General features: G+C 40.5%; 124 protein-coding genes and 4 riboswitches (2 of these 128 only partly in view). Of the genes, 92 read left to right on the top strand and 32 right to left on the bottom strand.

Annotated elements, in window-relative coordinates:
- Together mgtE and MHH40_RS04085 are read left to right on the top strand one after the other, a co-directional pair.
- On the top strand, positions 1–982 hold the 3' portion of the coding sequence (gene mgtE, locus MHH40_RS04090; RefSeq protein WP_003212108.1) for a magnesium transporter. 377 nt of this gene lie to the left of the window's left edge; the window shows 982 of its 1,359 coding nt (coding positions 378–1,359); the start codon falls outside the window, past its left edge; its stop codon occupies positions 980–982.
- Between the two features lie 101 nt (positions 983–1,083).
- Positions 1,084–1,482: a hypothetical protein gene (locus tag MHH40_RS04085; RefSeq protein WP_003211828.1), complete on the top strand. Its 399-nt coding sequence runs from the start codon at positions 1,084–1,086 to the stop codon at positions 1,480–1,482.
- Between the two features lie 86 nt (positions 1,483–1,568).
- On the opposite strand, the gene MHH40_RS04080 is transcribed toward MHH40_RS04085, so the two are convergent.
- The gene (locus MHH40_RS04080) at positions 1,569–2,432 is read right to left on the bottom strand and encodes a LysR family transcriptional regulator (RefSeq protein ID WP_050945183.1); all 864 of its coding nucleotides are present in this window, start codon (positions 2,430–2,432) and stop codon (positions 1,569–1,571) included.
- Positions 2,433–2,646: 214 nt separating this feature from the next.
- On the opposite strand from MHH40_RS04080, the gene MHH40_RS04075 reads away from it, so the two are divergent.
- Positions 2,647–3,018 (top strand): cupin domain-containing protein, encoded by a 372-nt coding sequence (locus MHH40_RS04075; RefSeq protein ID WP_003211130.1) that lies wholly within the window; start codon positions 2,647–2,649, stop codon positions 3,016–3,018.
- Positions 3,019–3,283: 265 nt separating this feature from the next.
- Here the strand turns inward: MHH40_RS04075 and MHH40_RS04070 are convergent, their stop codons facing one another.
- Positions 3,284–3,613 carry a MerR family transcriptional regulator gene (locus tag MHH40_RS04070; RefSeq protein WP_012009715.1) on the bottom strand — a complete coding sequence of 110 codons (330 nt, stop codon included), beginning with the start codon at positions 3,611–3,613 and terminating at the stop codon, positions 3,284–3,286.
- A gap of 188 nt (positions 3,614–3,801) precedes the next feature.
- On the opposite strand from MHH40_RS04070, the gene MHH40_RS04065 reads away from it, so the two are divergent.
- The 3 genes from MHH40_RS04065 to MHH40_RS04055 all read left to right on the top strand — a co-directional run bounded on the left by MHH40_RS04065 (position 3,802) and on the right by MHH40_RS04055 (position 4,983).
- On the top strand, positions 3,802–3,960 hold the full coding sequence (locus MHH40_RS04065; protein WP_003212375.1) for a hypothetical protein: 159 nt from the start codon (positions 3,802–3,804) through the stop codon (positions 3,958–3,960).
- A gap of 38 nt (positions 3,961–3,998) precedes the next feature.
- The gene (locus tag MHH40_RS04060; RefSeq protein ID WP_050945182.1) at positions 3,999–4,163 is read left to right on the top strand and encodes a hypothetical protein; all 165 of its coding nucleotides are present in this window, start codon (positions 3,999–4,001) and stop codon (positions 4,161–4,163) included.
- Positions 4,164–4,518: 355 nt separating this feature from the next.
- Positions 4,519–4,983 carry a MarR family winged helix-turn-helix transcriptional regulator gene (locus MHH40_RS04055; protein ID WP_088004396.1) on the top strand — a complete coding sequence of 155 codons (465 nt, stop codon included), beginning with the start codon at positions 4,519–4,521 and terminating at the stop codon, positions 4,981–4,983.
- A gap of 30 nt (positions 4,984–5,013) precedes the next feature.
- On the opposite strand, the gene MHH40_RS04050 is transcribed toward MHH40_RS04055, so the two are convergent.
- A complete protein-coding gene (locus MHH40_RS04050) occupies positions 5,014–7,437 on the bottom strand; it encodes a bifunctional diguanylate cyclase/phosphodiesterase (RefSeq protein ID WP_050945181.1) in 2,424 nt (807 codons plus the stop codon).
- 245 nt (positions 7,438–7,682) lie between these two features.
- Between MHH40_RS04050 and MHH40_RS04045 the strand changes: the two genes are divergently transcribed.
- From MHH40_RS04045 to MHH40_RS04030, 4 genes are all read left to right on the top strand, one after another.
- Positions 7,683–8,297, top strand: coding sequence for a DedA family protein (locus tag MHH40_RS04045; RefSeq protein ID WP_050945180.1), 615 nt, complete (start codon positions 7,683–7,685; stop codon positions 8,295–8,297).
- 79 nt (positions 8,298–8,376) lie between these two features.
- Positions 8,377–8,548: riboswitch (yybP-ykoY riboswitch) on the top strand.
- A gap of 30 nt (positions 8,549–8,578) precedes the next feature.
- On the top strand, positions 8,579–9,370 hold the full coding sequence (locus MHH40_RS04040) for a TerC family protein (protein WP_050945179.1): 792 nt from the start codon (positions 8,579–8,581) through the stop codon (positions 9,368–9,370).
- Between the two features lie 215 nt (positions 9,371–9,585).
- The gene (gene sigI, locus MHH40_RS04035) at positions 9,586–10,341 is read left to right on the top strand and encodes an RNA polymerase sigma factor SigI (protein ID WP_034662939.1); all 756 of its coding nucleotides are present in this window, start codon (positions 9,586–9,588) and stop codon (positions 10,339–10,341) included.
- The gene (locus MHH40_RS04030; RefSeq protein ID WP_050945178.1) at positions 10,338–11,522 is read left to right on the top strand and encodes an anti-sigma factor domain-containing protein; all 1,185 of its coding nucleotides are present in this window, start codon (positions 10,338–10,340) and stop codon (positions 11,520–11,522) included. Before sigI ends, MHH40_RS04030 begins: the two co-directional genes overlap by 4 nt.
- A gap of 40 nt (positions 11,523–11,562) precedes the next feature.
- On the opposite strand, the gene MHH40_RS04025 is transcribed toward MHH40_RS04030, so the two are convergent.
- Both MHH40_RS04025 and MHH40_RS04020 read right to left on the bottom strand, forming a co-directional pair.
- Positions 11,563–11,757, bottom strand: coding sequence for an alpha/beta-type small acid-soluble spore protein (locus MHH40_RS04025; protein WP_003211343.1), 195 nt, complete (start codon positions 11,755–11,757; stop codon positions 11,563–11,565).
- A gap of 129 nt (positions 11,758–11,886) precedes the next feature.
- On the bottom strand, positions 11,887–12,600 hold the full coding sequence (locus MHH40_RS04020) for a DUF1836 domain-containing protein (protein WP_003211160.1): 714 nt from the start codon (positions 12,598–12,600) through the stop codon (positions 11,887–11,889).
- A gap of 278 nt (positions 12,601–12,878) precedes the next feature.
- Between MHH40_RS04020 and htpX the strand changes: the two genes are divergently transcribed.
- The 5 genes from htpX to MHH40_RS03995 all read left to right on the top strand — a co-directional run bounded on the left by htpX (position 12,879) and on the right by MHH40_RS03995 (position 16,230).
- Positions 12,879–13,778, top strand: coding sequence for a protease HtpX (gene htpX / locus MHH40_RS04015; protein ID WP_003212518.1), 900 nt, complete (start codon positions 12,879–12,881; stop codon positions 13,776–13,778).
- A 143-nt stretch (positions 13,779–13,921) separates the two neighbouring features.
- Positions 13,922–15,268 (top strand): TrkH family potassium uptake protein, encoded by a 1,347-nt coding sequence (locus MHH40_RS04010; protein WP_080984786.1) that lies wholly within the window; start codon positions 13,922–13,924, stop codon positions 15,266–15,268.
- A 97-nt stretch (positions 15,269–15,365) separates the two neighbouring features.
- On the top strand, positions 15,366–15,884 hold the full coding sequence (locus MHH40_RS04005) for a DUF421 domain-containing protein (protein WP_003211987.1): 519 nt from the start codon (positions 15,366–15,368) through the stop codon (positions 15,882–15,884).
- A 6-nt stretch (positions 15,885–15,890) separates the two neighbouring features.
- Entirely contained in the window at positions 15,891–16,055 is a 165-nt protein-coding gene (locus MHH40_RS04000; RefSeq protein WP_199852772.1) for a hypothetical protein, read from the top strand.
- Positions 16,048–16,230, top strand: coding sequence for a hypothetical protein (locus tag MHH40_RS03995; protein WP_003211111.1), 183 nt, complete (start codon positions 16,048–16,050; stop codon positions 16,228–16,230). The genes MHH40_RS04000 and MHH40_RS03995 overlap by 8 nt, the downstream gene beginning before the upstream one ends.
- A 27-nt stretch (positions 16,231–16,257) precedes the next feature.
- On the opposite strand, the gene MHH40_RS03990 is transcribed toward MHH40_RS03995, so the two are convergent.
- A complete protein-coding gene (locus tag MHH40_RS03990; protein WP_003212122.1) occupies positions 16,258–17,277 on the bottom strand; it encodes an acyltransferase family protein in 1,020 nt (339 codons plus the stop codon).
- Between the two features lie 293 nt (positions 17,278–17,570).
- On the opposite strand from MHH40_RS03990, the gene MHH40_RS03985 reads away from it, so the two are divergent.
- From MHH40_RS03985 to MHH40_RS03975, 3 genes are all read left to right on the top strand, one after another.
- Positions 17,571–19,766 carry a PAS domain-containing sensor histidine kinase gene (locus tag MHH40_RS03985; RefSeq protein WP_050945176.1) on the top strand — a complete coding sequence of 732 codons (2,196 nt, stop codon included), beginning with the start codon at positions 17,571–17,573 and terminating at the stop codon, positions 19,764–19,766.
- A gap of 1 nt (position 19,767) precedes the next feature.
- Positions 19,768–20,259, top strand: coding sequence for a methylated-DNA--[protein]-cysteine S-methyltransferase (locus MHH40_RS03980; RefSeq protein WP_106918386.1), 492 nt, complete (start codon positions 19,768–19,770; stop codon positions 20,257–20,259).
- Between the two features lie 91 nt (positions 20,260–20,350).
- Positions 20,351–20,485, top strand: coding sequence for a hypothetical protein (locus tag MHH40_RS03975; RefSeq protein WP_003211599.1), 135 nt, complete (start codon positions 20,351–20,353; stop codon positions 20,483–20,485).
- A gap of 25 nt (positions 20,486–20,510) precedes the next feature.
- Here MHH40_RS03975 and mtnA read toward each other — a convergent pair whose 3' ends face one another.
- Both mtnA and mtnK read right to left on the bottom strand, forming a co-directional pair.
- Positions 20,511–21,572, bottom strand: coding sequence for an S-methyl-5-thioribose-1-phosphate isomerase (gene mtnA, locus MHH40_RS03970; RefSeq protein ID WP_050945174.1), 1,062 nt, complete (start codon positions 21,570–21,572; stop codon positions 20,511–20,513).
- Positions 21,573–21,578: 6 nt separating this feature from the next.
- Complete coding sequence (gene mtnK, locus MHH40_RS03965) at positions 21,579–22,772, bottom strand: S-methyl-5-thioribose kinase (RefSeq protein WP_050945173.1); 1,194 nt, start codon at positions 22,770–22,772, stop codon at positions 21,579–21,581.
- Positions 22,773–22,851: 79 nt separating this feature from the next.
- A riboswitch (SAM riboswitch) is annotated at positions 22,852–23,010 on the bottom strand.
- A 165-nt stretch (positions 23,011–23,175) separates the two neighbouring features.
- Between mtnK and MHH40_RS03960 the strand changes: the two genes are divergently transcribed.
- The 6 genes from MHH40_RS03960 (at position 23,176) to MHH40_RS03935 (ending at position 28,224) form a co-directional block, all read left to right on the top strand.
- Entirely contained in the window at positions 23,176–24,366 is a 1,191-nt protein-coding gene (locus MHH40_RS03960; RefSeq protein WP_050945172.1) for a pyridoxal phosphate-dependent aminotransferase, read from the top strand.
- A gap of 44 nt (positions 24,367–24,410) precedes the next feature.
- A riboswitch (SAM riboswitch) is annotated at positions 24,411–24,512 on the top strand.
- A 102-nt stretch (positions 24,513–24,614) separates the two neighbouring features.
- Complete coding sequence (gene mtnW, locus MHH40_RS03955) at positions 24,615–25,835, top strand: 2,3-diketo-5-methylthiopentyl-1-phosphate enolase (protein WP_050945171.1); 1,221 nt, start codon at positions 24,615–24,617, stop codon at positions 25,833–25,835.
- Complete coding sequence (locus tag MHH40_RS03950) at positions 25,836–26,531, top strand: 2-hydroxy-3-keto-5-methylthiopentenyl-1-phosphate phosphatase (RefSeq protein ID WP_050945170.1); 696 nt, start codon at positions 25,836–25,838, stop codon at positions 26,529–26,531.
- Entirely contained in the window at positions 26,495–27,133 is a 639-nt protein-coding gene (locus MHH40_RS03945; RefSeq protein ID WP_050945169.1) for a methylthioribulose 1-phosphate dehydratase, read from the top strand. Before MHH40_RS03950 ends, MHH40_RS03945 begins: the two co-directional genes overlap by 37 nt.
- A gap of 16 nt (positions 27,134–27,149) precedes the next feature.
- A complete protein-coding gene (locus MHH40_RS03940; protein ID WP_003210925.1) occupies positions 27,150–27,680 on the top strand; it encodes a 1,2-dihydroxy-3-keto-5-methylthiopentene dioxygenase in 531 nt (176 codons plus the stop codon).
- 301 nt (positions 27,681–27,981) lie between these two features.
- Positions 27,982–28,224, top strand: coding sequence for an aspartyl-phosphate phosphatase Spo0E family protein (locus tag MHH40_RS03935; RefSeq protein ID WP_050945168.1), 243 nt, complete (start codon positions 27,982–27,984; stop codon positions 28,222–28,224).
- Positions 28,225–28,271: 47 nt separating this feature from the next.
- Here the strand turns inward: MHH40_RS03935 and MHH40_RS03930 are convergent, their stop codons facing one another.
- The gene (locus MHH40_RS03930; protein WP_034619953.1) at positions 28,272–29,777 is read right to left on the bottom strand and encodes an ATP-binding protein; all 1,506 of its coding nucleotides are present in this window, start codon (positions 29,775–29,777) and stop codon (positions 28,272–28,274) included.
- Positions 29,778–29,981: 204 nt separating this feature from the next.
- Here MHH40_RS03930 and MHH40_RS03925 point away from each other — a divergent pair, with 204 nt between their 5' ends.
- Positions 29,982–30,437, top strand: a complete 456-nt coding sequence (locus tag MHH40_RS03925) for a MarR family winged helix-turn-helix transcriptional regulator (RefSeq protein ID WP_340900643.1) — start codon at positions 29,982–29,984, stop codon at positions 30,435–30,437.
- Positions 30,438–30,466: 29 nt separating this feature from the next.
- Here MHH40_RS03925 and motB read toward each other — a convergent pair whose 3' ends face one another.
- The 3 genes from motB to MHH40_RS03910 form a co-directional block, all read right to left on the bottom strand.
- Positions 30,467–31,231, bottom strand: coding sequence for a flagellar motor protein MotB (gene motB / locus MHH40_RS03920; RefSeq protein WP_003211671.1), 765 nt, complete (start codon positions 31,229–31,231; stop codon positions 30,467–30,469).
- Positions 31,224–32,018 carry a flagellar motor stator protein MotA gene (motA, locus tag MHH40_RS03915; RefSeq protein ID WP_003212085.1) on the bottom strand — a complete coding sequence of 265 codons (795 nt, stop codon included), beginning with the start codon at positions 32,016–32,018 and terminating at the stop codon, positions 31,224–31,226. Before motA ends, motB begins: the two co-directional genes overlap by 8 nt.
- A 374-nt stretch (positions 32,019–32,392) precedes the next feature.
- Positions 32,393–34,501 (bottom strand): ATP-dependent Clp protease ATP-binding subunit, encoded by a 2,109-nt coding sequence (locus MHH40_RS03910; RefSeq protein ID WP_340900640.1) that lies wholly within the window; start codon positions 34,499–34,501, stop codon positions 32,393–32,395.
- 244 nt (positions 34,502–34,745) lie between these two features.
- Here MHH40_RS03910 and MHH40_RS03905 point away from each other — a divergent pair, with 244 nt between their 5' ends.
- The 6 genes from MHH40_RS03905 to MHH40_RS03880 all read left to right on the top strand — a co-directional run bounded on the left by MHH40_RS03905 (position 34,746) and on the right by MHH40_RS03880 (position 38,885).
- Positions 34,746–35,789, top strand: coding sequence for a YkvI family membrane protein (locus MHH40_RS03905; protein WP_050945166.1), 1,044 nt, complete (start codon positions 34,746–34,748; stop codon positions 35,787–35,789).
- Between the two features lie 71 nt (positions 35,790–35,860).
- A riboswitch (PreQ1 riboswitch) is annotated at positions 35,861–35,905 on the top strand.
- Positions 35,906–36,064: 159 nt separating this feature from the next.
- Entirely contained in the window at positions 36,065–36,721 is a 657-nt protein-coding gene (queC, locus tag MHH40_RS03900; protein WP_050945165.1) for a 7-cyano-7-deazaguanine synthase QueC, read from the top strand.
- Complete coding sequence (queD, locus tag MHH40_RS03895) at positions 36,722–37,162, top strand: 6-carboxytetrahydropterin synthase QueD (protein ID WP_050945164.1); 441 nt, start codon at positions 36,722–36,724, stop codon at positions 37,160–37,162.
- Positions 37,155–37,886, top strand: a complete 732-nt coding sequence (queE, locus tag MHH40_RS03890; protein WP_050945163.1) for a 7-carboxy-7-deazaguanine synthase QueE — start codon at positions 37,155–37,157, stop codon at positions 37,884–37,886. The genes queD and queE overlap by 8 nt, the downstream gene beginning before the upstream one ends.
- Positions 37,887–37,901: 15 nt before the next feature.
- On the top strand, positions 37,902–38,399 hold the full coding sequence (queF, locus tag MHH40_RS03885; protein ID WP_003211403.1) for a preQ(1) synthase: 498 nt from the start codon (positions 37,902–37,904) through the stop codon (positions 38,397–38,399).
- 267 nt (positions 38,400–38,666) lie between these two features.
- Entirely contained in the window at positions 38,667–38,885 is a 219-nt protein-coding gene (locus tag MHH40_RS03880; RefSeq protein ID WP_044139792.1) for a hypothetical protein, read from the top strand.
- 92 nt (positions 38,886–38,977) lie between these two features.
- Here MHH40_RS03880 and MHH40_RS03875 read toward each other — a convergent pair whose 3' ends face one another.
- Entirely contained in the window at positions 38,978–39,502 is a 525-nt protein-coding gene (locus MHH40_RS03875) for a GNAT family N-acetyltransferase (RefSeq protein ID WP_003211151.1), read from the bottom strand.
- A gap of 152 nt (positions 39,503–39,654) precedes the next feature.
- Positions 39,655–39,843, bottom strand: coding sequence for a YkvS family protein (locus MHH40_RS03870; RefSeq protein ID WP_003211747.1), 189 nt, complete (start codon positions 39,841–39,843; stop codon positions 39,655–39,657).
- 166 nt (positions 39,844–40,009) lie between these two features.
- Here MHH40_RS03870 and MHH40_RS03865 point away from each other — a divergent pair, with 166 nt between their 5' ends.
- The 6 genes from MHH40_RS03865 (at position 40,010) to MHH40_RS03840 (ending at position 46,552) form a co-directional block, all read left to right on the top strand.
- Positions 40,010–40,204: a hypothetical protein gene (locus tag MHH40_RS03865; protein ID WP_044139794.1), complete on the top strand. Its 195-nt coding sequence runs from the start codon at positions 40,010–40,012 to the stop codon at positions 40,202–40,204.
- A 307-nt stretch (positions 40,205–40,511) separates the two neighbouring features.
- Entirely contained in the window at positions 40,512–41,165 is a 654-nt protein-coding gene (locus MHH40_RS03860) for a cell wall hydrolase (protein ID WP_003211234.1), read from the top strand.
- A 115-nt stretch (positions 41,166–41,280) separates the two neighbouring features.
- A complete protein-coding gene (locus tag MHH40_RS03855) occupies positions 41,281–42,597 on the top strand; it encodes a polysaccharide biosynthesis protein (RefSeq protein WP_050945162.1) in 1,317 nt (438 codons plus the stop codon).
- 54 nt (positions 42,598–42,651) lie between these two features.
- Positions 42,652–43,140: an endospore biogenesis thiol-disulfide oxidoreductase StoA gene (stoA, locus tag MHH40_RS03850; RefSeq protein WP_050945161.1), complete on the top strand. Its 489-nt coding sequence runs from the start codon at positions 42,652–42,654 to the stop codon at positions 43,138–43,140.
- A 293-nt stretch (positions 43,141–43,433) separates the two neighbouring features.
- On the top strand, positions 43,434–45,353 hold the full coding sequence (locus tag MHH40_RS03845; RefSeq protein WP_050945160.1) for a heavy metal translocating P-type ATPase: 1,920 nt from the start codon (positions 43,434–43,436) through the stop codon (positions 45,351–45,353).
- A 104-nt stretch (positions 45,354–45,457) separates the two neighbouring features.
- Positions 45,458–46,552 (top strand): M24 family metallopeptidase, encoded by a 1,095-nt coding sequence (locus MHH40_RS03840; RefSeq protein ID WP_003211922.1) that lies wholly within the window; start codon positions 45,458–45,460, stop codon positions 46,550–46,552.
- Positions 46,553–46,605: 53 nt separating this feature from the next.
- Here MHH40_RS03840 and MHH40_RS03835 read toward each other — a convergent pair whose 3' ends face one another.
- Positions 46,606–46,749 carry a hypothetical protein gene (locus tag MHH40_RS03835; RefSeq protein WP_003211556.1) on the bottom strand — a complete coding sequence of 48 codons (144 nt, stop codon included), beginning with the start codon at positions 46,747–46,749 and terminating at the stop codon, positions 46,606–46,608.
- Positions 46,750–46,842: 93 nt separating this feature from the next.
- Between MHH40_RS03835 and MHH40_RS03830 the strand changes: the two genes are divergently transcribed.
- From MHH40_RS03830 to MHH40_RS03785, 10 genes are all read left to right on the top strand, one after another.
- Positions 46,843–47,832 (top strand): LacI family DNA-binding transcriptional regulator, encoded by a 990-nt coding sequence (locus tag MHH40_RS03830; protein WP_050945159.1) that lies wholly within the window; start codon positions 46,843–46,845, stop codon positions 47,830–47,832.
- A 55-nt stretch (positions 47,833–47,887) separates the two neighbouring features.
- Positions 47,888–48,742, top strand: a complete 855-nt coding sequence (gene glcT, locus MHH40_RS03825) for a glucose PTS transporter transcription antiterminator GlcT (protein ID WP_003212366.1) — start codon at positions 47,888–47,890, stop codon at positions 48,740–48,742.
- Positions 48,743–48,944: 202 nt separating this feature from the next.
- Entirely contained in the window at positions 48,945–51,044 is a 2,100-nt protein-coding gene (gene ptsG / locus MHH40_RS03820) for a glucose-specific PTS transporter subunit IIBC (protein WP_003210849.1), read from the top strand.
- 93 nt (positions 51,045–51,137) lie between these two features.
- Positions 51,138–51,404, top strand: a complete 267-nt coding sequence (locus MHH40_RS03815; protein WP_003211078.1) for a phosphocarrier protein HPr — start codon at positions 51,138–51,140, stop codon at positions 51,402–51,404.
- Complete coding sequence (gene ptsP / locus MHH40_RS03810; protein WP_050945158.1) at positions 51,404–53,122, top strand: phosphoenolpyruvate--protein phosphotransferase; 1,719 nt, start codon at positions 51,404–51,406, stop codon at positions 53,120–53,122. Before MHH40_RS03815 ends, ptsP begins: the two co-directional genes overlap by 1 nt.
- Before the next feature lie 112 nt (positions 53,123–53,234).
- A complete protein-coding gene (locus MHH40_RS03805; protein WP_003211490.1) occupies positions 53,235–53,462 on the top strand; it encodes a transcriptional regulator SplA domain-containing protein in 228 nt (75 codons plus the stop codon).
- 82 nt (positions 53,463–53,544) lie between these two features.
- Positions 53,545–54,573, top strand: a complete 1,029-nt coding sequence (gene splB, locus MHH40_RS03800; RefSeq protein ID WP_050945157.1) for a spore photoproduct lyase — start codon at positions 53,545–53,547, stop codon at positions 54,571–54,573.
- A gap of 118 nt (positions 54,574–54,691) precedes the next feature.
- Entirely contained in the window at positions 54,692–56,653 is a 1,962-nt protein-coding gene (locus MHH40_RS03795; RefSeq protein WP_050945156.1) for a methyl-accepting chemotaxis protein, read from the top strand.
- A gap of 74 nt (positions 56,654–56,727) precedes the next feature.
- On the top strand, positions 56,728–57,513 hold the full coding sequence (locus MHH40_RS03790; protein ID WP_050945155.1) for an SDR family oxidoreductase: 786 nt from the start codon (positions 56,728–56,730) through the stop codon (positions 57,511–57,513).
- Positions 57,514–57,526: 13 nt separating this feature from the next.
- Positions 57,527–58,399 (top strand): NAD(P)-dependent oxidoreductase, encoded by an 873-nt coding sequence (locus MHH40_RS03785; RefSeq protein WP_050945154.1) that lies wholly within the window; start codon positions 57,527–57,529, stop codon positions 58,397–58,399.
- A gap of 39 nt (positions 58,400–58,438) precedes the next feature.
- Here MHH40_RS03785 and MHH40_RS03780 read toward each other — a convergent pair whose 3' ends face one another.
- Positions 58,439–59,233 (bottom strand): CAP domain-containing protein, encoded by a 795-nt coding sequence (locus MHH40_RS03780; RefSeq protein ID WP_050945153.1) that lies wholly within the window; start codon positions 59,231–59,233, stop codon positions 58,439–58,441.
- Between the two features lie 336 nt (positions 59,234–59,569).
- On the opposite strand from MHH40_RS03780, the gene MHH40_RS03775 reads away from it, so the two are divergent.
- Together MHH40_RS03775 and MHH40_RS03770 are read left to right on the top strand one after the other, a co-directional pair.
- Positions 59,570–61,696, top strand: a complete 2,127-nt coding sequence (locus MHH40_RS03775) for a peptidoglycan D,D-transpeptidase FtsI family protein (protein ID WP_050945152.1) — start codon at positions 59,570–59,572, stop codon at positions 61,694–61,696.
- A gap of 155 nt (positions 61,697–61,851) precedes the next feature.
- On the top strand, positions 61,852–63,681 hold the full coding sequence (locus MHH40_RS03770; RefSeq protein WP_050945151.1) for a PAS domain-containing sensor histidine kinase: 1,830 nt from the start codon (positions 61,852–61,854) through the stop codon (positions 63,679–63,681).
- A 26-nt stretch (positions 63,682–63,707) separates the two neighbouring features.
- Here the strand turns inward: MHH40_RS03770 and MHH40_RS03765 are convergent, their stop codons facing one another.
- The gene (locus MHH40_RS03765) at positions 63,708–64,877 is read right to left on the bottom strand and encodes an aminotransferase A (protein WP_003210942.1); all 1,170 of its coding nucleotides are present in this window, start codon (positions 64,875–64,877) and stop codon (positions 63,708–63,710) included.
- A gap of 292 nt (positions 64,878–65,169) precedes the next feature.
- Between MHH40_RS03765 and MHH40_RS03760 the strand changes: the two genes are divergently transcribed.
- Positions 65,170–66,054, top strand: a complete 885-nt coding sequence (locus MHH40_RS03760; RefSeq protein ID WP_050945150.1) for a cation diffusion facilitator family transporter — start codon at positions 65,170–65,172, stop codon at positions 66,052–66,054.
- A gap of 62 nt (positions 66,055–66,116) precedes the next feature.
- On the opposite strand, the gene MHH40_RS03755 is transcribed toward MHH40_RS03760, so the two are convergent.
- Positions 66,117–66,269 carry a hypothetical protein gene (locus MHH40_RS03755; RefSeq protein WP_170965990.1) on the bottom strand — a complete coding sequence of 51 codons (153 nt, stop codon included), beginning with the start codon at positions 66,267–66,269 and terminating at the stop codon, positions 66,117–66,119.
- 301 nt (positions 66,270–66,570) lie between these two features.
- On the opposite strand from MHH40_RS03755, the gene MHH40_RS03750 reads away from it, so the two are divergent.
- The 3 genes from MHH40_RS03750 to MHH40_RS03740 all read left to right on the top strand — a co-directional run bounded on the left by MHH40_RS03750 (position 66,571) and on the right by MHH40_RS03740 (position 69,528).
- Entirely contained in the window at positions 66,571–67,110 is a 540-nt protein-coding gene (locus MHH40_RS03750) for an RDD family protein (protein WP_003211813.1), read from the top strand.
- A gap of 125 nt (positions 67,111–67,235) precedes the next feature.
- Positions 67,236–68,546: an MFS transporter gene (locus tag MHH40_RS03745; RefSeq protein WP_050945470.1), complete on the top strand. Its 1,311-nt coding sequence runs from the start codon at positions 67,236–67,238 to the stop codon at positions 68,544–68,546.
- Positions 68,547–68,619: 73 nt separating this feature from the next.
- Positions 68,620–69,528, top strand: a complete 909-nt coding sequence (locus MHH40_RS03740; protein ID WP_003212225.1) for a chemotaxis protein — start codon at positions 68,620–68,622, stop codon at positions 69,526–69,528.
- Positions 69,529–69,561: 33 nt separating this feature from the next.
- On the opposite strand, the gene MHH40_RS03735 is transcribed toward MHH40_RS03740, so the two are convergent.
- Both MHH40_RS03735 and MHH40_RS03730 read right to left on the bottom strand, forming a co-directional pair.
- Positions 69,562–70,023 (bottom strand): YkyB family protein, encoded by a 462-nt coding sequence (locus MHH40_RS03735; protein WP_012009774.1) that lies wholly within the window; start codon positions 70,021–70,023, stop codon positions 69,562–69,564.
- Positions 70,024–70,248: 225 nt separating this feature from the next.
- Positions 70,249–71,142, bottom strand: a complete 894-nt coding sequence (locus MHH40_RS03730) for an AraC family transcriptional regulator (RefSeq protein WP_050945149.1) — start codon at positions 71,140–71,142, stop codon at positions 70,249–70,251.
- Between the two features lie 112 nt (positions 71,143–71,254).
- Here MHH40_RS03730 and MHH40_RS03725 point away from each other — a divergent pair, with 112 nt between their 5' ends.
- On the top strand, positions 71,255–72,151 hold the full coding sequence (locus MHH40_RS03725) for a DMT family transporter (RefSeq protein WP_050945148.1): 897 nt from the start codon (positions 71,255–71,257) through the stop codon (positions 72,149–72,151).
- A 195-nt stretch (positions 72,152–72,346) separates the two neighbouring features.
- On the opposite strand, the gene MHH40_RS03720 is transcribed toward MHH40_RS03725, so the two are convergent.
- The 4 genes from MHH40_RS03720 to MHH40_RS03705 all read right to left on the bottom strand — a co-directional run bounded on the left by MHH40_RS03720 (position 72,347) and on the right by MHH40_RS03705 (position 75,767).
- A complete protein-coding gene (locus MHH40_RS03720) occupies positions 72,347–72,562 on the bottom strand; it encodes a hypothetical protein (RefSeq protein ID WP_050945147.1) in 216 nt (71 codons plus the stop codon).
- A 342-nt stretch (positions 72,563–72,904) separates the two neighbouring features.
- Positions 72,905–74,182: an MFS transporter gene (locus tag MHH40_RS03715; RefSeq protein ID WP_050945146.1), complete on the bottom strand. Its 1,278-nt coding sequence runs from the start codon at positions 74,180–74,182 to the stop codon at positions 72,905–72,907.
- A gap of 73 nt (positions 74,183–74,255) precedes the next feature.
- Positions 74,256–74,753: a L,D-transpeptidase family protein gene (locus MHH40_RS03710; RefSeq protein ID WP_050945145.1), complete on the bottom strand. Its 498-nt coding sequence runs from the start codon at positions 74,751–74,753 to the stop codon at positions 74,256–74,258.
- 156 nt (positions 74,754–74,909) lie between these two features.
- Entirely contained in the window at positions 74,910–75,767 is an 858-nt protein-coding gene (locus MHH40_RS03705) for a metallophosphoesterase (RefSeq protein ID WP_050945144.1), read from the bottom strand.
- A gap of 137 nt (positions 75,768–75,904) precedes the next feature.
- On the opposite strand from MHH40_RS03705, the gene fadH reads away from it, so the two are divergent.
- The 15 genes from fadH to MHH40_RS03630 all read left to right on the top strand — a co-directional run bounded on the left by fadH (position 75,905) and on the right by MHH40_RS03630 (position 87,033).
- Positions 75,905–76,669, top strand: a complete 765-nt coding sequence (gene fadH, locus MHH40_RS03700; RefSeq protein ID WP_003211125.1) for a 2,4-dienoyl-CoA reductase — start codon at positions 75,905–75,907, stop codon at positions 76,667–76,669.
- A 64-nt stretch (positions 76,670–76,733) separates the two neighbouring features.
- Positions 76,734–77,954 (top strand): EAL domain-containing protein, encoded by a 1,221-nt coding sequence (locus tag MHH40_RS03695; protein ID WP_050945469.1) that lies wholly within the window; start codon positions 76,734–76,736, stop codon positions 77,952–77,954.
- A gap of 303 nt (positions 77,955–78,257) precedes the next feature.
- Positions 78,258–79,154, top strand: a complete 897-nt coding sequence (locus tag MHH40_RS03690) for a manganese catalase family protein (protein ID WP_003210823.1) — start codon at positions 78,258–78,260, stop codon at positions 79,152–79,154.
- A 183-nt stretch (positions 79,155–79,337) separates the two neighbouring features.
- A complete protein-coding gene (locus MHH40_RS03685) occupies positions 79,338–79,580 on the top strand; it encodes a YkuJ family protein (RefSeq protein ID WP_003212254.1) in 243 nt (80 codons plus the stop codon).
- 147 nt (positions 79,581–79,727) lie between these two features.
- A complete protein-coding gene (locus tag MHH40_RS03680; RefSeq protein WP_003212504.1) occupies positions 79,728–80,243 on the top strand; it encodes a ribonuclease H-like YkuK family protein in 516 nt (171 codons plus the stop codon).
- Between the two features lie 149 nt (positions 80,244–80,392).
- Positions 80,393–80,584: an antirepressor AbbA gene (gene abbA, locus MHH40_RS03675; protein WP_003210802.1), complete on the top strand. Its 192-nt coding sequence runs from the start codon at positions 80,393–80,395 to the stop codon at positions 80,582–80,584.
- A gap of 146 nt (positions 80,585–80,730) precedes the next feature.
- The gene (gene cbpB / locus MHH40_RS03670) at positions 80,731–81,174 is read left to right on the top strand and encodes a cyclic-di-AMP-binding protein CbpB (RefSeq protein ID WP_003210874.1); all 444 of its coding nucleotides are present in this window, start codon (positions 80,731–80,733) and stop codon (positions 81,172–81,174) included.
- A gap of 96 nt (positions 81,175–81,270) precedes the next feature.
- The gene (locus MHH40_RS03665) at positions 81,271–82,152 is read left to right on the top strand and encodes a LysR family transcriptional regulator (protein ID WP_003211236.1); all 882 of its coding nucleotides are present in this window, start codon (positions 81,271–81,273) and stop codon (positions 82,150–82,152) included.
- Positions 82,153–82,263: 111 nt separating this feature from the next.
- Positions 82,264–82,686: a DUF4275 family protein gene (locus tag MHH40_RS03660; RefSeq protein WP_226805329.1), complete on the top strand. Its 423-nt coding sequence runs from the start codon at positions 82,264–82,266 to the stop codon at positions 82,684–82,686.
- 186 nt (positions 82,687–82,872) lie between these two features.
- Complete coding sequence (locus tag MHH40_RS03655; protein ID WP_003212484.1) at positions 82,873–83,349, top strand: flavodoxin; 477 nt, start codon at positions 82,873–82,875, stop codon at positions 83,347–83,349.
- On the top strand, positions 83,339–84,232 hold the full coding sequence (locus tag MHH40_RS03650; protein ID WP_095117790.1) for a WD40/YVTN/BNR-like repeat-containing protein: 894 nt from the start codon (positions 83,339–83,341) through the stop codon (positions 84,230–84,232). The genes MHH40_RS03655 and MHH40_RS03650 overlap by 11 nt, the downstream gene beginning before the upstream one ends.
- Positions 84,233–84,248: 16 nt before the next feature.
- Positions 84,249–84,707, top strand: a complete 459-nt coding sequence (locus MHH40_RS03645; RefSeq protein WP_003210879.1) for a flavodoxin — start codon at positions 84,249–84,251, stop codon at positions 84,705–84,707.
- A 109-nt stretch (positions 84,708–84,816) separates the two neighbouring features.
- On the top strand, positions 84,817–85,527 hold the full coding sequence (gene dapD / locus MHH40_RS03640) for a 2,3,4,5-tetrahydropyridine-2,6-dicarboxylate N-acetyltransferase (RefSeq protein WP_003212204.1): 711 nt from the start codon (positions 84,817–84,819) through the stop codon (positions 85,525–85,527).
- A gap of 34 nt (positions 85,528–85,561) precedes the next feature.
- Positions 85,562–86,740: an N-acetyldiaminopimelate deacetylase gene (locus tag MHH40_RS03635; protein ID WP_253622657.1), complete on the top strand. Its 1,179-nt coding sequence runs from the start codon at positions 85,562–85,564 to the stop codon at positions 86,738–86,740.
- A 50-nt stretch (positions 86,741–86,790) separates the two neighbouring features.
- Positions 86,791–87,033, top strand: coding sequence for a YkuS family protein (locus MHH40_RS03630; RefSeq protein ID WP_003211408.1), 243 nt, complete (start codon positions 86,791–86,793; stop codon positions 87,031–87,033).
- A gap of 29 nt (positions 87,034–87,062) precedes the next feature.
- Here MHH40_RS03630 and MHH40_RS03625 read toward each other — a convergent pair whose 3' ends face one another.
- Entirely contained in the window at positions 87,063–87,869 is an 807-nt protein-coding gene (locus MHH40_RS03625; RefSeq protein WP_137054698.1) for a mechanosensitive ion channel family protein, read from the bottom strand.
- Between the two features lie 271 nt (positions 87,870–88,140).
- Between MHH40_RS03625 and ahpA the strand changes: the two genes are divergently transcribed.
- The 3 genes from ahpA to rok all read left to right on the top strand — a co-directional run bounded on the left by ahpA (position 88,141) and on the right by rok (position 90,276).
- Positions 88,141–88,683 carry a biofilm-specific peroxidase AhpA gene (gene ahpA / locus MHH40_RS03620; RefSeq protein WP_003211758.1) on the top strand — a complete coding sequence of 181 codons (543 nt, stop codon included), beginning with the start codon at positions 88,141–88,143 and terminating at the stop codon, positions 88,681–88,683.
- An 82-nt stretch (positions 88,684–88,765) separates the two neighbouring features.
- Positions 88,766–89,224 carry a TlpA family protein disulfide reductase gene (locus tag MHH40_RS03615; protein ID WP_003211884.1) on the top strand — a complete coding sequence of 153 codons (459 nt, stop codon included), beginning with the start codon at positions 88,766–88,768 and terminating at the stop codon, positions 89,222–89,224.
- Positions 89,225–89,694: 470 nt separating this feature from the next.
- A complete protein-coding gene (gene rok, locus MHH40_RS03610; protein WP_003210851.1) occupies positions 89,695–90,276 on the top strand; it encodes a transcriptional regulator Rok in 582 nt (193 codons plus the stop codon).
- Positions 90,277–90,328: 52 nt separating this feature from the next.
- Here rok and MHH40_RS03605 read toward each other — a convergent pair whose 3' ends face one another.
- Positions 90,329–91,246 (bottom strand): hypothetical protein, encoded by a 918-nt coding sequence (locus tag MHH40_RS03605; protein WP_050945137.1) that lies wholly within the window; start codon positions 91,244–91,246, stop codon positions 90,329–90,331.
- Positions 91,247–91,330: 84 nt separating this feature from the next.
- Between MHH40_RS03605 and MHH40_RS03600 the strand changes: the two genes are divergently transcribed.
- The 6 genes from MHH40_RS03600 to moaD are packed head-to-tail and all read left to right on the top strand — an operon-like array spanning position 91,331 to position 95,466.
- Positions 91,331–91,912 carry a molybdenum cofactor guanylyltransferase gene (locus MHH40_RS03600; protein WP_212045816.1) on the top strand — a complete coding sequence of 194 codons (582 nt, stop codon included), beginning with the start codon at positions 91,331–91,333 and terminating at the stop codon, positions 91,910–91,912.
- Between the two features lie 30 nt (positions 91,913–91,942).
- Entirely contained in the window at positions 91,943–92,959 is a 1,017-nt protein-coding gene (locus tag MHH40_RS03595; protein ID WP_003211141.1) for a thiazole biosynthesis adenylyltransferase ThiF, read from the top strand.
- Between the two features lie 9 nt (positions 92,960–92,968).
- Positions 92,969–94,246 (top strand): molybdopterin molybdotransferase MoeA, encoded by a 1,278-nt coding sequence (locus tag MHH40_RS03590; RefSeq protein WP_253622654.1) that lies wholly within the window; start codon positions 92,969–92,971, stop codon positions 94,244–94,246.
- Entirely contained in the window at positions 94,228–94,752 is a 525-nt protein-coding gene (gene mobB, locus MHH40_RS03585; RefSeq protein WP_003211651.1) for a molybdopterin-guanine dinucleotide biosynthesis protein B, read from the top strand. Before MHH40_RS03590 ends, mobB begins: the two co-directional genes overlap by 19 nt.
- Complete coding sequence (locus MHH40_RS03580; RefSeq protein ID WP_340900637.1) at positions 94,749–95,240, top strand: molybdenum cofactor biosynthesis protein MoaE; 492 nt, start codon at positions 94,749–94,751, stop codon at positions 95,238–95,240. Before mobB ends, MHH40_RS03580 begins: the two co-directional genes overlap by 4 nt.
- Positions 95,233–95,466 carry a molybdopterin converting factor subunit 1 gene (moaD, locus tag MHH40_RS03575; protein WP_044142043.1) on the top strand — a complete coding sequence of 78 codons (234 nt, stop codon included), beginning with the start codon at positions 95,233–95,235 and terminating at the stop codon, positions 95,464–95,466. Before MHH40_RS03580 ends, moaD begins: the two co-directional genes overlap by 8 nt.
- A 46-nt stretch (positions 95,467–95,512) precedes the next feature.
- Here moaD and MHH40_RS03570 read toward each other — a convergent pair whose 3' ends face one another.
- Complete coding sequence (locus MHH40_RS03570; RefSeq protein ID WP_003211488.1) at positions 95,513–95,890, bottom strand: Rok-like winged helix domain-containing protein; 378 nt, start codon at positions 95,888–95,890, stop codon at positions 95,513–95,515.
- A 508-nt stretch (positions 95,891–96,398) separates the two neighbouring features.
- On the opposite strand from MHH40_RS03570, the gene MHH40_RS03565 reads away from it, so the two are divergent.
- The 8 genes from MHH40_RS03565 (at position 96,399) to lepB (ending at position 104,696) form a co-directional block, all read left to right on the top strand.
- Positions 96,399–97,025 (top strand): YIP1 family protein, encoded by a 627-nt coding sequence (locus MHH40_RS03565; protein WP_003211611.1) that lies wholly within the window; start codon positions 96,399–96,401, stop codon positions 97,023–97,025.
- 9 nt (positions 97,026–97,034) lie between these two features.
- On the top strand, positions 97,035–98,141 hold the full coding sequence (locus MHH40_RS03560; protein ID WP_321999022.1) for an efflux RND transporter periplasmic adaptor subunit: 1,107 nt from the start codon (positions 97,035–97,037) through the stop codon (positions 98,139–98,141).
- Positions 98,138–98,839: an ABC transporter ATP-binding protein gene (locus MHH40_RS03555; protein WP_003212013.1), complete on the top strand. Its 702-nt coding sequence runs from the start codon at positions 98,138–98,140 to the stop codon at positions 98,837–98,839. Before MHH40_RS03560 ends, MHH40_RS03555 begins: the two co-directional genes overlap by 4 nt.
- Positions 98,826–100,019 (top strand): ABC transporter permease, encoded by a 1,194-nt coding sequence (locus tag MHH40_RS03550; RefSeq protein ID WP_340900636.1) that lies wholly within the window; start codon positions 98,826–98,828, stop codon positions 100,017–100,019. The genes MHH40_RS03555 and MHH40_RS03550 overlap by 14 nt, the downstream gene beginning before the upstream one ends.
- Before the next feature lie 321 nt (positions 100,020–100,340).
- Complete coding sequence (locus tag MHH40_RS03545; protein ID WP_050945129.1) at positions 100,341–101,096, top strand: DeoR/GlpR family DNA-binding transcription regulator; 756 nt, start codon at positions 100,341–100,343, stop codon at positions 101,094–101,096.
- Positions 101,093–102,004, top strand: a complete 912-nt coding sequence (pfkB, locus tag MHH40_RS03540) for a 1-phosphofructokinase (protein WP_212045821.1) — start codon at positions 101,093–101,095, stop codon at positions 102,002–102,004. Before MHH40_RS03545 ends, pfkB begins: the two co-directional genes overlap by 4 nt.
- A gap of 13 nt (positions 102,005–102,017) precedes the next feature.
- A complete protein-coding gene (locus MHH40_RS03535; protein WP_310426907.1) occupies positions 102,018–103,913 on the top strand; it encodes a PTS fructose transporter subunit IIABC in 1,896 nt (631 codons plus the stop codon).
- 210 nt (positions 103,914–104,123) lie between these two features.
- The gene (gene lepB, locus MHH40_RS03530; protein WP_223251366.1) at positions 104,124–104,696 is read left to right on the top strand and encodes a signal peptidase I; all 573 of its coding nucleotides are present in this window, start codon (positions 104,124–104,126) and stop codon (positions 104,694–104,696) included.
- Between the two features lie 65 nt (positions 104,697–104,761).
- On the opposite strand, the gene MHH40_RS03525 is transcribed toward lepB, so the two are convergent.
- Complete coding sequence (locus tag MHH40_RS03525) at positions 104,762–105,037, bottom strand: hypothetical protein (RefSeq protein WP_034619939.1); 276 nt, start codon at positions 105,035–105,037, stop codon at positions 104,762–104,764.
- A 143-nt stretch (positions 105,038–105,180) separates the two neighbouring features.
- Here MHH40_RS03525 and MHH40_RS03520 point away from each other — a divergent pair, with 143 nt between their 5' ends.
- Positions 105,181–106,800 (top strand): ABC-F family ATP-binding cassette domain-containing protein, encoded by a 1,620-nt coding sequence (locus MHH40_RS03520; RefSeq protein WP_050945126.1) that lies wholly within the window; start codon positions 105,181–105,183, stop codon positions 106,798–106,800.
- Between the two features lie 38 nt (positions 106,801–106,838).
- Here the strand turns inward: MHH40_RS03520 and MHH40_RS03515 are convergent, their stop codons facing one another.
- The 3 genes from MHH40_RS03515 to mreBH all read right to left on the bottom strand — a co-directional run bounded on the left by MHH40_RS03515 (position 106,839) and on the right by mreBH (position 109,391).
- Complete coding sequence (locus MHH40_RS03515; protein WP_253622649.1) at positions 106,839–108,071, bottom strand: aminopeptidase; 1,233 nt, start codon at positions 108,069–108,071, stop codon at positions 106,839–106,841.
- A gap of 106 nt (positions 108,072–108,177) precedes the next feature.
- Entirely contained in the window at positions 108,178–108,309 is a 132-nt protein-coding gene (locus MHH40_RS03510) for a protein YkpC (RefSeq protein ID WP_003210922.1), read from the bottom strand.
- Between the two features lie 74 nt (positions 108,310–108,383).
- A complete protein-coding gene (gene mreBH, locus MHH40_RS03505) occupies positions 108,384–109,391 on the bottom strand; it encodes a rod-share determining protein MreBH (RefSeq protein WP_003211642.1) in 1,008 nt (335 codons plus the stop codon).
- Positions 109,392–109,667: 276 nt separating this feature from the next.
- On the opposite strand from mreBH, the gene MHH40_RS03500 reads away from it, so the two are divergent.
- From MHH40_RS03500 to ade, 5 genes are all read left to right on the top strand, one after another.
- A complete protein-coding gene (locus tag MHH40_RS03500) occupies positions 109,668–109,946 on the top strand; it encodes an AbrB/MazE/SpoVT family DNA-binding domain-containing protein (protein WP_003211634.1) in 279 nt (92 codons plus the stop codon).
- Positions 109,947–110,088: 142 nt separating this feature from the next.
- Positions 110,089–111,399, top strand: a complete 1,311-nt coding sequence (locus MHH40_RS03495) for an ATP-binding protein (RefSeq protein WP_003211426.1) — start codon at positions 110,089–110,091, stop codon at positions 111,397–111,399.
- Positions 111,400–111,403: 4 nt separating this feature from the next.
- Complete coding sequence (locus tag MHH40_RS03490) at positions 111,404–112,240, top strand: gamma-glutamylcyclotransferase (protein ID WP_340900635.1); 837 nt, start codon at positions 111,404–111,406, stop codon at positions 112,238–112,240.
- 37 nt (positions 112,241–112,277) lie between these two features.
- Positions 112,278–112,946 (top strand): potassium channel family protein, encoded by a 669-nt coding sequence (locus MHH40_RS03485; RefSeq protein ID WP_003211815.1) that lies wholly within the window; start codon positions 112,278–112,280, stop codon positions 112,944–112,946.
- Between the two features lie 264 nt (positions 112,947–113,210).
- Positions 113,211–114,941, top strand: a complete 1,731-nt coding sequence (ade, locus tag MHH40_RS03480) for an adenine deaminase (RefSeq protein WP_212045826.1) — start codon at positions 113,211–113,213, stop codon at positions 114,939–114,941.
- A 91-nt stretch (positions 114,942–115,032) separates the two neighbouring features.
- Here ade and rnjA read toward each other — a convergent pair whose 3' ends face one another.
- Positions 115,033–115,343, bottom strand: the end of a protein-coding gene (gene rnjA / locus MHH40_RS03475; protein WP_003212511.1) for a ribonuclease J1. The gene runs 1,357 nt beyond the window's last position; the window shows 311 of its 1,668 coding nt (coding positions 1,358–1,668); the start codon falls outside the window, past its right edge; its stop codon occupies positions 115,033–115,035.

The following is a 115,343-nucleotide window of genomic DNA, read 5'->3' as shown; positions in this document are numbered from 1 at the left end:
GCTTCTTATGAATTATCCTGCTGAGACAGCGGGACGGATCATGACGAACCGTTATGTTTGGATTCCTCAGCATTTTACAGTGCAGGATGCCGTTGTGAAGCTGAAAAGCTTTGCTGAAATTGCGGAATCAATCAACTATTTATATGTGATTAATGATCAAAAACAGCTTGTAGGCGTTCTCTCATACCGGGATCTCATTTTAGGTGAACCGGATGAAAAGGTACAGGATCTCATGTTTACAAGAGTCATTGCCGTTGGAGCCTTTCAAGATCAGGAGGAAATCGCAAAGCTGATTGAACGATATGATTTCCTTGCGATTCCTGTTGTGGAAGAGAACAATGTTCTAGTCGGAATTGTTACAGTCGATGATATCATTGATGTTGTGATTCAAGAGGCGGGCGAAGACTATGAAAAGTTTGCTGCCTCTGGTAAAGATATCACGTTCGACACGCCGGCATTTGTGGCGGCATACCGCCGTCTTCCGTGGCTCATTTTGCTTTTGTTCATTGGGCTGATTTCAGGCAGTATTTTAAATTATTTTGAAGGTACCCTTCAGCAAGTCGTTGCTTTAGCGTTCTTCATGCCGATGATTGCCGGGATGACAGGGAATACAGGGACACAGTCTCTTGCCGTCGTCATTAGAGGGCTTTCAAAAGAAGAATTAACGAAAAAAACCATCATGCGCCTTATTTTTAGAGAGCTGAGAACGAGTATTTACATTGGGATTGTCTGTTCCATTATTATTACAGTCGTCGCAATGGTGTGGCAGGGCAATATGATTTTAGGTTTTGTTGTCGGTTCCTCACTGCTTGCAACACTGATTATTGGGACAATGGCAGGTACGGTTGTACCGATTATTTTACACAGATTAAACGTGGACCCAGCCATTGCATCTGGGCCGCTAATCACAACATTGAATGATATTTTATCCTTATTGATCTATTTTGGAATTGCAACTGCATTCCTTCATACACTGATGTAGCAAGAAGACTGTAAAACGTGACGTTTTACAGTCTTTTTTGAATAAAGATTGCATATAGCGCTTCCATCCTTTACATTTTAAGGAGAAGGTGGGAGAGAAAAATGAAGAAGTTTTTATTCATTTTAATGTGCATTGTATTGCTAGGTGCATGTTCAAGGGAAGACGAGGGGAAAGACAGAAGACTAGTGGCTGCAGAGCATATGATTGAAGCGATTACCGAAGGAAATAAACAAAAAATAGAAAACATCTATGTTGAAGGTGCTGTCCCAAGCCCAAATGACATTCTAAAACTGAAAAAAGAATGGGGCATAGAGACGCTTTCTTATGATGATTTTCAATTGGAAGAAGCCAGCATTCACGTCTTTCATGCGAATTACGAAGATGAAAAAACAGGGGAGAAAAAGGCACTGGCCATGCGGGTCATAGAAGATCCTGAAAAAGGCGGTGTACGGATTGACTTTGTAGGACTCGTTGAAGGAACTGACACTTCTTCTCAATGAAAGCTAAAATAATTTTATGTAAAAAGGATAGAAGAGCTGAAAGAATGTCGCTCTATCTATCCTCTTTTTTACCACAAATGACCCGATCACATATGAGTTATGCCCAATAATTCCATAAACCGTGAGAGGGCACTGGTCATGTACGAATCGCGGCGCCTTATAAACACAGTTGGCACGATTCTGTGTGGTTCCGGTAAAGGATGACAGGTAAATCTGCCTTGCACCCGAGATTCAACCATAGATTTTGGTAATACGGTAACCCCTAGCCCGTTTTCAACGCATTTAAGCACGCCCTCTAAAGTGCCATATTCCATTACCTTCATCGGAGCAAAGCCATTGCTCTCTAACCATCGTTGCCAACGCCCCAAATAGATGCAATGCGCAAATGACGAAAGCAATGGTTCATGTAAAATTGATTCTACCTGGAATTCCTCCTGGGAGTAGCTTGTAATGAGAACAAGTGATTCTTCCAATACCGGATATTCAATAATGTCGGGATGAAGAATGGGCCCATCAACCAATGCACCGTCTACCTTGTAGTTGAGAATAGCATGAACCTGATCTACAGTAGGTGCCATATACATGCTTAATTCTACTTGTGAAAATGTCTTGTGATATGCTGCGAAAATGCTGGGCAATCTTGTCGAAGCGGTAGACTCTATAGATCCAATGTGCAAAGTACCTCGCGGAGTAGAGGAAAGCTTTACGGCCTCTATCGCTTCTTCAAAATCGTAGAGTAATTTGTTTGCATATGGCAACAGTTCTCGCCCTGCAGGCGTTAAGGATATCTTTTTGTGATATCGATAGAAAAGAGGAACACCTAATTCTTGTTCAAGACGCTGGATTCGTGCAGTGACATTGGACTGTACATAATTTAATTTCTCAGCAGCTTTTGTAACGCTTTGTTCAATAGCTACTGCTTTAAATATCTCCAAAGATGTAATATCCAAAACAATGCTCCTTTTTGTATCACAAATTGTGATGAACTATACATTATTTTTTGATTTTACGTGATCCAACAGAATAAGTAAACTTAATAATATAAGAGGTTGATGCTCATTGTGTCCCTTGATGTTTATCATGAGGAGGAGAATTTGCAAGGTAGGGAGTTCTAGCTTAAGAAAGATAAAAAAGACGTTTCCAAGTAAATGAGGAGGGAATCTATTGATTTCAAAGGTTAATATCCAAGAGAAATTTTCGCAAATAAATGATTATTGGAATCCTAGAATAAGTGGAGAGTTGAACGACTCATACATGAAAATGGTAAAAATTAAGGGTGAATTCATTTGGCATCACCATGATGACGAGGATGAAATGTTCTTTGTATGGAAAGGAAATCTAGTCATCCGTTTTAGGGATAGAGAAATAGCGCTTAATGAAGGGGAGTTTCTTGTGATTCCAAAAGGAATTGAACATCAGCCAATTGCTGAAGAAGAAGTTCATTTGCTCTTAATTGAACCAAAAACGACGCTGAACACGGGGAATGTGATCAATGAACGAACTGTTTCGATTCCTGAACGAATGGATAAACGCTAGATCGCCTGCACTTAACAATATACCTAAAACGCTATTTGATATAGTGTTGTTTCTTAGAATGAAATGTTGTGGAACGCCGCCTGAAAAAAGTAAATTTAAACGGATGTCCTTGCCTATATAGCTTATTTCACTGAGTATGATTTGGCATTGCCAAAGGCTTTGGTTTGATAACGGAGACAGCAAAAAAAGCTGTCTCTTTTTCATTAAGCCATGACCAAAAAACAGTACGAACAAAGCCTAAAAGAGTCAGCTAAACTTTATTTGTTTATCGATTTTTGTACCGGAAGTGTGCGTTAATTTGACCTTCCAGCATTTTTTTCTTATATTGTCCGCTTTTTAATGCTTGTTCCTTTTTCTTCATGTCTTTCAAAATCTCCGCTGTTTGCACACCGTCTTCTCGTTTGTTGGCGATGTCCATTAATCGTTCTACATCAGAAAAAGAATATTTACGCGTGCCTCTTGTTGAGCGCTGGGGGTAGATGAGTCTGCGTTCCTCATAATATCGGATTTGCCTGACGGATAGCCCTGTTAATTCACTGACAATCCCGATTGAAATGACTTTTTTATCTTTATAAGATACATCTTCCTGCGTCATATACTCACCCCTGCAAGTCTTTTCTTCATATTATACAGAATGACAACGAAAAAAACCTATTGTTTGTTAGAAAATATAACATAAAAACATAAAAATGAAAAAACGATGGAAGGAAAGTTGACAACATATGTGAAGTGATTGCTACGCTTGCATATAATGATGATGAGTTGAAATAGGAGGAGGAGCACATGATGGAGCAAACACGGATCATCTGTATGGCAAAAGAAATCATCGCATTAGATATGAAGAGGGATGAATTACTGGAGCGATTCATGCAGGCTGCAGGTCAGAATGCGCATGCTCTTCTAAGAGCTGTACAAAATGATTTGTATAAAAGGTCTTCATAAGCACCTGCTCCAGATCAATTGATAGGAGGGGATAATCGGTGCGGCGTATCTTAACAGAAGCTTTAGCAAAGGAAAGACATTATTATACGAAGCAGCTCTGTTCATTAGGAGTGTACAGTCCTAGTGCGGCCAAGAAAATGACAATTAGTGACTTAAAAAAAGAGTATCACTTCTTTTTCAACAAAACAAAGCGTGATTTGTGAAAATCCCTTGAAATGTGCGCATGTCACATAAAGGGTTCTTTTTTTGTTTAATGTTATAGTAATATTGAATTTTGTAGAAATTTGACGAATACAGTGTAAAGAAACATAGAGTCTTTACAGATTATGTTAAACTGTGTCGGATCTTGATGGTTTGCTAAAAAACCTTTTTTTCGAGATGGTTGTGAAAAATAAGAAGGATTTTAAAAGTTTATATCGAAATCTTATACATAACACGAATGGAGTCACTTATGTGGTTGAAAGGGTTTTCAAAAACGTACTTCTATTTTTTACGAAAGGCTCCAACTGCACCGCAAGAAAGCCTTGAAGTTAAAAAAATATTATAAGAGGTAGATATGTGATGAGACTATCGTTTAATGAAGAAGAAGTAGAACGTTCAATGACACTTTACAAGGTATTTGCAAGAGCATTTAAAAGCGTTTCAGAACACAGCATTAGAGACAGCAAAGAGCATGGATTTAATCCAACTGAATTTGCGGTTCTTGAATTGCTGTATACAAGAGGTGCTCAAAAACTTCAGCAAATTGGCTCAAGACTCCTGCTTGTCAGCGGGAATGTGACGTACGTAATTGACAAATTAGAACGAAATGGTTTCATTGAAAGAGAGCAGGACCCAAAGGATAAACGGTCGGTTTATGCCCATTTAACAGATAAAGGGCGCAGTTATCTTGATAAAATTTACCCGATTCATTCTCTCCGGATTGCGCGTGCCTTCTCAGGCCTCTCGCGAGAAGAACAAGAACAATTGATTAGTCTATTGAAAAAAGCAGGTATTCACAGTCAACATTTATTATTTAGATAGAACGAAAAGGTGCCATGATTGGCACCTTTTTTATGTGTCCAACTGATGCGCTGGATAGGCAATGAATTTTTCGATATCGTTTGCTGGAAGGGGCTTTGCATAATAAAAGCCTTGCAAGTCGTCACATCCTTGCGCAGATAAAAGCTGCGCCTGCGCAAAGGTTTCAACACCTTCTGCTATGACCTCGAGAGATAGTTGATGTCCCATCGCGATAATGGCACCTGTAATCTGTTCAGATTTTGAATCATTTAAAATATCTTCGATGAAGGATTTGTCGATTTTTAGGCGATGAATGGGCAAATCCTTTAAATAGCTTAAGGAGCTATGCCCTGTACCAAAGTCATCAATACTAATGCGAACGCCCAGATGTTTCAGTGAGGTCAGTACCTGCTTTGATTGCTTGATATTGTCCATTGTCATACTTTCTGTGACTTCAAGCTCGAGCAGTGACGGTGTCATATCGTATTTTTTCAGTGTCAGCTTAATCAAATCAATTAAGTCTTCAGAATTGAATTGTTTTGCAGATAAATTGACAGCCACGGGAATTTTCAGCCCGTTGTCATACCACGTTTTAGCCTGCTTGCATGCGGTATCAATCACCCATCTGCCAATATCAATGATCAGTCCTGATTCCTCTGCCAGCTCAATAAAAGCCTCGGGTGATTTTAACGAACCATCTGGTGCTTTCATTCTTAGAAGAGCTTCTACGCCAGTCATCTGTCTTGTTTTCGCACTCACTTGCGGCTGGTAATGAAGCACAAACTGTTCTCTTTGAATGGCATCCCGTAACTCAAGCTCTCGGTTCAACCTATCTTCACTTGATCTTTCCATTGATTCGGTGAAAAACTCATAACGGCTTTGCTTATGTTTTTTGGATAAATACATCGCCATATCGGCTTTCCTCATTAACTCCATCCCATCTTTGCCATTTTGAGGTGAGATAGCGATTCCAATGCTGATAGAAGTAATGAGCTGATGATTCTGGATGAAAAAAGGACGCTCAAATTGCCGAATGATATTTTGAGAAAGCTGTTCAATTTTCTGTGTGTCATGCCCCATGTCAGGGAAGATCATTAAAAATTCATCCCCGCCTAGTCTGGCTATAAAGCCGTTGTCTGGTAAACATTGCGTCAGTCTGTTTGCAGCTGCTTTAAGAAGTAAGTCCCCTATGTTATGACCAAGTGCATCATTGATAATTTTAAAACGATTCAAATCAAGAAACAGAACAGCCGTCGATGTTCCTGTCTCTTTTTGAGCGGAGAGAACATCACTTAGATGGTTGATGGCGTGGCGCCGATTAGGAAGCTCGGTTAACGCATCATAATGTGCCATGACATGAATTTCTTTTTCTGCAATCCGCTGCTGCGTTAAATCTTTTAAGACAAGATAAATACTGTCAAGCGTATTGTTGACATGAACAGGTATGTAAGTGACATGATAATAATAAAAGCGATCTGCTGCTTTTAGTTCTGCTTCACGTGTGATGGCTTTTTTTGACTCGTAAATAAATTCTTCCCACATGTCAGTCGGCATGACGTATTGGCTGACATCATCACCAATCCAAGAATTGCACATTTTTAGAATTTGTTTACCTGAGTCGTTCGCAGAAAGCACCTTTCGATTGACAGATAACACGATAATGCCATCGATATTATGTTTGATGAGCGATTGGAACCGCTGTTCATTTTCCTTTAGCTTATCTGCCTGCTTCATGATTCGGTGATCTATATAGGCACCAAAAATCATCAGTGTTTGGACAATCAGTGTCATTAAGCCGATGAAAATCGACAGACTGAATGGTGATAGTTCAAGAGAACCACCCCTATAGGGCTGTCCGTCTGAATGAAAAAACATAGTAGAAGCAGCCATACCGGTATAATGCATCCCAGAAACAGCCCCGCCCATCACGAGTGCACCAGCTATTTTTAACAGATGATCCTCCTGCTTTTTCCCGGATCGATGGAGCCGAAAAAAGAGATGAAGCGAAAAGAAAGACGCTATCACAGCAATGAAAAACGAAAGAAAAAAGAGGACTGGATCATAGCTGATTGAGACATTGGCCATTGATTCCATTCCAAGATAATGCATGCTGCAAATAGCTGAGCCCATGGTGATTGAACTAATGAGCAGCCGCCTTGTGGAGAGTTGCTCTTGAATGCATATTGTGAATGCGATCAAGGACCCGACAAAAGATGCCAAAATCGATAAAATGAGCAAGTGTGTTTCATAGGTGATGCCAGCACGCACGTGAAATGCCATCATGCTGATAAAATGCATCGACCATATCCCCATTCCCATGATCAAGGCACCAACGATCAGCCATACCTTTTTCTTTGCACCGCTTGACTGTGCCACTCGGCTGGCTAAATGAAGAGCTGAGTAGGAGGCGACAGTGGCGACTGCGATTGACAGAAAGACAAGCCATCCATTGTAACTTCCTGTTAAATGGGTCATGTAAGAAAACCTCCAGTATCTTAAAACAGACGTATACCTAATATATCGGATCGAATGGCTTCTGTGTTCACTTTTCCTTCACTTAAATACCACAATCAACTTTTTTTTCACCTGTCTTTTATAGTAAAATCAAATTTAATGTAAAAAAACGACGAAAAGTGAATCGTTTCTTCGGTTTTTTTCGTTTAATATATGTGCGATTCTAAAAGAGATAGAATCAGTTAAACGATTATGTGTGAAAGGGATTGATAAACATCGAAGATTTTATTATTTCTTTAGCTGATGCCTTTAAGAACTTGTCGTACTTTGGCATCTTCCTTGCATTATGTATTGAATTTGTTCCTGCTGAAGTGGTTCTGCCTCTTGCGGGTTACTGGGTCTCAGAAGGGGACATGGCCTTCATTGGTGTTGTGGCAGCCGGCTCTATTGGCGGCGTGGCTGGCCCTTTGACCTTGTACTGGTTAGGACGTTATGGCGGTAGACCTTTTTTAAATAAATATGGGAAGTACTTTTTTGTTAAACCGGAGTCGCTTGATAAATCGGATGCCTTCTTTGAAAAGCATGGTGGATTCGTCGCATTTAGCGGCCGGTTTATTCCAGGAGTCAGAACGCTTATTTCCATCCCGTGCGGTATTGCCAAGATGAATGTGTGGGTCTTTTGCCTGTACACGTTTTTAGCGATTACGCCTATTACATTTGTATATGTGTATCTTGGATTTGTACTCGGGGAGAACTGGAAAGAGGTTGGCGCAATGTTAGATCCATATCTTCTGCCGATTGGGATCGGGATTGTGTTGCTTTTCGCGATGTATATATGGCTGAAACGTAGAAAAAGAAAAGCAGAAACACCAACTGCCTAATCACTGGACCCTAGGTGAAAGTCCCCTGTTGACAATACAGTGTCTATTGATTAAACTATAAGTAATCTAAATATTCTTAAATCCCACCAAAGGGGAGTAGCGTCCGGTTTTTACCGGAAACAAAGTCGTCATTACATGGACTTAAGTTCCATCGGCTTTGTTGGCATGATTCTACATATCACATGTCTAGCAAGACCTTTGCCATTACAGGCAAAGGTCTTTTTTGCATTCATAAGCCTTTGTCTGTTGTGGGACAATAGATAAAACAAGGAGGAATGATGATGGATGCAGCAATTATTTTAGAGTACGGGTGGGTTCTTCTCGTACTGATTGGATTAGAAGGAATTTTAGCCGCTGATAATGCGCTGGTCATGGCTGTGATGGTGAAACACCTTCCAGAAAAGCAAAGGAAAAAAGCATTGTTTTACGGACTTGCGGGTGCGTTTGTCATGCGATTTGGTTCCCTGTTTCTTATTTCGTTTTTAGTGGATGTGTGGCAAGTTCAAGCCATTGGTGCAATTTATCTTCTTTATATTTCCATTCACCATATTTTAAAATCGCACGTATTTAAGAAAAAGGAATCAGACACAAACATGAAGCAAAGCGGCTTCTGGGCAACAGTCGTAAAAGTCGAGCTTGCTGATATCGCTTTTGCTGTCGATTCCATCTTAGCGGCGGTCGCATTAGCCGTAACTTTGCCGAAAACAAGTCTTCCGCAAATCGGTGGACTTGATGGCGGTCAATTTATTGTCATTCTTTTAGGTGGTATCATCGGTCTGATCATCATGAGATTTGCAGCGACTGTCTTTGTGAAACTGCTCAAAACAAGACCGAGCCTAGAAACAGCAGCCTTTGTCATTGTCGGGTGGGTTGGTGTGAAGCTCACGCTTTACACACTGTCACATCCAGCCATTGGTATCGTGTCCTCTCATTTTATTCATTCAACATTATGGAAAGTGATTTTCTGGACAGTGCTTCTCGCAATTGCAGCATTTGGCTGGTTTTTATCAAGTCCATCAAGAAAAGGCGGGCAACAAAACAAGGAAAAACAAGAGGTACGCCTAGAAGAGTAGGTTTTTTGAAAGAAATATCATTTCATTTTCATAACACGTATATTACAAATAAGGGGGAGATACCCCCTTATTTCTTTGCTTTTAGACGAAACATTGTAAAGTAGATGATGATATACATGTCATAATTGGGTAACAGGAAATGAATTCCTCATTTCTTCCTTTGCGCTTCCCTCATAAATTAGCTATCATAAATGAGTAATATAGGGAGAACTGAGGTGAAACCATTGCTTAGCCTTTTGTTTAAAAAAGGAAAGAAAAAGCAAACATTAGAGCAGTCGGCTATCAGTATTCAACAAGGTGATATCGAGCTGCAAAATGCATTAATAGAGCAATACAAACCATTTGTCGCTAAGACGGTTTCATCCGTTTGTAAACGATATATAGATGAAAAAGATGATGAATTCAGCATAGGCTTAATTGCCTTTAATGAAGCGATAGAAAAATACTCTGCTGAAAAAGGAAACTCACTCCTTGCTTTCGCAGAATTAATTATTAAAAGAAAAGTGATCGACTATATTCGAAAAGAAGCGAGAAATGCGCCAACGGTTCAAATGGACCTGCAAGAAAGTGAAAATGGCGAGTACTCTCAAAGCATGATTGAAGCAGAGCTGTCTACAAACGAATATAGACGTTTAATTGAACAAGAACACAGAAGAGAAGAAATTGAACATTTTAAAGAACGATTGAAAGTATACGGTCTCACGTTTCAAGAGCTGCTTGAACATTCACCAAAGCATGCAGATGCAAGGCAAAATGCCATTAAAGTAGCTCACACACTCGTTGAACACGATGAGCTCAGAACCATTTTATTTCAGAAAAAACAATTGCCAGTCAAACAGCTTGAAAAGCTAGTGGAAGTCAGCCGCAAAACGATTGAGAGAAATAGAAAATATATCATTGCGATGGCGATCATTATGACGGGTGATTATGTGTATTTGAAAGATTACCTTAAAGGGGTGCTTAATTCATGAGAAGAGGCATTATAGTAGAGAAAAACAAAAAATATGTCACGCTGCTGACCCCTGATGGACAATTTCTGCGGACAAAATATGAACAGCAAGATTATGAAATCGGTCAAGAAGTGACATTTCCGAATGAATCACGTCTCGAAAGAAAAAAAGCCGGTTTTTTTGACTTGCTTCGTTTACGTCCATTAAATGCAGGAATCCTATCAATCGCAGCGATTATTGTCGTGATTTTTACTATGATGCCATCTTTCTCAAGTCAAAAAGCATATGCATATATGACGATTGACATTAATCCAAGCTTTGAACTGAAGCTTGATCACAATTATCAAGTGATCGGTGTCACACCACTGAATAAAGATGCGAAACAAGTACTGGCCAGTATGAAGGATTTAGAAAAAAACGACATGACCAAAGTTGTGCAGGAAATCATAGATGACTGTGATAAAAAAGGTTATGTGAACCACTCTAAGAGCATTTATATTTCTACGGTTTATGAAAACAAGCAGGACCATACATATAAAACCAACGTCAAAAGTAAAATTAACACCATCTCTGGTGAATATCAAAAGCGCGATTACAAGCTAGAAACTGTAGAAAGTGACCTGGAAACAAGAGAAAAAGCTCAAAAGGCAGGCATTTCAACAGGCACATATATCAGAAATCAAGAAATGCAAGACAAAGAACAAGAAGACATTCAAAAGGATGAAGACGCAGCAGAGAGTGATGCTGTCAAAGAAGAAGAGCCTAAAAAAGATGATGAAGATCAAGCAGACAAAGACAAACAAGAAGACGTCAAGACAGACGATAGCGAAGAGATGAAGCCAGATCAAGAGGCTCCTGAAGCTGAAGACAAAGAGCAGAAGGATCAAGAGAGGGAAGAGCAAGGATCTATTCAAAAGCCACACCAAACAAAACCTGATGATAAAAGCAAAGACAATCAAATAAAGGAAGAAAAGGAACGTTCTATCGATAAAGAACAAAAAAAAAATCACTCAACGGAACCTGATGATAAAAGGAATCCAAACGGCACATCACGTGGTGGTGCTGAAAAGCACGCAAAAAAAAACGACAGGGATCAGAAACAGCCGTCCGCTGAACGAAAAAAAGACCATATGAAGAAGCAAGGAAAAGGTGCACCGTCCCCGTATCGTGAAAACCGGTTTGAGCACACATATGAACAATAAAAAAACGCCAGAATAGCTCCGGCGTATTTCACCATGTTTTTTATTTAGATTGATTGCCCATTTGTGATTGAGCCTGTTGAACGAGTCGTTTTGTAATTTCACCGCCAACAGAACCATTTGCACGTGCGACTGTATCTGAACCGAGAGTCACGCCAAATTCTTGAGCGATCTCGTATTTAAATTGATCTAATGCTTGTTCTACTCCAGGAACAAGAAGCTGATTTCGATTTGCCATGTCCATATTCCTCCTTTCACCTCATGTTTGTTGCGCCTTCTTATTTTGAAGAAAACGGCGTACAATTATGCTGGCAATTGCTGCACAAAAAAACCGAGGTGACCTCATCACCTCGGTTTTCTTTTATCCTTATTTAGCTGCCTGTAGCGTATTAAACATCATTTCTTGCGCTGTACTTTGCAAGTGGGAAGTGAACACAGAGAAGACGGTAGAACTGATAATGCCTTTAATCAAATTCCATTGATTCTTCGTTAATTCTGTAAACTCTTCATGGAGCATGTCGGTCTGCTCCTCAGTCATTTCTCGTAAATTTGTTTCCTTTAACGGAAAATGTGTATGGTGATAAATAAAATCTAGGACGTGCGCATATGCTTCATAAAAACGGATTGGACTAATAATATCATCTGTTCGATCTGTGATCGTGTTAAATAAGGCAGATAAGATCATGCGAATGGCATCAAAGTCAAAAACTGATTTTAAATCCCTGACAATTAATAAAATAACGACCTGATCAATGGAGTACTTCTTGCCAAGCTCTGGATGACCAATCATATCTTTAATATCACGCTTGATCCAATTTTGAATCGCCGTCGATTTAAGAGACGTTAGCTCACACAAGTTGCCAAGCTCAACAATTTCATTTGTAGAAAGACCGTGCTCTGATTTTTGCTTCCGCCGTTCGAGCTTCTCAAAAAACGAAGGGATCTTTAACTCATCATATTCATGATCCTTATCGCCCTTTACAGATAGATTCAAAAGCTGAAGCGGAGTCAGATCTCCCTCTCCTTTTAGAGAATATAGAAGTCTCGTCATGTCAATTCTCGTTAATTTAAAAGTCACCATGTTCCACCTCATTTGTACGTCAAAAACGTGATTATTGATCTAATTCAACATCATAATCTCTTTTTGATGAAAATGCAAAATAAACTAAAATACAGAACGCGGCGTCACAATTTGTTCACTTTTCAGCTGTGGCAAAGTCGTAAATATTGAAGTGACGGGGCTTAAGCCGTTATGATAAACAGAAGGGATGATTCCTTTTTCCTTGCAATTTGAGACGTTTATTTTTATAATTTTATTAATAAGTTCAAATGAACTTAATATGACAGCGGAGGTTATGTATGGGTAAAAGAATATTTCTGTTTATATTAACGAACATTCTTGTTATCACTACGATTGGTATTGTACTGTCGGTTATTAGTGCAGCAACTGGTGTTGGTTCTTATATAGGAGCAGACGGTGGAATTAATTTGGTGGCACTGCTAGTATTCAGTGCAGTTGTTGGTTTTGTTGGCTCGTTCATGTCACTTGCGATGTCTCGCTGGATGGCAAAAATGATGATGGGTGTGCGTGTGTTAAACCCTGAAAAGGATTCATTAACATATGATGAGCAGCAGCTTGTTGACCGCGTGCACAGATTATCAAGAGCAGCAGGCCTTTCTAAAATGCCTGAGGTTGGTATTTATCAATCATCTGAAGTAAATGCTTTTGCGACAGGTCCTTCTAAGAGAAGATCACTTGTTGCCGTTTCAACTGGATTGCTTCATGAAATGGATGATGCAGCAGTTGAAGGTGTAATCGCTCATGAAGTTGCTCACGTTGCGAACGGTGATATGGTGACAATGACGCTGCTTCAAGGGATCGTCAACACGTTCGTTGTCTTCCTCTCAAGAATTGCGGCATGGATCGCAAGCCGCTTTGTTTCGCGTGAAGAGCTTGTTCCGATTGTTCATTTTATTGCAGTGATTGTTTTCCAAATCATTTTCTCTGTCCTAGGAAGCCTTGTCGTGTTTGCATATTCTAGACACCGTGAATTCCATGCAGACCGAGGCGGAGCTGACCTTGCCGGTAAAGATAAAATGGTTCATGCACTTCGCTCACTTGAGGCGTATACGTCAAGAATCAAAGATGATGATCAAACAGCAGTTGCTACGCTTAAAATCAGTGGTAAACGAAAAGCTTCTCTTTTCTCAACACACCCTGATTTAAACGAAAGAATCAGAAGACTAGAAGCAAAATAAGAAAGACGAAAAGACATTCTGCAACAGGATGTCTTTTTCTTTTTGATGAAAAAGAAAATAAAGCATAAAATATCTTTAAAATCATGTCTCTTTTCATTAAAATGATAAAGTATTCGAAAAGATAGATAAAAGAAGGAATGACAATGAATCCTATCAAAAAGCTAATTGACCGGCTGTCAGCATTTCAGCTGATTGCCCTCTATTATTTTCTTGCTGTAACCGTATCACTTATTCTTCTCAGCCTCCCAGTAGCTCATCAAGAGGGAGTGAAATGGACATTTATTGATGCTCTATTTACGGCGGTGAGTGCGGTAAGTGTCACAGGACTCACTGTCGTTGATACCTCGCAAACATTTAGTGTGGCAGGTATGTGGATCCTTGCGTTTGTCCTGCAAATCGGAGGTATCGGCATTATGACGCTCGGTACCTTTGTGTGGATTGTCATGCGAAAAAGGATTGGGATTAAAGAAAGAAAGCTCATCATGGCAGATCAAAACCAGAGCAATTTATCAGGTATTGTGAAATTAATGAAGCAGGTCTTATATTTAATTTTGCTCATTGAGTTTTTAGGCGGTCTGATTTTAAGCATGTATTTTCTCAAATATTACGATGTTCAAGGAGCATTCTTGCATGGCTTCTTCTCAAGTATTAGTGCGACCACCAATGGGGGCTTCGATATTACAGGGAACTCGCTCATCCCTTACAAAGATGATTATTTTGTCCAATTTATTACGATGCTGCTGATCATCTTTGGTGCGATTGGCTTTCCTGTGCTCGTCGAAGTAAAGGATTATTTATTTAATCAGGACCGAAAGCACGCATCGTTCTCATTGTTTACAAAAATCACAACGATTACGTTTGGCGGTCTTGTCGTTGTTGGAGCGATTGGCATATATGCACTTGAAGCCGGGTTCAGCTTCCTAGGGAAAAGCTGGCACGAAATCTTGTTTTATTCTTTTTTCCAATCGACCGCAACAAGAAGTGGGGGTTTGACAACATTAGATATTACCCATTTGACAGAACCGACCCTTTTATTTCTATGTATGCTTATGTTTATCGGGGCTTCCCCAAGCTCTGTGGGAGGCGGAATTCGAACAACTACGTTTGCCCTGAATTTACTCGCACTGTTTCATTTTGCTAGGGGAAATAAGTCCATTAAAATTTTCAAAAGAGAGCTTCATCAAGCGGATATTAACAAATCCTTGATGGTGACGATGATGGCCTTTATTTTGGTGTTTGGCGCTACGTTCCTGTTATCCTTATCCGAGCATAATACACTTCTAGAAAATTTATTTGAAGTTTGCTCTGCATTCGGAACAACAGGGCTATCGCTAGGAATCACCTCGGACCTTACGGTGTTCGGTAAATGTATCATTATGGTCGTCATGTTTATTGGACGGATCGGCATTCCAAGCTTCTTATATTTAATTGGCCGAAGAGAAAGCGAAGCGAATTATCATTATCCGAAAGAGCGCGTCATCATCGGCTAAACAGCATTCCGAGCGAATGCTGTTTTTTTATTTCCATTATCTAACTGGCTAAATCACATGGGATGTTCGCAATCTATAGGTAAGAGGTGAACGAGACGTGCTGGATGTAATATGGAAAGCAATTGTCATGCTGCTAGTTGGTACCTTGCTGCTGAGAATAGCAGGGCCTAAATCCATTAGTCAATTAACTGTTCAACAAACAGTGATCATGATTTCAATCGGATCGATTATTATCCAACCCTTTATTGAGCACAATTTACTTGAAACGATTTATGCCGCCGCTACATTTATCATTGCACTCGTCATCATGGAAAAATTGTCTATCCAATCTGATTTCTTTGAAAAATTGGTTTCAGGGAAATCTGTGGTCATTTTGCAGGATGGAGAAATGCTTGATCACAAACTTAAGAAAACGCGGCTCACAAGGGATGAATTCAAAATGCGCTTAAAGCAGCAAGGCATTACAGACATCAGCAGTCTCAAAAAAGCCACCCTAGAAGCCAATGGACAAATCGGCTATGAGTTAAAGCCAGAGGAAAAGCCGGTGACGGTCAAACAAATGAAGGAACTTCTAGACCAATTAAGAGAAGAACTAAATATGTCAAAAAAGGACTGATTTCAGATGAAAAGAAAAGCAGCGAAAAATGAAGCACTGACAAATAATATGACACCGACAGAAAGCATGGCACATGATCAAGGACAAACCCAATTTGATGAACATTCAAGAGATCGTCAAGCAAACCGAAATTCTCATAAAGGGAAACAAGGGGGAGGATCTCGTGACTAAGAAGCATGTAAAAAGCAAGGACATGAAAGACCATAAAAAGCCAATGGACCCAGATATCTTAGAAGAGGAATTTGGTAGTGAGCTTGGAGATATCAACAGCAGCAAATGGATTGATACGCTTGTAAAGCCTAAGAAAGATGCTGAATGTCACAATGGACACATGAATGAAAAATAGAAAAAACGATCCGCGCGGGATCGTTTTTTATTTGCTATAACTGCCCTGCCTGCCGGTGATTGTACGCATGAGATTGGTCATTTTGAGCTCAATCACTGGCTGTGCAACGGTTTTAACAAAGGTGCTAGACAGGGTAAAGGTTAACAGAATGGTCAGCAGCAATAACATGACCACACTTGCTGCATTCAAGGCCCAGTCATCAAACCAAGTCGTTCTAAGCAGCTTAATTACAAAGCCATGTAATAAATACACATATAACGTTCTTGTGCCCCATTTTGTAAAGAAGAAACGGCGTGTTGGCACTAAAGCAAAGAAGCTGAATGTAGCGCCGAATGCAAGCAGATACCATGCCATTCGTTTCATTGCCGCAATCACTCCCTCATCACCTAGAGAAGCATATGACTGTGATCCAAATAAGAAGGAATAATCAAATTCATAGAAATAGCAAAACAAGAATACAGCCATTAATACAAGAAGTGCTGACAGCTTTCCTTTACTTGTACGGATGAATTCAAAATGCTGCTTTTTTAAATAGAAGCCTGCTAAAAACATTGGCAAAAAGACAAACGTACGCGATAAGCTCAGTGTATTGCTAATACTGTCCACGTAACCGACAAGTAACGCAATCGACAAACTGACGATCATCGCCCAGTGAAATGGCAGTTTAGAAAAAGGAATGAGCAGCAAATTCCAAAAGAATAAACTAATTAAAAACCATAAAGACCATTGCGGATCAATTGGATTTAAATTGGCCATGCTTTGATCCTGCAAGAGATAATAGTAAACGGAATAGATCACCTGAAAAATGAAATATGGGATGATCAGCTTAATAGCAACTTTTTTCATAAAACCTGGCTTTCTAAACCCTTTTGCAAAGAAGCCGGAAACCAAAATAAAGGCAGGCATATGAAAAGTATAAATAAACTTGTATAAATAAAGCATCCAATCATTATCATGAATGAATGATCGTAACAAATGACCAAAAACAACTAGAAAAATCAGAAGAAATTTCGCATTATCAAAATAACTATCTCGTGAAGATGCCATAACATCACCTTTCCTGCTCGATTTTAAACATAAATGTTCTAAGTGCACTGTTCCCGTATTTGCCCCATTTTAAAATACATTTTGGCTCATTTCGCTATTTGATGTGAAATTGTAGAACGGCTGTAAAAGAAGCGTAAGAAAAGAGAATCGAGGTTCGATCCTGTCATCCAAATGAAATAAATGAGACAGTCTTCGTGTAAAAAGTTATCTTTTTTTATGAGTCGAATGAAGGAACAATGAAAATATTGTAGAAATATTGTAGAGGAATGAGGCTGGAAAAGGAGTGTAAGAGAATGACTGAAACGCTCGATGGCGCAGAAGATATCAGAAAATTAGAAAAAGAGAACGAATATTTGCGAACAGAGTTGATGCAGCAAAAAATGCTGTTAAATAAGACGTTAGATGCCATTTTTATATTTGATCAGCACCTCAACATCATCCAAGCCAATGAAGCAACATGCAGGCTTGTACAGACACCGAAAGAAGACCTCCTCAATAAATCCGTTCTAGATTTCCTTTACGGCATCCCGAAAGATAAAATTGAATGCTCACTCGATCTATTTTTTCGAAAAGGTACGTTAAAAAGAGAAATCTCCATTCAGCTGGAAAATGGTGAAACAAAATACATTGAATTTGTCGCAGAGCACGACACCATGAATCAGCAATATATTGTCGTCATGCGAGATATTTCCTCAAAGAAAATATTAGAACGAGAACGCTCCATGAATGAGCAGTTGTTCAAAGATTTGTTTGACCGAGCCATTGACGGGATGGTCATTTTTGATCAGGATGGCTGCATGATTGATGCGAATCATTCTTTTTGTCAGAGCTTTGAGCTGCAAAAGACTGATTTAACCGATCGCTATTTACATGAATTTGTCGACGAAGAAAATCTTCCATCCTTACAGCACCTTTTAACGTCACTTAAAGAAACAGGGAAAGCAAAAGGAGAGCTTCCTGTTACTCTACAATCTGGCCAGTACAAATTATTCGAGCTCACCATTACATCAAATGTGATGAGCGGTTTTTATATGTCCATCATGCGGGATATTACAGAAAAAAGGTTAATGGAAGAAAAGCTGTTAAAAAGTGAGGAACGCTTTAGAGAAATTTTTGAAAATGCAATGGATGCGATCATCATATGGGCGGATGATGGAGAGATTGTGAGAGCCAATGAATCAGCCTGCCGCATTTTTGAATTGCCTATGCATTCACTGATTGGCAAAAAACTCACAGACTTTCTCGTGAAATCTGATCAGAGATATAGACCGACTAGAAGACGATATATTCGGAATCACGAAATAAGGGAAGAGCTTTTGTTCAGAATGGCAAATGGTCAGTTTAAAGAGCTCGAGTTTACATCAAAGCATGCGGTATTAGAAGGACAGCACTTAACCATTTTACGTAATGTGAGTGATCGAAAAAGGATGGAGGAGGAGCTGCGCGAAAGTGAGCTCAAATTTCGTAAAGTATTTAATGGATCAATGGACGGCATTGTTCTGTTTGATAACCAATACCGCATTATCGAAGTCAATCCATCCGCAAGCGAGCTACTAGGATTGAAAAGTGATCATTTAACGGAAATGAACCTTTTCCACATCCTTGCGCCTTATCAAATTGAACATTTGGCACAGCCTGCCCAGGCGATGTCATTAGATGAAATGGACAATGAAGTGCCATTTGTGCTGAACCACCCAGATCAGCGGATATTGGAATTCTCTTTTAAACGCAACATCATTCATAATATGAATTTGGCGATCTTTAGAGATGTGACAGAGCGGAAGGAATTAGAAGAGCGGGTGAGAAAATCAGATACCCTTCATGTGGTCGGAGAGCTTGCCGCTGGAATTGCGCATGAAATTAGAAACCCGATGACAGCATTAAAAGGCTTCATTCAGCTGCTAAAAGGAAATATAGAAGGGGAGTATTCGCTCTATTTCAATGTCATCACTTCAGAGCTGAAAAGAATTGAATCGATCATCACCGAATTTTTGATTTTAGCAAAGCCGCAAGCCATCGTATTTGAAGAAAAAAATGTGGTGCAAATTGTGAAAGACACGATGGATCTGTTGCACGCACAGGCGAATCTTGGCAACGTTCAAATGCATCTCAATGTGATTGATGAGATTCCGCTCATTTATTGTGAACAAAACCAATTAAAACAAGTCTTTATTAACATTTTAAAAAATGCAATTGAAGTCATGCCGAGAAAAGGAAATGTCTATGTGAGCATTCAGCGGAAGGGCGAAGAGCATATTGTCATTTCACTGCGGGATGAAGGGTGCGGAATGGCAGAGGACAAGCTGAGGCGTCTAGGGGAACCATTTTATACGACAAAAGAAAGAGGAACTGGACTTGGCTTAATGGTTAGTTATAAAATTATTGAAGAGCATCAAGGAACCATTGAGGTAGAAAGTGAGGAAGGGGTAGGAACCGTCTTTCATCTCACGCTGCCACTGAGGCAGAAGAAACAAGAAGGAGAGCATTAACGTGTATTATACCGTCTATCACGCACCAATTGGGGCACTATACATACTAGAAAAAGACGACGCCATCATCGAAGTGATGTTTGATGATGAGCCGTTTTTAGCAAAAAAACAGGAAGCCAATCTAAAAGAAGAAGAAACGTCTGTATTACAAGAAGCAAAAAAGCAGCTAGATGAATATTTCAAGGGTGAGCGCCAAGAATTCGATCTCCCGCTCAAGCAAAAGGGAACTTCGTTTCAAGAGCAAGTGTGGGCAGCACTTTCGACTATTCCGTATGGTGAATCAAAAAGTTATGCAGACATTGCAGAAGCAATTGGTAACCCAAAGGCTGTGAGAGCGATTGGACAAGCCAATAGACGCAATGCATTACCTATTTTTATCCCTTGTCACAGAGTGATTGGAAAAGACCGTTCTCTGACGGGCTATGCAGGAACGAAGACAGATATGAAAGCGGTTCTGCTTGAATTAGAAGGTATCCCATTTGTTCAAAAATAAATCGATTGACCTGTTCCAAATGTTTTCCAAGCGACATATCCTTTTATTAAGCTAAAAAAGTTGGTTGAGGGAAAAAGGAGGGCGCTAGGGAATGTTTTGGGACAAAAAGAATAAAATGTATGCCGTCACATCACTATGTGTCAAAATGAAGGTTTTGACAGAAGAACAGAAAAAAGAAATTTTAGCAAAAACGAATGAAATAAAAAAGCGCGGTGCTCTTAAATAAGAAGTACACGGCGCTTTTTTTATGATCAGAGTGAGATGCCTTCAGTGAACAGAGCATCAATCTCTTCTGTATAGTTCGACGTGATAATCCCTTTCTCTGTAATGATCCCTGAAATGAGATGGTGAGGAGTGACATCAAAGGCGGGATTGAATACCTGAACATCAGGTGGTGCAATTTGGACGCCGTTTAATTCCTTTACTTCCAGCGGGTCACGCTCTTCTATTGGAATATCTGCCCCGTTTTTGGTTGAGATATCAAAGGTAGAAAGCGGTGCAGCTATAAAAAACGGAATTTGAAAATGCTTGGCTAAAATGGCGAGACTTAACGTGCCAATCTTGTTCGCCGCATCTCCATTACGGGCAATGCGATCAGCTCCAACAATGACTGCAGAAATTTGTTTTTCTTTCATCGTATGGGCTGCCATGTTATCTGTAATGAGCGTCACATCTACGCCGCCTTGCATGAGTTCCCATGTTGTCAGCCTAGCCCCTTGGAGAACAGGGCGTGTTTCACAGGCATAAATGTGAAGATCGAGATTTTTCTTTTTGGCTAAATAAAATGGAGCAAGGGCTGTTCCGTACCGGCTCGTGGCGATGGAGCCTGCATTGCAAATGGTCATAATCCGATCACCCGATTTAAAGAGCTGGAGTGCATTTTGACCGATTTGTCTGCATGTTTCTTCATCTTCAATTTGAATTTGAATGGCCTCATGGACAAGGTCTGTTTTGGCTGCATTGACCGAAGCTGCACGATCAATGCGCTGCAACAATCGCTCTAATGCCCAAGCTAGATTCACAGCGGTTGGACGAGCACTGTTTAAATATTCTTTTATCTGAATGACTTCTTGTCTAAACACATCAATTTCTTCTGTCTCAATGTCTTGGGCACTGAGCGCCAGTCCAAAAGCTGCTGTAATGCCAATGGCAGGTGCTCCCCGCACTTTTAACGTGACAATAGCATCATACACGTCTTCTTTTGTATATAGATGCTCAAACTCAGTTTCAGCCGGTAACTTTTGCTGATTCAAAATGTTAATATGGTTTTCTTCCCATTCGACAGAACGGGGGACTTCAAATTCTTTAGACAAAACCCGTCACTCCTTTACAGATTGCTGGAATAATGCGACGAGGTCAGACGCTGTTTCCACTGCATGATATTGTTTGATGAATGTTTTTCCGAGCGTAAGTGCTGCTTTTTTCTGCTGAATCCGTTTAGATGGTGATGGGATCGCATCGAGATCAGCGGCATGAGCAAGGCCAATCGTTCGGCGGACAAGTTCACAGCCCGCAAAGCCTGTCGCTTCTTTTAAAATACGGTCAAAGGTTGTTTCTAAAAAACTGTCTGATACACTAAACGCTTCAATGCTGTCTTCTTTCCAAGCTTTTGCGAACACTTCTTTGAAGGTTGCCCATACATTGACGACATGGTCAAAAAGGTGCTGCTGATCGTGTTCATTCTCACGAGACAAAGCATTTAGGAACAGGTTAGCGATAAAATGACCAATATCGAATCCGAAGGGACCATAAAAAGCGAATTCTGGATCAATGATTTTTGTTTCCGTCTCACTTGCAAAAATACTGCCTGTATGAAGATCTCCATGAACAAGTGTTTCGGCAGATGTCAGGAAAATACGCTTCAATTCAGCTGCTTTTGCCTGCACTTCAAGATCTGCCCAAAGCGCTTCGGCAGCTTCTCTTAATTCTTCTTCGAAATCATTTGTGCCGCTATCAAAGAAAGGATCTGTGAAGACGAGCTTTTCGGTAATGTCACAAAGGTCCGGATTCGTAAATTGCTTCACAAATTGTTTTTTAATTTTAGGATTTGTGGCAAAGTCAGAAGTGTAAAAAAGTGTTTTTCCTAAAAATTCTCCGACATGATCGGATAAATACGGATATTGTTTTCCGGCAATTAGCCCTTTTCTGACGATTTCGAGGTGTGATAGATCCTCCATTGCCGTCACAGCAAGAGCTGTATCTGAATAATAGACTGCTGGTACGAGGTGCGGTGTATACTCTGACTGCTTGATCAGGGCAGTACTTTCGATTCTCGCACGGTCTAATGTAAGCGGCCAGCTCTCTCCGACCACCTTGGCGTAGGGCAGTGCCTGCTTGATGATCAAACCTTTTTCTTGTTTATGATCAAAAATATGAAAGACGTAATTTAAATTCCCGTCCCCGATTTCCGTACATGTCAAATGACTGCTTTCTTGGATCAAGCCAAGTCTAATTGCGAGTGCAACTGCCGAGCTTTCTGTTAATTCTTCATATGATGCCGTAAGTGTAACCAATTGCTTCCCCTCCAAATCATATAAAAAAGCCTCTTTCTCCTGAGAGAAAGAGGCTTGATGGTGTGTATGCTCAAAGCCTCTCTTATCTCTCAGCACATACGTCTGATGGAATTAGCACCGTGCCCTATAAGACAATTGTCTTGGCGCTTACTTGCTGCGCCCCACTTCACAGTGGTATTAACGGTCGGTTGCTGTTGGGGTCAAAAGGCCAAATCCCTCGCCCAACTCTCGATAAGAGAAATCAATATGTCATTGTCTCGTGTCTGTTTGCATTTCTTAATTCAAGATATTATCAGAGCTGCGCTTCACATGTCAATCCTTTTTCAAAATTGCTTTACAATTCGTAAAACAATCCATTACAGTATTTGTATTGCTACGTAATTTGAATAGAAGGTGAAGAAAAATGGAATTCCAGCAATCAGATGTATTGAAACAATTACCGACACAATTTTTTGCATCCCTTGTCCAAAAGGTCCAGAAAAAGGTGCAGGAAGGCGCAGATATTATTAATTTAGGGCAGGGAAATCCTGACCAGCCAACTCCCGCGCACATTGTAAAAGCCATGCAGGAAGCGGTATTAAAACCTGAAAATCATCAATACTCGTCATTCCGCGGAACAGCGAAATTAAAAAAGGCTGCCGCTGCCTTTTATGAAAGAGAATATGGTGTCACGCTTGATCCGATGAAGGAAATTGCGATTTTATTTGGCGGGAAAGCGGGGCTTGTTGAGCTGCCGCAATGCCTGCTGAATCCCGGTGATACGCTCCTTGTTCCAGACCCAGGTTATCCTGATTATTGGTCAGGTGCCGTACTTGCTGGAGCTCAGATGGTGACGCTGCCGCTTCTTGAACAAAATGATTTTTTACCTGACTATGACAGGTTGCCTGAGGATGTTAAGGAAAAAGCAAAGTTGATGTATTTAAATTATCCCAACAATCCGACAGGTGCCACGGCAAGCCGTTCATTTTTTGAAGAAACCGTTACATTCGCAAAAGATCACAAGCTCTGTGTTGTCCATGATTTTGCCTATGGCGGCATTGGGTTTGATGGGGAAAAGCCAATCAGCTTTTTGCAAACAGATGGAGCGAAAGAGACAGGAATTGAAATATACACATTGTCTAAAACGTATAATATGGCCGGCTGGAGAGTAGGTTTTGCAGCAGGAAATCCGTCTGTTATTGAAGCGATTGAGCTTTATCAGGATCACCTGTTTGTTTCACTGTTCAAAGCCACTCAAGATGCGGCAGCGGAAGCTTTGTTAAGCGACCAAACGTGCGTACAGGTGCAAAATGATCGATATGAGAATCGGCGAAATGTGTGGATTGCTGCCTGCAAGGAGATTGGCTGGGAGGTCACTGCACCAAAGGGGTCGTTTTTTGCTTGGCTAAAGGTGCCAGAAGGATATACATCTGAATCTTTTGCTGGCGTATTATTAGAGAAAGCACATGTGGTTGTGGCGCCGGGGAATGGGTTTGGTACTCACGGTGAAGGATACGTGAGAGTAGGACTTTTAACAAATGAGGAGCGGTTAAAAGAAGCCGCTCGGCGAATCGATTCCTTGAATCTGTTTGAAAATAAGCCATTGACAACATGAATAAACGGTGCGATAATTCAGACAATATTTAAGAAAATTGAATATTCTTATCAAGAGTAGGCAGAGGGACTAGCCCAATGAAGCCCGGCAACCGACTTCCATGAAGCACGGTGCTAATTCTTGCAGCAAGCGCTGAGAGATAAGATTCGGATGAATGACACGAAACAACCTCTTTAAGGCGCTGATAAAGCACTTGGAGAGGTTTTTTTATTGACCATATGCATGACGCAATCGAAAGGGGATTCCTAGTGAGTGAATTACTGGCAACATACGTATTAACACATCGAGAGGATGAACAAGTAAACCGAAAAGCGGAGCAGATCGCGCTTGGTTTAACAGTTGGATCATGGACGGATTTGCCGCAGCTCAAAAAAGAGCAGCTTCAAAAGCATAAAGGCCGGGTGGAAAAGGTATCAGAAAAGTTTGCTCCAGCCGAAAATGGCCTATATCAATCTGAGGTGACCATTGCTTATCCTGAGGCTAACTTTTCAGCGGATATTCCGGCCGTTTTGACGACGATCTTTGGAAAGCTTTCACTAGATGGAAAAGTGAAGCTAATCGACATTCAATTCTCGGATCGATTGAAAAGAAGTCTGCCAGGACCGGTATTTGGAATTGATGGCATACGAAAAAAAGTAGGCGTGTTTGATCGACCTTTGTTGATGAGTATTTTTAAAGGTGTCATTGGCCGTGATATGGCAGATTTAAAAGAACAGCTCCGTTTACAAGCATTAGGCGGCGTTGACTTTATCAAAGACGATGAAATTTTATTTGAGAGCCCACTAGCCCCTTTTGAAGAACGAATCAAAGAAGGAAAAAAGATATTAAAAGAAACATATGAAGAGACAGGGCACCGAACGCTATATGCCGTTAATTTAACAGGCAGAACCTTTGAACTAAAGGATCGAGCAAGAAAGGCAGCTGAGCTTGGAGCAGATGCACTCTTATTCAATGTTTTTGCCTACGGGTTAGATGTCATGCAAAGCTTAGCTGAGGATCCAGATATTCGATTGCCTATTATGGCCCATCCCGCAGTAAGCGGCGCTTTGACAACATCGCACGAATATGGATTCTCCCATTCTCTTCTTTTAGGTAAATTAAATCGATATGCTGGCGCTGATTTGAGTCTTTTTCCCTCACCGTATGGGTCGGTCGCACTTCCGAAAAAAGATGCCTTTGGAATCTATGAAGCTTGTGTAAAAGAGGATTCGGTTCAAAAAACGTTCCCTGTTCCGTCAGCAGGCATTCATCCTGGAATGGTTCCAGTTTTGATGAAAGATTTTGGACTCGATCATGTGATAAATGCTGGTGGAGGAATTCACGGACATCCGCGTGGAGCCATCGGCGGAGGGAAAGCATTTCGATCGATCATTGATGCGGTGATACATGGAGAGTCGATCCAAGAGAAGGCAGCTTCTTGTCAAGATTTAAATGCAGCACTTGAACTATGGGGAAGGGTAGCAGAATAAATGAAAAAACCAATTGTATGTTGTGATTTTGATGGAACCATTACGAAAAATGATAATATCATTCGCATCATGAAACACTTTGCACCAAGCGAATGGACGAAGCTGAAGGACGATGTTCTCACAAAGGAGATCACCATTCAAGAAGGCGTCGGGCAGATGTTTCAATTACTGACGAGTGATCAAAAAGAAGCCATTCAATCGTTTATTTTAGAAGATACAGAGATTCGAGAAGGATTCAAGCAATTTGTTGATCATGTGAAAAAGGCTGATATTCCCTTCTATGTGCTAAGCGGCGGGATGGACTTCTTTGTTTATCCCATACTCGAGGGCATTGTGGATCGAGACGATATTTATTGCAATCATGCGTCATTTGGGGAAGAGCATATTCAGATTGAATGGCCGCATGCCTGCGATTCGCAATGTCAAAATGGCTGCGGATGCTGCAAGCCGTCAATCATTCGAGAGCTGACCTGTGAGAATGACTTCATTATCATGATTGGAGATTCAGTCACCGATGTGGAGGCGGCAAAGCATGCGGATCTCACATTTGCGCGTGACTACTTGCTAAACGAATGTAAAGAGCTCGGGCTTGTCCATCTAGAGTATGAAACATTTATTGATCTTAAAGCACAATTTGATCAAATAAAGGAAGTGAAGGAATGGCAGACGCAAAGAGCAAGCGCTGGCAGGAGCTAGCAGACGTCAAACGTGAACTGGCACAAAGAGACTGGTTTTACGGAACAAGCGGCAATTTATCGATCAAGGTGTCGGATGATCCAATCACGTTTTTGGTGACGGCAAGCGGTAAAGATAAACGAAAAGAAACAGATGAAGACTTTGTTTTAGTAAATGCAGCAGGTAAGCCTGTTGATCCGAACGAACCGCTTAGACCATCAGCTGAAACATTACTTCACAACTACGTGTATGAGCAGACGAATGCAGGCTGCTGTCTCCATGTTCATACAATCGATAATAATGTGATGTCTGAGCTGTATGGGGATAAGGGCGAGGTTCGTTTCAAAGGAAACGAAATCATCAAAGCGCTTGGTTACTGGGAAGAGGATGCAGAAGTGTCGATACCGATTATTGAAAATCCAGCCCATATCCCGCATCTTGCAGCACAATTTGCAAAGCATCTCACTGAAGAGTCGGAATCAGGAGCTGTGCTCATTCGAAATCACGGCATCACAGTCTGGGGAAAAACAGCCTCAGAAGCAAAACGAGTATTAGAGGCGTATGAATTTTTGTTTAGCTACCACTTGAAATTAACGCTTTATCAAAAGCAGCTTGTCACATAAAAAGGAGGAAAAGCACATGGCGACGATTTTGATTCATAACGAAGAGAACACATTACTTGAAAGCGAGCAAGAGGTGGCAGCCTATTTAGAAAACCAAGGGGTCATTTATGAGCATTGGGATATTGCAAAGCTTCCAAACCGATTATCAGAAAAGTATGATTTAACAGATGAGGAAAAGGAAGAGATTTTGACTGTTTTCCAAAAGGAAATCGAGAGTATATCTGAAAAACGAGGATACAAAGCGCAGGATGTGATTTCATTATCTGACGCCACACCAAACCTAGATGACCTGCTCCAAAATTTTCAGCGTGAGCATCACCATACAGATGACGAAGTACGCTTTATTGTAAGCGGACATGGAATCTTTGCCATTCAAGGTAAGGATGGCGTCTTTTTTGACGTGAGACTGAATCCAGGCGATTTAATTTCTGTTCCGCCACATATTCGTCACTATTTTACACTTCAAGAGGATCGAAAAGTGGTTGCCGTTCGCATATTTGTCACAACTGAGGGCTGGGTGCCAATTTACGAGGAAGAAAAGGTTTAATGACAAAAGCTGATCATTCCGCATGAGGCGGAAGATCAGCTTTTTTTTAGGGAAATAGACATAAAATGAGAAAGAAAATAGTTGATTTTGATCTTCTACATAGGATAAAATTCTGTTTAATCCATGTGTCAGTCCTGTCCAAATTTGAAGTTTACCCCCAAATATGATTGGGTAAGAGGTCTTTAGGCTGTAAAAAATTAAATAAAATTAGCATATTTAATTTAATTTACAAATAAAGTATAATTTTGGTGTCGGATCATTTTGAGCATAGACAGTCGAATTCATTGCGGGAGCTGAGATCATGAATATTTATGTAAGAAAAGAACAATTGCTAATGTCCATTGATGAGAAGAGAAAACAGATGGTAGAAGCTGCTCAAGCAGAAGGCTACACTGGTGAGACGACAATTAAATATAGTCAAGAACTGGACAACCTGATGAATGAGTATCAGCATCTCCTTTTTCATGAGAAACAATCTGCCCCCTCCTTTCATGATCTTGTAACTCAAATGAGTCTTCTATCTGTGAACCGTCCCTCTTATTGACATGAAAAAACCGGTCTTGCCTAAGCAAAACCGGCTGAATGTTTCAGCTATGCTGAGTGAGCAGAAGGAAGCATGATCATGACGGTTGTTCCTTTATTCACTTCGCTCTCGATATCAATTGTTCCGCCATACATCGAAATGATTCGTTTACACACAACAAGCCCAAGACCTGTCCCTTTTTCCTTCGACGTAATAAAAGGGAGGAAGATATGTTTTAACATTTCTTCTTGTATGCCCTCGCCTGTATCCTTCACTTTAATAATGACATGTTCTTTTTCAGCCTCAATTAAAATCTTCAAATGACCGCCATTTGGCATCGCTTCTAACGAGTTCTTCGCTACATTTAATACGACTTGTTTGATGTGATCCTTTGTGCAATATACCCCAACATCTTGAATCGTATTAATTTGCAAATCAACCTCAACATTATAAAGGTTCGCCTCAGAGAAAACGATCGGCATGATCTCACTGACAATTTCTTTGACAGAGTTATTCTGCCATTTTTCTGCCGTTGGTTTCCCTAATACAAGAAACTCACTGACGATTTGATTGATTCGTTTAATTTCTTCTTCAATGACAGAAAAATAGAGCTGATCTTCTTCAGAGTGATACTTCTTTTGCAAAAGCTGTATAAATCCACTAATCCCTGTTAATGGGTTGCGAATTTCGTGTGCCGTACTTGCTGCGAGGGTTCCGATTAATTCAAGCTTTTGCGCTTCATTTTGGTGACGCTCCTGCTGGGTTTGACGCCTTAAAATAACATATTGAACAAGTGTGAATAAAATATTTAATAAAATAAAAGCACTGGATAAAGGGATCAGCATAACAGACAGCACTTCACCTGTAGAAGCGCGTTGCGGATAGACCTCTAGCTTCCAGCTGTTTTCATCTAAATATGTAGACACGGTGCTGCCATTTTCTGATGCTGGCTGTGGACCACTTGTAAACACGACATGTCCATTTTGATTCAGCATCTTAAAATGAAGATCAGGGTTCAATACATTCATAATATTTCTTAAATAATCAATTTGAATGGCGGCGACTAGCACATTGGTGACTTCTTCGTTTTCATCCAGCACAGGCACGCAAATGGAAAGAATCCGCTGTTTTGTAATTCGGCTCACATAGTTATCTGTGATCACCGTCTGCTTGGTCACTTGAATGCGCTTAAAGTAATCTCTGAATGATAGGTTGATTTTTTCCTTTAATGGTGTGGTGCTTACTGTTACATTTCCTTTTTTGTCTAGGAGATACAGGCCTGAAAAACGAGGTTCTTGTTTATAGATTTTCTCTAGGATGTTTTTTACTTTTTTCGTCTCAAGAGGCTGGTCAAATCCCATGGCAAGTGAAGTTAATCTCGCTTCTGTTTCACTAATTAAATAATTCATTTGGTTTTTGTGAATATTTAACATAAGTGTAGCAGTTTGTTTGTTTTTTAAGTCGATTTTTTCCGTTTCTTTTTCATAGATAAAATAACTAATGATTAGGGTTGGAATCATGACCAAAATAAGGTACAGCCTGATCTTCTTCCAAAACCCTTTCAGTATACTCATCATTCATCGCTCCAACGTATTACCTAATAGACTTATTATAGCATTGAACCTATGTTTATTACGATGACTTGTGTGATTTTTAAAAAATTAGGTGATTCGTTCTGGTCTCATTTTCATGCTAAAGATAGATCAAAATGTTGACATTTTACTTATTGTTTATTAATGTCACATTAGTGGGGTGTATTTCATAAAGGATGATAAAAAATGGAAAATCATAATGTTGAAAAATCTTTGAAATTATTTATTGTATTATCACGTGCCTATCGCTCAATTAATCATCACATGAACAAACATATTGTGAAGCACGGGCTGAATCCGACTGAATTTGCAGTATTAGAATTGCTGTATCATAAAGGGGATCAGCCGCTTCAGCAAATCGGTGATAAGATTTTACTTGCAAGCGGCAGCATCACGTATGTGGTCGATAAATTGGAGAAGAAAGAACTCCTCAGTCGTAAGGCCTGTGCAGAAGACCGCAGGGTCACATTTGCGCATATTACCGAGAAGGGACGAGCTTTGCTTGATGATATCTTCCCAGATCATGCGAAAGAAATTCATGAGATGATCAGTGTCCTGAGCGAAGAAGAGAAGGATGCCTGCATTGACATGCTTAAACATGTGGGACTGCGTGCAAAACATTTATATGATCATAAAGAATAAATAAAAAAGGAAGCCGAGGGCTCCCTTTTTTATTTTGCTTTTTTCTCAATCGGTAAAATAAGTACTTCTACGCGTCGGTTTTTACTTCTGCCTTCTGCTGTATCATTTGAAGCGATTGGCTTGAATTCACCGAAACCTTTTGTACTAAAGTTTTCTTGGTTTAAATTGCTGTTCTCAAGAAGAATACTCAAAAAGTTTACAGCACGTATGGCACTTAAATACCAGTTGGATTCAAATTCTGAATTTCTGATCGGAACATTATCAGTATGTCCGCTAATGACGATGTCACGAGCGGGGTTAATGACGAGTAGTTTTGAGATTTCCTTTGCTAACGGGACATCTTGAGGGCGAATAATCGCCCGGCCAGAATCAAAGAAGATACTGTCTTCTATCGTAATGAGCAAACCTTCGTCCGTGAGCTTTGTTTCGAGCTTAGCTCCAAGTTTCTTATTGGCAATGAAGGAATCCACTTGCTTTTTGACCTTTGTGAGAACGGCATGATCTCGAGCTTTCGCTTGAGCTTCTTCATCCTCTTCAGCTGCTTTTTTGGTCTGGTTGCTATTTTCAGTTTCTTCAGTGCTTTGCATGCTGGTTTGATCCATGACACCTGTACCGCCCGTAAAGACGACATTAAAAGACTTGGCCATCTGTTCATACTTTGCCGCATCAATCGAACTTGATGCAAAAAGCACAATGAAGAGAGCGAGTAGAAGCGTCAGAAGATCGGCATAAGGGATCAGCCAAGATTCATCTACATGGTCATCGTGATCATGTTTTTTACGTTTCCTAGCCATTTTGTTTTTCTCCTTCTTCAATGACAAGATTTGCACGTTCTTTCGCTGGTAAGTACATGAGAAGTTTTTGTTCAATCACTTTTGGAGATTGACCTTCAAGAACAGAAAGGATCCCTTCAATCATAATTAGACGAAGTTTTACTTCTTCCTTTGATTTACGCTTTAGCTTGTTGGCAAATGGATGCCATAACACATACCCAGTAAAAATCCCAAGCAGTGTGGCAACGAAGGCTGCACTGATTGCATGTCCAAGTGCTTCAATATCTCCCATGTTAGCAAGTGCAGCAATAAGTCCGACAACGGCGCCAAGTACACCAAGCGTCGGAGCGTATGTACCGGCTTGTGTAAAGATTAATGCGCCTGACTGATGTCTTTCAGACATGGCGTCAACTTCCTCTGTTAAGACGTCGCGAATAAATTCTGCACTTTGACCGTCAACCGCCATGCTTAAGCCGTTCTTAAGGAAATCGTCATCTACTTCCTCAATGCTAGCTTCTAATGCTAAAAGACCTTCACGACGCGCAATTTGTGCCCAGTTTGAAAAAAGAGGGATCATTTCTTGAATCGTTGGAAGCTTGTTGTCTTTGAAAATTTTGCCGAACAATTTTGGTGTTTTCTTAATTTCACTAGATGGGAATGCGATGACAACAGCTGCAATCGTCCCAACCACAATGATCAATATAGCCGCTGGGTTGATAAGAGCGGTTAGACTTACACCTTTCAGAACCATACCGACACTCAGTGCAATAAATGCTAAAATAATACCTATTAACGATGTTTTGTCCATTATCTCACCAAATCCTTTAACTATCTTTTTCTATAGTTAATATCGGTGTCTTCTAGAAGGGTTTTAGTCTGAATATCAAATTAAGGCAGTTTCTGTGAAGAATTTTTGACGAAAGCGCTTTCTATTACCTTAAAAAAGAAACTCCCTCTGATATAAAGGGAGTTTCTTTTTAATTTCTTTGAGCGGTTTCAATTAAAAGCAGCTCTTTTAATTTTTCCTCATACATGATTTTGACAAGATCATAGCTCCAATTCATCATGTGATCCACCTCTTTTTCTTTTATCTTAAAGGAATAGAGGCGAGGGAGCGTCGGCGTGCGGATGGAACTTAGACACCGCAACATGATGGAGCTATAGATCCTTCTTAAGATGTACTTATCCTTTTTTTACGACAATTTCGTTATCTTCAACTTCTACAGTAAATCCTGAAAGCTGTTCTTCTTCAAGCAATATTTCCGTCATTTGATCTTCAACATGCTCTTGAATGGTTCTTCGCAGTGGACGAGCACCAAATGCAGGATGGTATCCAAGTTCTGCAATTTTTTCTTTCGCTTCATTTGTCACATGGACAGTTAAATTTTGCTCTTTTAATTGTTCTGATAGCTCATTGAGCAAAAGATCCACAATCTTCACTAAATCATCTCGATCTAATGAATCAAACTGAATGATGCTGTCAAAACGGTTCAAGAATTCTGGCTTGAAATAGGCGCTGAGTGAATCAATGAGTGATTGCTCCTCAATTGCTTCTTCCTGATCAGACTGGAAGCCGACTTTGACCGTTTTATCTGTGCTGCCTGCGTTACTTGTCATAATAATGACCGTGTCTTTAAAGCTGACGGTTCTACCTTGGCTATCTGTTAATCGGCCATCTTCCATGATTTGAAGGAACATGTGCTGCACATCAGGGTGTGCTTTTTCGATTTCATCCAGCAAAATGATGCTGTATGGTTTTCTGCGTACTTTTTCCGTCAGTTGACCCGCTTCATCATGTCCAACATAACCAGGAGGAGAACCGATGAGCTTAGATACTGAGTGTTTCTCCATGTACTCACTCATATCTAAACGGATGATCGCATCTCTTGAACCAAATAATTCTTCAGCTAGTGTTTTTGATAATTCGGTTTTCCCGACACCTGTTGGTCCAACGAATAGGAAGGAGCCAGTTGGTCTATGTTTCGATTTTAAGCCGGCTCTGCTTCTCTTCACAGCTTTCGCTACCTTATCAACCGCATGTTCCTGACCGATCACTCGTGCTTTTAAGCGGACGTCAATTTCTTTCATTTTGGTTTGTTCGTCTGCTTGCAGTTTGCCGACAGGGATGCCTGTTTTTTGTTCCACAATGGCTTGAATGTCTTCTGCTGTGACGACATGTTCTTTGTCATTTGTTTTGTTTTGAAGTCTAGCTTCAATGGCCTCTTCTTCATCTCGAAGCTTCGCTGCTTTTTCGTATTGTTCTTCTTTTAAAGCGGCTTGTTTTTCAGCAGCAATTTCTCTCAGACGATTTGTTAGTTCATCTTCACTTGCTGCATCAATGGAGAGGTTCGCTTTTGAACCTGCTTCATCCATTAAATCAATGGCTTTATCCGGCAGATGACGGTCTTGAATATACCGGGAAGATAATTGAACACACGCTTGAATGGCTTCGTCTGAATAGGTGACGCCATGGTAGCTTTCGTACTTATCTTGAATGCCTTTTAAAATTTCGATCGCTTCAGCTTGTGTTGGCTCATCTACAATGACGGGCTGGAAGCGTCGTTCAAGTGCGGCATCTTTTTCAATTTGACGATATTCTTTTAATGTCGTCGCACCTACTAGCTGGAGCTCGCCTCGTGCAAGAGCTGGTTTTAAGATGTTTCCAGCATCCATTGACCCCTCGGCAGATCCAGCGCCTACAAGAAGATGGATTTCATCTACAAATAAGATAATATTTTTACGGCTTTGCAGTTCTTTGATTAACTGCTTCATTCTTTCCTCAAATTGACCACGTATCCCTGTATTCGCTACAAGGGAGGAGACATCTAATAAATAGATTTGTTTGTTCTTTAATTTATTTGGTACATCGCCACTTGCAATTTTCAATGCAAGTCCTTCAGCGATCGCTGTTTTCCCAACACCTGGTTCACCAATGAGGACAGGATTGTTTTTATTTCTTCTATTTAAAATCTCAATGACTCTTGCGACTTCTTCATCACGGCCGATGACTGGATCAATTAAACCAGCATTTGCGCCATCTGTTAAATTGCGGCCAAGTTCATCAAGTAAGCCTTTTTGCTTTGGCTGCTCTACGTTTTGCGTATGTCCTGCTTGCTCTTGCCCAGAGAAGAATGAGCTTCCTCCGAACAATTGAGGTCCCATTTTCATTTTTGATTGCTCCATCAAAGAGGTGTAGCAATCTTCACATAAAACCATTTGGCTCCGGGATGAATTCACTTGCATATTCAGGCGAATTGTTGCTTCATTTACTTGACAATGTTGACAACGCATTTGCCATGACCTCCTTATGATAAAAGTTTGACTTTATTTGACCAATGAATGTTAAAGAAAATGGTCTGTTGTTTGACCATCTTTGACTATAGTATACTCTGACCTATTTTGACTTTCAACTGTTTTGCTCAAAGGCGGGTGAAAATCCTTTTTTGCATTTAATCATGGTTTGTCCTTCTTTTCAAGGAACTTGTCTCATAGGATAAAAAAAGACAATCGAAAGTGATGGGTGCGGAGGGGTCACATGAAACGTTCAAATGAATCCGCTTTTCAGCTTGCCTTTGTATATGTAGGAACAGTGGTTGGAGCTGGGTTTGCGACCGGAAAAGAAATCGTAGAATTTTTTGTTCGTTTTGGCTGGATTGGATTATTCGGAATCTTGATTAGCGGCGCTATTTTTACTGGACTTGGGGCAAAAATGATGCTCATTTCTAAACGAATTGAAGCAGAGTCTTATCAAGATATGAACCGGTTTCTATTTGGCGCAGCTGCAAGCAGGTATATTAATGTCGTCATGTTTTTTATTTTATTAGGCGTCACTTCAGTGATGATTTCTGGCGCAGGTGCTATATTTGAAGAGCAGCTAGGCATATCGAAGGAATATGGGATCTTTTTGACGATCATTCTGAGCGTAATTGTGCTTTTGAAAGGATCAAAAGGATTATTTGGTGTCAATGTTCTCGTCGTCCCAATGCTTATTTTCTTTTCAATGATTGTGTTTCTTGATTCATTCGTTTTTAGCAGTAGTGAAAGTTATGTTCTTGCGCTGCAAATGGGTGAGGGAGAGTGGATTTTATCAGCTATCTCATATGGTGCTTTTAATTTGGCACTTTCTCAAGCAGTGTTAGTGCCCGTCGCAAATGAAATGACCTCTGAAGCGGTGATTAAAAAGGGAGCTGTGCTTGGGGGCGTCATGCTGACAATTATTTTATTTGTATGCTTTTTATCTCTTTCTTCATTAGATATGCTGGAGGCGTTTGATATTCCAATGGCTCAGGTCGTGTATCAAGTAGCAAATTCCATTCACCTCATTTATTTATTTGTGATCTTCGGCGAAGTCTTTACATCCGTCATAGGCAATTTATATGGACTTGAGAGACAAGTGAGGGCGTATATACGAATGAACAGTGTCTTGACAATATCCCTTATTCTCTTATGCTGCTATGTGATTAGTAAAATTGGTTACGGTACATTGATATCAACAGTTTATCCTATTTTTGGCTATGTGAGCATCTTTTTTATCCTCTTTCTTTTTCTAAAAAAAGTGCCTGCATCACATGATAAGTAAAGAAAGGATAGCCTGCATGGAAAATATGTGGTACACTATCCTCTGTGAAAATTGAACAAAAATCCGTGTAAACGGGAGAGGTTCTAGCAAAACCCTCTATAAAAAACTAAGGACTTGCCGTATCCTTGGATGTGGCATTTTTTATTTTTTATGGCTGGGACACCTCATACACATGTAAAGGTGTCTTTTCTTTTGAGAAAAATAGGGGTTTTCATGAGCCTTTCAGATGCAGCTTTGTACGATAGTATAGATCTGCAAAAGGAGGAGAACAGAAGATGAAAAATGAAAAAGCAGTCGTTGTCTTTAGCGGGGGACAAGACAGTACGACATGTTTATTATGGGCACTTCAACAATTCGAAGAGGTAGAAACCGTGACCTTTCATTATAATCAGCGTCATCAAGAAGAAATTGATGTCGCCAAAAGAATTGCTGACAAGTTAGGTGTGAAGAACCATCTATTAGATATGTCTCTTTTGAATCAGCTGGCACCAAATGCTTTAACAAGAGATGACATTGACATTGAGGAAAAAGAAGGAGAGCTGCCTTCCACATTTGTACCAGGACGAAACTTAGTATTCTTATCCTTCGCTTCTATTCTTGCGTATCAGATCGGTGCAAGACATATTATCACAGGTGTATGTGAAACAGACTTTAGCGGCTATCCAGATTGCCGTGACGAGTTTGTAAAGTCTTGTAATGTCACAGTGAATTTGGCGATGGAAAAACCATTTGTCATCCATACACCACTCATGTGGCTCAATAAAGCAGAAACATGGAAGCTGGCAGATGAGCTGAATGCGTTAGATTTTGTGAAAAATGAAACGCTCACTTGCTATAATGGCATCATGTCTCATGGTTGCGGGGAATGTCCTGCGTGTAAGCTTCGGAAAAAGGGCTATGACACTTATATGGAAATGAAGGAGGCAAAATAAATGCTTTCTCAAATCTATCCACAAACGAATCATCCATACTCATTTGAATTGAACAAGGATATGCATATATCAGCTGCCCATTTCATCCCAAGAGAGGATGCAGGTGCTTGCAGCCGTGTACATGGTCACACGTACACCATCAATATAACCATTGCTGGAGATGACCTAGATGAATCGGGTTTCCTTGTCAATTTTAGTACACTGAAAAAACTTATTCATGGACAGTATGATCACACGCTGCTCAATGATCATGAGGAATTCTCATCATCCGATCCATACGCGATGCCTACTACAGAGGTTGTGGCAAAGACAGTGCATGACAAAGTCGCAGCATATTTATCGACTTTAGCAAATAAACCAGTATGTGTTCAGGTCTTTGTTAGGGAGACACCAACAAGCTACTGCATTTACCGGCCGAAACGAGTTGAACACAATGGCTAAAGCAATTCCTGTATTAGAAATCTTTGGTCCGACCATTCAAGGAGAAGGGATGGTCATTGGACAAAAAACCATGTTTGTCAGAACGGCTGGCTGTGACTACTCTTGCAGCTGGTGTGATTCCGCCTTTACTTGGGATGGATCAGCAAAGCATGACATTCAGTGGCTTCACGCAGAGGACATTGTCAAGGAATTAAAAAGAATAGGCGGACAGGCTTTTTCTCATGTCACCATTTCAGGGGGAAACCCTGCGCTTTTAAAGCAAATGGAATCACTTATTGATTTGCTACACGAAGAAGGAATTGATACAGCGCTTGAAACACAAGGGACAATGTATCAGGACTGGTTTTTGAAAATTGATGATTTAACCATTTCTCCGAAGCCACCAAGCTCAAATATGAAAACAGATTTCGCGAAACTCACACGTATCATAGATGAGCTGAAAAACGGAAATAGATTGCAGCATGCAAGCCTAAAGGTCGTGATTTTTGACGATCATGATCTAGCCTATGCAAAGGATGTTCATGCGAAATATCCAGAGCTTCCTTTTTATTTGCAGGTAGGAAATGATGACACGACAACAGGTGATGATGCGTACTTATTGACGCACTTATTAAAGAAGTATGAAGCGCTTGTCGATCAAGTAGCGCAAGACCCAGACTTAAATCGCGTAAGAGTGCTGCCGCAGCTGCACACATTATTATGGGGCAATAAACGAGGCGTATAGAAAGGAAGAGACGACATGACGACAAGAAAACCAGAAGAATTAGAAGGTGTCACTTTACTAGGAAATCAAGGAACCAATTATTTGTTTGATTATGCACCACAAGTGCTTGAAACATTTCCGAATAAACATACAAATAGAGATTATTTTGTGAAATTCAACTGCCCAGAATTTACATCACTTTGTCCGCAAACAGGTCAGCCGGATTTTGCGACAGTTTATATCAGCTATATCCCAAATGAAATCATGGTTGAAAGTAAATCATTAAAATTGTATTTGTTCAGCTTCCGTAACCATGGTGATTTTCATGAGGATTGTATGAATATTATTATGAATGATCTCATTGAATTGATGGACCCAAGATACATTGAAGTATGGGGCAAATTTACACCAAGAGGCGGTATTTCAATTGACCCGTACACGAACTACGGAAAACCTGGTACCAAATATGAAGAAATGGCTTCATATCGCATGATGAATCATGATATGTATCCTGAAACGATTGATAATCGCTAATAAAGGAAAAGACATGCCTAATGACATGTCTTTTTTTATGGGTTTGAATGGGATGAATTAGATTGAAGTGATAAAAAAAGAGAAGAGTCATGTCGCTCTCCTCATAAAATTGGGAATAGAACTTGCTAGGACGGCTGGGGGCTACCAGCTCGTAAATTTATTATACATGACAGAACGTATGTTTGTAAAGGTAATTTGTGTTTTTTGCTTATCTTATTTGCTTTGAGATAAAATAGAGGCAATGAACGAATAACGGAGGCGTTTGAGTTGGCAAACAAAGAAGAAAAGACAGAGAAGCTGCTGATGGAACTAAAAGAAGAGCTTCAAATGCTCGAACATCAAAACAAAGAACGATATAAATGGAGTGCCTCCACATTGCTTGGAGTGATTGCACTTTTAATCGATAAAGGCGTTATCACCCCAGAGGAAGTTGACATGTACAAAACGAAAGCGGAAATGCAAACCTTTCATACGCAAAAAGACTGACACTAGTACAGGTGAAATAATAAGAAAAGGACATAACAAATTGATGAATCAATTTATGTTATGTCCTTATTTCTGCATCTATTTTTATGGTATTAAACAAGTTTATACATTAAAACATCGTCCCAGTATTCATGTTCACTTATTTTAAATTCTTTTATTTTACGACCTTCTTCTCTGAATCCCATCTTTTTGTACAAAGAAATGGCCTTTTGATTTGTAGAGAATACGGCTAAACTAACCTTTTCGATCGAAGGATTCATTTCTGCCCAATTTAATAACGCTGTTAGCAACATTTCCCCTACGCCTAAACCTCTAAAGCTCTTATGAACCATCAAACCAAATGAACCTGCGTGGGCAGTTCTTTTTCTATTTGATCCATTTTCAAATGCTATAAACCCAATGACTTTTCCGTCTTTTTGAGCAACTATGTACGTTTCGTTTTCGTTCTCTATTCTTTTTTGTATCCAAGCCTTGTGTTCTAAAAGGGTTTTTTTGTTTTCTTCAGGCGTTGTAAGTAAATAATCTGATTCAGCAATCACTGATGACTGTATGTCTAAAGTAGTTTCAGCGTCTTCCATATTCCCAAAACGCACAATGATATCATTTGAATTTTGCATTTTAGTTTCTCCTGTCTAGAGCTAATACTGCATCTCATCACTTTATAAAAATAGAAAGTTGTCTGAAATACTATTCACCTTTTCAACAAATAAATGAACAGCTTTGCTTCGTATTTACGTATGTATCGATAGTCTGAATTGAGGATTGCAAATTAATGTACGGAGTCTTTGATGATTTTATAGTTTTTATGATTAACGACTGTTAGTGAATCCAGTTCTAAATCTCTATAGTTGTCCATAATGGTGACATCCACAATGACAGAGTTTTCATTCACTTTTTCAACTACACCTGTTAAACCATTTCTAAATTCGATCACATTTCCAATTTTTGCAATCTTCAACCGATCCCTCTCCTTTAAAACAGATTTCATTCCCTATTAAAAAGTATTTTGCAATATTTTCATACCAATGTAAAGGATAAAGACGTTTTTGTTTCGTTTTCGTTGTATGCTTTCCTAACGGATGATATATTTAATATTTGATGATGGCTGTAAAGGAGCGGTTTATTTGACGGAAGAACAAATCCTCACAATACTTGAATCGTTACGAAATGGGACAGAAAAGCAAGTGACCATTCAAAAAGATGATTTTTTAACGTTTCGTTCGATCTTGGTGAATCAAGATGATTTTAAGTATTTTCGCGGGATTGCGAAACATGGTGGAGATGTTATTTTTGAATATCTTACAGAAGCAAGAAGCTAAAGCTTTTTCTCATGAATGAGAGAAAGCTTTTTTATTTTAGTTCTTTTGTCACACTTCAAACGAGCTTGATACATCTGAAAAGAAAATGTAATAACCCATAATCAGGAGCATAAGGATGATTATAGGCGGAAAAGGGGTCTTTTTAAGCGCTAACAATTCCAGTTGATACGCAATTCAACTAGGACATGCCATTTAATGACGGAATTTGGTTAGGCATGCAAATCTTTGTGCGTGAAAATAGAAGGAGCTCTTGTTAGAGTGGACAAGTATCTTACCGCCTACTTTAATTAAAGGAGGAATGAGGCGAATGATGAAAATTCATACCGCTCTTTTTGTCATCCTTATGCTAATCGCAGCCATGAAGATGGACAACATACAAGAGCAGCAAGGCACATTAAGTCACGAACTTTCACAAGCACCTGTTAAGCATGAGCTTTCATATATAGATCAAGATGAACACGATCAAGTCATCCCAGCATTTTCAGAGGAGAAGCGTCAGCCGAAAGTCAAAATGCTAAGTACGTCTTCAGAAAAAATGTCTTCAAAACCGAAGCAAAAGAAAAGAGTAAAATCAGAAACGACGAACGAGGAAAGCGCCAAACGCTATTCTAATGAGGAAATGGAACTGCTCTCACGATTGGTACATGCTGAAGCGAAAGGTGAATCTTACGCAGGTAAAAAAGCTGTGGCAAGCGTCGTCTTAAACAGGGTGGAGCATCGCTCTTTTCCTGACAGTGTCAAAGGTGTTATTTATCAGCGAAATGCTTTCCAGCCAGTATCGAATGGAAGTATTCATGATAAAGCAGATCAAGATTCTGTTAAAGCTGTGAAGCAAGTAGTGAAAGAACATGACAGAACAACAAAGGCCATTTATTTTTATAATCCCAAAACGGCAACAGATAACTGGATTCGTTCTCGCAAAATTGTAGAACGTATCGGTCGTCATGTATTTGCTGTATAAAGAAATGAAGCGATCAATCAGATCGCTCTTTTTTTTGTCTTCATTTATCAAAATATTTTCAGGACTTGTCTCATAGAATGTGAAAAGAATTTGCTTTAGATAAAGGGGAGGCTACATGAATCGATTTGTAAAAGGGGTCATTCTGCTATCTGTCGCAGCTTTCATTGCGGAGTGTATAGAGTTTTTAGTCAATATGATTTTAGCGAGAGAGCTTGGAGAACATGGAATGGGTCTATATATGAGTATCCTTCCAATCATCATGCTGGTCCTCGTGATTGCCAGCTTAGAGCTGCCAGTCTCCATTTCTAAATTCATTGCAGAATCGCATGAGCGGCTCCATAAAAGTATGCTCCGCCATGCGTTTAAAATGACGCTTGTGGTGACATGTACAACAACGGGGATCGCTGCGATTGTCCTGCCGTTCATTCCAGTGTTTCAGTCGTATCATCCGCTCATGAAAGGGCTTGTGCTGTCTCTTATTCCAATTATTGCGTTTACCTCGATTGCACGCGGCTATTTTATGGGAAAGCAGCAAATGGGCAGGATCGCTCTTGCCAATATGCTGAAGAAAACGATCCAGCTTATCTGCCTGTTTTTGTTCTTCCATTGGTATTCGTTTGATATTGAAACAGCGGTACTCATTGCCATCGGTGTCATTGTCGCGAGTGATCTTGTCGTCTTTATTTATTTATACTCCCAATACGTCATGGCGAAAAATGCTGTCCATGTCAGGTCTGTTGAATTAAGAGGAATTGACGTGAGAAAGCGCCTATTAGCTGTCTCCATTCCAACAACGGGCATGCGGATTTTTCATGCGATCGCAAATGCGATAGAACCGTTTTTAATCAAAGGTGCCCTTATTGCTGCAGGCATCTCTGGCACACTTGCTGTTGATCATTACGGCATGCTGGCTGGTGTCGCGATGTCGATCGGTTTTTTCCCTGCATTTATCGCTCATTCCATCATGATTGTGATGATTCCGAGTGTATCTGAAGCCTATGCTTTAGGTCAGTATGATCTTGTGAAAAAACGTGTCAGGCAGGCAATAATCATTACGTTTGGGTACGGGGTACCGGCAGTGATGGTGATGTATTATTTTGCTTATCCGCTCACACAGCTCTTTTTTGATTCACCGCAAGCTGCTGTCTACTTACAGCTGCTTTGGCCATACTTTTTATGCCACCTGTTTGTGATGCCATTTCAAGCGTGCTTAATCGGTATGGGGCTCATTAAAGATGTGTTCCTACATAATATATGGGTGCATGTCGTCTCGTTTTCAATGGTGTATTTTCTCGGGTCAATTGAAAGCTTGAATATGATGGGGGTTATATTAGGGATGAATACGGGCATGCTCCTCTTGACTGCACTGCATTATGCGACGATTTGTAAGGAGCTCGGCGTTTCCATGTTTCTTAGAATGAAAAAAGCTTGAATGTCCTCTTCGTCGAGCGGGCAAGCTATAAGAAAACTGGGAAGGAAGATCCTGATGAATCGTAAATATCTACCCGCCAGTCTTCTTATAATGACCCTGCTTCTATTACTCATAGGCAGCGAGGCTGAAGCGAAAGAGCCCGTTATGGCGCCAAGGATAGAGGCTCCTACATTAACTGGTGAAACGCAGATGATTCCGGCGAAAGGAAAAAAGACCATTTTGCATTTTTGGACAACATGGTGCCCGTCCTGCAAAATGGAGCTGCCCGTATTTGACCAGATCGTGAAAGAAAATCAGAGTGATGTTGATATCTTAACGGTGAATTTACTAGGGGCTGAACAAAGTAAACATGCGGTTGCCCAATTTGTGAAAGACAGAAAGTTTACATTCCCGGTCATACTAGATGAGCGAGGGGAAATGATGAAGAGATACCAAATCATCACCATTCCAACCAGCTTTTTGATAAATGAAAAAGGGGAAATTGTGAAAAATCATGTAGGTCCACTGACGAAAAAACAAATCAAGGAGTGGACGGATTTTTAGAACGAAACATGATTTCAAGAACCAAGGATCATTCCTTTGGTTCTTTTTTGTGTTCAATTGCTTTTCATCTGAATAAACTGTGCTCAGAAGAGATGAAAGGATCTACATCAATAATGATAATTATTATCAAAAAGAAATTATAATAATTATTAATTGAAAATCGGTCAGAACCTGTTATAATGAATAACAGACCTATAAAAAGCTTGAAATAGCAGAAAATATAGATGAAAAAAGGAAACGGGCAACAATTGATGATGTGAAAACCATTATCAATTAGAGAGGAGAAAACAATCATGAATGAGAATACAGCACTTTATCAAACAACAAATCAAAAGGAATCGAAATGGTCCCTTCATCAATGGACACAGCACGGAGAATTAATAGCAGCGGGTATCTCAGGGATTCTCATTTTGGTTGGATGGATGTTAAAGGATGAGAGCATGTGGAGTATTCCTTTATTTATCCTTGCGTTTATAATTGGAGGTTTTGCAAAAGCGAAGGAAGGAATTGAAGAAACCATTTCGTCTAAAAGCTTGAATGTTGAACTTTTAATGATTTTTGCAGCTATAGGCTCAGCAATCATTGGATATTGGGCAGAGGGCGCGATCTTAATTTTTATTTTCTCACTTAGTGGTGCGCTTGAAACGTATACATCAAATAAAAGCAAGAAGGATTTAACAGCTTTAATGAGCATCGCACCAGATGAAGCGACTTTCATTGAAGAAAATGGTACGACCATTCAAGTCTCTGCTTCATCATTAACACCAGGTGACCGTATCATGATCAAAGCTGGGGAACGTATTGCAGCAGATGGTGTGATTTTAAGCGGAAGAACAAGTGTGGATGAATCTGCGCTTACGGGCGAGTCTGTGCCCCAGGAAAAAGGGCAAGGCGAAGATGTGTTTGCGGGAACAGTGAACTTAAATGGTTCCTTAACAGTAGAAGTGACCAAACATAATGAAGAAACGCTTTTCCATAAAATTATTAAACTTGTCGAATCAGCTCAAGAAAGTGTGTCACCAAGCCAGGCATTTATTGAAAAATTCGAAGGTGCGTATGTAAAAGGTGTACTGATCACCGTCGCGATTTTAATGGTTCTGCCTCATTTTGTACTAGGCTGGAGTATGAGTGAAACCTTCTACCGGGCCATGGTGTTTATGGTTGTTGCATCACCTTGTGCGCTTGTTGCATCCATTATGCCAGCTGCTTTGTCACTGATCTCAAACGGCGCAAGAAACGGAATGCTTGTTAAAGGGAGCGTCTTTTTAGAAAAGCTAGGCACTAGCAGCATGATTGCTTTTGACAAAACGGGGACGATTACAAGCGGAAAGCCAGCTGTGGAGCAGGTGGTGATCGCTAAAGGACAAGAGGAAGCGGCCTTTTATCAGGCGCTTTATCAAATTGAAAGTCAATCAAACCATCCATTAGCGAAAGCGATCTCTGATATGGCACAAGAGCAACAAATAGAAAGATCAGCTCATGTCACCATTGAAGAAACCTCTGGTTTTGGTGTAAAGGCACAATTGAATGGAGAAACGTGGCGGATTGGGAAGAAAGACTTTGCTGGCAAGGCTTCAATGGACCGTGAGATTGAAGAGACAGGAGAGCATCTTTCTGAAAAAGGATATACAGTGGTGTATGTTCAAAAGGATCAAGAAGTCGTTGGGTGCCTTGGCCTTAAAGATCAAATGAGACCTGAAGCGAAGAAAATGATTCAAGAGCTGAATGATTTAGGCATCCAAACCGTCATGCTGACAGGAGATCAGCAAAAAACGGCTGAAGCCATTGCGCAGGAAGCCGGCATTCAAAAGGTTGTTGCTGGGTGCCTTCCAGATGAAAAGGTACATGAGGTCAATCAACTTAAAAAACACGGTAATTCCATCATCATGGTAGGAGACGGAATCAATGATGCACCGGCACTCGCCACAGCAGATGTGGGGGTTGCGATGGGCGGAGGCACAGACGTGGCTTTAGAAACAGCAGATCTGATCTTAATGAAGAATAATTTAAATAACTTAACGAAGATGATCCGTCTTTCAAGAAAGATGAACCGAATTATTAAGCAAAATATTATTTTCTCATTAACGGTGATTTGTTTGTTAATTTGTGCGAATTTCTTACAAGTGCTTGATTTGCCTTTTGGCGTCATCGGGCATGAAGGAAGTACGATTTTGGTCATTTTAAATGGACTGCGTCTGCTTCGTGCATCTTAAGCAAATCATCATAGCGCACTTGGCTTCTGCCAGTGCGCTTTTGTGCGAAATAAAGCAAAAACTGATACAATAGATCAGTAGTAAAACGTGTGAGGAGGATCACGATGAACCGAATGAAGAGCTTGTCTTCTTGGCTAAAGGAAAAAGACATTCAAGGTGCATTTATACATACAAAGGAAAATGTGTTTTATCTATCTGGATACTTCACAGAGCCGCATGAAAGAGTAATGGGGCTGTTTGTGTTTCAAGAGGCAGATCCATTTTTTATTTTGCCTAAAATGGAAGTCGAGCAGGCGAAAAATGCTGGGTGGTCAGGCGATATCATTGGTTATGAAGACCATGAGAATCCATTTGATTTCATTCAGTCAGCAGTAGAAAAACGCGGTGTAAGAGCAACTCGACTTGCAATTGAAAAAGAGTCGATTCCGCTTCAAAGAGCAGAACAGCTTCAAGCTGCCACTGGGGCAGAAACTTTTGTCCGGGCAGAAGAAGAGCTCAATCAGCTAAGGCTGATTAAAGATGAATCTGAAATTGCTACACTGAAAAAAGCAGCTCAATTGGCAGATGAAGGGGTAAAAATTGGGGTGAACGCCTTAAAAGAAGGAGTCACCGAAACAGAAGTGCTCGCTGTCATTGAATATGAGCTAAAGAAAAAAGGCATTCAAGGCATGTCCTTTTCGACGATGGTTCTCTTTGGCGAAAAATCAGGAGAGCCTCACGGAAATCCAGGACAGGCAGCCTTAAAAAAAGGCGACTTTGTGTTATTTGACCTTGGAGTCATTGTTGATGGGTACTGCTCAGACATTACAAGAACATTCATCTATCAGGAAGCTTCTGATCAGCAAAAGGACATCTATCAAACCGTCCTGAACGCAGAAATGGCAGCACTAGAAATGAGTAAGCCGGGTGTGAGAATTGGGGACCTGGACTTAAAAGCACGCGGACTGATCACAGAAGCTGGATATGGGGACTATTTCCCTCACCGCCTTGGGCATGGTCTAGGGGTGTCTGTTCATGAGTTTCCTTCGATGAGCCAGGCAAATGATGATCTTCTCCAAGAAGGCATGGTGTATACGATCGAACCTGGGGTCTACGTCCCAGGAGTCGGCGGCGTCAGAATTGAAGATGATGTATTGATCACAGCAGACGGTCCAGTCACTTTAACCAATTATCCGAAAGAGCTGACGATCATCAAGTAATAAAAAAATCACGATGAACGTCCATGTCTTGGAAGTGTCATCGTGATTTTTTGTCACTCTTTTCGATCCTTATCAACAAAAAAATCATCAATTGATTCAAACGGTTTGATTTTATGTTCTTTTCCTAAAGGATGTAGTGCAAAACGAGCAGAAAACAAAACAGTCATACATAATATAATCCATATGATGAAACCCATCTTGAATTCCCCTTTCCATCCAGTGATTTGTTCAGCTCACATACATCTTAAAGTATGAAACGCTTACCATAGCAAGAGAAAGTAGGAGAAAAAATGGCAAACATAAGGGAGATTGCGAAAAGAGCGGGCGTATCTGTGACAACTGTATCACGTGTGTTGAATGATCATCCTTATGTCAAAGAGGAAAAACGAGAACGTGTTCTACATGCGATGAAAGAGCTCAAATATACGAGAAACATTCAGGCTGTCCATTTAGCAAAGGGCTATTCAAATATGCTTGGCATCGTTCTTCCGACGATTGAACACTCTTATTTCAGCGGCCTTGTCACAGGTATTGCAGAAAAAGCACAGGCGCACGGTATGCATTTTGCTTTATTTCAAACGGGGTATGATCCATTAAAAGAAAAAGAAGCGTTAATGAGTTTAAAAGAACGCCGTGTGGATGGTTTAATATTTTGTTCAAATGCGTTAAGTGATGGGCATATTTTAAAGTGGCAGGAATCTGGGCCGATTATATTTTGTCATCCCACGCCGCATGATACATGCTCAACAGTGTCAATTGCACATAATCAAGCATTTAAGGAAGGCCTGCATCATTTGGCAGCATGCGGCCATCAACGAATTGCGATTGTTCTCGCCAGAACAGAAGGAGCGAATAGCGAGTCGCGCCTTCAGGCTTATCAAGAAATGATGAAATCGCTCGGGCAGGAGATTGATGAAGAATGGATCATCGAAGGGAAACTAACACTTTTTGATGGAAAACAATTATTTACAGAGTGGCAGGAGATGAAGAATCGCCCCACAGCATTATTCATCACAAATGATGACGTATCAGCAGGCTTTTTATTAGAGGCGCAGCGTCATCATATAAAAGCAGAAGAAACTCCAGCCATACTGAGCTTTCAATTTAACCAATTAAGTGAGGCTTTGGGGATTTCCAGCATTGATATTCCGCTGAAACGAATGGGTCAGGAAGCGTTTGACTTGTTCGATCGAGCCATAAAGGGAGAGGTGCCAGAGAAAAGAATGCTGCCATTTCACCTGATCGAGCGATCAACCACCGTTTTCAAAAACAATCGTTGACGCACGTTTCATCTGTTTTGTACGATAAGAGGGATTGAATAAGAAGGAGGTGGGGATGTTCATGGAATCCTTCACCGTTGATAAAGCGTTAAATAATAATGTCATCATTGCAAGACACCCTTCTTTGGGCGAAGTAGTTCTGATTGGGAAAGGAATCGGCTTCGGGAAAAAATCGGGTGATGTTCTCGATCAAGATACATTTGAAAAAATGTTTGTCCTTAAAAATACAAAGGAACAAACAGAATATAAACAACTGCTTCACCACATTGATGAGAACATGATCGAGCTTGCCAATGACGTCATTTATCATATACGAGAAAAAATGGGACACCGTTTGAATGAGCATATTCATATTGCCCTGACTGACCATATTGCCTTTAGTTTTAAGCGGGTGCAGCAAGGATATGATATCACCAATCCCTTTATGCTTGAGACGAAGTCGTTGTATCCGAAAGAATACGAGGTCGCAAAGGAAGTCGTTGAGCTCATTAACGAGCGTCCTGATGTCGAAACAAAGCTGCCAGAAGGAGAGATTGGCTTTATTGCGCTCCATATTCACTCAGCTTTAACGAATCGGCCATTATCTGAGGTGAACCGTCATTCGCAGCTCATCACGCAAATGGTCCAAGTCATAGAAGATTCATTTCATATGAAAGTAGACAGAGAAAGTATTCATTATTTACGCTTATTGCGCCATATTACGTTTTCGATTGAGCGTATTAAACGGGAAGAATCTTTAGAGGAGCCAGAAAAATTGCTTCATCTATTGAAAAATGAATATCCTTTATGCTACAATACTGCTTGGAAAATGATCAAAATATTACAACATGCATTGAAAAAGCCTGTACAAGATGCAGAGGCTGTCTACCTAACCCTTCATCTGTACAGATTGACAAATAAAATTTCATAGTTTCCTTGAAACGTGTAACTGATTCGATCAGGCATGAGTGACTTAAGGTAAATACAGGATAAGATCCTGTTATTTGCGCAACCTTATATCACCATGCCTTTTTTTGTGTTTGAAAGTGAAATGTAAACGGTTAACTATGAAATGTATGTCAGGGAGCGTCCCGCTTGTATGTTGTAAGCGAAAATAAAAGGAGGTTCAACTAGTGTTTAAATCACTTTTTGGTGTGTTGCAAAAAATTGGACGAGCACTTATGCTTCCAGTTGCGATCCTTCCTGCTGCTGGTATTTTACTAGCACTTGGGAATGCGATGCAAAATCCGCAGCTGATCGATGTGGCTCAATTTTTAAGCAATGATACAATTCAGCTTGTTGCAAGCGTCATGGAAAATGCGGGGAACATTGTCTTCTCGAATCTTCCGCTCTTATTTGCTGTAGGGGTTGCCATCGGTCTTGCTAATGGAGACGGTGTGGCAGGGATTGCCGCAATTATCGGTTATCTTGTCATGAACGTAACGATGAGTGCCGTATTAATGGCCAACGGATCCATTCCGTCCGATTCAATCAAATTGGCTAAGTTCTTTAAGGAAAGCCATCCAGCATATGTTAATATGCTCGGCATACCGACCTTGTCTACCGGAGTTTTTGGCGGGATTATTGTCGGGGTATTAGCAGCTTATATGTTTAATAAATTTTACAAAATTGAGCTTCCGCAATATCTTGGCTTCTTTGCTGGTAAGCGTTTTGTTCCAATTGTTACATCTATTTCAGCACTTATTTTAGGGCTTTTGATGCTAGTCATTTGGCCGCCAATCCAAGGTGCACTGAACTCATTTTCAACAGGACTGCTTGCAGCGAATGAGCCGCTTGCTGCCTTTGTATTCGGTGTCATTGAACGCTCATTAATTCCGTTTGGTCTGCACCACATATTCTACGCGCCATTCTGGTATGAGTTCTTTAGCTATAAGAGCTTATCAGGAGATATTATCCGTGGTGATCAGCGTATCTTCATGGCGCAAATCAAAGATGGTGTTCAGCTGACAGCTGGTACATTCATGACAGGGAAATATCCGTTCATGATGTTTGGTCTCCCAGCAGCAGCACTTGCGATTTACCATGAAGCAAAACCAAAGAATAAAAAGCTTGTCGCAGGAATTATGGGATCAGCAGCCCTGACTTCTTTCCTAACAGGGATTACTGAACCACTTGAATTCTCATTCTTGTTTGTTGCACCAGTGTTATTTGCAATCCACTGTGTATTTGCTGGATTATCCTTTATGATAATGGATATTCTAAACGTGAAAATCGGTATGACCTTCTCAGGAGGATTAATCGATTTCTTCTTATTCGGTATCTTGCCAAACAGAACCGCTTGGTGGCTTGTGATTCCAGTTGGTCTCGCACTTGCTGCAATTTATTACTTCGGATTTAGATTCGCCATTCGCAAATTTAATCTGAAAACGCCAGGCCGCGAGGATGAAGCAGCTGACGGTGCAGATAGTGCTAAGTCTGAAAAGGGTAATGACTTACCTTATGAAATTCTTGAAGCAATGGGTGACCAAGAAAACATTAAACACCTTGATGCTTGTATTACGCGTTTACGTGTCACTGTTAATGATCAGAAGAAAGTGGACAAGGACCGCTTGAAAAAGCTTGGTGCTTCAGGAGTTCTCGAAGTAGGGAACAACATCCAGGCCATCTTCGGTCCTCGCTCTGATAATTTAAAAACACAAATGCAGGACATCATTGCAGGCCGCACGCCTCGTCCAGCGAAAGATCCTTCTGCAAAAGAAGAAGTCAGCCAGCAGGTCGAAGAGGTCATTGCAAAACCGCTTCAAAACGAACTAGGTGAAGAAATTTTTGCATCACCAATTACAGGGGAGCTTCATCCGATTACAGATGTACCAGATCAAGTATTCTCAGGGAAAATGATGGGTGACGGTTTCGCCATCTTGCCAACAGATGGAACGGTGGTTTCACCGGTGAAAGGGAAGATCTTAAATGTATTCCCAACGAAACACGCAATTGGCCTGCAATCTGACGGTGGACTTGAAATTTTGATCCACTTCGGTATTGATACGGTCAGCCTCAAAGGAGAAGGATTTGAAGCATTTGTACAAGAGGGAGATCAAGTAGAAATCGGTCAAAAACTCTTAGAGGTTGATATTGATAAAATTAAGTCTGAAGTACCATCTTTGATGACACCAATTGTATTTACCAACTTAAGTGAAGGACAATTTATTGACCTTCAAGAAGCCGGTGAAATCAAAGCTGGTCAAGAAAACATCATGAAAATTTCAAAATAATTTTCATAACTGCCGTTCTTGTTAGATGACAAGCTCGGCAGTATGATATAATATTGTGGATGTATTAATTGTATAAAAAGGAGATTGATAAAAATGGCTCAACAAACATTCAAAGTAACTGCAGATTCTGGAATTCACGCACGTCCTGCAACAGTACTTGTACAAACTGCTAGTAAATATGATGCTGATATCAACTTAGAATATAATGGTAAAACAGTGAACCTGAAATCTATTATGGGTGTAATGTCTCTAGGAATTGCGAAAGGTGCTACAATCACAATCTCTGCTTCTGGTTCTGATGAAAATGATGCACTTGCTGCGCTTAAAGACACAATGAAAAGTGAAGGCCTAGGCGAGTAATGCAACAACTGAAAGGAATCGGTGCTTCATCAGGCGTTGCGATTGCAAAAGCATATCGTCTGGAAGAACCAGATTTAACAGTTCACCAAAAAGACATCAACGATCCAGAGACAGAAGTGAAGCGTTTTGAAGAAGCAATTCATGTTTCTAAACAAGAACTTGAAGCAATTAAAGAACATGCGCTAAAAGAGCTTGGCCAAGACAAAGCAGATATCTTTTCTGCACACCTTCTTGTGTTAAGTGATCCAGAGCTGCTAAACCCAGTAAAGGATAAAATCAACTCTGATAAAGTAAATGCTGAATTTGCTTTAAAAGAAACAGCGACAATGTTTGTTACGATGTTCGAAGCAATGGACAATGAATACATGAAGGAACGTGCAGCGGATATTCGCGACGTAACAAAACGTGTAATTGGACATTTGCTAGGCGTTGACATTCCGAATCCAAGCATGATTTCTGAAGAAGTGGTCATCATTGCTGAAGATTTAACTCCTTCTGATACTGCTCAGCTGAACAGACAATTCGTCAAAGGGTTTGCGACAGATATCGGCGGTCGTACTTCTCACTCAGCGATTATGGCAAGATCAATGGAGATTCCAGCTGTTGTTGGAACAAAAGAAGCAACAAAAACGGTGAAAAATGGTGATCTGATCATTGTTGATGGTATTAGCGGAGACGTCATCATTCAGCCTTCTGAAGATGAAGTGAAAGCGTATCAAAAAAAGCATGAAGACTATTTAGCTAAAAAAGCGGAATGGGCGAAACTGGTTGACCAGCCAACGGTCACAAAAGACGGCGTTCACGTAGAGCTAGCTGCAAATATCGGAACACCTGAAGATGTAAAAGGTGTGCTTGAAAATGGCGGCGAAGCAGTCGGATTGTACCGTACAGAATTTTTATACATGGGCAGAGATCAGCTTCCTACAGAAGAAGAGCAGTTCGATGCGTATAAAACTGTTTTAGAGAAAATGGAAGGCAAAGCAGTGGTTGTCCGCACACTAGATATTGGTGGCGATAAAGAACTCCCTTACTTGCAGCTTCCAAAAGAAATGAACCCGTTTCTTGGCTTTAGAGCGATCCGCCTTTGCCTCGAAGAACAGGAGATTTTCAGAACACAGCTACGCGCCTTACTTCGTGCAAGTACATATGGAAACTTGAAAATCATGTTCCCTATGATCGCGACGTTATCAGAATTTAGAGAAGCAAAAGCCATTTTACTTGAAGAAAAAGAAGCATTGGTTGCCGCTGGTACAGACGTATCCGATTCCATTGAAATCGGTATAATGGTAGAAATTCCATCAACAGCTGTCATTGCAGACCAATTTGCAAAAGAAGTGGATTTCTTCAGTATTGGAACGAATGACTTGATTCAATACACAATGGCTGCTGATCGAATGAACGAACGAGTGTCTTATCTTTACCAGCCTTACAATCCAGCGATTTTACGTCTGATTACGCTTGTTATTGAAGCAGCGCATAAAGAAGGTAAATGGGTTGGCATGTGCGGAGAGATGGCAGGAGATGAAATCGCAATTCCTCTTCTTCTTGGATTAGGATTAGATGAATTCTCAATGAGTGCGACATCTATTCTTCCAGCAAGAACTCAGCTAAGCAAGCTTTCTAAGGAAGAAGCGGCATCATTTAAAGAGCATATTTTATCACTTAGCACGACAGAAGAAGTGGTTGATTTCGTGAAGAAAACGTTTCAACATAACTAAGTGAATTCAAACCAGACAGTAACCCTGTCTGGTTTTTTTGTCGAATTTTATCATATTGGGTCATATCCGTCAGAGAGAAGGGCATTCTATAAGAAAAATGGAGGTGACCAGATTGCCTTTCTCAGACTATAAACCGGGTGATCAAGTATATGTGATTTATCGAAATCCACATGCAGCAAACGTAGCACAAATCAAAGAAGCAGAAATCGTTTCACATCCATACAACGAAGAGGAGCTTGCCCTATTTTTACTTGAAACGTACCATCCCTTGGCTCCAGATGATGCGGTCTTTCCGACATATGAAGAAGCAGAAGCTCTTTATCAAGATTTATTTGAATAAGGGAGATTTTAGAAAGGATAAAAGCCATCCTGCACGGTTAAAGTAACGGTATGAAAACCTATAAGGTAAGGATGTGCTAAATATGATCAAACCTTTTGTGCCCCAGCTTGTGTACATTGAACCACGGGCGTTAGAGTACCCGTTAGGACGAGAGCTGAAGGAAAAGTTCGAGGGGATGGGTATTGAAATAAGAGAAACGACTTCACATAACCAAGTAAGAAATATTCCGGGTAAAAATGACTTACAAAAGTATCGTAATGCGAAATCAACGCTTGTCATTGGTGTGAGGAAAACGTTGAAGTTTGATACGTCGAAACCATCTGCGGAGTATGCGATCCCATTTGCAACAGGCTGTATGGGGCATTGCCATTATTGCTACCTGCAAACGACGATGGGAAGTAAGCCATACATTCGAACATATGTGAATGTTGAAGAAATATTAGATCAGGCGGAGCAGTACATGAATGAGCGTGCGCCGGATATCACGAGATTCGAAGCTTCTTGTACGTCAGATATTGTAGGAATTGACCATTTGACACATACACTAAAGAAAGCGATTGAATACTTCGGCCAAACTGATCTTGGTAAGCTTCGCTTTGTGACCAAATTTCATCATGTCGATCATTTACTTGATGCAAAGCATAATGGCCGGACAAGATTCCGTTTTAGCATCAATGCGGATTATGTCATTAAATATTTCGAACCTGGAACATCACCGCTTGATCAGCGGATTGAAGCGGCTGTCAAGGTCGCAAAGGCAGGCTATCCTCTTGGCTTTATTATTGCCCCAATTTACATTCATGAAGGCTGGCAGGAAGGGTATAAAGTTCTTTTTGAAAAGCTAGATGCAGCCCTTCCTGAAGATGTGAGGCACGATATCACCTTCGAAATGATCCAGCACCGTTTTACAAAACCAGCGAAGCGTGTCATCCAAAAAAACTATCCGAAATCAAAATTAGAATTAGATGAAGAAAAAAGAAGATACAAGTGGGGTAGATATGGAATCGGGAAATATATCTACCAAAAAGATGAGGAACAAGAACTAAGACAGACGTTGGAATCATATATTGATCAGTACTTTCCGTCTGCAAAAATTGAATATTTTACTTGAAGCAAGCCTTTTTGGGCTTGTTTTTTCTATTTAAATTTTCTCACAACTATTGAATGCGGTATCAATTATGCCGATATATACAACGAGGTATGAAAGTAGGATATAGGGGTGTGAGGAGATGTTTAAGAAACTTCAAGTGAGAATAGCTGTTTTCATCTCAGTTATTTTAATTTTAACCGTTGTGGCAGTTCAAGTGGGTTCCAACATGGTATTAACACCACTGATTGAACGAGATGCAAAAACGACCGCCACAGCAACGGCAGAAAGCCTGAAAGACATTATTACAGAAAAGCTTGATAATTACGGCAATACAATTAACAAATTGGCAACAGGTAAAATAACTGAAGAATTTGCGCAAAAACAAACAAAGCAAACACTGGATTTTGAAAAAAGTGCAATAAAAAACCTGCAGGAACAGGATAAACTCATTTCGTTTGCTTATATTGGAACAACTGATGGCAAAATGCTCGGCTTCCCGGAGTTCGATCTTGGCCAAGGGTATGATCCATCTAAACAAGGCTGGTTTAAACAAGCAGTCGAAAAGCCTGATCAGGTTGTTTGGACAGATCCATATATTGATGAAGCAACGAAAAAAGTGATTGTCTCAGCCACGAAGGCGATTGTCAAAAATGGAAAGGTCATTGGAGTCGCTGGACTTGATTTGAAGCTCTCCTCCATTCAATCTTATATAAATGAACAAGAGATTCCTTATAAAGGGACCGCTTTCTTAGTTGATAACACAGGCACCATTTTGGCGCATCCAAAAGAGCAAGGAAAAAACATATCAAAAGTTGCTTCTGTGAAAAAAGCAATCGACAACTCAGGTATTGATGACAGCAAAGAACTGACGGTCATATCTAAAATCAAAGAAGCCGATTGGACGGTTGGTGTTAGCTTTGAGAAAAAGAAACTGCTTTGGATTACAGAACAAATGAATCAGACAAGTATCATTATATCCGTCATTGCCATTATTCTTGCGATGATCCTCAGCTTCTTATTGGCAAGAAGCATTACAACGCCAATCAAGCGTCTAACAGGGCATGTGCGTAAAGTGTCAGAAGGCGATTTAACAAGTACGCTTGAAGTGAAGTCCAAAGATGAAATTGGTCTCCTCACGAAAAGCTTTAATCAAATGATAGAGGACATTAGAGAGTTAATTGAAAAAGTGAAAGGGGCTTCAGACCAAGTAGTGACATCAACGGATGAAGTCACACAAATTTCAAATGAAACTTTGCTGTCGAGCGAACAGATTGCAACCGCCATTCAAGAGGTGGCTACAGGGGCATCTAAGCAGGCATCAGATGCAGAAACAATTAATGAGAAATCAGAGCAATTGTATGAGAAAGTGCGCCATATGGGTGAGCTTGCCTCACAAATGCAAACCAACTCAAAATCATCTGAGGATGCAAGCTATAAAGGGCTTGATGCACTTGGTGTGCTCGTTCAAAAATCAACACAAGCGAACGAAGAATCGAAAAAGGTAGAGCAAATGCTGCTAGACCTTGAGCATAAAACGAAAAATATCGAAAACGTGGTGACAGCCATTTCTCAAATCTCGGATCAAACGAATTTACTTGCACTGAATGCAAGCATTGAAGCAGCGAGAGCTGGAGAAAGCGGACGAGGATTTGCTGTTGTTGCAGAAGAAGTCAGAAAGCTTGCTGAACAATCTGCGCAATCAACAAAACACATTAGTGAAACCGTCAAACTCATTCAAAATGAATCGAAGAAGGCGGCTGAAGCGATGACAGCAGCAAGTAAGATGAATGAGGAACAAGGTGACGCCATTAATGCAACAGGTGAGGCACTGAGCAGCATCACAATGGAAATGCAGGCACTTGTCGGTACAATCGACAGCATTCATACACAGATCAATGAAATGACAGAAGAACAGCAGAAGATGAGTGACTCCATTCAAAGCATTGCTGCAATTTCAGAAGAATCGGCGGCTTCAGCTGAGGAAGTGCATGCGTCTACAGATGAACAAGTCCAAGTTTTAGAAAGAACGAAAACCTCGACTGAAATGCTGAACGAATCAAGCAATGCATTACGTCAGGCAGTAGATCGGTTTAAGCTGTAAAGAAGCGGAAAGGAACCTTGCGACGTGAGCAAGGTTCTTTTTGTATGATAAAATAAAGCAAAGGAGGTGTTGACATGAATGTCAATTTATCTGGAAAAAAAGCATTGGTCGCTGCAAGTAGTCAAGGTATCGGAAAAGCGATTGCCTTTGCTCTAGCAAAAGAGGGAGCAGATGTGATGCTTTCAGGAAGACATGAGCACACGCTGACAGAAACGGTGAAAGAATTATCTCCGCTTGTAAAAGGAAAGCTGACTTATCAAGTATGTGATGTGTCTGACGCGCAGCAAATCAAGGCGCTAGTTCAAGCGGCAGCTGGTGATGAGAAGTGTGTAGACATTCTTGTGAACAATACAGGCGGGCCTAAAACAGGGACGCTTGAAACCTTAACAGATGAAGACTGGATGGAATCATTTCAGCTTCATTTACTCAGCTATATTCGATTATTAAAAGAGGCCTTGCCTTATTTGAAAAAACGCGGTGCACGCGTGTTAAACATTGCGTCTATATCAGTAAAAGAACCGATCCCAGGCTTGATGTTGTCAAATACTTTTAGACCGGCTATTGCCGGCTGGACAAAAACAGCCGCTCAGGAGCTTGCTAAGGATGGGATTTTGATTAATACGTTAGCCCCAGGGAAAATTGAAACAGACCGCGTCAAACAGCTCGACAAGCACCGTGCGCAGGCAGAGCATCAAACGGTTGAAGAAATCAAAGCACAGGCTGAACGTACGATTCCGCTTGGCCGTTATGGACAGCCAGAGGAATTTGCAGCATATGCAGCCTTTCTTTTATCTGAAGCCAATACATATATGACAGGTCAAACACTTATCATTGATGGTGGATTGACAAAGTCTCTTTAAGGAGGAACAAGTGATGACACAAATCAAAACAGTTGGTTTTATTGGAATTGGTGTAATGGGACGCAGTATGGCAGAACATTTAATGGATGCTGGATATGAAGTTCTCGTTTATACAAGAACAAAAGCGAAAGCAGATGCACTCATTCAAAAAGGCGCATCATGGAAGCCGGAAGTGAAGGAAATTGCACAACATGCAGATGCTGTCATCACAATGGTAGGATATCCATCAGATGTAGAAGAAATCTATTTAGGTGAAGAGGGGCTTGTGGCACATGCTGCGCCTGGTACTTATCTGATAGATATGACGACATCGAAGCCTCAGCTGGCAAAAGAAATTGAAGTGAAAGCGAAAGAAAAAGGGCTGTTTGCATTAGATGCACCAGTTTCTGGCGGAGACGTAGGCGCAAAAAATGCAACGCTTGCGATCATGATTGGCGGAGAAAAATCAGCCTATGAAGCGTGTTTGCCCTTATTTGAGAAAATGGGCGAAAACATTCAATATCAAGGACCGGCAGGAAGCGGCCAGCATACCAAAATGTGTAACCAAATTGCGATTGCAGCAGGCATGGTAGGTGTCGCAGAGGCTATGGCCTATGCCGAAAAATCAGGACTTGATCCAGAGCACGTGCTCAAAAGCATCACAACGGGTGCGGCAGGAAGCTGGTCCTTGTCAAACCTTGCTCCAAGAATGCTGAAAGGTGATTTCGAGCCAGGGTTCTACGTGAAGCATTTTATTAAAGATATGGGCATTGCACTTGAAGAAGCAGAGCTGATGGGAGAAGAGATGCCTGGGCTCTCACTTGCGAAGTCACTTTATGAGAAGCTGCGCGAACAGGGCGAAGAAAATAGCGGCACACAAAGTATATATAAATTATGGGTGAAATAAAAAAGCCTGTCCTACTTTGGGACAGGCTTTTTAGATAACTTATTTTCCGATGAATTGCTGCGTCCAGTAGTTTCCAGATTTCACATAACCAACACCGATATGTGTATAGTTTTTGTTTAAGATATTGGCTCTATGACCTTCACTGTTCATCCAAGCAGTCACCACTTCTTGTGGAGATCTTTGACCTTGGGCAATGTTTTCACCTGCTGTTTTGTAAGTGATCCCGAATTTCTTCATTTGATCAAATGGGGATCCGTAAGTTGGGCTTGTATGAGAGAAATAGTTTTTATCTTTCATATCTTGAGATTTTGCACGAGCAGATTTGCTTAGCTTTGAATCAACAGAAAGTGCTTTTAATCCTTGCTTTGCACGCTCTTTGTTTGTAAGCTCAACGACTTCTTTTTCAAATGCATTCAAGCTGCTGTCTGCTTTTGCTGTCGTTGTGTCTTTTTGATCAGCTTTTGTATTGTTGTTTGTATTTTGTTTTGCTGGCGCACTTGGTTTAGAAGCAGTAGGTTTTTTCACTGATTCTTGTTTTTGTTCATTTTTTGCTTTGTTTACTTCTTTTACCACTTTTGTGCCAGTAACAGGTTGCCCGCTTTTGATCAGCTTGTTTAAAAGAGCTTCGATCTCTTTTTGATTCGACTTGCTTAGCTTGTTTACATCTGAAGAGATATGTAATTTTGTAGCTAATGTATGAAGATCAATGGCTTGATGCTGTACATGTATTACTTGTTTCAGGTTAAGCTCCTTCGCATCAGCTGAATGTCCCCCAGTGAACGTGATGAGTGCAGCAGCCGTTAGCGCTGAAAAAAAGAATGATTTCTTCTTCATATTGTAACTCCTCCTAAAATCTTTGTTTTGTTTTCTCACAGAAAATCATAACATGGACTTTTTGTTATAAACGTACCAGCATCCTCCATTGACAATGCCTGTTTGTCATTTTTGTTAAAGTCACAAAAAAAACCGCCTCATATCAAAGGATAGGGAATTCTGCCATTTAATGAAAACGACATAAACATACCAATATTTTAAAGTGTTAGTATATTTTTTTGCATAATAGGGATTGACAGCTTTTTTTCGCTTGTTTCGCTGTAACAACTATTACAAAAGTGTTACAATAATGAGTGGTAATTGTAAAAGATTGAAAGGATGAGAGGAGCTACATAAGTGGGAGAGAAACAGCATCAAGGTGGTGCCGAGCAGAAAAAATTCAAGCGCCGGAACGCCTGGAGGATTAATCTCTTTTTCTTCGCTGTCTTTAGTTTGTTTGCTGTGCTTGTGATCAAGCTTGGTGTACTGCAAATCGTCAATGGTGAGGATTATAAAAAGCAGGCTAACCGAACAGAGGTCAAAACAGCATCATACCCGTCACCAAGAGGAAAAATGTATGACGCGAGAGGAAGAATCGTCGTTGATAATGAAAGTGTACCTGCCATCGTTTATACATCAGAAAGCGGTGTAAAAGCGAAGGATAAGATTAAGGTAGCAAGAAAACTTGCGACTTATATAAAAATGGATACTGATTTTTTGAGAGAGCGTGACATTCGAGATTTTTGGCTGGCAAGCCATCCGAAAGAAGCGGATAAGCTCATTTCAAAAGCAGAGCAAAAGAATCTTAAAGCAAAAGATGTCTATCCGCTTCAAGTAGAGCGCGTGCCTAAGGAAGAGGTCAAGGCGATCGAAAAAAATGCAGAGGAAAAAGCAGTTGCAGCGATCTATCGTCGATTTACAGGCGGATATGCCTTTGAGCCTCAAATCGTGAAAGCAATGGACCCAAATGAAGAGAAAAAAGGGGACGAAAAAGTTGCTTTACTCGATGAAACAAAAGAGTCAAAGCAGGCATCATCTGTGAGTTTGACCTATGAAGAGATTTCACTTGTATCAGAGCATCTTGATGAACTGCCTGGTGTGAATGTCATCAATGATTGGACAAGAAAATATCCGTATGAGAAGACCCTTTATAATGTACTTGGCGGTGTGACCACACCAGAGCAAGGGATTATAAAAGAGCGTGAAGATTACTATATGGCAAGAGGCTACTCACGTAATGACCGAGTAGGGAAGAGCTATTTAGAGTATCAATACGAGGATTTTCTGAACCCGGAGAAAGCGACCGTTCAATATACTCAGGTTGGCGGGAAGCTGCTCGATGAAATCAAGCGGACAGAGGGACGAAGAGGACTTGATCTTGCACTGACATTTGATATGGAGCTGCAAAAGGAAGTCGACAAGATCGTCGAATCAGAGCTTAGATCCGCTAGTGCGAGAAACTATATGATGGACCGTGCATTTGTCGTGATGATGGACCCTAACACTGGGGATGTTCTCGCGATGTCTGGCAAGAAAATGGACGGCAGAGACGTCACTGATTATGCCATCGGAACATTTACGACCCAGTACGAAATGGGCTCTGTAATCAAAGGAGCCACAGTACTTGGCGGTTATCAGGACGGAATGTCGCACAACCAATCCTATATGGATACACCGCTCTACTTTGCAGGGAGTGGTGGAAAGCCGAAACGGTCATACAAAGTTCTTGGATGGGTCAATGATCTACAGGCTCTCCAAAAAAGTTCCAACGTCTACATGTTCCAAGTAGCGATGAGAATGGCGGGCATCATTTATCAAAAGGATGGTCCGTTACCGGCAAGACCTGAGCACCTGCAAAAAATGAGAAACTACTATGCGCAATTCGGCCTCGGCGTGAAAACAGGGATCGATTTGCCGCAGGAATCAAGCGGGATGCAGACACATCCGAAGACGGTCGGCGGACTTTTGCTCGATGAAGCAATTGGGCAGTATGACACGTATACACCGCTTCAAGTTGCCCAGTACATGTCAACGATCGCCAATGGAGGAAATCGCGTTCAACCAAGAGTGGTGAAAAGCGTTCACCTTCCAACGAAGAAGGATGAAGTAGGCCCAGTCGTGAAAAAATATGAGCCGAAGGTATTGAACACGATTAACAATTCGAAAGCAGATATTGACCGCGTCAAAATGGGACTGAAAATGGTCACATCGACCGGCGGTACTGCCGCTGGCCGCTTTGGTCAGCATGATGTCTCAGGAAAAACAGGGACGGCCCAAACCTTTTACTATGGTGCTAACCGCAGCTGGTGGGGAAACCCCACTTACAATTTAACCTTTGGAGGATATTATCCATCGTCCAATCCAAAAGTAGCTTTTAGTGTCGTGACACCTTATGTCTCAGACAAAGATTCCGTCATTAAAACCATCCCAAGTAAAATTATTGATAAGTACGTTGAATTACAAAAGAAATACGAAAAGCAGTAAACAGCAGAGAGCACATCAAGAGAATGTGCTCTTTTTTGCTGAAAATATGGACGTTTCCCTCGATGACGGAAGGAAAATACGGGTTTTCTAGCGAATCTTTTTTATACATCAATCTAAGGACAACCCTAAAAAATGAAAAGGAGGGTCGGACGACGATGGAACAAAAAATGAAAGATTCGAATCAGCTTTATTCGAATATCGATTTACATGCCGTTCTTTCTTCTAATGGCCGCTTTCTCTACATTTCTTCTAACTGTAAGCAGCTTTTGCTCTATGAACAAAAGGATTTACTAGGGTGTTTTTTGAAAGACTTTGTTCATACCGAAGATCAATTTCTCGTCGAGAGTTATTTCTACAATCAGCACATGCTAGAGATTTCCCACTTTAGGCTGCTTAGAAGTGACCTAACAGCTGTATGGATTGAAGCTAGTATTGATTTTGTTGCTTGTGATGAGTTAGACAGTGAATTAAGTAGAGAAATGATCCTAAAAATGAGGGTGCTGGACGCTGAACCGCAAAAAGCAGCATTTCAAACAACATCAGAAGTGTCAGAACAGTCGTTAGGCAGTCTGCCGGCTTTCCAACATGTCAGTGAAGCTGAACAATTGATTGCCATGCTGCCAAATCCGTTATGTATTACGATTTTAGGGGAAATTGTTTATGCGAATGATGCGATGCTTCAATTAATGGGGGTATGTACAAGAGATGACATGATCGGCAAAACTGCATTTGACTTTATTGCTGAGGAGTACCATGACATTGTGAGAAGCCGAATTACAAGGCTGCAACAAGGTCTTCCAGTCGGAATGATTGAACAGATTTGGAAGCGGAAAGATGGGAGCAGCATTCATATCGAAGTGAAGTCATCACCAACGATCTATCAAAATCAGCGGGCAGAGCTTTTGCTGTTAGTAGACATCTCATCCCGTAAGAAATTCCAAACCGTTCTGCAAAAAAGCCGGGAGCGGTATCAGCTGCTCATCCAAAACTCCATTGATACGATTGCGGTCATTCACGATCACAAATGGGTGTTTATGAATGAATCAGGCATTAAATTATTTGAAGCCGAGCATTACGATAAATTAATAGGAAAAGATATTTTTCATCAAATCCATTCCTGTGACCAGCCAAAAGTGAAAAAAAGCATATCACGTATTATTGAAAGAGCATCAGATTCTGAGATTGTCACGATGAGCTGTCATACGTTTAAACACAAACTGATTTATACAGAAATGGTGTGTATCCCAACTACATTTTTTGGAGAAACAGCCGTTCAAATTATTTTAAGAGATATATCCGAACGTAAGCAGACAGAAGAGCTCATGCTCCGATCTGAAAAATTATCGATCGCAGGCCAATTGGCTGCGGGCATTGCACATGAGATCAGGAACCCATTGACTGCCATCAAAGGCTTTTTGCAGCTCATTAAACCGAAAACAAAAGATCGGGATCAATATTTCGAGATTGTTTTCTCTGAACTGAGCCGGATAGAAATTATCTTAAGCGAGCTGCTCATGCTGGCAAAACCGCAGCAAACGGCATCGATGCAGACACTTGATTTGAAAAAAATCATCAGCGAAGTCACGGCTTTATTAGAAACACAAGCGAACTTAAATGGCATTTTAATGAATACGAGTGAAATAGAAGAGGATCTCCTGATGAACGGGGATCAAAATCAGCTCAAGCAGGTGTTTATCAATTTAATCAAAAATGCCGTAGAATCCATGCCGGACGGAGGGAAGGTTGACATTACGGCCAAAGCAGAAAGAGATGGAATTCACGTCACCATTCGTGATGAAGGGGTTGGCATTCCTGAATCGGTCATGAAGCGAATAGGAGAGCCCTTTTTAACGACAAAGGAAAAAGGGACTGGACTTGGCCTTATGGTGACATTTAATATTTTAGAAAATCACAACGGGACGATCCGTGTGGATAGTCATCCCGAAAAGGGCACCGTATTTCACATCATGTTTCCTGCAAAATAAAAAACAACGGCAGGAGAGCCGTTGTTTCAGTCTGTTAAATGAATAGAACGCTTTTCAAGAACGAATTGTTCTAGGCGGTCAAGTCCTTCTTTCAGTGTTTCAAGTGAATAAGCATAGGATAGACGCACATACCCCTCGCCGAGTGGAGAGAAAGCAGACCCTGGTACGACAGCAAGTCTTGTACTTTCTAACAGCTCCATACAAAAATCAAAGGAACTCATCCCAAATGATTCAATGGATGGAAAAATATAAAAAGCGCCAGAAGGCTTAATGACCGGAAGCCCCATAGAAATGAGCCGATCATATACATAATCGAGCCTTTTCTTATATTGCTCTCTCATGATGAGTGCATCATCCACACCATTTGTCACAGCTTCAAGTGCCGCCTTTTGTGAGACAGCCGAGGCACAAGACACGTTATATTGATGTACTTTTAATACATGTTTAGCAATTGGAGCTGAAGCAAATAAAAAGCCAATTCTCCAACCAGTCATGCTATGAGACTTAGACAGTCCGTTAATCACAATGGTCTGTTCCTTTAAGAAAGAAGCGATTGAATGATGCGGCCGGTCAAATGTCAGCTCGCTATAGATTTCATCGGATAAAATAAAGATGTCTTTTCCTTCAAGGAGCTGGGCAATCTCTTTCAATTCTTCTTCTGAAAGCGTGACACCAGTTGGATTTGAAGGATAAGGAAGCACAACACACTTTGTTTTTTCCGTTAATGCATCCTCAATCAGCTTGGCATTTAATTTAAAGCCAGCATTCGTTGTGTCGATATGTACGGGCTTCCCCCCGCACATTCGAATGATCGGTTCATAGCCAGGATAGACAGGTCCAGGTAAAATCACTTCATCACCCTCTGACAAAATGGTTCGAAACGCAGCATCAATCGCTTGACTTGCACCTGTCGTCACAATGATCTCTGACTCTGCATCATAATCAAGGTTGACTTTCTTCTTGATGTAGTGCTGGATTGCTTGTCTTAGCTCTAGGAAACCAGCATTATGAGTGTACGAAGTGAAATTCTCGTCAATGGCTGCTTTTGCAGCTGTTTTGACATGATGCGGCGTATAAAAATCGGGCTGGCCTATCGTCAAAGATACGACATCCTCATATGACGATACGAGATTTGAAAATGTTCGAATGCCTGAAATTTCAATATCCTTTACTCTTGGATTCAGCAAATGCTCCATTTCTCATCACCTTAAAAATTTATGTTTTTATCCTATTTTACCATTCACTGCATAAATGTCACCTGCGAAAGGCACTGGATATCATTATCTGTAGTCTATTCTCCTATTCATCACAGCATGAGTGATATATTGAAGAAAGAGCAACATTTATTATAGCGTAACCTCACGAGAAAATACAGGCTGCGATAACATGATTAGAAAACGGCAAAACGGTGTAAACTGAAAGAACGTGAGAATCAGGGTCATGGGAATTGCTTTCATAGACATACGATCTCCTAAAGGAGGACGATAAATGGAACAATCAGCGAAGACATCAAAAATAGCGTTTCTATCCGTGATGAGTAACACATTTGTTGTCATCTTAAAAATCATTGTAGGTCTGCTCACTGGATCTGTTGCTGTTTTATCAGAAGCCATTCATTCTTTTCTCGATTTAATGGCATCTTTTATTGCATTTATCTCTGTTCGTATTTCAAGAAAGCCAGCAGATTCTAAACATCCTTATGGACACGGAAAAGTCGAAAATATTTCTGGAACGATTGAGACCTTACTGATTTTCGTTGCGGGCATTTGGATCATCTACGAATGTGTTCACAAATTAATGCATCCAGAGCCAGTCAAGCTGCCTGTACTTGGCATTGTGGTGATGCTGATAGGCGCGCTCATCAATTTTATCGTATCGAAGGCTGTGAACAAAGAGGCGGAAAGGGTCCATTCTGTCGCCATGAAATCGAATGCATTGCACCTGTTAACTGATGTGTATACGTCATTAGGGGTCGCATTCAGTTTATTGCTTGTCGCATTAACCGACTGGTATTTCTTAGATCCGATCATTGGAATGATACTTGCTCTCTTTATTATGCGTGAAGCATTTAAACTCATGAAAGAAGCCTTCCCGCCACTCGTAGACGCCCGGCTAACGCCCGAGGAAGAACAATCGATCGAAGCAATCATTCAAGGATTCAGTCAAGAATTCATCGAATATCATGACTTTCGAACAAGACGATCCGGTGCAGAGGAATATATTGATTTTCATTTGATTGTAGATGGCAAGACAACGATAGAAGATGTTCATCAATTATGTGATCAAATTGAAGAGAAGATACAGCAAGATTTTCCGCATGCACAAATCTTTATTCATGTAGAACCTGAAAGTGAAAGAAGCACGCAAACGTAAAAAGGCGATCAACCAACTTAGGTTGTATCGCCTTTTTTTTACGCTTCATCTATGAAATGAAATCAATATCCATAAGCAGTATCGTAATCTTCATACCAAGAGATATAAGCTGCGTCATCATTTGACAAATCATGCTTCATGTCTAAAAAATCAGCTTCGCAAATATCTTCAATCACAGTCATTTCATTGTTATTTAATAGTACGACAGTTCCCATCATGAACACCTTTCTTTAAAAAATCCTTGACTATTGTACCATGTGAAGAACCATTGTCAACAGCAGAATGGAAACAAGACGAAAATATCACAAAATGTTAAAAAATCAGGAGGTAAAAGAACTAGAAGTACCATGATTTTCACAAATTTTCAGTATTTATTCACATAAATCATTGAGGACGAACTGATCTAAAATATATGTAAAAGTGTAAAGTTACATTGATCTTGCGATATTCATAAGATATAATAACGAATGATTATAAGAAATTTATAGAAAACATACATAATAAAGGAGAAATAGGATGGAAACAAACATAACAGAACCACACATTCAAGAAAAGAAACATCCTGAGCTAGCAGGCGTAGGCTATCGTTTTCTTGCACACCTTTTGGATGGTATCATCATCGGCGTACCATATTCTTTTATCATGTTTATTTTGGCAACACTCTTTTTTGTCTCAAGTCCAGAGGCAGCATTGATGATGGATGACGACAGCTATTACTATTCAACAACTGTTATGACAGATGAGGAATGGGCAGTGATTATGGGACTTATCTTTTTCTATATAGGGGCGATCTTGGTCGGTATTGTGGTGACATGGCTTTATTACGCCATCATGGAATCATCAAAACTGCAAGGAACGCTTGGTAAGATGGCTCTTGGGATTAAAGTGACAAGAGTAACGGGCGAAAAAGTGACATTCGGCCGTGCAACAGGTCGCTTCTTTGCAAAAGGCTTTTTGTCTCCAATCTTATATATTGGCTACATCATTGCCTTTTTCACAGAGAAAAAACAAGCACTTCACGATTTAATTGCAAGTACCATTGTTGTGAAGAAATAATGAAAAAAAGCACCTCTGCTCAATCGTAAGAGGTGCTTTTTGTATAGATTGCTTGTATGGAAGAGGGACGTATGACATAAAATAGAATGATAGTGAAAAATCAGGCAGGGAAGGGAGACAAACGATTGAAAACAGGGAAAAAGACCATGCAGAAAAAAGGGGCAGGCTTCGGGCTGTTTTTGACAGCACCCATTTTGGCCTGGGCATTGTATGACTTTGCAAATACGATATTTTCATCGAATATGATCACCATTTTCTTCCCGTTCTACTTGCAGGAAACAATCGGAGACAGTGCGAGAATGGATCAGATCGCTAGTACATTTATTTCTTATGCAAACGCACTAGCCAGTTTTTTTCTCGTCATTTTCACACCATTATACGGAGTCCTGATCGATCGTACAGGAAAAAAGAAGCGCTATATCACAGTGTTTACTCTAATATGTATAGCTTGTACATTTTTGATGGGGATCTTTGCTGGGATTGATTTCTCAAGCGAATGGTTTGGGCTGCCTGTCTCTTTATTAGTAGTGGTCACCTTGTTTGTGATTGCAAAATTCTTCTATCACTCGAGCCTGGTGTTTTATGACACCATCCTGCCCGATCTTGGGACAAAGGATGAAATACCGCTTATTTCTGGATTTGGCATTGCCGTTGGTTATTTAGGGACACTTGTTGGTCTCACAGTTTATTTACTTGTTGGCAATGACCAATTTCATGAAGCATTTATTCCGACAGCACTATTATTCTTTCTCTTTTTCCTGCCATTTCTCTTTTTTGTAAAAGACACTCATCCACTGCCGCAGCAAGAGAAAAAGGCGTCATTTTTCAGCGGGTATAAAGAAATTATTCGCACGTTTAAAGAGATGAAACATTACAAGCCGGCTTTTATCTTTATGATTGCTTTCTTTTTTATGAATGATGCCCTGCAGACAGCGATTGCGATGATGGCGGTGTATGCCAAAATCATCATTGGCTTTACCGCTGGACAATTTATTCTGCTTTATCTTGTGTCGACCATTTCAAGTATCATTGGCTCCTTTTTATTTGGATATATCACAAAAGCGATTGGGGCAAAGCGCTCGATTACAGTCGTGTATGTGATTTTGATCGTTGCCCTGATTCTGGCTGTCACAGCCACAACGGAATGGATCTTCTGGGTGGCTGGCAGTTTATTCGGTATTTCACTCGGCGCAAGCTGGGGGGCATCACGAATATTGATTATTGAGCTGACACCGAAGGAAAAGAGAGGACAGTTTTTTGGTCTCTTCGCATTCTCAGGGAAGGTGTCTTCCATTATTGGACCCATCATTTATGGGTCAGTCACTCTGCTGTTTGCAGAGCATGGAAACCTCGCAAGCCGCCTGGCGCTAGGGTCTTTACTTATTCTTGCAGCGATAGGACTTGTGATTCATCAATTCGTACGAGAGAAAGCGTAAAGAAACGTCAACTTTTTACCTATGCTGCCGATATAAAAAGTACAATCTTATATTGAAGAATAGAGGGATTTCCGTGGCTTTAAACAAACAAGAAATTTTACTTGACTCTGGTACCAATGAATTGGAAATTGTGAAGTTTGAAATTGGTTCAAATCAATTCGGCATTAACGTCATGAAAGTAAGAGAAATCATCCAGCCGGTTGAGGTGACGGCAGTACCGCACTCTCATCAAGATGTAGAAGGGATGATTAGTTTACGAGGCGAGATTTTACCAGTCATCAATCTATTTTCCTTTTTTAATGTCGAGTCAGATCAGTCAGAACAAGAGAAATATATTGTGACTGAATTCAACCAACGGAAATTTGTGTTCCATACAGGAACGGTATCACAAATTCACCGCGTCAGCTGGGAAGAGATTGAAAAGCCAACTGCACTCAATCAAGGGATGGAACGTCATTTAACCGGTATCATTAAGCTTGATGAGAAAATGGTTTTCCTTCCAGATTATGAGAAAATCATTTATGATATTGAATCCGCTTCTGGAGTAGAAACGTATCATATGTTTGACGGTGAGAAAGACGAGAGAAGAACAGGGAAGAAGCTTTATGTCGTTGAAGACTCTCCGCTTCTCATGCGTTTATTAACAAATGAATTAACCGAAGCAGGCTATAAAAACATTGTGACCTTTGAAGACGGGAAACAGGCATATGACCACGTCATGGACCTTGTCAGCAAAGGAATTACTGTGACAGAAGAAATTGATATGATTATTACAGATATTGAAATGCCTAAAATGGATGGTCACCGATTAACGAAACTGTTGAAGGAAAATCCTTTAACAAGTTCCATACCGATTCTTATCTTCTCTTCGTTAATCACTGAAGATTTGCGCCATAAAGGGGAAACAATTGGTGCAGATGATCAAATTAGTAAACCAGAAATTCATCAGCTGATTGAAAAAGTCGATCACTTTATTATCTAAAGGAAAAACCACTCGTCATGAGTGGTTTTTTGTTTAAAAATAACTTTCCCCGAGTCGTTTGAAGACGGGCTTTGTATAATGTGATTTTTGTTTTGTGGCGGTAGGTTTTTCTTTTAAACCGACATACGTTTGAAGCAGTTGCTTTGCTCGGTTTAATGACATATTCGCTTTCGGATTGCGATATGATTGATTTAAATTTCCTAAGTGTGGCAAAAATTCGAAGTCTTCTTTGGTTGGTGGCAGGTGAAAATAATAATCTCCAATTTCAATCAGCACGTCGGACTGTTGTTGACTATATTTGGGATTGTTAGAGAAATGTAGGCCCACTTTTCTTCCTTTACCTTCTTGCAATAGTTTTTGCAGCGCACGTTTTTTCAAAAGATAAAGAAACTTGGGATTTGGTGCGGTTTTAGCATGGCGGTTAACAGTATAAATGGCTTTTGCGATGTTTTCTGCTGTAGGTTCTATGTCTTTAGTATGAGCATAATCGTCCATTTTTTCTCTCCTTTGTCTTTCGTCTTCCTGTGCTTAGTATAAATTATACGTTTTTATTAGTAAATTGCAAATAGACTTATTTTAAAAAGCGATAGGATTTCCATTGTTCTTATTTACAATAGCCATTCATGACGGTTCTAAAACGTGTTTGTATATAAAAATGACAGAATGGTGTGCAAAGACACTAGTATCTATCCATCATGATTTTTCTTCAATCTGTTTCAGTTACAAAGAATGCGGCGCTTTTAATTTTCTATATGCTAAAGGTGTCGTATTTTTTATTCTTTTAAACATACTAATAAAATAACTTGTGCTGTTGAAGCCGACTTTGTAAGCAATTTCGGTTATATTGAAGTCTGTTTCTTGAAGCAGGATGAGACTTTGTTGAACTCTATATTCATTCACATAATGAAGAGGTGTCTTCTTTAGAATATCTTTGAAGTATCTGCAGCATTCAGATCGGCTTAGCTGACCTGCTCGAGCGATATCTTGAAGAAGCACCTTTTCGTGATAATGCTGGTGAATCCAATTCAGCATAGGTTTCATCCGTTCATTTTTATCATGCTGCCGTGCATCATATTTTATTTGAAAGCCATTTTGTAATAAACATTTCCACATGGTGATGAGTTGAATATTGAGTTCAAGCTCATAATATGCTGGAGTCTCATCAATTAATCGCTGAATGGTTTGAATACATTGATAGATATGATTTGGCCAGTGGTCTTTTCGGTTCAATAAAATATAAGGTGTCTGTCTCGCATGCATATAAGGATGAACGAAAGTGGTAAATAATTCATTGGCTGTGATGAAATGTGGGGAAACGTTTAGACAAAGATATGTACAAGTTGTCCCATTCGCATCTTTTGCCATATGCAGGCAGCCACTATTGATGAATACGCCATCTCCTTCCTTCAAACATATCGTCTCTTCATTGATGTGAAATTCAGCTTCCCCCTCTAAAATAAAAACAAATTGAAATTCGTCATGCCAGTGAAGAGGGATGTGGCCGCTTCTATGATCACAAATTTTCGTATGATAAAGAGCGATAGACCAGGTCGTAGTAGAATGCTCCGTTAATTCTTTCAAATTGTAGTCAATAAGAAAATGATGGTTGTTCATGGTTCTCCTCAATATTCTTTTATTTTTATGTTCAATTGATATATCAATATGTAACAAAGTGAACTACTATCAACTATATTATCATGATTGTTTGAGAGTTGAGGAGAACGAAATGGATAGAAATAAGGGAATTTTGCTTGTGCTGATTGGTGCCATCTGTTGGGGAGTAGGAGGAACTGTTTCACAAAAATTGTTTCAGCAATATGGGATTTATGTCAATTGGCTTGTTACTGTCAGGCTGCTTATTTCAGGTGGACTGCTTTTATTTGTTCATTTCATGACAAAAGAACGAACGCAACTAATTGGTGTGTGGAAAAAGAAGAGGACGGCTATGCAAGTCCTTATATTTGGAGTAATGGGCATGCTAGCTGTTCAATATACTTATATGGCATCCATTCAACTTGGGAATGCAGCTGTGGCGACGCTTCTGCAGTATACGGCCCCTGTTATGATTATCATGTATTTAGTACTTCGCCGCCAATCTACTTTTACCAAAAGAGATATGCTGACGGTGTCATTGGCGTTCATGGGCATGTTTCTCTTATTGACGAATGGTTCTGTTTCAACATTAACCGTTCCATTTGTCGCAGTGGTTTGGGGAATACTGTCTGCTGTAGCGCTTTCGTTTTATACGCTATATCCAATCAATCTGTTAAAAGAATTTGATTCTTTAGTCGTTGTCGGCTGGGCGATGCTGATTGGGGGAGCTGCCCTTAGCTTAGTCCATCCGCCATGGAAGATAAATCTTTCGCATTTACCTGTTGAAGCGTATGTTTATTTATTGTTTGTTATCATATTTGGTACAATGATCGCTTTTTGGTTTTACATAGAAAGCTTGCAATATTTATCACCGAAAGAGTCAAGCTTAATTGGAAGTGTCGAGCCCCTTGCGGCAGTTGTCACGACTGTTTTTTGGTTAAAGGAGCCATTTGGTTTTTTTCAATGGGCTGGGACAGCTTGTATTGTATACATGATTTTATTCATGGCATTATATCAGCCAAAAAAATGAGAAGGAAGGGTGTTCAAAGAGAGATTTTCATTGCAAGAAGAATTGACTGGGTGAAATATATATGAAGTGAACTATTAGTTCGTGATAACTACCTATTTAAATAAATGGGTAGTTTCTCAATTTGTATTCATGTTGCGCCTGAAAATTTACCATATGCCAGACAACATGCCCGAACATATGGTTTAATCACATGGTCTATTTCTTATGACTTGAATAAGCGCAGTAGAAGCAACCATTAAAATCAGTTTCATTCGTCATTTGTTTAGCTTCATCAATGGCGCTCTCGCCACTCATGTGCAGACCAATCAATTTACGGCTTGAAGCATCACCTAAAAATGCACAATCTTCTGTATGTACAACATATTGACCTTGATCATCTTTTGTATGAATAAAATAATAACTTTTTAGCATACCCCTCACCTCCAACCTGACTATACTACTATAAAACTTCCAAAGATGTAAAGATTTTTTATTAAAAATATTGCAATTTTATACACATTCCTTTTATTTCATAAAAAGAAAAATATGTTATAAGATCAAAGTTAATGAGAACAGACAGGACTGTTTAGATTGAAAGATATGTTAACTCCTTTATTGGTCGCACTTGTCGTTGGAGGCATTGTGTACGTGATAGATGATCGTTCGATTCATCCTTTGCTTCCAATCATTTCGATGAGCAGAAAAAATAAGTGCCGTTTGTGTTTCAGTCATGCAAAAAGGACTTTCTATAGAAGAAAGTCCTTTTTGCTTCATTTATTGCGCTCCCTGACCTTTTAGTTCACGCTGCACGTCTAAGTCGTTAGCTTCTCTGCTGAACTTTGGCAGTGTAAAGAAGTAAAAAAGGAAAACGAGTAAAATAATAACGCCCATTCCGTAATAAATATAAGAAACGTTTGTAATGAGTTTTGGAAATAGTACCGCAATCAAACCTAATGTCATGGATTGAGCAAACATGGTAAGTGGGTCAACCCAGCCTGACACACGTCCCATCAGACGAGGGTGGACGATTCTCGGCAGCCAGCCGCCAATGACAATGTTGACTGGGCCAATACATGTACCAATGACAAACGATGTGACGTAAAACAACCATAGTGTATGGGTGGAACCAAGTACAAAAATCAGAATGCCTGCAACCAAAATTGGAAGTGACATGAGATATTGCATCTTTACTTTTTTAGCGAGAACAGAGCCCATTAAGCTGCCAACAAGTAGACCGGCACCGATCGCGATTGTAAAGAATGATGTATGCAGTTCAAAATGGTCCGGTGAAAGGCCATATTTCATTGTAAACATCGGAAGTACAGCAAATGCGCCATTGACTAGACCGAAAACAAAAAAGCCAAAAATTAAAGAAGCCAATAATTTATTTTTTATAATGTAAAGAATGCCTTCTTTAAAATCTTTTAGAGACGTTTTAATGGTCATGCCTCTCCAGCCTGCTTGTCCATTTGGCTGACGTGCTTCAATTGGAATGTTACATGTACGAATCAGGATGCCTGACACAATAAAACTGATCAAATCAATGGTAATGGCACCGTGAAGTCCAATTGTCTTATACATAATCGCACCGATTCCAACACCAAATACCATGAATAAACTAAACAGCATTTGATTTAAGCCAGCGGCTTTTGCATATTGATCTTTATTTAAAATCGCCTGAACGAGAGAGGCTTCAGCTGGATAGAAGAACTTCGTAATGGCACTTCGTATAAACAAGATCAAGAAAATAAGAGGTAGTGAATTGAAATAAATAACAATGAATAAAACAATCGTCAGCCCAGCCCGTATCCAATCGCAATTCTCTGCGACTTTTTTACGATCAAAACGATCTGCTACGACACCGACCATAAAAAAGACAAAGATCGTTGGAAGTGAATACATGAGCTCTGCTAATGTGGCATAGGCGGGCTGATGACTAAAATGATCGAGCAAATAAAAGGCAAACGCCATATTGCCTACTGTTGTCCCCATTTGCGAAGCAAGTGCTGCAAAAAAGAGACGAACAAAATTTCTGTTTTTAAAAATATCCATAAATACGCTCCTTAACCTGAAGATCCCACTTTATATCATATAAAATTTTAAGCATTCATACAATTGATTTCTCCTACTGGCTAATGGTCACAGGTGTTCCATTTGGAACGATTGAAGCAAGTTCGATGACATTCTGATTATACATACGAATGCATCCCCTAGACACAGCTTTACCAATTGAAGACGGGTTATTCGTACCGTGGATGCCGTAATGAACTTTCGAGAGGCTTAGCCAATAGGCGCCAAAGGGACCTCCTGGGTTTGGCTGTCTGTTCACAATATAATAAGAACCTGTCGGTGTCATATTTAAAATTCTTCCTGTTGCAATCGGATAAGACCGAATCAGCTCTGATCCAGAAAACAAGACGAGACGTTTGCTTGAGATCGAAACAGAGATGCGGTAAGGGATCGTATTAGGATCGGGCAGACCAGGAATGATAATGACCTCATTTTGTAACGGCTCTCGGCCTTGCAGTGAAGGGTTTGCAGCCTTTAAATCTTCTGTTGTTGTTCGAAAATCAAGCGCTATAGAAGCAAGCGTTTCTCCGCGTTTTACCGTATATCGCAGCACCAAAGGACACTCCTTTTGCTCAAATAAAAGAAGCCATGATGCCTGTCACTCAATCTATATATGGACGGAATCAGGCTAAGGAAGGTTTCTCCTAACATTTGTCATGAGAAAGATCTTTGATTATCTATATGCAAAAAGAAGCGGTTTGGCTTCTGTCTAAATGCGAGAAGAGAGGGTGAAAAAGGTTAATTCAGGTTTGGCTAAAAATCGAAGCGGCAGTCTTGTTGTCCCAAGTCCGCGGTTGACATAGATTCGGTGCTGATAACTTCCGTATAAACCTTCCACATATGTATGGCCAAAAGGTGCTGTGAGAATGGGTCCGTAGAAAGGAAGCTGCACCTGTCCGCCATGGGTATGTCCAGAAAGCTGCAAGTTAATGGGGGTTGTATCCAGCTCCAATGCTGCATCAGGCTCATGTACGAGCAGCAAGGTAAATAAATCAGATGATACTTCTCGCTTAATCAGGTCATAGTCCGGCACACTCATCATCAGGTCATCCATTGTAGCAATCTGAATATGCGCCCCTTCTTTTTCTAATGGAAACACATCATTTTTACATATTGTAAAGCCGCAATCTTTCATCGTATTCTCATAAAGATCAATGCCAAATGGTCCGTAGTCATGATTACCGCATATCGCGAGCTTACCAAACGGGGCATGGAGCTCAGTCAAATAGGCTTTCGCTTTTTCATGCTCTTCAATCGATGCTTGAAAATCAACGAGATCACCTGTGAACACAATGAGGTCTGGAGACTCAGCGTTGATTTGCTGGACTACTGATTCTAATTCCTTCGCAGGAAATGTATCACTTAAATGAACATCACTAAATTGAGCAATTTTAAACTGGTCAAATGAAGCTGGAAGCTGAGCATCCCGAATGGTCATTGACACGGTATCGATCATGCGTGGTTCGATGTATCTGGCATATCCGTATCCACATGTTGTAGCTAAAAAACCGAGAATGCTCGCGCCAGCTGCTCCTTTTAAAAACTGTCTCCGAGAAAGTTGCTTCATATAAGACTCCTTTATAAATAAAATTAAGTATAGCATCATATTTAAAGAATCTCCCATATGGTGCATCTAGGGTCAATCATGATATGATAGAAAATAATGAATGAATAGTCATTCAAAACCACAGAGGGGGAGAACAAATGACGAAACAAACAGTGATTGTCACAGGGGGATCAAGCGGAATGGGGAAGGCGATGGCTGTCCATTTGGCACATGAAGGCTGGAATGTCGTGATTACTGGAAGAACAGAAGAAACGTTAGAAAAGGTAGCAAATGAAATAAAACAAAATGGCGGCTCGATCGCTTACTTCCAAATGGATGTACGAAACCCAGAGGATGCCGATCAAATGGTCAAGTTTGCGGTAGATACATTTGGAGATGTGGACGCTCTGATTAACAATGCTGCAGGAAACTTTTTAGTTCCAGCAGAAAAACTATCTCCTAACGGCTGGAAGGCTGTCATTGATATTGTATTAAATGGAACATTTTTTTGCAGTCATGCAGTGGGCAATTACTGGATTCGTCAAAAGAAAAGGGGAAGTATGGTCAATATGGTGGCAACCTATGCATGGGGTGCTGGTGTAGGTGTGGCGCATTCAGCGGCAGCAAAGGCCGGTGTTTTATCTCTCACTCGAACGCTTGCAGTGGAATGGGGTAAGCAATATCGAATTCGCGTTAATGCCATCGCGCCAGGTCCAATCGAGAGAACAGGTGGTGCGGATAAACTATGGGAATCGGAAGAGGCAGCGCAAAGAACAGTAGATAGTGTTCCACTTGGCAGACTTGGTACACCAGAGGAAATTGCAAAGCTTGCAAGCTTTTTATTATCTGAACAAGCGTCTTATATAAATGGAGATTGTATCACAATGGATGGGGGGCAATGGCTCAACCAATCCCCATTTTGAATGACGATGTAAGACCTGCTTTTGATGTGTTATAATCACACAAAGAGAGAAGCAGGTGATGAAAATGGTCGATCCATTGGATATTTTAACGAATATTGAAGATGTTTTCCCGCACTATCAAGCGATATTCAGTGCGGAAGAGCAAAAAGTGATAGGCTATGAGGTTTTAGGAAGAATGAAGCTCGAGTCTGAAACAGTTAGCCTAGGCTCCTTCTTTACGGATTCATCTATTCCTGACGAATATAAAGTGGAAGTAGATCATAAAGTACTGACGCAAGCACTCGATCTTTTCACAACAGCAGATGATGATTTGCTCATTTTTATTAATCATGATGCCAATATCCTGATGCTTGATCATGGTGAAAGCTTTTTAGAACTCTTGAAGCAATATGAAGCAAGGGGCATTCAGCTTAATCGGTTTGTTATCGAATTTACAGAGCATACGTTTAGCGGCGATATTGAACAGCTTTACCATACGTTAACGTATTTTCGTACATATGGTATTAAAATCGCCATTTCGAATATCGGAAAAGAAAGCAGCAATCTTGACCGGATTGCCTTGCTCTCACCCGATCTATTAAAAATAGATTTACACGCATTAAGGGCATCGGCTCCTTCTCCTTCCTATGAATATGTCTTGTACAGCATTTCATTGCTTGCGAGAAAAATAGGGGCGGCTTTAATTTATGAAGACATTGAAGCAAATTTTCAGCTGCAATATGCTTGGAGAAATGGCGGCAGATACTTTCAAGGGTTCTATCTTCACGAGCCGGCGGCGGAATTAATCGACCGCAATAAACGAAAAGATCAGCTGAGGGAAGAATTCCAGCAATTTATTGCGCATGAGAAAAAGAAACTACAAACTGTCTACGAACATTCTGAAACATTTTATAAACGAATTCACCAAGCTGTCACGACCTTAAAAAAATCATGCACTACAAATGATGAACTCATCCAAAAGCTGGCATTAGAATTAACGGATTGCAGCTTTCGGATTTATATGTGTAATGAAGAAGGCTTTCAAATCACTGGAAATGTGTTTAAAAAAGAAAAAGAATGGTTGTTCCAGCCTGAATATATCGAGAAAAACTGGAGCTGGCGTCCTTATTTCCTAGCAAATATTCTCCAAATGAGAATGAGCGGGAAAGGATTTTTCAGTGATATTTACAGCGATTTAGAAACTGGTGAGAGGATACGTACGTTTTCTTACCCGTTAGAGGGAGATATGTATTTATTTATAGATCTTCCGTATGCCTATTTATATGAGCAAGATGGATTAATTTAAAATCACAGTGTGAAGATTATATTATCCATTTATTAACAATTTGAGCAGCCTTTTGGGCTGCTTTTTTTGATTGAAAAAAAGAAATAAAAAATGGTTGACAATGAAACTGATAATCATTATCATTTAGTTATAGAGAGAAGCTACTCTCTGTTCCCCAACCCCTCTATCAGATCAAGATCCAAAAAACTTGGCGCTACCCCCGCCAAGTTTTTTTTGTGCTTTTCATCTTTGCCTCATGCATAGGACAGCCCAATCCTTCCATACATCTTAAGTGATGACAGTTAGACGGTAGGAGGGAACGTCATGATCAAACGTGACAAGCGGCTGCTGATTGATTTGCCAAGACCAGATCACCCAGATGCAAATGGTGCTGCTGCTGTGCAAGAATTACTCGGCGGAAAATTCGGTGAAATGTCCACATTAAATAATTACATGTTTCAATCCTTTAACTTTCGAGGAAAACGAAAACTCAAACCGTTTTATGACCTCGTATCCAGTATTACGGCTGAAGAATTCGGTCATGTAGAACTTGTGACCACAGCTGTGAATCTCATGATTACAGGGACCACCCATGGCGGAGATCCAGATACGACACCGATGAAAGCGGCTGTCGATAAACGAAATACACAGCATTTTATTCAAACGGCTCAAACAGGCTATCCGTTTGATTCCATGGCAAAACCTTGGACCGGGGAGAATGTGTTCTCAAGCGGAAACCTGATTCTTGACCTCCTTCATAATTTCTTCCTAGAATGCGGAGCACGTACGCACAAAATGCGCGTATATGAAATGACAGATCATCCTACAGCAAGAGAGATGATCGGTTATTTACTCGTCAGGGGCGGAGTGCATGTTGTGGCATATGCAAAGGCGCTTGAGGTAGCCACAGGTGTAGATGTAGGAAAGATGCTACCAATCCCAAACCTCGACAACAAATACTTTGATTCAGCGAGGAAATTTGAAGATCAAAATGTTCATACAAAGCTGTATACATTTAGTGATACGGATTACAAGGACATTAATAAGATTTGGAAAGGCAGTCATCCGATTGATGGAAAACCGCTCACAGTGATTGAGGGCACCCCGCAAGGAGCACCTGTGCCAGATTATAGAGAATTACCGGAAGAGTTTGCCCCAGGCATTTCCAAAGAGGATTTTGACGAAATTGCCAAACGTCTGATGAGATCTGCGGGTTTATAAAAACATGGTGCATGAGATTAGAAAAAAGACTCAAACTAAAAAAACAGATTCTTTTTCTTTTTTTGAATTCAAGAGGAAAAATATCATCTGAGAACACTTTATGGTATGATGCTTTGTAGGACTTGTGTATAATCAATACGGGTTCATCTTGAGTTGTTTTTTTGAAAGGAGTCTTTTTTTAGAATGTCACAATTAATGGGTATCATTACAAGGCTGCAAAGTCTTCAAGAGACAGCAGAAGCTGCAAACGAACCGGCACAGCGTTATTTCGAAGTGAACGGTGAGAAAATCTGTAGTGTTAAGTATTTCGAAAAGAATCAAACGTTTGAATTGACTGTTTTTCAACAAGGGGATAAGCCAAATACTTTCCCATTTGACAACATTGATATGATTTCGATTGAGATTTTTGAGCTTTTACAATCCTAAGCTGAATCGTATGAAATGTTTTTTCTAAGGATTCCTTCGTTTATTTGCGGCAATATACATGTGTCATGATTGGCGCAGTGTACAAATGGAAGATGATCATTCAGCGCATATTTCGGATAAGAGACCATTAAAAAGGAGTTCCTTTCTGTGAGTGATTCTTTTTACTACAATCTTTCTGAAGATCATTTAGCGTTTTCTGATGTCGTCATGAGAATGAAAGACTTTATTCGAAAAGACCCTAGATCCGCCTATGTGTTATCAATTGGTACGGACTCTCAGGTCAATCAAAATGTCACAAGATTTATGACTGCAATTCATCTCCACCGGATTGGCAAAGGGGCTTGGGGCTGCCTCACGCAACAAGTGATCAGCAGACCTGTGCAAAGCCTTAGAGAAAAAATTTCATTAGAGACAGCGTTTAGCCAAAAGGTATGTGCAGACATCCTTGAGGGGCCTTTAACAGAACTGATGGATTTGCTTCTTCCGTTTGCTGAGGAAGGGGCAGACCTCCGTTTTGAAGCCCATCTGGATATTGGCAAAAAAGGAAGTACAAAAGATCTGATCCAGGAAATGACCGGAATGATCACAGCTATGGGAATTGAAGCTAAAATAAAACCCGACTCATACGCAGCATTTTGCTATGCCAATCGATACACAAAATAAATTCCGTCATTTTTCTCCAAACCTTGTCGAAACGTGCGGTTGACGATTCGATTCTAGTTCCTTATTCTAGCTGTATAGAGAGGAAGCAGACATTCAAAAGCCTGCTAATCAATATAAAAGCATATATGAAACAGGGGGCCTGATGTTGGATGAGCGTCATCGAAAATCGTTTTAATGAAGAAGAGAAAAAGCTATTATTAAACGTATTGCTGAATCAGGAATATGCTGTCGAATTACTAAGCAGTGAGATCAATGATATAGAATGTGGAACAAAAAATGTCGATGACAATACGTATAAGCAGTTGATCACATTGTATGACAGAGTAAGGTTTGAGAATTAATATTGATTGAACATTCTATTAGATACTCGGGAGCTGAGTATCTTTTTTATGCAGAAAAAATCTTTCGACAAATTTCGTTTTAGTTTATGCTTAATGGTAAAGGGGAATGTATGATTGATGATTGAGAGAAAAGGGGTCGAAGAAACATGATAGAGATAGAACCAACTCAATTGCTTGAGTCAACAGTAGCCGAGCATATGATTGATGCAGATAAAGTGGCACATGTTCAAATTGGAAATAACCTTGAGCATGCTCTATTGGTCCTTACAAAAACAGGATATACAGCCATCCCGGTACTAGATCCTTCTTATCACCTGCATGGGTTAATTGGAACGAATATGATCATGGATAAGATCTTTGGTTTAGAACGAATTGAATTCGAAAAGCTGGACCAACTGAAGGTAGAAGAGGTTATGCTTACTGATATCCCAAGGCTTAAAACGACGGATCCTGTGCTAAAAGGCGTTCACGCTGTAACGAATAATGGATTTGTTTGTGTCGTAAATGAGGAGCAAGTCTTTGAAGGAATATTTACACGACGTGTTGTATTAAAGCGCTTAAATGAAGTGATTCATGCCGCGAAAAAATGAGCTGAAACCCAGCTTATTTTTTTTGCCTTCATAAGCTATAATTTATATAATGACCATATGGAATAAGAAAAACTTATAGAGAGAAAGGGGACGCCCATGCAGCTTCAGGAGTTACATATGCTTGTTGTGCTAAGTGAAGAATTGAATATGAGAAAGGCTTCGGAGCGGCTCTTTGTCTCTCAGCCTGCTTTATCCCAAAGATTGCAGACGATTGAAAAAGAGTGGGGAACCAAAATCTTTTTTCGTTCTCAGAAAGGGCTCACCGTGACTTCGGCAGGTGAACAGATCATTCAATTTGCAAAAGAGGTGACGGTTGAGCAAGATCGAGTGAGAGAGAGAATCGATGAACTTGAAGGGGAAATTCACGGTACACTAAAGCTTGCGGTTGCATCCATTATTGGACAGCACTGGCTGCCGAAAGTGTTAAAGCGATATGTCGAAAAGTACCCAAATGCGAAGGTATCACTTGTGACCGGCTGGAGTAGTGAAATGCTCAAAAGCTTATACGAGGACCACGTGCACATTGGGATCATTCGCGGAAACCCTGATTGGAAGGGAACAAAGGAATATTTGATGACAGATCATTTATATTTAGTCGATTCCGTTATCAAAGACGTGGACGAGTTAATCGAGACAGAACGCCCGTTTATTCAATTTAAAAGCGACAGCACGTATTATCAGGAAATCCAGCACTGGTGGCATCAAAAATTCAAAGTGTCTCCAAAGCAGACGATTCTAGTGGACCAGATTGAGACGTGTAAACAAATGGCCTACCACGGCATCGGCTACGCCATTTTGCCTTCGGTCACCTTATACGACCACGAAAAAAGTGTTCATAAAACACCGCTTGTTGACGTGAATGGAGAGCAAATCGGACGTGACACATGGCTGCTAGGCTATGAAGCTTCTTTTCAATTAAAACAAGTGCAAGCATTTGTTGGTGTGGTCAAAGAAATGCTTGAAAGTGATGCGGTGTAAGTACCTTCTTGGAAGAGGAAGGTGCTTTTTTAGGTGAATGATCATTTACTTATTGCACGCATATCAAAGCAACAGATAGATGGAGCGAATCATAGAGGAGACTTCGATCTTATGAAAAACAATCAATTAATCAAAATGAACAAACCAGAATGGGGAGATCATTTGCGCGTGAGGTGGCGTGAACGTTTTGCTAGTCATCTTTCAATGAAAGAACAAAACGAGATATCAATAGATGATTTTTTATGGCATTTATGCAGTTTTGGAATGGTTACATGCCTTGAAAATGCTGAAGCGATAGACGCATTTCTTCAACAATCAAAGGATAAGTGTACTGTTTTTTATCAATTTGTTGACGAGGCGTATCTTTTCGAAAATGCCAGCTCTCTTTTAATCAATGATTTACCATATCAATCTAATCATATGGATTATAACGATATGTATGTGATGGATTGGAATGAAAAATGGACATTTGTGATGACGCATGAAACGGCTTATGGTCCATATTTTATTCAAATAGATGAAACGAACGAATGAGAAACCGATGATCTCTTCGATATGAAAAACCCGCCTTCCAATTGGAATGAGCGGGTTTTTCATTGGGTTATCGTATTGATTGGTCAAAGCTTTTTTATGAAATCATTTGACAATGAAAATCATTATCATTTAAAGTGTACATATAATAATTGAAAATGATTATCATTTAGATGGGGTGACCGATAGATGAAAGCACTAATTACATTTGCGAGTATGTCTGGTAATACAGAAGATATGGCAGCGATCATAAAGCAAACACTAGAAGGAATAGGGATCGATACAGAGATGTTGGAATTTGATGATACAAGCGCAGAGGATCTTTCTTCATACGATTATGTGTTCATCGGTTCTTATACATGGGGTGATGGTGATTTACCTTATGAAGCTGAGGACTTTTATGAAGAGGTCTCCACGCTTGAACTAAGTGACATCAAAGCAGCTGTGTTCGGGTCTGGAGATTACAGCTACCCGAAGTTTTGTGAGGCTGTCCATACATTTCATGACATGCTCAAATCAACCGGTGCATCTGTATTTCCTGAAACATTGAAAATGGAGCTTGCGCCTGATACCGATGAGGATGTGGCGTGCTGTCAGGAATTTGCGACAAGCTTTTTAACGTGGGCGGCGCTATCTGAGAAACGAGTTGAAAACCATGTTTCATAAAGGAGCGACAGCTGTTGCTGCATCTAAAAACGGTGGATACTTTGTCGCTGTAAAACGTGAAGGTATTTTTCACTACAGTGTGGAGAGCGGGTGGCAGCAACTGTTTAAGCTCAAGCATAAAATTCATGCCATCAGCTATATTGGACCTTATTTATTCGGTGTTGGTGAAAATGGCACAGTGATTAGATCAGGAGATGAAGGCCATACATGGGCGCTATCATCATTTCCAACAAATGCAGTCGTTTGGTCTATTACAGGACGCAAAGATGGGTTTGTGTGTGCACATGGAAAACATAGTATTTATGTGTCAAATGATTTCGGGATTTCCTGGGAAATTATGAAGCCATTTGCTCATGTGAACCACCCGCCTGTCATTCGTTCCTTATGTGCTGCAGGTGATCACCTTTATATTGGAACACAGATTCATGATGTTCACGGAGGAATATGGGTGTATGACTTGGAGAGTGAACAGGTTTTTCTCCTAAACAGAGAGGAGCACCGGATGACAGCTTCTATGCTGCTCTGTCAGGAGCATCTGCTTGTTTGCGCATTGGGATCAAAAAAAGGCAAAAAGGGATCTGTTCAAATTTTAGATTTACATACCAATATGCTGCATGATATTCAATCACAAGCCTTTGCTAGAGAGGAATCATTTTTGGATGTGTCAGAGGATAATGGCATTGTGTATGTGACGACTTCACAAGACGAACACGGGTTTTCTAAAGTGTATCAGCTTGATATTGAGCAAAAAGAGCTCAAATGGTTTGATACGATCAAAGGACACGGTTTTCGTGTAGCCAATCAAAATGAAAACTTTTTCTGTGCTGGTTTATATGAGAGCAAGTTTGTAAGACCATATGAGGAGCCGGCATTGATTCATTGATAAGGAGGAAGAAAAAGTGACAGAAAAGGTTTTACTCGTGTATGCCACGATGTCTGGGAATACAGAAGCGATGGCAGATCTAATTGAAAAAGGAATCACAGAAGCAGGAGCCGGCGTGGACCGTCATGAAGCGATGGATATTGATGCAGAGCTTCTCAATGATTACACGCACATTATGTTAGGTGCGTACACATGGGGAGATGGTGACCTTCCTGATGATTTTATTGATTTATATGAAGAAATGGAAGAGCTTGATTTAACGGGAAAAGCATTTGCTGTATTCGGTTCCGGGGATACATCTTATGAGCATTTTTGCGGAGCTGTTGACCTGATCGAAGAAAAAGTGAAGGAACTTGGCGGTGACATTGTCCTGCCATCCGTCAAGATCGAGCTAAATCCAGAAGGAGAAGAAGAAGAGAAATTGATTTCTTTTGGCAAACAATTTGTTCATCTTCACCAGCAGGAAGCGGGGTAATCAGTCCCGCTTGTTTTATTTTCCATTGAAGAGTCAACTCTTTCACTTGTCATTAAAACTCTCCTTTGGTACAGTAATGAAGTATAAATTAAGAGGAGGACATACATACATGAAACAAATGGACGCTAATGAAATTATTTCATTTATTCAAAATAGTACAAAATCAACACCTGTCAAAGTCTACATCAAAGGTGATTTAGAAGGTATTGAGTTTGGTGAACATGCAAAAACGTTCATCACAGGAAACACCGGAGTTGTTTTCGGTGAGTGGAGCGACATTCAAGAAGCGCTAGAAACGAACAAAGACAAAATTGAAGATGTTGTCGTGGAAAATGACCGCCGCAACTCTGCAATCCCGATGTTAGATTTAAAGAACATTAAAGCGCGTATTGAGCCAGGTGCGATCATTCGTGACCAAGTTGAAATCGGTGATAATGCAGTCATCATGATGGGGGCTTCTATTAATATCGGCTCTGTGATCGGCGAAGGTACGATGATTGACATGAACGTGGTGCTTGGCGGCCGTGCGACAGTAGGTAAGAACTGTCATATCGGTGCTGGATCTGTTCTTGCAGGTGTCATTGAGCCACCATCTGCTAAACCAGTTGTCGTAGAAGATGATGTTGTCATCGGTGCGAACGCTGTAGTTCTAGAAGGTGTAACAATTGGTAAAGGTGCAGTCGTAGCTGCTGGTGCGATCGTTGTGAACGATGTAGAGCCTTACACAGTTGTAGCAGGTACACCTGCAAAGAAAATCAAAGACATTGATGAAAAAACAAAAGGTAAAACAGAAATTAAACAAGAACTGCGTCAGCTTTAATTCATACAATTCGCAGCTGAAGACATAGACGTGGATGATATATCCACGTCTTATTCGTATAGAGGAAAGGAAGCGAGTTCACTTGTTAAATCGTGAGCAATTGATATCCATTCGAAGAGATTTACATCAAATCCCTGAGCTTGGTTTTAAGGAATTCAAAACACAAGCGTATCTCATCAAGCATCTTGGTGCTTATTCAAAAGATCGAGTTGAGATAGAAACATGGCGAACTGGACTTTTTGTCAAAGTAAAGGGAACAAATCCTGAGCGCGTATTTGCGTATCGTGCAGATATGGACGGTCTGTCAATTCCTGAGGACACAGGGTATCCATTTCAATCAGTACATGAAGGGAAGATGCATGCGTGTGGACATGACCTGCATATGACCATCGCGCTTGGGATCATTGATCATTTCGTTCATGAGCCAATCAAAGAAGATCTATTATTTATGTTCCAGCCGGCAGAAGAAGGTCCAGGCGGAGCTGAACCGATGCTTACAAGTGATGTGCTGAAAAAGTGGACGCCAGATTTTATTACAGCACTGCATATTGCACCTGAATATCCTGTCGGAACGATAGCCACAAAGCCAGGGCTGCTTTTTGCCAATACGAGTGAGCTTGTGATAGATCTTGAAGGAAAAGGCGGACACGCTGCTTACCCTCATTTAGCGAATGATATGGTTGTGGCAGCGAGCGCACTTGTAGGTCAGTTGCAATCGGTTATTTCTCGTAATGTCGATCCTCTTGATAGTGCGGTCATCACGATTGGCACGATTACCGGGGGAACGGCTCAAAATATCATTGCACAGCATGCAAAGCTTGATGGCACCATTCGTACACTTTCACCAGAATCTATGGAAAAAGTGAGAAAGCGAATTGAAGCACTAGCAAAAGGGATTGAAATTGGCTACGAATGCAAGGCAACCGTGCGATACCCTTCATCTTATTACGAAGTGGATAATTCAAAGGAACTGACAGAGGAATTTATGTCATATGTCGCCGGAGAAGGGCTTGCGAATGTGATTGAATGCAGAGAAGCCATGACAGGAGAAGATTTTGGCTACATGCTGAAAAAATACCCTGGATTCATGTTTTGGTTAGGGGTCGATTCAGAATATGGCCTGCATCATGCAAAACTTATGCCTGATGAAAAAGCGATAGAAACCGCAGTAAACGTTATGACGGCTTATTTCAAAAAGCAAGCAGGTGAATGAATAATCAAGCTACCTCCTGTACACCTTATGAACAGGAGGTGTTCTTGATTATGACAAGAATTGGTGTAGAACCATCTTTATCCGATGTAGAAGAACTACTGAAGCAAAAAGGGTATGACGTCGTACGTATTCAAAATGAACAGCAAATGGATCAGTGTGACTGCTATGTAGTCACAGGGCTAGATTCAAATGTTCTTGGCATTTCAGACACAACGACAAAGGCATCTGTGATTACCGCGTCTGGTATGACGGCTGATGAAATTTGTCAAGAAGTAGAACAGCGTGTTCAATAAAACAAACAAGAAAAAGAACCGGTAGATGATCATCCCGGTTCTTTTTGCTCTTTTTCTATATCGAGTACTTCTTTCATTTTTTTGCGCAAGATTCGTTCTACCCGCCATTGCTCCATTGTTTCAGTTTTTGCAATGATGCGCAGTACAAGGGAAGAGGATCCGAACGCCTCCACGCCGACAACTTGAGGGCCTTCGATAATTTGAGGAATGTCTTTTCGTACCTCATCACACGCAGCTTGAAGGGCTGTGATCATTTGATCCACATTCTCTTCTGGAGATAGCTCGATATCAACGAGTGCCTGCATAGTCCCTCTTGAATGATTGCTCACGTTCAATATGCTTCGATTTGGAATAAAATGAAGGGTGCCGTCAAAGCTTCGAAGCTGCGTGGTTCTAAGTCCAATTTGTTCTACGATCCCATCAAAGCCAGCAACTGTTATGTATTCTCCCACATCGAATTGTTTCTCTAATAATATAAAGAATCCTGTCACAATATCACTCACTAGTCCTTGAGCGCCAAAACCGATTGCAAGCCCCACAACGCCTGCGCCAGCTAGCAAAGCGGTCGGGTTATAATGAAATAAGTCGAGGATCATGACAACTAAAATAAAAATCAATATGTAGGCGAAAATATTTAGCGTGAGACTTTGCAGCGTCTGAGCTCTTGATAAAGAGACGTCATGCCTTTCAGAGAAAGTGGAATAGGCACGCTTAATCATCTTATTTCCGATGGCTCTGATGATAAAATAAATCACAAAAATAGCGATTAGTTTTAGCAAAATCATACTGCTATTGAGGATAATGGAAACCCAATCTATTTGTTCAAATGCTTTCATGATCTTCAAAACCTTTCTATGTATGCTCTAATAGAGAAGCTAATCATTTGTTCCCTTCTGCAAGACATGTTAAACTTTTGTTAAGTGAAGCAAGAGATTGTGACAAATCGTTAATTAAATTTATTATTAATTAATATTGACTAAAAACCGCTTAAGTATTATAATTGTAATTGTGAAGTTATTAACTAAATGAGAATTTCAACTTTTGATTCTCATTTTATATACAGCTTAGAAGTCTGTATAAAGATATTATTTTTGGAGGGATTTACATATGGCAGAGCGTTTTGTAGGAAAACAAGCTCCACGTTTTGAAATGGAAGCAGTACTTGCTAACAAGGAATTTGGTAAAGTAAGTTTAGAAGAAAACATGAAGAATGACAAATGGACAGTTCTTTTCTTCTATCCGATGGATTTCACATTTGTTTGCCCAACTGAAATTACAGCAATGAGCGATCGTTATGATGAGTTCGAAGATTTAGATGCTGAAATCATTGGTGTATCTACTGATACAATCCATACGCATCTTGCTTGGATCAACACAGACCGTAAAGACAATGGTCTAGGCGAATTGAAATATCCGCTAGCTGCTGACACAAACCACACAGTATCTAGAGAATACGGCGTTTTAATTGAAGAAGAAGGAATTGCACTTCGCGGTCTATTCATTATCAACCCTGAAGGCGAACTTCAATATCAAACAGTATTCCACAACAATATCGGTCGTGATGTAGATGAGACATTACGTGTTCTTCAAGCATTACAAACTGGTGGACTTTGCCCAGCGAACTGGAAGCCTGGTCAAAAAACACTTTAATTGATAGCTGAAGAAACAGGAGGGTCTAACTGATGTTAGACCTTTTTGTTTCGACACATACAATGGATGGAGGCGCTTCATAATGAAATTACGTCAACCAATGCCAGAACTAACTGGTGCAAAAGAATGGTTAAATGGAGAAGTAACAAAAGAAGATCTAATTGGTGACAAACCAACATTGATTCATTTCTGGTCAGTCAGCTGTCATCTTTGTAAAGAGGCAATGCCTCAAGTCAATCAATTCCGTGATGAATACAAGGATCAACTAAACGTGATAGCCGTTCATATGCCGCGATCAGAGGATGACCTAGATCTGGATAAGATCAAGGAAGTTGCGAAAGAGCATGAAATCACGCAGCCAATTTTTGTGGATAGTGATCATAAGTTAACAGAAGCCTTTGAAAATGAATATGTACCAGCATATTATGTATTTGATAAAACAGGTGCTCTGCGCCACTTCCAAGCTGGCGGAAGCGGAATGAAAATGCTTGAGAAACGTGTCAATCGAGTGCTTTCTGAGTCTGAAAAGGCTGCAGAATAGGCTTTCCCCCATAAATGGGGGTTTTTTCATGGACAAAAATAGGCGACCTATTGCACGGAATGGACTTCGCCTTCCTAAGAAAAGAGAAATTGGGGGAGTTTATTAAAAAATATTCCTGAAACAAAAAGATCTAAAGACCTATTTACATTTTTGTTTTGAAATGAAAATGTAAAGATTTTAACTTTTTACTATTCAGAACGTTTTTGCACAAAAGAAATTTCAGTTTGGTAAATAACGATGTAAATCAAGTAGTATAAGTGTTTATTCAAATTTTTTACAATATTTTAAGGTTTGTCAAAAGCCTTTAGTGGCAATGAAATGGATGCCGATTGTTCCTCTTTGGCAAAATTTTAGTTGAAAATACCTATCTGATAACAAACTGTAAAATGATAAAAAAATAGTTGATAAAATTAGTTTTCTAATCTAATATTTACTATAGAATATTTTTTATATGATGAGGGGGAAATCCATTGTTTAATGAGAGGGAAGCGTTACGATTACGATTGGAACAATTAAACGAAGCAGAAGTAAAGGTCATCCGTGAATATCAAATTGAGCGAGATACGATTTATGCAAAATTAAGAGAATTAGACCGTCATGGAACAGGTCTAGTGTCAGATACAAAAAAAGAAGTGCGTACAGAAAGAAAAACGGATTCACTGCCTGTATTAGCTGAACTGGCTGCACAAGAAATGAGAAGCTACCAGCCGCCTGCACAATCACAATCAAATGCTGTATCAACTTTAGGAACAGGACAGCTAAACGGTGCTCCTGTAGGTATTCCTGAAGGATCTACAAGACGCAGAAGAGGCACAGCTCGCCCTGGTTCAAAGGCAGCTAAGCTTCGTGAAGCTGCGATTAAAACGTTAAAGCGTCATAATGCAGCGATTAAAAGCTCTGAACTTCAAAAAGAAATTGAAAAAGAGAGCGGTCTTGAAATTCCAAATATGACAACGTTTATGCAAAGCTTAATTAAAATGTATCCTGAAGTGAAAAAGCCATATCGCGGACAGTATATTTTAGAAGGCGATATTCAAACAGAAGACGAATAAATAAAAAAGAAACTGCTGACGAAAAAAGCCAGCAGTTTTTTTATTGCGAGAATTACTTTTTTTGATCAACAGTATAGACAATTTTTCGTTCCTTTGACAGGTGATCACGCTGCTTTTTGAAGCCTTCAATCTTTACTGTCATGACATCTCCATTTTGCTGCACCGCATCGACTTGTGCTTGTAGCGTTTGAACTTGTTCATTCAACTTTTTCAAGATGGGTTCGATTTCTTCCGTTGTTTGCAGGAGGCTGTCTCGAGAGAATGGCTGTGAATTTGTTTGAGCTGACTGGTCAATATCAGCAAAATGAGATGCGATCCATTCCTCACTTTCGGCTAACTGCTTTTGATAGCTTGTGAGCGTTTCATAAAAAATCGCTTCCTTTGCTTTTTCAATTTGCAGTAATTTCTCTTGTGTTTCATAAAAACGCTCCTGCAGGTGTTTTACGCCTTCCTGTAATAGATTGAGCTCTGCGTTTTTATCACCTAATGTTTGCTGCAGTTTCTCAATCACAGCGGATAAAGTATTTCCTTTTTTCTCCTCTTTTGCAAGCCGTTTATCTTGATCTTGCACCCGTTCATTTAATTGTTGAGAGATTTCTTTATATTTGATGACTTTTAAATGCAGCCGGTGTTTTTCTTCCGTTTCTTTCCTTCTATGAAAGGTTTCTTTTTGGAGCATTTCATGAAGAAGGACTATTTTATGTAATAATTCAGATTTGCTGTAGGAAAGATCCTGTATTTTTGAGGCTGCATGATCTTGATCAATGGTCATTTCATCCAATTGTTGCTTTAATTGCGTGTAATCCTTTTTCATCTCGTGATATTCTTGAGTTAACTTCTTGTTTTTAGAATACGTATATGAGGACTGTAAATCAGAGATCATTTGTTGATATTTGGCTGTTTCCGCTTTTAAGTATAAATTCTCTTGAGATAGGTCATGGAATAGGGGAGAAGCATGGCGCCTGTTCATCGATAGACCCTCCTTATTCATGTTACCAATAAAGTATGCGAGATGAGAGTGATTAGAACAACCATATCAAAGGAGGGTGAGTGGATGGACGTAGTCAATGTCATTTTAGCTGGAGGAGCATCCAGACGTTTTGGAGAGCCAAAGGCAAGTTATATGTATCAAGGAAAACCACTATATGAGCATGTGAAAAAGCAGCTTTTGAAAGGACAGATGGTCATCATCAGCCATCCATCACTTCTGACCTTTTTTAAAGAAAGAGGTGAACGAGATGTGTGGTTGGATGATGAACAGGTGCTCGGATGCGGGCCGCTTGCCGGCATGTATACAGCGATGCAAAAGCAAGAAGCAGCATGGTATTTAGTGACGGCATGTGACATGCCTTTCGTGCGGAGAGAGACCGCCGAAGCATTATCGTCCTATTGTGGCGAGCACGTAGATGCAATCATCCCGCTTGTTCAGGGCAGATTACAGCCTTTATTTGCACTTTATCACCGCCGCTGTCTGCCGTCCATTGATGCGTGTTTAAAAGAGAATCAATTAGCCATCAAAGAGTTACTTCAAAGGCTTAAGGTGCGTATCGTCTCAGAAGAGGAACTGAACGTAACACCAAATGAATTCCGAAATATCAATAAAAGAAGCGATTTACCTGAAAACGGTATGATATGATACATAAAAAATGGTGAGGAGAGAACAGCATTGAATGATCGATATTCAAGACAAATCTTGTTCCCTCCGGTTGGGGAAAAGGGTCAGCGTGCGCTTGCTGACAGTCATGTTCTAATTGTTGGAGCGGGTGCACTTGGAACGGCCTCTGCGGAAGGGCTTGTCCGGTCTGGGATCGGCACGTTGACGATTGTTGATCGTGATTATGTAGAATTTTCAAATTTACAGCGGCAGCAGCTGTATACAGAACATGACGCAAAGGCACATGTGCCAAAAGCAGCTGCGGCAAAAAAACGTCTCCTAGAGATCAATCATGAAGTGACCATACACGCCCTGATTGAAGATGCAGGGGTTGAGCTGTTAAGACCGTTATTTCACAGCGCAAATATTGTCATTGATGCGACGGATAATTTTGAGACGAGAATGGTCATGAATGATTTATCGCAGGAAACGAAGACGCCGTGGATATATGGTGCTTGTGTGAGCAGCCAGGGGATGTATATGACCATTTTGCCAGATAAAACGCCGTGTTTATCGTGTGTCTTTACAGAACTGCCTGTTGGCGGTTTGACGTGTGATACAGCGGGGATTATTTCTCCAGCAGTTCAGATGGTTTCTGCTTATCAGCAAACAGAGGCGCTAAAGTATTTAACAGGACATGAAGATCAAATCGAACGGAAATTTGTCACATTTGATCTTTGGCAGGCGACATCGTTTAAAATGGATTTGTCTCTTACTAAGCAGAAGGACTGTCCATCTTGCGGCAAAGATAGAACCTATCCTTATTTACACGATCAGCGTAAAAAAACGACGATTCTTTGTGGGCGGGATACAGTCCAAGTTGTATCTAAGGATCTAGCTAATCTATCATTTCAGCATGTGAAAGAGCGGCTGTCATCCATTTGTGAGGTAGAAGTGAATGACTTCTTAATCCATGTCCGCTATGAATCTTATCGTATCGTCTTTTTCAAAGGTGGACGTGCATTAATCCATGGGACAAATGATGAAAAAGCAGCCAATTCATTACTAGCAAAACTGCTAGGGATATAGGAGTGAAGTGTGATGGAAAGACGTCAGCCAATTCCAGTACAAGAAGCCATTCAAAAAGTCCATCAATATGAAAAGCATGGAGAAGCAGAATGGGTGCCTTTAAGAAATAGCCTTGAAAGGTTCATTGCAGAAGATATTTTGGCAGATCATGATGTGCCTGCATTTGATCGGTCCCCGTATGATGGTTTTGCACTTCGGGCAGAAGATACAAAAGAAGCGTCAAGCGAGCATCCGGTTGAATTTGAGGTCATTGATCATATTGGGGCAGGAGTGGTCTCAGCAAAAACCATCGGTCCCTTTCAAGCCATTCGTATCATGACAGGAGCAAAAATCCCGAATGGAGCAAATGTCGTCATCATGCTTGAGCTGACTAAAACCTTTGAAAAAGATGGGAAATCATACATGTCACTTAAAAGACCGCTGAAAAAAGGGGACAATATTTCTCGTCAAGGAGAAGAGGTACTTGAAGGGAATGTGATGCTCAAAAAAGGAACCAAAGTAACTCCGGGCGTTACGGCCTTATTGGCGACATTCGGATATGCGGTAGTTCCAGTTGTCAAAAAGCCAGTGATCGGCATCATCTCAACAGGTACAGAGCTTCTTCAAGTGAGTGATGCGATGGTGGACGGGAAGATTAGAAACAGTAACCTTAGCATGGTTTATGCCCAGATCCTTAAGGCTGGGGGAGAGCCGCTTGATTTAGGCGGTGTGTCCGATGATTTTGACAAAAGCTATCATGCAGTCAAAGCAGCCTTAAGCAAGGTAGACTTCTTAATTACAACAGGCGGAGTTTCAGTAGGTGATTTTGACTTTCTCCCCGCAATTTATGAAAAGCTGGGAGCTCAGGTGCTATTTAATAAAGTGGCCATGAGACCCGGCAGTGTAACGACGGTTGCTGCAATGCCAAATGGTCAACTGCTGTTTGGCCTGTCAGGAAATCCTGCTGCCTGTTTTGTTGGCTTTGAATTATTTGTGAAACCGATGGTCTATAAATGGTCTTTCAAGAAACAGCCGTTACCCGATTTTGCTGAGGCGAAGCTGACACACGATTTCCCAAAAGCCAATCCGTTTACTCGATTTGTCAGAGCGGCACTTGAGTTCACGGGCAGTCAGCTCAGTGTGACCCCAACAGGTCTCGATAAATCAAGTGCCGTGACCTCAATAGCAGAGGCGAACTGTTTCATCGTGCTGCCAGGTGGAACAAGAGGTTTTAAGGCTGGTGATCAGGTGCATGTTCTGCTGTTTCAGCACGAAGGCGAGGGTTCCCCATGCTGGATGACACATTAAGTATATTACAGGTGGTCGGTTATCAAAACAGCGGAAAGACGTCGTTGATTGAAAAGCTCTGTCAGCTGGCTGTACTTGATGAGCTGAAGCTAGGCTGTTTTAAACACCATGGACATGGCGGTAAACCAGATCGTCTTTTGAAAGAAAAAGACACCGATCGATATGTCGGGGCAGGTGCATTTGCCGCTGGCGTAGAAGGAGAGGGTGAATTTCACTTTTCAATGCAGCACATCACGTTAAAGCAATTGCTCAACATGTGTCAGTATCTTCCATTAGACGCGGTCTTGATAGAAGGGTATAAACAGGCACCATACCGCAAAATCGTTTGTGTGAAGAATGAAGAGGAGCTCATTGATCTTTCAACACTTTCCAATATACAAGCAGCTATTTATTTTTCTCAAGAGTTTCAGTTAGCCAAAAATTACTCTTTTCCAGTGTTTTCAGCCTTTGAAAAGGATGCGAATACATTTTGTTATAACTTATTGAAAGGAGGCGGCTCTATTTGAGTGAACTTTTTAAAATAACAAAAGTGCCGATTGATGTGAATGAATTGATTCAGCATGTGACAAAGCGGAAGGCAGGGGCCATTACGACGTTTATCGGGACGGTCAGAGAGTGGACAAACGGTAAGAAAACGCTGCGCTTAACTTACGAAGCTTACATACCAATGGCTGAAAGCATGCTAAGTCAAATTGGACAAGAAATCAAAAATCGGTGGCCTGATACTGAAGCTGCCATTGTGCACAGGGTCGGGACACTTGATATAACGGATATTGCTGTTGCGATAGCCGTTTCATCTCCTCATAGGAAGGCTGCATACGAAGCGAATGAATATGCCATTGAGCGAATTAAGGAAATCGTTCCGATTTGGAAAAAAGAATATTGGGAAGACGGGGAAGCCTGGATAGGTGATCAGCTTGAAACAGTTTCATATCCAGAGGGGAAACCTAGCGAGCTTCAACTTGCAAAGAAAGAAGGTGATCAGCTTGATTAGTGTATTATTGTTCGCCGGCCTTGCTGAGAAGGCCGGTAAACAACAAATCATCATTCAAAAAGATCAAACAACTGTTGATGAGATTAAATTAGAATTACAGGAGGTATATGGTGTTGATGCTGCACAAAATGTGATGGTTGCAGTCAACGAACGATATACGAGGGGAAACGCTGAAGTGCGTAGCGGGGACACTGTTGCATTCATTCCTCCTGTAAGCGGTGGATAATAGATATTAGAGGATTTGGTTATGGCCAGCGGCTGTAACCAATTTTTTATGTGTGAAAAGATTGTAGAGGTATTTGGGTGTGATCTTCGTAAATAAAACATCCCCTTCGTGCTTTAGAAATGTGAGGATCGAGCTGCTGAATCAGATCATACAATTCACTAATTCGTCTCACGTTGAAATCTGTCTGGGCTTGAAGCTGTTCTTTTAATTCTTTTGTGCTCACAATGCTTCCCTTTTTCTCTTTAATAATATCTACACATCTAGCAGCGTAGTATATTTTGTCATTAGAGGGTCTGCTTTCTTTCATATCAAGTAATTTGAGCTCATGATAAATCAGTTCTCTTTCCTTTCGAAAGTATTGCCATGCTTCTTGTTCCTTTTCATAAAGTAAAATCAATTGCGTTTTCAATTTTTCTCTTAACATTCACTTGACTCCATTTCCACTATCATTTAACCTACCTCTATTTTACATTATATGAAAAAATAACTTTTGATCAAGTAAAATCATGATATTTTTAATTTTTTAATATGAAAGTATTGTTACTAAAGGCTCATTTGTTCTATAAAAGAAACCAATCATAGTCCTATAAAGCCGGGATTTGTTGAAATTACTAGGAATATTTTAACAAAAAATTGTTGTGTCTCACAAAAACCAACCGAATTCAAAGGAAAAGGATATTTATTCCGAAAGACATGGGTTTTTTTGATAAAATGTTTTTAGGTCAGAAAAACCTTTATTTCTTGATATGAATATGATCTAGTCATGGTGTCATTTGGAGGATTTCATTCATGATAATAGATAATTTTTCCCTCAATGAAAATAAGAAAATCAAATCATCCATCACTTATTGGCAATCTTTTGATAAAATAGAAAGAATAAGAGAGAGCATGTGCGTTTGCATACTTGCATGACATAGAGAGGATGACATTTGATGAAAGAAAATATGCAAAAGCCTACGATCATTGGAGTGAGCACAAGGCCTTCGGAGCACCTGAAAAGAGTCTGGGAAAATCCGGTGGTTTGGTGGCCTTTATCCTGCGTACTTTTTTTAACAGTGATTGTGACTTATTTGTCAGAGCTGGTGAATGAAGGAATGTGGGCAGATTTAAGCTTGCCGGTATCGGTCGTTTATGTGGTGACGCTAATTGGTCTACTTCTCGGGCTTGTGGTTAATGCTGCAATATATAAGTTCATCGTTTTTTTAGCAAAGGGTGATGCATCGTTTCAGCAGCTGTTTTCAGCGGTCCTGTTTATTACACCAGTTACGATCGTTGGTACGATTATTTCTCATCTGTCCATCATTCTGTTCCATGTGCCAAAAAACATCACAATCACCTCATTAAATGCACTCATTCAAACGTCTGGTCCATGGCATGCTGTGCTTGCCAATATTGATCTATTTGTGATCTGGAACCTTGTTTTAACAGGCTTTTTATTGATGAAAGTAGGCCATATATCGCCAAGAATCGCTTGGACCATTATAGGAGTCTTTTATCTCTTATCTATCATTTTTCAATATGTAGGAACTGCAATCACCATATCAGTAAGCTGGGGGTAGAATGTCTTTATGAGAAAGAAAATCATCATCGGATCCATTTTTATTATTGTTATCGGTCTATTTATTGGCTTTAACATTGCGAAAAATCAATCAAAGCCTGCTTCGACAGCAGCTATTAAAACAGTAAAACCTACGCAAAAAGAAATCACCACTACGGTCATGACGCCAGGGACACTTTCATTCTCTGAAGAGCAGTTCATTTATGCAGAAGAGGAAAAGGGACATTTGAAGAGGATTTCTGTGAAAGAAGGAGAAAAGGTAAAGCCTGGAACGCCGCTTCTTACATATGAAAATAGGGAGCTGGAGCTTGAAGAAGAGCAGCAAGCTCTTGCGGCTGAATCCAGTACGTTAAAACGCGAACAATTACAAAATAGATTGAGCGAATTAGATAAAAAACAAGGAGGCGACTCCGCTGCCAATCCTAAAACCGAGCGAGACCAGCTTGAACTAGAGCTGAAAGCGGCTGAATTAGAACAAAAACAAGCAGAGATCAGCCAAGAAAAAGTAAAAGCACAAATAGAAGATTTAATCGTACATAGTAAAATTGCCGGTACAGTCATTTCCATTGAGCAAGAAGAAGGGGCAGGAAAGCCAGAAGAGAGACAGGCGATCATTCATATTGGCAATGAGAAAAAAATGATTGTAAGAGGATTGATTTCTGAATATGACGCCATAAAAGTGAAAAAGAAACAAAAAGTAAAGATAACGTCTGATGTCATTCGCGGAAAGAGCTGGCAAGGGGTCGTGAAAAAAGTGGGGGTTGTACCTGCTCAGGCAGCATCCGAAACAACTGCAGGTGATCAAACGGTGCAATATCCAGTTGAAATCGAAATAAAAGGAAAAAAACCTGAAGCAAAACCTGGTTTTAAAATGATCATGGAAATTGAAACAGATAAGCGTCAAGCCCTAACGATTCCTGAATCAGCTGTAAAAAAAGAGGATGATGGACAATACGTTTATGTTGTCAAAAAGAATGTACTTAAAAAAGTAAAAGTAGAGCTAGGGGAAACGTCAGGTCATGATCTTGAAGTGACAAAAGGTGTCATAGCAGAGGATCAAATCATTTCTCATCCATCAGATGACATGTATGACGGAATGGAAGTGAATGCTGAATGATTCAGCTTTCAAACGTGACAAAAAGCTATGAGGTTGCCGAGGAATCATTTGATGTATTAAGTGAGGTCGATCTTGTCATCGAAAAAGGCGAGTATATGTCCATTATGGGCCCGTCCGGCTCTGGAAAATCGACGTTAATGAATATCATTGGCTGTTTAGACCGGCCAACTACAGGACAATATCATTTTCAAGGAAGAGAGCTGTCAGCAGCAAAGGATCAAGACCTCGCAGTGATTCGAAATCAATTCATTGGATTTGTCTTTCAGCAATTTCATCTGCTGCCGAGGTTAAATGCGAGGCGTAATGTTGAGCTTCCGATGATTTACGCTGGTATCAGTCAAAAGGAAAGAAAAGAACGTGCAGAGATGGCACTTGAAAAGGTTGGTTTGGCAGACCGAATGAAACATATGCCAAGTGAGTTGTCGGGAGGGCAAAAGCAAAGAGTGGCAATAGCCCGTGCAATTGTCAATAAGCCGCAGCTTATCTTAGCAGATGAACCGACAGGCGCTCTTGACTCAAAAACAAGCTTCTCAATCATGGAACAGTTTACTAAGCTGAATGAGGAAGGGACAACGATTGTACTTGTCACCCATGAAGAAGAAATAGCTGCGTATACAAATCGGACGGTCGTTGTAAGAGATGGACGACTCGTTGAAGATAGATTGACACAAGGGGACGCTATGAATGAAACTCTTTGAAAATATCAAAATAGCGATGAATTCTGTTTTAGCTCATAAATTACGTTCTATTTTAACGATGCTTGGGATTATTATTGGTGTTGGATCAGTCATTGCGGTCGTGGCTATCGGTCAAGGCGGCGAGCAAATGCTAAAAGGGTCGATTTCAGGTCCAAACAATACCGTTGATATGACATATACGCCTTCTGACGAAGAGTTAAATGCAAATCCCAACGCTTTATTCGACGCCACATTTACTGAGGAAGACATAAAAAGCATTAAGACAATCAATGGGGTGAATCAGGTTGCCTCTTCGACTGCGCAAGGAATGCAGCTGAGATTTCAAGATACGACAGTGGATGCGACAGTTAACGGTATAAATGAAGGGTATACAAATGTACATTCATTACAAATAGCAGAAGGGCAGAATTTAAGAGATATTGACTTTAGAAGCGGCAGAAGAGCCGCCCTCATCTCTGAAGGCTTACAAAAAGAATTATTTAATGGACAGAAGGCATTGGGCGAAATGATTTGGATGAACGGACAGCCGGTTGAAGTCATCGGTGTTTTAGCCAAACAAAAAGGAATGCTCTCATTCGATATGAATGAAATATATGTCCCATTTGCAATGCTCACCTCCACATTTGGGATCAATGAATACGATAAGTTGTCAATTCAAGTCGCACATGCTGATCAAATGAAGGAAGTAGGAAAGAATGCGACTGCATTATTAAATGAGAATCATCATACAGAAGATGCTTATGAAATGATCAACATGGAAGAAATTGCAGAGGGCATCGGTCAAATCACGTCTGTTATGACAACAATCATTGGGTCAATAGCTGGAATTTCTTTACTTGTCGGCGGTATCGGTGTGATGAATATCATGCTTGTTTCTGTGACAGAGAGGACAAGGGAAATCGGTATTCGAAAAGCGATTGGAGCAACGAGGGCTCAAATACTCGTTCAATTTTTAATTGAGTCTGTCGTCTTAACCTTGATCGGCGGGTTGATGGGGATTGCACTAGGTATAGGCGGTGCCTCGTTAGTATCACTCATTGCCGGCTGGCCGTCCTTAGTATCTTGGCAAATCATTTGTGTAGGTGTGCTGTTTAGTATGCTTATTGGGATTGTTTTTGGGTTAATTCCTGCGAATAAAGCAGCAAGACTAGATCCGATTGATTCTCTTAGATATGAATAATTCTGAGAAGAACAAAGACATACAAACAGTGTGAATTCCGCTGTAATCAAACATCAAAAGCTTTTATGCACATCGCATAAAAGCTTTTTTTAGTTCTATTGAATGAAATGAAAAATGATAGAAATGCTAAGATCATGACTTTCATCTTAATGTCACATATTTTTCAGTTTACAAATGGTACATATAAAGGTAAGATGACCATGGTGAAAGATTTTGATAGTTATTGAATGTATTTGATTGTTTTGTATTGATAATGTTGAAAAAAGCGATTACAATAAAGGTGCACGCAAAATGAATACGTTTTCAAAAGGGGGTGTTTTCATGTTAACACCGGAAAGACATCAACTCATTATCGACTGTTTAGAAGAAAATGATGTCATCAAAATACAGGACTTAACGATTATGACGGATGCGTCTGAATCTACTATTAGAAGAGATTTATCAGCCCTTGAAGAAAAAGGATTTCTTAAAAGAGTTCATGGGGGAGCAGCCAAGATATCAAGTATCCGTCTTGAACCAGATGTATTTGAGAAATCTGCCAAAAACCTTCAAGAAAAGTCATTGGTTGCAGAGGCAGCTGCTTCACTTTTAAAACAAGGCGATTGTATTTATTTAGACGCTGGTACGACCACACAGCAAATGATTGAATATATCGATCCAGATCAAGATATTGTTGTGGTGACAAATGGTGTTATGCACATTGAAGCACTCATGAGAAAAGGCATTTCTTTTTACCTGATAGGCGGATCAGTGAAACATCGAACAGGAGCCATGGTCGGAGCCGCAGCCTTAACGGCGATGGAAAATTACCGTTTTGACAAAAGCTTTGTTGGGACGAACGGCATTCATCCCGAGGCGGGGTTTACAACACCTGATCCAGAGGAAGCGCTCATGAAAAAAAGGGCCATGAAGCAGGCGAAAAAAACCTATATCTTAACAGATGCCTCTAAATTTGGCGAAATATCGTTTTCAACCTTTGCTAGTTTACAGGAAGCCACCATTATCACAAACGACGCAAAAGAGGATTCATTCGATAATTACCATGAAAAAACGGTTATAAAGGTAGTGAAAACATGATTTATACAGTTACTTTAAACCCATCAGTTGATTACATCGTACACGTGGAGGATTTCGCAGTCGGCGGTTTGAATCGTTCAACCTATGACAAAAAATATCCGGGCGGAAAAGGGATCAATGTCTCAAGGCTTTTAAAACGTCACGGTGTTGAATCAAAAGCACTTGGATTCATTGGTGGATTTACAGGCAAATATATTCAAGACTTTTTACAAAACGAACAATTACAAACAGCCTTTCACGAGGTGTCAGAAGATACACGAATTAATGTGAAACTAAAAACAGGTGAAGAAACCGAAATCAACGGACTCGGCCCATCCATTACTGAAGTACAATTTGAGTCGTTTCTGTCTCAATTTACTTCATTGATTGAAGGAGATGTCGTTGTGTTAGCTGGCAGTATTCCTTCTTCATTGCCTCATAACACGTATGAACGTATTGCTGAGGTATGCGAAAAGCAAGGCGTTAGAGTGGTCCTTGATATTTCCGGGGAAGCCCTAAAAAAAGCAGCAGGCTTGAAACCGTTCTTAATGAAGCCAAACCATCATGAACTAGGTGAAATGTTTGAGACAAGCATCTCTACTGCGGAAGAAGCTATTCCTTATGGGAAGAAGCTGTTAGAGCAAGGTGCTGAACATGTTATCGTATCCATGGCTGGTAATGGCGCTCTCTTATTCAGTAAGGAAGGGATTTATCAGTCAAATGTTCCAAAGGGTACGCTTGTTAATTCGGTTGGTGCAGGGGATTCAGTCGTTGCAGGATTTTTAGCCGGCGTTTCGAAAGGCCTTTCGATTGAAGAATCATTTAAGCTTGGTGTCACATCAGGCAGTGCTACAGCATTTTCTGAAGAGCTTGGGACAAAAGAGCTTGTTGACACACTATTACCACAAGTAAAAGTCACACGCATTTAAAGGAGGAGTCACCATGAAAATAACAGAACTACTCACAAAGCAGACCATTAAGCTTCAATTAGACAGCCAGCAGAAAGAAGCAGTCATTGAAGAATTAGTCACTGTTTTAGATACAGCAGGCAAGTTAAATGATAAAGAGGGCTACAAAGAAGCAGTGATTAACCGTGAAAAACAGAGCTCTACTGGTATTGGTGAAGGAATTGCTATCCCTCACGCTAAAACAGCAAGTGTCAAAGAGCCTGCCATTGCATTTGGCCGCTCGGTAGCTGGTGTAGATTATGAATCACTGGATGCGCAGCCGAGTCATCTTGTCTTTATGATTGCAGCAACTGAAGGCGCAAACAACACGCACTTAGAAGCACTTTCTCGTTTATCAACACTTCTGATGCGTGAAGAAATCAGAAAGCAGCTTCTTGAAGCGGCTACTGAAGATGAAATCATCGATATCATCAATACGCATGATAAGGACGACGATGAAGAAGAAGAGGAAGTTCAAGAGGAGCCGGTTGCAGCAGGTAAACCAGCTAAGATTTTAGCAGTAACAGCTTGCCCAACAGGTATTGCACATACATTTATGGCAGCAGATGCTTTGAAAGAAAAAGCGAAAGAAATGGGCGTTGACATTAAAGTTGAAACAAACGGCTCTGGCGGTATTAAACACGCTCTTACCGCAAAAGAAATCGAAGAAGCACCAGCCATCATTGTGGCAGCCGACAAGCAAGTTGAAATGGAACGCTTTAAAGGCAAACATGTCATTGAAGTACCTGTGACAGCAGGAATCCGTCGTCCGCAGGAATTGATTGAAAAAGCAGTCAATCAAGATGCGCCGATCTATAAAGGCTCTGGCGGCAGTTCTTCAAAAGACGAACATGAGTCATCTGGCAAAGGGAGAAGTGGTTTTTACAAGCACTTAATGAGCGGTGTAAGCAACATGCTTCCATTTGTTGTCGGAGGCGGTATCCTTGTTGCAATTTCATTCTTCTGGGGTATTAAATCGGCTGACCCTAATGACCCTTCATTTAATTCATTTGCAGCTGTTTTAAAAGGAATTGGTGGAGATAATGCACTTGCCTTAATCGTGGCTGTATTAGCCGGATTTATTGCGATGAGTATTGCAGATCGTCCAGGTTTTGCGCCAGGTATGGTCGGTGGATTTATGGCATCGGCAGCAGGTGCTGGATTCTTAGGCGGACTCATTGCCGGTTTCCTTGCTGGTTATGTCGTTGTGTTACTTAAAAAAGTATTCACATTCGTACCGCAGTCACTCGACGGAATTAAACCGGTTCTGCTCTATCCATTGTTCGGTATTTTCTTCACAGGTATCATTATGCATTACGTTGTTAACACACCAGTAAAAATGGTGATGGACGGATTAACTCATTGGCTTGAAACTTTAGGTACTGGAAACCTTGTCTTAATGGGCATTATTTTGGCAGGTATGATGGCGATTGATATGGGTGGGCCAATTAACAAAGCGGCTTACACATTTGGTCTTGCGATGATTGCTGCTGGAAACTATGCACCGCATGCTGCCATTATGGCAGGCGGAATGGTACCACCACTAGGTATTGCACTTGCTACAACAATTTTTAGAAATAAATTCTCAAAACGTGACCGAGAAGCAGGGATTACATGCTACTTCATGGGAGCGGCCTTCATCACTGAAGGGGCGATCCCGTTTGCAGCGGCTGATCCTCTACGCGTGATTCCTTCAGCTGTCATTGGAGCAGCTGTGGCTGGCGGATTAACGGAATTCTTTAGAGTCACGCTTCCTGCACCGCACGGCGGACTATTCGTTTTCTGGGTAACAAATCATCCGATACTTTATATCATCAGCATCTTAATCGGTGCCGTTGTAACAGCGATTTTACTTGGTATTTTGAAAAAACCAGTGAAACTAGAAGCGTAAAGTAGAAGAGAAGCATCGTGAACAGCGGTGCTTCTTTTGTTTAATTATGAACAAATTAGGAAAAAATATCTAATTGAATGGTTGTCTTGTGAATTTTTAAATGACATGTGATAAAGTAAAGTTATTCAATTCACGTTTCAAGTCTTTTAGCAGAAAGTCTTAGGAGGAAGCAGTATTTTGAACGAAGAAAACAAACAAAACGAAAATGATATTCAATCTGATGCAAAGCAAGCCAAAACAGAGAAGAAAAGTTCACTGTTTGAGTGGATCAAAGCCATTTTAATTGCACTTGCGCTCGTCTTGCTCATCCGTACGTTTATATTTGAGCCGTATGTGGTGGAAGGAGAGTCGATGGAACCGACCCTTCATGATGGAGAAAAGCTGTTTGTCAACAAAACCATTAACTATCTAGGTGGTGTCAAACGAGGTGACATCGTGATTATTAATGGAAAAGATGGCCAGAAAATTCATTATGTAAAACGATTGATCGGTCTTCCGGGAGACACGATTGAAATGAAGGATGATACGCTTTACATTAATGGTAAAAAAGTAGATGAGCCTTATTTAAAAGAGAACAAGGCACATGCGAAAGAGTATGAAGTGCATTTGACAGGGGATTTTGGTCCAGTGAAAGTACCGAAAAACGATTACTTTGTGATGGGGGACAACAGACTCAACTCCATGGACAGCAGAAATGGACTTGGACTCATTCAAAAGGATCGGGTTGTCGGGACATCAGAATTTGTTTTCTTCCCATTTGGCGACATTCGGCAAACAAAATAAAAGCACCCTTCTCAGGTGCGTGAGAAAAGTGCTTGAACGGGCGACCCTTAAAAGAAGGGTCGTTTTTAATTTGGCGTGAGCACTGTAACAATGAGCACAATGGCCAACACAGAAGCGAAGACAGACCCAGTAATGGCTAAAACGGACCGAAACAATCCGATCTTATGATTTTCTTTCCCTCGCTTTTGTAAAAAGCGTTTCGAAAAGATGTGTACCAGTGTGTAAATAAGCACAAGCCCAATATAAAGGCCAAAATCCCTCGCATTAAAGCCTGTTGCAGATAAATAAATACCCATAAAGAAAATCAATAAACAGTATTCCATCAGTGTAAGTAATCTCAAATCGCACGAACTCCTTCAATAAATCATTCCCACTTATTATACCATATTGGACAATTTGCCTTCGTTCTTAGTGAGAGACGTTTCTATCAAACGTTATTCATGTTATACTTCATAATGATGAATGAGTGATGGAGGATTAATAAATGATTGCAGTAAATAATGTTAGTTTGCGTTTTGCTGATCGTAAACTATTTGAAGAAGTAAATATTAAATTCACTCCTGGCAACTGCTACGGTTTAATTGGTGCCAATGGAGCTGGTAAATCAACGTTTCTAAAGATTCTTTCAGGTGAAATTGAGGCTCAGACGGGCGATGTTCATATGAGCCCTGGTGAGCGTTTAGCGATCTTAAAACAGAACCACTTTGAATACGAAGAATTTGAAGTATTAAAAGTCGTCATGATGGGTCACAAACGTTTATATGATGTGATGCAGGAGAAAGATGCGATCTATATGAAACCTGATTTCTCAGATGAAGACGGGATTCGTGCAGCAGAGCTTGAAGGTGAGTTCGCTGAGTTAAACGGCTGGGAAGCAGAAAGTGAAGCTGCGATCTTACTAAAAGGTCTTGGCATTCCAGAGAGCCTTCAATCGAAGAAAATGTCTGAGCTTGGTGGTTCTGAAAAGGTTAAAGTACTACTAGCCCAAGCTTTATTTGGTAAGCCTGACGTCCTTCTTCTGGATGAGCCAACGAACCACTTGGACTTACAAGCCATCCAGTGGCTGGAAGAGTTCCTTATTAATTTTGAAAACACCGTCATCGTCGTTTCGCATGACCGTCACTTCTTAAATAAAGTGTGTACACATATTGCGGACCTAGACTTCGGAAAAATTCAAGTATATGTCGGAAACTATGATTTCTGGTATGAGTCCAGCCAGCTAGCGCTGAAACTCAGCCAAGATGCAAATAAGAAAAAAGAAGAGCAAATTAAGCAGCTTCAAGAGTTCGTTGCCCGGTTCAGCGCGAATGCTTCTAAATCGAAGCAAGCGACGTCAAGAAAGAAATTGCTTGATAAAATCTCTTTAGACGATATTAAGCCATCTTCACGTAAATATCCGTATGTCCATTTTGCGCCAGAGCGCGAAATTGGAAATGATGTCCTTCAAGTAGAAGGTCTATCAAAAACAATTGACGGTGTGAAAGTACTTGATAACGTCAGCTTTATTATGAATCGCGAGGATAAAATTGCGTTCCTAAGCCGTAATGAGCTTGCTGTGTCTACTTTATTTAAAATTCTTGCTGGTGAGATGGAGCCAGACAGCGGGACATATAAATGGGGTGTCACAACATCTCAAGCCTTTTTCCCGAAAGACAATAGTGAATACTTTGAAGGGAACGATGTCGATCTAGTAGATTGGCTTCGCCAGTATTCTCCTAATGATCAAAGCGAAAGCTTCTTACGCGGATTCTTAGGACGTATGCTTTTCTCTGGGGAAGAAGTTAAGAAAAAAGCAAGCGTCTTATCAGGAGGAGAAAAGGTTCGTTGTATGTTATCGAAAATGATGCTGTCAGGAGCGAATGTACTGCTTCTAGATGAGCCGACGAACCACTTAGACCTAGAGTCCATTACGGCGCTGAATAACGGTTTAATGAGCTTTAAAGGAGCTATGCTCTTCTCATCTCATGACCATCAGTTTGTTGAAACAGTGGCAAACCGTATTATCGAAGTGACGCCAAATGGCATCGTCGATAAACAAACAACATATGATGAGTTCTTATCAGATCAAGAGATTCAAAAGAGACTCGTTGAGCTTTATGCGTAAATAAGAAAAGACATCCACAAGTGGATGTCTTTTTTTGGTTAAATCGCCCAGTTTCCATTACGGAAGATCGGTTCACGTTTTCCGTCTTTTGTAATACCGTCAATATTCATTTCCTTTGAACCAATCATGAAATCGACGTGTGTGATACTGTTGTTTACACCAGCTGCATCCAATTCTTCACGATTCATCTCTTTTCCGCCTTCGATATTGAACGCATACCCGCTGCCGATGGCAAGGTGATTCGATGCGTTTTCATCATAAAGGGTATTGTAATAGAGAATGTTCGAGTTTGAGATTGGTGAATCATCTGGTACGAGAGCAACCTCACCTAGATAATGAGAGCCTTCATCTGTTTCAACGAGCGAAGTTAAAATGTCTTCGCCTTCCTTCGCTTTCACATCGACAATTCGTCCATTTTCAAATGTTAAAGTAAACTCATCAATGATATTTCCTGCATAGCTGAGCGGTTTTGTGCTTGAGACAGTCCCATTTACACCATCTTTTTTAGGTACGGTAAAGACTTCTTCTGTTGGCATGTTGGCCATGAAAGAGACGCCGCGCTCACTCACGCTGCCGGCACCTACCCAAATGTGCTGCTCAGGGAGCTCAATCGTTAAATCAGTGCCAGGAGCATCATAATGAAGCTTGTGGTAGTGGCGCTCATTTAGGATTTTGACCTTTTCATTTAGCGACTCATCGTGCTTTTTCCAAGCCTCCACAGGATCTGCTTGATCAGCGCGAGCGACTTTAAAGATTTGATCCCATAATAAAGCGACAGCTTCTTCATCTGTCTCGTCAGGGAAAATCTTTTTCGCCCAATCTTTTGATGCAGCACCTACGACCGTCCAAGCCACTTTGTCTGATTGAACGTATTGGCGATATGTATGAAGGGCGGATCCAGCGGCTTTTTGCTGTGCAGCGATTTTTTTCGAATCAATGCCTCGCAGAAGGTCAGGGCTTTCTGACAAGATCGTGATAAAAGCGCCGCCGCGTTTTGCGATGGTTTCCATCATCTGTGCTTCCCATTCTGGGAATTGCTCAAACACATCCTGCGGTGCATGTTCATACTTTAAACGAGCAAGAACACCATCACTCCAGCGGATATGTACGTTTTTCGCCCCGTGCTCATACGCATGTTTCGCGACAAGACGAACAAGGTCTGCAGATTCAGTAGATGCAGATACGACGACTTCTTGTTCCTTTTGAACATTCACACCGACTTCAACGATGGTCTTCGCATATTGATCTAATTGTTTTTCAAATGTACTCATAAAAACCCTCCTTTAGTCATGTTCATCATATCAGATTTAAGACCGAAAAGGAAAATGGGGAGCACGCGAAAGGCCAAAATAAAAAAGCCGCTTTCATGCGGCTTTTTTAGCGGTTCAGTTGTTTCACAGGCTGTGCATTAGAAGGGGGCATATGTGAAAACGACAGGCTCATTCCTCCTAATATAATACCCGTTAAAATGACTGTGACAACGACCCGTTTACCTAAATCAAGCAACATGTTCTTCCTCCTTCACGTTTATCCATTCCTCACGATATGATCGAAATGATAAAAAAAGAAGTAGAACAAGAAGATTATTTTAATGTTTTTTGCAATTTATGAATGACTTCTAGTGAACGACCTGTTCCGATTGCGACAGATTCAAGTGGATTTGCTGCAATATGAACTGGAACGACAATCTCCTGTGAGAGCCATTCTTGAATCCCGTTTAACAAAGCGCCACCGCCGGTTAAGATCACGCCGCGGTCTACGATGTCACCACTAAGCTCTGGAGGGCTGTCCTCTAATGTGGCACGAATCGCCTCTAAAATATGAAGAAGTGACTCTCGCATGGCACCTTGAATTTCATGAGATTCAAGTGTGATCGTTTTTGGAAGACCTGTCACCAGATCACGTCCACGTACTTCTAATGATTCAGGCTCATGCTCAATGAGACAATAACCAATTTCCATTTTAACTTGCTCAGCTGTCCGCTCGCCGATTAATAGGTTATATTTCTTTCGGACAAACGTAATGATATCTTCATCCAGCTGATCTCCGCCAATTCGAATGGAATGACAAGAGACAACGCCGCCAAACGAAATGATGGCAACTTCCGTTGTTCCTCCGCCAATATCAACTACGACGTTTGCAACAGGCTCATCTACTGGGAGATCAGCGCCGATTGCGGCTGCAACAGGTTCTTCTATTAAATGCACGTGCTTTGCTCCGCAGTTTTTCACAGCATCACTGATGGCACGACGCTCAACAGCTGTTGAACCAGAAGGTGTACATACGACGACCGTTGGTTTTCTGAAGGTAAACCCGATATTTTTTCCTGCTTTTTTCATGATTTGTTTGAGTAAATCTGTTGTCATATCATAATCAGCGATGACACCGTCTTTCATCGGACGGATCGCCACAATTTTCCCAGGTGTTTTCCCAATCATTTCTTTTGCTTCTGTTCCGACGGCAAGTACAGTTTTTGTTTCTGTATCGACTGCCACGACGGACGGTTCATTTAAAATAATTCCCTTATTTTTACTATAAACCAATATGTTAGCTGTTCCTAAATCAATTCCAATTTCGGCATTTTGAAACATGTTTTCACCCAATCTCTATTTTTGCTGTTTTAAACAATTTTACATTTAAAAGTTCAGAGGGTTGAGGTCATTTGTGGGGGTTTGTGATGACCTTGAAATGAACTTGTAAAATTCAAGTATCATTTTGACAATCACAATAAATTTTCCCTTTGTTTTTTCTTTTATGAAAAAAATTTTTATAGAGGAGAAACCTTTTGAGAATCTCTTACGTCTACGATATATCAATTGGTGAAAAACAGATTGATCTTGAGCTAATGAAAGAAAGAGGGAACGAAATTGAAATCTATCGGAGTCGTAAGAAAAGTAGACGAACTAGGGCGTATTGTGATGCCAATCGAATTAAGAAGAGCACTTGATATTGCCATTAAAGACAGTATGGAATTTTTTATAGATGGGGAGAAAATCGTCTTGAAAAAATACAAGCCAGAGGGTGTTTGCCTCATGACTGGTGAGATTACATCAGAGAACCATGATTATGGAAATGGTCAAATTACATTAAGCGCTGAAGGCGCAGAACTGCTCTTAAAAGAGCTGCAAGAAGCTCTTCAGCAGTAATGAAAAAAGCCTGCTCTCTTCCTTTGTGCGGAGAACAGGCTTTTTTTCTGAAAAAGTTCCTTAAAAATGCCCCATCTCCCTCAAAAAATAAGTGGAAAATGGTACAATTGACAAAGAATCTCAGGGCGGCAGGTGGAATTATTTGAACAAAACATATCAAGTGCGGATCGTGTTATCTGTTCTTGCATTTATTTTAATATTAAGCTGGGATTTCTTTTATTATCTAGGCGGCTATCAAATTAATTGGCCGCTCGATCTAGCCTTTACAGTCCTTGTTCTAACAGGGATCTGGGTTGTCTCAGGCTATGTAGACCGCTTAAATCTATTTGTGTCAGACTTAAATACGAGAGAGAAAGAAGCACAGGAACTGACAGAGCGGCTGAATCGAATTACAGATAACTTGCAAGAAATCGTCTTTGAAACAAACGAAAAAGGTGAAATTATTTTTTTGAATCAAGCATGGACACAAATGACAGGCTATGACATTGATGAATGTCTAGGCACCATGTACAATCAGTACTTTGATCAAGAGGAACGCGTGGTGCAGCATTTGTTATCTGTGATCAAGGAGCATAAAGATGCGGGGCGGGTAGAACTGCAGCTTCTCCATAAAGAGGGAAAGAAGGTATGGGGAGACGTTCATTACAAGCTCTATTTTGATGAGCATCACCAGTTTACCGGAGGAATTGGAACAGTAGCTGATATTACGAAACAAAAGCAGGCAAAGCTTGAGCTTGAAAGATCCAATCAGCAATTGCAAATGCAGGCGCAAAAGCTGGCCGTCGCTGGACAAATAGCCGCTGGAATCGCCCATGAAGTCAGAAATCCACTGACATCAGTAAATGGTTTTTTACAGCTGATGAAGACACAATATCCTGAAAGAACCGATTATTTTGACATTATCTTCTCTGAAATTAAACGGATTGATTTTGTTTTAAGTGAGCTGCTTGTATTGGCTAAGCCTCAAGCGGTCCATTTTCAAGAAGTTCAGCTTCATGAGCTTCTAGAACAAGTGATTACTTTATTAAAAACAAATGCCGTTCTTTCAAATATTGATCTCAAGCAGCCATTTAAAAGGCAGGATGCCGGTGCAATCCTAGCAGACGCTAACCAAATGAAGCAGCTGTTCATTAATTTAATCAAAAATGCGATTGAGGCAATGCCTGAAGGTGGCAGCATATACATATCTACAGAAAAAGTATTGAATGAATGGAAGATTACCATTCAAGATGAAGGAAAAGGGATGTCTGAAGAAGATATTCAAAAAATATATGACCCTTTCTTTTCCACGAAAAAAGAAGGGACAGGGCTTGGTCTGACCATCTGTGCGACAATTTTAAAAGATCATCACGGAAGAATGGATGTGTCTAGTGAGCTTGGAAAAGGCACAGCTTTTCATATTTATTTGCCTGTGTGTCAAAAAAGCAGACAGCAGCAAGTTGAGAGGACGTGAAGTCATGACGATGAAAGCTTTATTTGTATATGGGACGCTATTGCAGCATGAAGAGCACCACGAAGCGTACATGAAGGAAAGCAGACTAATAGCTAAATCTGCTTGGATGAATGGAAGAATCTACGATACAGGTCAAGGATATCCAGCGTGTGTTTCCGCAGAAAAAGGCACTGTATACGGGGAATTGTACGAGGTAACCGCTGACACGTTGAATAAGATAGACGCACTAGAGGAAGGGTATGACAAGCAGGAAATCAATGTCATGACGGATCAAGGTCAGGTAGCAGCCATGACATACACTTTGCCAGAGCAGAAGGCATCAGCACTGAAAGAAATAAAGAGAGGGTGCTGGAAAGCTTATAAACTGTGGCATGAGAAGCCATCATCCTTCTATTATTTTGCCTATGGCTCCTGTATGGATGATGCTAGATTTAAGCTCGCAGAAGTCGATCATCACTTCAGACAAATCATCGGCGGTGGTGTACTAAACGGTTTTACTACGAAATTTACATTGGTGAGGCCAGATGGATCAAGAGCTGATATGGTAGAAGACGGCGGCGAAACAGAGGGTGTATTATATGAAGTTCCTTTTGATGCCATTCGTTATTTGTATAAACGAGAGGGAGTATATGAAGGCACATATCGTCCAGCTTTTGTCGATGTCAAAATAGGTGATCAAATTTATGAGGACTGTTTAACCTTTCTTGTGCTTCAAAAGAGCGAAGAAATCGCTCCGCCAGCTCATTATCGCAGTGAAATCGAAAAAGGAGCAGACCTTTACTTAAGTGAAGCGTTCCGCAAAAAAATTCGTTCCCATATGGATTCATTAATCAAACCGTAGTAAAATGCATGGTAAGTGAGATAAAAGGAGTCTGAACATGAAAAAGGAATATGCAGTCATTGGTCTTGGACGCTTTGGCGGAAGTATTTGCAAGGCGCTGAGCGAAGAAGGACTTGAAGTCATGGCGATGGATATGAATGAAGATCGAGTAAACGAGTACGCGAAAATTGCCTCACATGCGGTCATTGGTGATTCGACGGACGAAAACGTTTTAAAAAATCTTGGTATTCGCAATTTTGATCATGTCATCGTTGCAATCGGTGAAAACATTCAGGCAAGTATTTTAACAACGATTATGCTGAAAGAGCTTGGCGTCAAAATGGTCACCGTGAAAGCGCAAAATGACTACCATGAAAAGGTGCTCAACAAAATTGGAGCGGATCGCATCGTTCATCCAGAGCGAGATATGGGCAGACGGATTGCACATAAAATCATTTCAAATAACGTGCTTGATTACCTCGAGCTGTCAGATGAGTACAGCCTGATTGAGATTGTGGCAAACAGCAGGCTGGCGGGACATTCTCTTTTAGATCTTGATATACGGGCAAAATACGGCATCAACATTGTGGCCATTAAGCGCGGAAAAGAAGTCATTGTTTCCCCGCTGGCAGATGAAATGATTCAAAAAGAAGATATCCTCATTGTCATTGGGGCAGTAGCCGATATAGGACGCTTTGAAAAACGAGAAATGCAAAACGATTATTAAGCACTCCGATGACGGGGTGTTTTTTTTTATATGAATGTGTTCATGACAGGTGGACATTGAGACGGAAATTGACACTGAAAAGGGTTGCTTTGTTCATGTATAACCGCAAAAATGAATCATCTTATTTTTCGTGCAATTATCACTATTCAGAAATAAAAATCAGTGTTTTGATATGGTTGATTTTCTCTAAATGTCATTGACTGGACAAACAGATTCGTTTACGATAAGAAACATTATATTGTTTACTTGGAGGAGGCAGTGTCGTTGGATAAGGAGCTTTTCAGACATCAAATTGAGGTAGCAGCAAAGAGAAAAAAAGCAGCCCTCGTGATTAAACATGCGAAAGTCATGGATGTGTTTAACCAGGAATGGATAGACGCAGATGTCGCTGTTGAAAATGGACAAATAGTCGGGATAGGGGAGTACGAGGGGGAACAGGAGCTTGATGCAGCAGGTCAAATGCTTGTGCCTGGTTTTATTGATGGCCACGTTCATATCGAGTCTTCTATGGTTACCCCTGCTGAATTCTCCAAAGCTGTCGTTCCGCGCGGTGTGACAACTGTCGTAACAGATCCGCATGAAATCGCCAATGTGTCAGGTATAACAGGCATCCAATTTATGCTGGAAGAAGCGAGAAAAGCTGCCTTACATATTTATTTCATGCTGCCATCCTGTGTACCGGCAGTCAGTTTTGAACGATCAGGTGCTACATTAATAGCGAAAGATTTAAAGCCTCTTTATCAAGAAAAGGAAGTGCTTGGTCTTGCTGAGGTGATGGACTATGTCGGTGTGGAGCAGGCAGAAGAAGATATGCTTCAAAAGCTGCTTGATGCCCAAAACGAGAATAAACTGATTGATGGCCATTTAGCAGGCTTAACAGATCGTTTAATCAACGTCTACCGGACGGCCAATATCCAAACAGACCATGAGGTGACAACTGCACAGGAAGCCCTTGAGCGTGTGAAAAGGGGCATGTATGTGATGCTGAGAGAAGGATCTGTTGCCAAAAACGTGAAAAATGTTTTACCCGCTGTCAATGAAAAGAATGCGAGACGCTTTTTCTTTTGCACAGATGATAAACATTTGGATGATTTAATGGCACAGGGAAGTATTGATGAGCAAGTACGGATGTCCATAAAAGAAGGCTTAGATCCATTTTTAGCCTATCAAATGGGAAGCTTAAATGCCGCAGAGTGTTTTGGTCTTAAAACAAAGGGAGCCATTGCACCAGGCTATGATGCTGATTTTATGCTTGTCTCGGACTTTCATCATGTAGACATTACAAGCGTATTTATCGCAGGTGAATTGGTTGCACAGAACGGAGAGTACAAGCCGAGTGTCGAAAAGATCGCACCAAGCCCAGCATTATTACAATCTGTTCATGCAGTAGATGTTCAAGAGGAAGACATTGCACTACCTATCACGGGCGATCAACATATGAATGTGATCCGTATTATTCCGAATCAGCTTGAAACAAAGTTAGAACAAGTCTCTCCTTCAGAAATGAACGGACAATTTACAAGTGATACAGGCAGAGATGTATTGAAAATGGTGCTTGTTGAACGTCATCAAGGTTTATCTGAAATAGGCGTAGGGATTGTCAGCGGCTTCGGCATCAAACAGGGCGCGATTGCAACAACGGTTGCACATGATTCCCATAACTTAATTGCAGTTGGCACAAATGATGCTGATATCATCAAAGCGATTGAGGCGTTAAAAGAAGCAGGCGGCGGTTTGACTGTTGTTAAAGAAGGGCGTTCTCTTCATACGCTGCCATTACCGATCTCTGGTTTATTGTCAGATCAGCCGGCACATCTCGTCAATGAAAGCCTTCATACACTTCATGAAGCGCTTAAAGAAACAGGTTTTACCTTAGACTTTAATCCGTTTTTGACGCTGTCCTTCTTGGCACTTCCAGTCATTCCTGATGTGAAAATGACGACAAAGGGCTTGTTTGATGTCAGAAACTTCCAGCACCTCCCAATTCAATCATAAAAAGTGAGAAACCGCATGTTATATATGCGGCTTTTTTCAATACTGATGAAAAAAAGAGACACAGCCAGTCGGCTCGTGTCTCTTTTTGTGATTACACTTCCATAATAATCGGTAAGATCATTGGGCGGCGTCTTGTTTTTTCGTAAAGGAAAGGAGCAAGTGTGTCCGTAATTTCGTTCTTAATTTCCGACCACTGAGTTGTCTTACGTTCCATTACTTTTTCAAGATGCTTTGAAATGAGATCTTGTGCGTCGTTGATGAGGTCTCCAGATTCTCTCATGTAGACAAAGCCTCTTGAGATGAGATCAGGACCAGCAGAGATTTTGAATTCTTTCATGTCCATGCTGACGACCACAATGACAAGACCTTCTTCAGAAAGAATGCGGCGGTCTCTTAAGACGA

Source organism: Bacillus sp. FSL K6-2431 (assembly GCF_038005165.1).
Lineage (GTDB): Bacteria > Bacillota > Bacilli > Bacillales > Bacillaceae > Bacillus > Bacillus pumilus.
This window is presented reverse-complemented; position numbering and strand designations above follow the sequence as displayed.

Bases quoted from the DNA above. Each gene is read 5' to 3' on its own strand.
- MHH40_RS03570 (WP_003211488.1), bottom strand. From the start codon at position 95,890: ATGTTAAGAGAAAAATTGAAAACGCAATTGATTTTACTTTATGAAAAG.
- pfkB (WP_212045821.1), top strand. From the start codon at position 101,093: ATGATTTATACAGTTACTTTAAACCCATCAGTTGATTACATCGTACAC.
- queD (WP_050945164.1), top strand. From the start codon at position 36,722: ATGCTTTCTCAAATCTATCCACAAACGAATCATCCATACTCATTTGAA.
- queF (WP_003211403.1), top strand. From the start codon at position 37,902: ATGACGACAAGAAAACCAGAAGAATTAGAAGGTGTCACTTTACTAGGA.
- MHH40_RS03845 (WP_050945160.1), top strand. From the start codon at position 43,434: ATGAATGAGAATACAGCACTTTATCAAACAACAAATCAAAAGGAATCG.
- MHH40_RS03735 (WP_012009774.1), bottom strand. From the start codon at position 70,023: ATGGACGATTATGCTCATACTAAAGACATAGAACCTACAGCAGAAAAC.
- queE (WP_050945163.1), top strand. From the start codon at position 37,155: ATGGCTAAAGCAATTCCTGTATTAGAAATCTTTGGTCCGACCATTCAA.
- MHH40_RS03830 (WP_050945159.1), top strand. From the start codon at position 46,843: ATGGCAAACATAAGGGAGATTGCGAAAAGAGCGGGCGTATCTGTGACA.
- fadH (WP_003211125.1), top strand. From the start codon at position 75,905: ATGACGAAACAAACAGTGATTGTCACAGGGGGATCAAGCGGAATGGGG.
- MHH40_RS03630 (WP_003211408.1), top strand. From the start codon at position 86,791: ATGACAAGAATTGGTGTAGAACCATCTTTATCCGATGTAGAAGAACTA.
- MHH40_RS04000 (WP_199852772.1), top strand. From the start codon at position 15,891: ATGAAAAGAAAAGCAGCGAAAAATGAAGCACTGACAAATAATATGACA.
- MHH40_RS03695 (WP_050945469.1), top strand. From the start codon at position 76,734: ATGGTCGATCCATTGGATATTTTAACGAATATTGAAGATGTTTTCCCG.
- MHH40_RS03795 (WP_050945156.1), top strand. From the start codon at position 54,692: ATGTTTAAGAAACTTCAAGTGAGAATAGCTGTTTTCATCTCAGTTATT.
- MHH40_RS03515 (WP_253622649.1), bottom strand. From the start codon at position 108,071: ATGAGTACATTTGAAAAACAATTAGATCAATATGCGAAGACCATCGTT.
- motA (WP_003212085.1), bottom strand. From the start codon at position 32,018: ATGGACAAAACATCGTTAATAGGTATTATTTTAGCATTTATTGCACTG.
- MHH40_RS03655 (WP_003212484.1), top strand. From the start codon at position 82,873: ATGAAAGCACTAATTACATTTGCGAGTATGTCTGGTAATACAGAAGAT.
- MHH40_RS03840 (WP_003211922.1), top strand. From the start codon at position 45,458: ATGAACCGAATGAAGAGCTTGTCTTCTTGGCTAAAGGAAAAAGACATT.
- MHH40_RS04020 (WP_003211160.1), bottom strand. From the start codon at position 12,600: ATGGTGACTTTTAAATTAACGAGAATTGACATGACGAGACTTCTATAT.
- cbpB (WP_003210874.1), top strand. From the start codon at position 80,731: ATGATAGAGATAGAACCAACTCAATTGCTTGAGTCAACAGTAGCCGAG.
- stoA (WP_050945161.1), top strand. From the start codon at position 42,652: ATGAATCGTAAATATCTACCCGCCAGTCTTCTTATAATGACCCTGCTT.
- queC (WP_050945165.1), top strand. From the start codon at position 36,065: ATGAAAAATGAAAAAGCAGTCGTTGTCTTTAGCGGGGGACAAGACAGT.
- MHH40_RS03510 (WP_003210922.1), bottom strand. From the start codon at position 108,309: ATGTTGCTTGATTTAGGTAAACGGGTCGTTGTCACAGTCATTTTAACG.
- ptsP (WP_050945158.1), top strand. From the start codon at position 51,404: ATGCAACAACTGAAAGGAATCGGTGCTTCATCAGGCGTTGCGATTGCA.
- MHH40_RS03730 (WP_050945149.1), bottom strand. From the start codon at position 71,142: ATGAACAACCATCATTTTCTTATTGACTACAATTTGAAAGAATTAACG.
- MHH40_RS03765 (WP_003210942.1), bottom strand. From the start codon at position 64,877: ATGGAGCATTTGCTGAATCCAAGAGTAAAGGATATTGAAATTTCAGGC.
- MHH40_RS03545 (WP_050945129.1), top strand. From the start codon at position 100,341: ATGTTAACACCGGAAAGACATCAACTCATTATCGACTGTTTAGAAGAA.
- MHH40_RS03535 (WP_310426907.1), top strand. From the start codon at position 102,018: ATGAAAATAACAGAACTACTCACAAAGCAGACCATTAAGCTTCAATTA.
- MHH40_RS03725 (WP_050945148.1), top strand. From the start codon at position 71,255: ATGGATAGAAATAAGGGAATTTTGCTTGTGCTGATTGGTGCCATCTGT.
- MHH40_RS03490 (WP_340900635.1), top strand. From the start codon at position 111,404: ATGACGATGAAAGCTTTATTTGTATATGGGACGCTATTGCAGCATGAA.
- MHH40_RS03975 (WP_003211599.1), top strand. From the start codon at position 20,351: ATGTTTTGGGACAAAAAGAATAAAATGTATGCCGTCACATCACTATGT.
- MHH40_RS03485 (WP_003211815.1), top strand. From the start codon at position 112,278: ATGAAAAAGGAATATGCAGTCATTGGTCTTGGACGCTTTGGCGGAAGT.
- MHH40_RS03780 (WP_050945153.1), bottom strand. From the start codon at position 59,233: ATGAAGAAGAAATCATTCTTTTTTTCAGCGCTAACGGCTGCTGCACTC.
- MHH40_RS03615 (WP_003211884.1), top strand. From the start codon at position 88,766: ATGAAATTACGTCAACCAATGCCAGAACTAACTGGTGCAAAAGAATGG.
- MHH40_RS03940 (WP_003210925.1), top strand. From the start codon at position 27,150: ATGGCGACGATTTTGATTCATAACGAAGAGAACACATTACTTGAAAGC.
- MHH40_RS03650 (WP_095117790.1), top strand. From the start codon at position 83,339: ATGTTTCATAAAGGAGCGACAGCTGTTGCTGCATCTAAAAACGGTGGA.
- ahpA (WP_003211758.1), top strand. From the start codon at position 88,141: ATGGCAGAGCGTTTTGTAGGAAAACAAGCTCCACGTTTTGAAATGGAA.
- motB (WP_003211671.1), bottom strand. From the start codon at position 31,231: ATGGCTAGGAAACGTAAAAAACATGATCACGATGACCATGTAGATGAA.
- MHH40_RS03875 (WP_003211151.1), bottom strand. From the start codon at position 39,502: ATGCAAAATTCAAATGATATCATTGTGCGTTTTGGGAATATGGAAGAC.
- MHH40_RS03600 (WP_212045816.1), top strand. From the start codon at position 91,331: ATGGACGTAGTCAATGTCATTTTAGCTGGAGGAGCATCCAGACGTTTT.
- MHH40_RS03910 (WP_340900640.1), bottom strand. From the start codon at position 34,501: ATGCGTTGTCAACATTGTCAAGTAAATGAAGCAACAATTCGCCTGAAT.
- splB (WP_050945157.1), top strand. From the start codon at position 53,545: ATGATCAAACCTTTTGTGCCCCAGCTTGTGTACATTGAACCACGGGCG.
- MHH40_RS04085 (WP_003211828.1), top strand. From the start codon at position 1,084: ATGAAGAAGTTTTTATTCATTTTAATGTGCATTGTATTGCTAGGTGCA.
- MHH40_RS03565 (WP_003211611.1), top strand. From the start codon at position 96,399: ATGAAAGAAAATATGCAAAAGCCTACGATCATTGGAGTGAGCACAAGG.
- MHH40_RS03760 (WP_050945150.1), top strand. From the start codon at position 65,170: ATGGAACAATCAGCGAAGACATCAAAAATAGCGTTTCTATCCGTGATG.
- MHH40_RS03715 (WP_050945146.1), bottom strand. From the start codon at position 74,182: ATGGATATTTTTAAAAACAGAAATTTTGTTCGTCTCTTTTTTGCAGCA.
- abbA (WP_003210802.1), top strand. From the start codon at position 80,393: ATGAGCGTCATCGAAAATCGTTTTAATGAAGAAGAGAAAAAGCTATTA.
- MHH40_RS03770 (WP_050945151.1), top strand. From the start codon at position 61,852: ATGGAACAAAAAATGAAAGATTCGAATCAGCTTTATTCGAATATCGAT.
- glcT (WP_003212366.1), top strand. From the start codon at position 47,888: ATGTTCATGGAATCCTTCACCGTTGATAAAGCGTTAAATAATAATGTC.
- MHH40_RS03815 (WP_003211078.1), top strand. From the start codon at position 51,138: ATGGCTCAACAAACATTCAAAGTAACTGCAGATTCTGGAATTCACGCA.
- MHH40_RS03635 (WP_253622657.1), top strand. From the start codon at position 85,562: ATGATATATCCACGTCTTATTCGTATAGAGGAAAGGAAGCGAGTTCAC.
- MHH40_RS03555 (WP_003212013.1), top strand. From the start codon at position 98,138: ATGATTCAGCTTTCAAACGTGACAAAAAGCTATGAGGTTGCCGAGGAA.
- MHH40_RS03625 (WP_137054698.1), bottom strand. From the start codon at position 87,869: ATGAAAGCATTTGAACAAATAGATTGGGTTTCCATTATCCTCAATAGC.
- mobB (WP_003211651.1), top strand. From the start codon at position 94,228: ATGCTGGATGACACATTAAGTATATTACAGGTGGTCGGTTATCAAAAC.
- MHH40_RS04030 (WP_050945178.1), top strand. From the start codon at position 10,338: ATGAGAAGAGGCATTATAGTAGAGAAAAACAAAAAATATGTCACGCTG.
- MHH40_RS03935 (WP_050945168.1), top strand. From the start codon at position 27,982: ATGAATATTTATGTAAGAAAAGAACAATTGCTAATGTCCATTGATGAG.
- MHH40_RS03560 (WP_321999022.1), top strand. From the start codon at position 97,035: ATGAGAAAGAAAATCATCATCGGATCCATTTTTATTATTGTTATCGGT.
- MHH40_RS04065 (WP_003212375.1), top strand. From the start codon at position 3,802: ATGATGGAGCAAACACGGATCATCTGTATGGCAAAAGAAATCATCGCA.
- MHH40_RS03685 (WP_003212254.1), top strand. From the start codon at position 79,338: ATGTCACAATTAATGGGTATCATTACAAGGCTGCAAAGTCTTCAAGAG.
- MHH40_RS03905 (WP_050945166.1), top strand. From the start codon at position 34,746: ATGAAACGTTCAAATGAATCCGCTTTTCAGCTTGCCTTTGTATATGTA.
- mreBH (WP_003211642.1), bottom strand. From the start codon at position 109,391: ATGTTTCAAAATGCCGAAATTGGAATTGATTTAGGAACAGCTAACATA.
- MHH40_RS03985 (WP_050945176.1), top strand. From the start codon at position 17,571: ATGACTGAAACGCTCGATGGCGCAGAAGATATCAGAAAATTAGAAAAA.
- MHH40_RS03520 (WP_050945126.1), top strand. From the start codon at position 105,181: ATGATTGCAGTAAATAATGTTAGTTTGCGTTTTGCTGATCGTAAACTA.
- MHH40_RS03835 (WP_003211556.1), bottom strand. From the start codon at position 46,749: ATGGGTTTCATCATATGGATTATATTATGTATGACTGTTTTGTTTTCT.
- MHH40_RS03690 (WP_003210823.1), top strand. From the start codon at position 78,258: ATGATCAAACGTGACAAGCGGCTGCTGATTGATTTGCCAAGACCAGAT.
- MHH40_RS03785 (WP_050945154.1), top strand. From the start codon at position 57,527: ATGACACAAATCAAAACAGTTGGTTTTATTGGAATTGGTGTAATGGGA.
- MHH40_RS03665 (WP_003211236.1), top strand. From the start codon at position 81,271: ATGCAGCTTCAGGAGTTACATATGCTTGTTGTGCTAAGTGAAGAATTG.
- MHH40_RS03705 (WP_050945144.1), bottom strand. From the start codon at position 75,767: ATGAAGCAACTTTCTCGGAGACAGTTTTTAAAAGGAGCAGCTGGCGCG.
- MHH40_RS03925 (WP_340900643.1), top strand. From the start codon at position 29,982: ATGGAAAATCATAATGTTGAAAAATCTTTGAAATTATTTATTGTATTA.
- MHH40_RS03950 (WP_050945170.1), top strand. From the start codon at position 25,836: ATGAAAAAACCAATTGTATGTTGTGATTTTGATGGAACCATTACGAAA.
- MHH40_RS03750 (WP_003211813.1), top strand. From the start codon at position 66,571: ATGGAAACAAACATAACAGAACCACACATTCAAGAAAAGAAACATCCT.
- dapD (WP_003212204.1), top strand. From the start codon at position 84,817: ATGAAACAAATGGACGCTAATGAAATTATTTCATTTATTCAAAATAGT.
- MHH40_RS03790 (WP_050945155.1), top strand. From the start codon at position 56,728: ATGAATGTCAATTTATCTGGAAAAAAAGCATTGGTCGCTGCAAGTAGT.
- MHH40_RS03960 (WP_050945172.1), top strand. From the start codon at position 23,176: ATGGAATTCCAGCAATCAGATGTATTGAAACAATTACCGACACAATTT.
- MHH40_RS03990 (WP_003212122.1), bottom strand. From the start codon at position 17,277: ATGGCATCTTCACGAGATAGTTATTTTGATAATGCGAAATTTCTTCTG.
- MHH40_RS03855 (WP_050945162.1), top strand. From the start codon at position 41,281: ATGAATCGATTTGTAAAAGGGGTCATTCTGCTATCTGTCGCAGCTTTC.
- MHH40_RS03860 (WP_003211234.1), top strand. From the start codon at position 40,512: ATGATGAAAATTCATACCGCTCTTTTTGTCATCCTTATGCTAATCGCA.
- MHH40_RS04050 (WP_050945181.1), bottom strand. From the start codon at position 7,437: ATGACCCATTTAACAGGAAGTTACAATGGATGGCTTGTCTTTCTGTCA.
- MHH40_RS03550 (WP_340900636.1), top strand. From the start codon at position 98,826: ATGAAACTCTTTGAAAATATCAAAATAGCGATGAATTCTGTTTTAGCT.
- MHH40_RS04010 (WP_080984786.1), top strand. From the start codon at position 13,922: ATGAATCCTATCAAAAAGCTAATTGACCGGCTGTCAGCATTTCAGCTG.
- MHH40_RS03605 (WP_050945137.1), bottom strand. From the start codon at position 91,246: ATGAACAGGCGCCATGCTTCTCCCCTATTCCATGACCTATCTCAAGAG.
- MHH40_RS03755 (WP_170965990.1), bottom strand. From the start codon at position 66,269: ATGGGAACTGTCGTACTATTAAATAACAATGAAATGACTGTGATTGAA.
- MHH40_RS03720 (WP_050945147.1), bottom strand. From the start codon at position 72,562: ATGCTAAAAAGTTATTATTTTATTCATACAAAAGATGATCAAGGTCAA.
- MHH40_RS03660 (WP_226805329.1), top strand. From the start codon at position 82,264: ATGAAAAACAATCAATTAATCAAAATGAACAAACCAGAATGGGGAGAT.
- MHH40_RS04040 (WP_050945179.1), top strand. From the start codon at position 8,579: ATGGATGCAGCAATTATTTTAGAGTACGGGTGGGTTCTTCTCGTACTG.
- MHH40_RS03945 (WP_050945169.1), top strand. From the start codon at position 26,495: ATGGCAGACGCAAAGAGCAAGCGCTGGCAGGAGCTAGCAGACGTCAAA.
- MHH40_RS04070 (WP_012009715.1), bottom strand. From the start codon at position 3,613: ATGACGCAGGAAGATGTATCTTATAAAGATAAAAAAGTCATTTCAATC.
- htpX (WP_003212518.1), top strand. From the start codon at position 12,879: ATGGGTAAAAGAATATTTCTGTTTATATTAACGAACATTCTTGTTATC.
- MHH40_RS04025 (WP_003211343.1), bottom strand. From the start codon at position 11,757: ATGGCAAATCGAAATCAGCTTCTTGTTCCTGGAGTAGAACAAGCATTA.
- MHH40_RS03930 (WP_034619953.1), bottom strand. From the start codon at position 29,777: ATGAGTATACTGAAAGGGTTTTGGAAGAAGATCAGGCTGTACCTTATT.